Origin of the sequence: Sphingomonas nostoxanthinifaciens, from assembly GCF_019930585.1 — a bacterium.
GTDB classification, from domain to species: Bacteria; Pseudomonadota; Alphaproteobacteria; order Sphingomonadales; family Sphingomonadaceae; genus Sphingomonas_I; species Sphingomonas_I nostoxanthinifaciens.
The window spans coordinates 4115178-4222591 of record NZ_CP082839.1 but is presented as its reverse complement, the minus strand read 5'-3'; the positions used below and the strand labels follow the sequence as shown (position 1 = coordinate 4222591).

The 107414-nt window shown below is 69.2% G+C and carries 121 protein-coding genes, 4 tRNA genes and 1 riboswitch (1 of these 126 only partly in view); of the genes, 70 read left to right on the top strand and 55 right to left on the bottom strand.

Translation table 11 applies throughout. From position 1 onward, the window contains the following. The first annotated feature begins 50 nt into the window (after positions 1–50). The 4 genes from K8P63_RS20275 to K8P63_RS20260 all read left to right on the top strand — a co-directional run bounded on the left by K8P63_RS20275 (position 51) and on the right by K8P63_RS20260 (position 2018). A complete protein-coding gene (locus tag K8P63_RS20275) occupies positions 51–464 on the top strand; it encodes a VOC family protein (RefSeq protein WP_223797777.1) in 414 nt (137 codons plus the stop codon). 4 nt (positions 465–468) lie between these two features. Beyond that, positions 469–1191, top strand: coding sequence for a hydroxyacylglutathione hydrolase (gene gloB / locus K8P63_RS20270; RefSeq protein WP_223797776.1), 723 nt, complete (start codon positions 469–471; stop codon positions 1189–1191). A gap of 69 nt (positions 1192–1260) precedes the next feature. Continuing rightward, complete coding sequence (locus K8P63_RS20265; protein WP_223797775.1) at positions 1261–1653, top strand: hypothetical protein; 393 nt, start codon at positions 1261–1263, stop codon at positions 1651–1653. After that, complete coding sequence (locus K8P63_RS20260; RefSeq protein WP_223797774.1) at positions 1650–2018, top strand: hypothetical protein; 369 nt, start codon at positions 1650–1652, stop codon at positions 2016–2018. Before K8P63_RS20265 ends, K8P63_RS20260 begins: the two co-directional genes overlap by 4 nt. Before the next feature lie 2 nt (positions 2019–2020). Here K8P63_RS20260 and K8P63_RS20255 read toward each other — a convergent pair whose 3' ends face one another. The 4 genes from K8P63_RS20255 to K8P63_RS20240 form a co-directional block, all read right to left on the bottom strand. Next, entirely contained in the window at positions 2021–3763 is a 1743-nt protein-coding gene (locus K8P63_RS20255; protein WP_223797773.1) for an AMP-dependent synthetase/ligase, read from the bottom strand. A 22-nt stretch (positions 3764–3785) separates the two neighbouring features. Next, on the bottom strand, positions 3786–5528 hold the full coding sequence (locus tag K8P63_RS20250) for a gamma-glutamyltransferase family protein (RefSeq protein ID WP_398288075.1): 1743 nt from the start codon (positions 5526–5528) through the stop codon (positions 3786–3788). A 72-nt stretch (positions 5529–5600) separates the two neighbouring features. Continuing rightward, positions 5601–5831 carry a hypothetical protein gene (locus K8P63_RS20245; protein ID WP_223797772.1) on the bottom strand — a complete coding sequence of 77 codons (231 nt, stop codon included), beginning with the start codon at positions 5829–5831 and terminating at the stop codon, positions 5601–5603. 21 nt (positions 5832–5852) lie between these two features. Continuing rightward, positions 5853–6896, bottom strand: a complete 1044-nt coding sequence (locus K8P63_RS20240) for a quinone-dependent dihydroorotate dehydrogenase (RefSeq protein ID WP_223797771.1) — start codon at positions 6894–6896, stop codon at positions 5853–5855. A gap of 124 nt (positions 6897–7020) precedes the next feature. Between K8P63_RS20240 and K8P63_RS20235 the strand changes: the two genes are divergently transcribed. The 8 genes from K8P63_RS20235 (at position 7021) to K8P63_RS20200 (ending at position 13112) form a co-directional block, all read left to right on the top strand. Beyond that, positions 7021–7446, top strand: coding sequence for an SUF system Fe-S cluster assembly regulator (locus K8P63_RS20235; RefSeq protein ID WP_223797770.1), 426 nt, complete (start codon positions 7021–7023; stop codon positions 7444–7446). Next, a complete protein-coding gene (gene sufB, locus K8P63_RS20230) occupies positions 7446–8909 on the top strand; it encodes a Fe-S cluster assembly protein SufB (RefSeq protein ID WP_223797769.1) in 1464 nt (487 codons plus the stop codon). Before K8P63_RS20235 ends, sufB begins: the two co-directional genes overlap by 1 nt. A 136-nt stretch (positions 8910–9045) precedes the next feature. Beyond that, a complete protein-coding gene (gene sufC / locus K8P63_RS20225) occupies positions 9046–9789 on the top strand; it encodes a Fe-S cluster assembly ATPase SufC (RefSeq protein WP_223797768.1) in 744 nt (247 codons plus the stop codon). After that, positions 9786–10919: a SufB/SufD family protein gene (locus K8P63_RS20220; RefSeq protein WP_223797767.1), complete on the top strand. Its 1134-nt coding sequence runs from the start codon at positions 9786–9788 to the stop codon at positions 10917–10919. The genes sufC and K8P63_RS20220 overlap by 4 nt, the downstream gene beginning before the upstream one ends. Before the next feature lie 89 nt (positions 10920–11008). Next, complete coding sequence (locus K8P63_RS20215; RefSeq protein WP_223797766.1) at positions 11009–12196, top strand: cysteine desulfurase; 1188 nt, start codon at positions 11009–11011, stop codon at positions 12194–12196. Continuing rightward, entirely contained in the window at positions 12196–12654 is a 459-nt protein-coding gene (locus K8P63_RS20210; protein WP_223799894.1) for an SUF system Fe-S cluster assembly protein, read from the top strand. The genes K8P63_RS20215 and K8P63_RS20210 overlap by 1 nt, the downstream gene beginning before the upstream one ends. Then, positions 12654–13007 carry a HesB/IscA family protein gene (locus K8P63_RS20205; protein ID WP_223797765.1) on the top strand — a complete coding sequence of 118 codons (354 nt, stop codon included), beginning with the start codon at positions 12654–12656 and terminating at the stop codon, positions 13005–13007. The genes K8P63_RS20210 and K8P63_RS20205 overlap by 1 nt, the downstream gene beginning before the upstream one ends. Before the next feature lie 29 nt (positions 13008–13036). After that, positions 13037–13112 (top strand) — tRNA-Thr (locus K8P63_RS20200). A gap of 7 nt (positions 13113–13119) precedes the next feature. Here the strand turns inward: K8P63_RS20200 and K8P63_RS20195 are convergent. Then, positions 13120–13899, bottom strand: a complete 780-nt coding sequence (locus tag K8P63_RS20195) for an ABC transporter ATP-binding protein (RefSeq protein WP_223797764.1) — start codon at positions 13897–13899, stop codon at positions 13120–13122. After that, positions 13893–14888, bottom strand: coding sequence for a FecCD family ABC transporter permease (locus K8P63_RS20190; RefSeq protein WP_223797763.1), 996 nt, complete (start codon positions 14886–14888; stop codon positions 13893–13895). Before K8P63_RS20190 ends, K8P63_RS20195 begins: the two co-directional genes overlap by 7 nt. A gap of 77 nt (positions 14889–14965) precedes the next feature. Between K8P63_RS20190 and K8P63_RS20185 the strand changes: the two genes are divergently transcribed. After that, positions 14966–15817: an ABC transporter substrate-binding protein gene (locus K8P63_RS20185; protein WP_223797762.1), complete on the top strand. Its 852-nt coding sequence runs from the start codon at positions 14966–14968 to the stop codon at positions 15815–15817. On the opposite strand, the gene K8P63_RS20180 is transcribed toward K8P63_RS20185, so the two are convergent. Further along, positions 15790–17796 (bottom strand): TonB-dependent receptor plug domain-containing protein, encoded by a 2007-nt coding sequence (locus tag K8P63_RS20180; RefSeq protein ID WP_223797761.1) that lies wholly within the window; start codon positions 17794–17796, stop codon positions 15790–15792. The two genes, K8P63_RS20185 and K8P63_RS20180, sit on opposite strands and share 28 nt — an antisense overlap. A 182-nt stretch (positions 17797–17978) precedes the next feature. Then, a riboswitch (cobalamin riboswitch) is annotated at positions 17979–18208 on the bottom strand. Positions 18209–18269: 61 nt separating this feature from the next. After that, complete coding sequence (locus K8P63_RS20175; RefSeq protein WP_223797760.1) at positions 18270–19862, bottom strand: M28 family metallopeptidase; 1593 nt, start codon at positions 19860–19862, stop codon at positions 18270–18272. A 99-nt stretch (positions 19863–19961) separates the two neighbouring features. On the opposite strand from K8P63_RS20175, the gene K8P63_RS20170 reads away from it, so the two are divergent. Both K8P63_RS20170 and K8P63_RS20165 read left to right on the top strand, forming a co-directional pair. Continuing rightward, the gene (locus tag K8P63_RS20170) at positions 19962–21656 is read left to right on the top strand and encodes a DUF885 family protein (protein WP_223797759.1); all 1695 of its coding nucleotides are present in this window, start codon (positions 19962–19964) and stop codon (positions 21654–21656) included. Positions 21657–21660: 4 nt separating this feature from the next. Next, positions 21661–21921 carry an Erv1/Alr family FAD-linked sulfhydryl oxidase gene (locus K8P63_RS20165; RefSeq protein ID WP_223797758.1) on the top strand — a complete coding sequence of 87 codons (261 nt, stop codon included), beginning with the start codon at positions 21661–21663 and terminating at the stop codon, positions 21919–21921. Between the two features lie 14 nt (positions 21922–21935). Here K8P63_RS20165 and K8P63_RS20160 read toward each other — a convergent pair whose 3' ends face one another. Both K8P63_RS20160 and K8P63_RS20155 read right to left on the bottom strand, forming a co-directional pair. Further along, the gene (locus K8P63_RS20160; RefSeq protein ID WP_223797757.1) at positions 21936–22715 is read right to left on the bottom strand and encodes a helix-turn-helix domain-containing protein; all 780 of its coding nucleotides are present in this window, start codon (positions 22713–22715) and stop codon (positions 21936–21938) included. A gap of 94 nt (positions 22716–22809) precedes the next feature. After that, positions 22810–23901 (bottom strand): DUF3667 domain-containing protein, encoded by a 1092-nt coding sequence (locus K8P63_RS20155; protein ID WP_223797756.1) that lies wholly within the window; start codon positions 23899–23901, stop codon positions 22810–22812. Between the two features lie 80 nt (positions 23902–23981). On the opposite strand from K8P63_RS20155, the gene K8P63_RS20150 reads away from it, so the two are divergent. The 10 genes from K8P63_RS20150 (at position 23982) to K8P63_RS20105 (ending at position 30801) form a co-directional block, all read left to right on the top strand. Continuing rightward, positions 23982–25250 carry a glutamate-5-semialdehyde dehydrogenase gene (locus K8P63_RS20150; protein ID WP_223797755.1) on the top strand — a complete coding sequence of 423 codons (1269 nt, stop codon included), beginning with the start codon at positions 23982–23984 and terminating at the stop codon, positions 25248–25250. Continuing rightward, positions 25247–25879: a nicotinate-nucleotide adenylyltransferase gene (locus K8P63_RS20145; RefSeq protein ID WP_223797754.1), complete on the top strand. Its 633-nt coding sequence runs from the start codon at positions 25247–25249 to the stop codon at positions 25877–25879. The genes K8P63_RS20150 and K8P63_RS20145 overlap by 4 nt, the downstream gene beginning before the upstream one ends. A gap of 23 nt (positions 25880–25902) precedes the next feature. Continuing rightward, positions 25903–26307, top strand: a complete 405-nt coding sequence (gene rsfS / locus K8P63_RS20140) for a ribosome silencing factor (protein ID WP_223799893.1) — start codon at positions 25903–25905, stop codon at positions 26305–26307. 12 nt (positions 26308–26319) lie between these two features. After that, positions 26320–26742: a 23S rRNA (pseudouridine(1915)-N(3))-methyltransferase RlmH gene (locus K8P63_RS20135; RefSeq protein WP_223797753.1), complete on the top strand. Its 423-nt coding sequence runs from the start codon at positions 26320–26322 to the stop codon at positions 26740–26742. Positions 26743–26744: 2 nt separating this feature from the next. Further along, complete coding sequence (locus K8P63_RS20130; protein ID WP_223797752.1) at positions 26745–27524, top strand: murein hydrolase activator EnvC family protein; 780 nt, start codon at positions 26745–26747, stop codon at positions 27522–27524. Between the two features lie 60 nt (positions 27525–27584). Then, positions 27585–28946 carry a S41 family peptidase gene (locus K8P63_RS20125; protein ID WP_223797751.1) on the top strand — a complete coding sequence of 454 codons (1362 nt, stop codon included), beginning with the start codon at positions 27585–27587 and terminating at the stop codon, positions 28944–28946. Next, on the top strand, positions 28946–29413 hold the full coding sequence (locus K8P63_RS20120; protein ID WP_223797750.1) for a disulfide bond formation protein B: 468 nt from the start codon (positions 28946–28948) through the stop codon (positions 29411–29413). The genes K8P63_RS20125 and K8P63_RS20120 overlap by 1 nt, the downstream gene beginning before the upstream one ends. A gap of 29 nt (positions 29414–29442) precedes the next feature. Beyond that, the gene (locus K8P63_RS20115) at positions 29443–29934 is read left to right on the top strand and encodes a demethoxyubiquinone hydroxylase family protein (protein ID WP_223799892.1); all 492 of its coding nucleotides are present in this window, start codon (positions 29443–29445) and stop codon (positions 29932–29934) included. A gap of 97 nt (positions 29935–30031) precedes the next feature. Then, complete coding sequence (locus K8P63_RS20110) at positions 30032–30451, top strand: hypothetical protein (RefSeq protein ID WP_223797749.1); 420 nt, start codon at positions 30032–30034, stop codon at positions 30449–30451. After that, positions 30448–30801 carry a hypothetical protein gene (locus K8P63_RS20105; protein ID WP_223797748.1) on the top strand — a complete coding sequence of 118 codons (354 nt, stop codon included), beginning with the start codon at positions 30448–30450 and terminating at the stop codon, positions 30799–30801. Before K8P63_RS20110 ends, K8P63_RS20105 begins: the two co-directional genes overlap by 4 nt. A gap of 46 nt (positions 30802–30847) precedes the next feature. Here K8P63_RS20105 and yihA read toward each other — a convergent pair whose 3' ends face one another. From yihA to K8P63_RS20075, 6 genes are all read right to left on the bottom strand, one after another. Further along, the gene (gene yihA, locus K8P63_RS20100; RefSeq protein ID WP_223797747.1) at positions 30848–31489 is read right to left on the bottom strand and encodes a ribosome biogenesis GTP-binding protein YihA/YsxC; all 642 of its coding nucleotides are present in this window, start codon (positions 31487–31489) and stop codon (positions 30848–30850) included. Continuing rightward, positions 31486–33168: a membrane protein insertase YidC gene (gene yidC / locus K8P63_RS20095; protein WP_223797746.1), complete on the bottom strand. Its 1683-nt coding sequence runs from the start codon at positions 33166–33168 to the stop codon at positions 31486–31488. Before yidC ends, yihA begins: the two co-directional genes overlap by 4 nt. Before the next feature lie 21 nt (positions 33169–33189). After that, a complete protein-coding gene (gene yidD, locus K8P63_RS20090) occupies positions 33190–33402 on the bottom strand; it encodes a membrane protein insertion efficiency factor YidD (RefSeq protein ID WP_223797745.1) in 213 nt (70 codons plus the stop codon). After that, positions 33399–33665: a ribonuclease P protein component gene (gene rnpA, locus K8P63_RS20085; protein WP_398288065.1), complete on the bottom strand. Its 267-nt coding sequence runs from the start codon at positions 33663–33665 to the stop codon at positions 33399–33401. The genes yidD and rnpA overlap by 4 nt, the downstream gene beginning before the upstream one ends. Positions 33666–33742: 77 nt before the next feature. Further along, entirely contained in the window at positions 33743–33877 is a 135-nt protein-coding gene (gene rpmH, locus K8P63_RS20080) for a 50S ribosomal protein L34 (protein WP_223797744.1), read from the bottom strand. A gap of 81 nt (positions 33878–33958) precedes the next feature. Next, positions 33959–34183: a hypothetical protein gene (locus K8P63_RS20075; RefSeq protein WP_223797743.1), complete on the bottom strand. Its 225-nt coding sequence runs from the start codon at positions 34181–34183 to the stop codon at positions 33959–33961. A gap of 204 nt (positions 34184–34387) precedes the next feature. On the opposite strand from K8P63_RS20075, the gene K8P63_RS20070 reads away from it, so the two are divergent. Then, positions 34388–35896, top strand: a complete 1509-nt coding sequence (locus K8P63_RS20070; RefSeq protein ID WP_223797742.1) for a YifB family Mg chelatase-like AAA ATPase — start codon at positions 34388–34390, stop codon at positions 35894–35896. Positions 35897–35903: 7 nt separating this feature from the next. Here the strand turns inward: K8P63_RS20070 and K8P63_RS20065 are convergent, their stop codons facing one another. Further along, a complete protein-coding gene (locus K8P63_RS20065) occupies positions 35904–36311 on the bottom strand; it encodes a hypothetical protein (protein WP_223797741.1) in 408 nt (135 codons plus the stop codon). Positions 36312–36443: 132 nt separating this feature from the next. Here K8P63_RS20065 and tsaD point away from each other — a divergent pair, with 132 nt between their 5' ends. Further along, entirely contained in the window at positions 36444–37478 is a 1035-nt protein-coding gene (tsaD, locus tag K8P63_RS20060; RefSeq protein WP_223797740.1) for a tRNA (adenosine(37)-N6)-threonylcarbamoyltransferase complex transferase subunit TsaD, read from the top strand. Continuing rightward, entirely contained in the window at positions 37475–38452 is a 978-nt protein-coding gene (locus K8P63_RS20055; protein WP_223797739.1) for an NAD(P)H-dependent glycerol-3-phosphate dehydrogenase, read from the top strand. The genes tsaD and K8P63_RS20055 overlap by 4 nt, the downstream gene beginning before the upstream one ends. Positions 38453–38474: 22 nt before the next feature. Here K8P63_RS20055 and K8P63_RS20050 read toward each other — a convergent pair whose 3' ends face one another. After that, positions 38475–38648: a DUF1674 domain-containing protein gene (locus K8P63_RS20050; protein WP_223797738.1), complete on the bottom strand. Its 174-nt coding sequence runs from the start codon at positions 38646–38648 to the stop codon at positions 38475–38477. 56 nt (positions 38649–38704) lie between these two features. Here K8P63_RS20050 and K8P63_RS20045 point away from each other — a divergent pair, with 56 nt between their 5' ends. From K8P63_RS20045 to K8P63_RS20020, 6 genes are read left to right on the top strand one after another with little or no spacing between them, the layout of a single operon-like run. Further along, positions 38705–39979 (top strand): RsmB/NOP family class I SAM-dependent RNA methyltransferase, encoded by a 1275-nt coding sequence (locus tag K8P63_RS20045; protein WP_223797737.1) that lies wholly within the window; start codon positions 38705–38707, stop codon positions 39977–39979. Between the two features lie 49 nt (positions 39980–40028). Beyond that, the gene (gene rpe, locus K8P63_RS20040; protein ID WP_223797736.1) at positions 40029–40694 is read left to right on the top strand and encodes a ribulose-phosphate 3-epimerase; all 666 of its coding nucleotides are present in this window, start codon (positions 40029–40031) and stop codon (positions 40692–40694) included. Continuing rightward, positions 40694–42382, top strand: a complete 1689-nt coding sequence (locus K8P63_RS20035; RefSeq protein ID WP_223797735.1) for a heparinase II/III family protein — start codon at positions 40694–40696, stop codon at positions 42380–42382. The genes rpe and K8P63_RS20035 overlap by 1 nt, the downstream gene beginning before the upstream one ends. A gap of 53 nt (positions 42383–42435) precedes the next feature. After that, a complete protein-coding gene (locus K8P63_RS20030) occupies positions 42436–43209 on the top strand; it encodes a hypothetical protein (RefSeq protein WP_223797734.1) in 774 nt (257 codons plus the stop codon). Beyond that, positions 43209–44756, top strand: a complete 1548-nt coding sequence (locus K8P63_RS20025; protein ID WP_223797733.1) for an alkaline phosphatase D family protein — start codon at positions 43209–43211, stop codon at positions 44754–44756. Before K8P63_RS20030 ends, K8P63_RS20025 begins: the two co-directional genes overlap by 1 nt. Positions 44757–44767: 11 nt before the next feature. Beyond that, positions 44768–45499, top strand: a complete 732-nt coding sequence (locus tag K8P63_RS20020) for a ParA family protein (RefSeq protein WP_223797732.1) — start codon at positions 44768–44770, stop codon at positions 45497–45499. 158 nt (positions 45500–45657) lie between these two features. Here the strand turns inward: K8P63_RS20020 and K8P63_RS20015 are convergent, their stop codons facing one another. Continuing rightward, positions 45658–47292: an alkaline phosphatase family protein gene (locus tag K8P63_RS20015; RefSeq protein WP_223797731.1), complete on the bottom strand. Its 1635-nt coding sequence runs from the start codon at positions 47290–47292 to the stop codon at positions 45658–45660. Between the two features lie 137 nt (positions 47293–47429). Between K8P63_RS20015 and K8P63_RS20010 the strand changes: the two genes are divergently transcribed. Beyond that, positions 47430–48419 carry a L,D-transpeptidase gene (locus K8P63_RS20010; protein WP_223797730.1) on the top strand — a complete coding sequence of 330 codons (990 nt, stop codon included), beginning with the start codon at positions 47430–47432 and terminating at the stop codon, positions 48417–48419. A 55-nt stretch (positions 48420–48474) separates the two neighbouring features. Here the strand turns inward: K8P63_RS20010 and K8P63_RS20005 are convergent, their stop codons facing one another. Further along, positions 48475–49173 carry a pirin family protein gene (locus K8P63_RS20005; RefSeq protein ID WP_223797729.1) on the bottom strand — a complete coding sequence of 233 codons (699 nt, stop codon included), beginning with the start codon at positions 49171–49173 and terminating at the stop codon, positions 48475–48477. Positions 49174–49289: 116 nt separating this feature from the next. On the opposite strand from K8P63_RS20005, the gene K8P63_RS20000 reads away from it, so the two are divergent. Beyond that, positions 49290–50219, top strand: a complete 930-nt coding sequence (locus tag K8P63_RS20000) for a LysR family transcriptional regulator (protein WP_223797728.1) — start codon at positions 49290–49292, stop codon at positions 50217–50219. A gap of 17 nt (positions 50220–50236) precedes the next feature. Here the strand turns inward: K8P63_RS20000 and K8P63_RS19995 are convergent, their stop codons facing one another. Beyond that, positions 50237–51157 carry a pirin family protein gene (locus K8P63_RS19995; protein WP_223797727.1) on the bottom strand — a complete coding sequence of 307 codons (921 nt, stop codon included), beginning with the start codon at positions 51155–51157 and terminating at the stop codon, positions 50237–50239. 10 nt (positions 51158–51167) lie between these two features. Then, the gene (locus K8P63_RS19990; protein WP_223797726.1) at positions 51168–51470 is read right to left on the bottom strand and encodes a hypothetical protein; all 303 of its coding nucleotides are present in this window, start codon (positions 51468–51470) and stop codon (positions 51168–51170) included. A 222-nt stretch (positions 51471–51692) separates the two neighbouring features. On the opposite strand from K8P63_RS19990, the gene K8P63_RS19985 reads away from it, so the two are divergent. Together K8P63_RS19985 and K8P63_RS19980 are read left to right on the top strand one after the other, a co-directional pair. Continuing rightward, positions 51693–52511, top strand: a complete 819-nt coding sequence (locus tag K8P63_RS19985; RefSeq protein ID WP_223797725.1) for a shikimate 5-dehydrogenase — start codon at positions 51693–51695, stop codon at positions 52509–52511. A gap of 139 nt (positions 52512–52650) precedes the next feature. Beyond that, the gene (locus K8P63_RS19980; protein WP_223797724.1) at positions 52651–52869 is read left to right on the top strand and encodes a hypothetical protein; all 219 of its coding nucleotides are present in this window, start codon (positions 52651–52653) and stop codon (positions 52867–52869) included. Positions 52870–52881: 12 nt separating this feature from the next. On the opposite strand, the gene K8P63_RS19975 is transcribed toward K8P63_RS19980, so the two are convergent. After that, a tRNA-Lys gene (locus tag K8P63_RS19975) sits at positions 52882–52957 on the bottom strand. Continuing rightward, positions 52948–53454: a 2-amino-4-hydroxy-6-hydroxymethyldihydropteridine diphosphokinase gene (gene folK / locus K8P63_RS19970; RefSeq protein ID WP_223797723.1), complete on the bottom strand. Its 507-nt coding sequence runs from the start codon at positions 53452–53454 to the stop codon at positions 52948–52950. The genes K8P63_RS19975 and folK overlap by 10 nt, the downstream gene beginning before the upstream one ends. A gap of 45 nt (positions 53455–53499) precedes the next feature. Here folK and K8P63_RS19965 point away from each other — a divergent pair, with 45 nt between their 5' ends. Further along, complete coding sequence (locus K8P63_RS19965) at positions 53500–54153, top strand: uracil-DNA glycosylase (RefSeq protein WP_223797722.1); 654 nt, start codon at positions 53500–53502, stop codon at positions 54151–54153. On the opposite strand, the gene K8P63_RS19960 is transcribed toward K8P63_RS19965, so the two are convergent. The 5 genes from K8P63_RS19960 to K8P63_RS19940 form a co-directional block, all read right to left on the bottom strand. After that, positions 54124–54798, bottom strand: coding sequence for a hypothetical protein (locus K8P63_RS19960; protein ID WP_223797721.1), 675 nt, complete (start codon positions 54796–54798; stop codon positions 54124–54126). The genes K8P63_RS19965 and K8P63_RS19960 overlap by 30 nt on opposite strands. Positions 54799–54991: 193 nt before the next feature. Then, positions 54992–55846 (bottom strand): D-amino-acid transaminase, encoded by an 855-nt coding sequence (locus tag K8P63_RS19955; protein ID WP_223797720.1) that lies wholly within the window; start codon positions 55844–55846, stop codon positions 54992–54994. Further along, positions 55846–56706, bottom strand: a complete 861-nt coding sequence (aguB, locus tag K8P63_RS19950; protein ID WP_223797719.1) for an N-carbamoylputrescine amidase — start codon at positions 56704–56706, stop codon at positions 55846–55848. Before aguB ends, K8P63_RS19955 begins: the two co-directional genes overlap by 1 nt. A 10-nt stretch (positions 56707–56716) precedes the next feature. Beyond that, positions 56717–57067 (bottom strand): DUF3147 family protein, encoded by a 351-nt coding sequence (locus tag K8P63_RS19945; protein ID WP_223797718.1) that lies wholly within the window; start codon positions 57065–57067, stop codon positions 56717–56719. Then, on the bottom strand, positions 57064–58065 hold the full coding sequence (locus K8P63_RS19940; protein ID WP_223797717.1) for an agmatine deiminase family protein: 1002 nt from the start codon (positions 58063–58065) through the stop codon (positions 57064–57066). Before K8P63_RS19940 ends, K8P63_RS19945 begins: the two co-directional genes overlap by 4 nt. 470 nt (positions 58066–58535) lie before the next feature. Between K8P63_RS19940 and K8P63_RS19935 the strand changes: the two genes are divergently transcribed. The 3 genes from K8P63_RS19935 (at position 58536) to K8P63_RS19925 (ending at position 61585) form a co-directional block, all read left to right on the top strand. Continuing rightward, complete coding sequence (locus K8P63_RS19935; protein ID WP_223797716.1) at positions 58536–59084, top strand: hypothetical protein; 549 nt, start codon at positions 58536–58538, stop codon at positions 59082–59084. Between the two features lie 5 nt (positions 59085–59089). Further along, positions 59090–59500 carry a hypothetical protein gene (locus tag K8P63_RS19930; protein ID WP_223797715.1) on the top strand — a complete coding sequence of 137 codons (411 nt, stop codon included), beginning with the start codon at positions 59090–59092 and terminating at the stop codon, positions 59498–59500. A 99-nt stretch (positions 59501–59599) separates the two neighbouring features. Further along, the gene (locus K8P63_RS19925) at positions 59600–61585 is read left to right on the top strand and encodes an alpha/beta hydrolase family protein (RefSeq protein ID WP_223797714.1); all 1986 of its coding nucleotides are present in this window, start codon (positions 59600–59602) and stop codon (positions 61583–61585) included. Between the two features lie 66 nt (positions 61586–61651). On the opposite strand, the gene rpsD is transcribed toward K8P63_RS19925, so the two are convergent. Further along, positions 61652–62266, bottom strand: a complete 615-nt coding sequence (rpsD, locus tag K8P63_RS19920; protein WP_223797713.1) for a 30S ribosomal protein S4 — start codon at positions 62264–62266, stop codon at positions 61652–61654. A 191-nt stretch (positions 62267–62457) separates the two neighbouring features. On the opposite strand from rpsD, the gene K8P63_RS19915 reads away from it, so the two are divergent. Continuing rightward, a complete protein-coding gene (locus K8P63_RS19915; RefSeq protein ID WP_223797712.1) occupies positions 62458–62763 on the top strand; it encodes a chorismate mutase in 306 nt (101 codons plus the stop codon). Here K8P63_RS19915 and K8P63_RS19910 read toward each other — a convergent pair. Genes K8P63_RS19910 through rpiB form a run of 4 tightly spaced genes read right to left on the bottom strand, consistent with a single transcriptional unit; the run spans position 62730 to position 65715 of the window. After that, positions 62730–63482, bottom strand: coding sequence for an RNA methyltransferase (locus K8P63_RS19910; protein ID WP_223797711.1), 753 nt, complete (start codon positions 63480–63482; stop codon positions 62730–62732). The genes K8P63_RS19915 and K8P63_RS19910 overlap by 34 nt on opposite strands. Further along, positions 63479–63946: a transcriptional regulator NrdR gene (gene nrdR / locus K8P63_RS19905; protein WP_223797710.1), complete on the bottom strand. Its 468-nt coding sequence runs from the start codon at positions 63944–63946 to the stop codon at positions 63479–63481. The genes K8P63_RS19910 and nrdR overlap by 4 nt, the downstream gene beginning before the upstream one ends. Next, positions 63947–65260 carry a serine hydroxymethyltransferase gene (gene glyA / locus K8P63_RS19900; protein WP_223797709.1) on the bottom strand — a complete coding sequence of 438 codons (1314 nt, stop codon included), beginning with the start codon at positions 65258–65260 and terminating at the stop codon, positions 63947–63949. Further along, on the bottom strand, positions 65257–65715 hold the full coding sequence (gene rpiB / locus K8P63_RS19895) for a ribose 5-phosphate isomerase B (RefSeq protein WP_223797708.1): 459 nt from the start codon (positions 65713–65715) through the stop codon (positions 65257–65259). The genes glyA and rpiB overlap by 4 nt, the downstream gene beginning before the upstream one ends. 102 nt (positions 65716–65817) lie before the next feature. On the opposite strand from rpiB, the gene K8P63_RS19890 reads away from it, so the two are divergent. After that, the gene (locus K8P63_RS19890; RefSeq protein WP_223797707.1) at positions 65818–66279 is read left to right on the top strand and encodes an MAPEG family protein; all 462 of its coding nucleotides are present in this window, start codon (positions 65818–65820) and stop codon (positions 66277–66279) included. Here K8P63_RS19890 and K8P63_RS19885 read toward each other — a convergent pair. The 4 genes from K8P63_RS19885 to K8P63_RS19870 form a co-directional block, all read right to left on the bottom strand. Then, positions 66186–67154 (bottom strand): NAD(P)H-dependent flavin oxidoreductase, encoded by a 969-nt coding sequence (locus K8P63_RS19885; protein ID WP_223797706.1) that lies wholly within the window; start codon positions 67152–67154, stop codon positions 66186–66188. The genes K8P63_RS19890 and K8P63_RS19885 overlap by 94 nt on opposite strands. 142 nt (positions 67155–67296) lie before the next feature. Further along, positions 67297–69087 carry an acyl-CoA dehydrogenase C-terminal domain-containing protein gene (locus tag K8P63_RS19880; protein WP_223797705.1) on the bottom strand — a complete coding sequence of 597 codons (1791 nt, stop codon included), beginning with the start codon at positions 69085–69087 and terminating at the stop codon, positions 67297–67299. 129 nt (positions 69088–69216) lie between these two features. Beyond that, positions 69217–71544, bottom strand: a complete 2328-nt coding sequence (locus tag K8P63_RS19875) for a 3-hydroxyacyl-CoA dehydrogenase/enoyl-CoA hydratase family protein (RefSeq protein ID WP_223797704.1) — start codon at positions 71542–71544, stop codon at positions 69217–69219. Beyond that, positions 71541–72680 carry a thiolase family protein gene (locus K8P63_RS19870; protein WP_223797703.1) on the bottom strand — a complete coding sequence of 380 codons (1140 nt, stop codon included), beginning with the start codon at positions 72678–72680 and terminating at the stop codon, positions 71541–71543. The genes K8P63_RS19875 and K8P63_RS19870 overlap by 4 nt, the downstream gene beginning before the upstream one ends. A gap of 171 nt (positions 72681–72851) precedes the next feature. Here K8P63_RS19870 and K8P63_RS19865 point away from each other — a divergent pair, with 171 nt between their 5' ends. From K8P63_RS19865 to K8P63_RS19845, 5 genes are all read left to right on the top strand, one after another. Continuing rightward, positions 72852–73247 (top strand): DUF2147 domain-containing protein, encoded by a 396-nt coding sequence (locus K8P63_RS19865; protein ID WP_223797702.1) that lies wholly within the window; start codon positions 72852–72854, stop codon positions 73245–73247. A 50-nt stretch (positions 73248–73297) separates the two neighbouring features. Continuing rightward, on the top strand, positions 73298–74599 hold the full coding sequence (locus tag K8P63_RS19860; RefSeq protein ID WP_223797701.1) for an OmpP1/FadL family transporter: 1302 nt from the start codon (positions 73298–73300) through the stop codon (positions 74597–74599). Continuing rightward, a complete protein-coding gene (locus K8P63_RS19855) occupies positions 74599–76281 on the top strand; it encodes a long-chain-fatty-acid--CoA ligase (RefSeq protein WP_223797700.1) in 1683 nt (560 codons plus the stop codon). The genes K8P63_RS19860 and K8P63_RS19855 overlap by 1 nt, the downstream gene beginning before the upstream one ends. After that, on the top strand, positions 76278–76682 hold the full coding sequence (locus K8P63_RS19850) for a MerR family transcriptional regulator (RefSeq protein ID WP_223797699.1): 405 nt from the start codon (positions 76278–76280) through the stop codon (positions 76680–76682). The genes K8P63_RS19855 and K8P63_RS19850 overlap by 4 nt, the downstream gene beginning before the upstream one ends. A gap of 251 nt (positions 76683–76933) precedes the next feature. Next, positions 76934–77515, top strand: a complete 582-nt coding sequence (locus tag K8P63_RS19845) for a PadR family transcriptional regulator (protein WP_223797698.1) — start codon at positions 76934–76936, stop codon at positions 77513–77515. Positions 77516–77551: 36 nt separating this feature from the next. Here the strand turns inward: K8P63_RS19845 and K8P63_RS19840 are convergent, their stop codons facing one another. Then, positions 77552–77917, bottom strand: a complete 366-nt coding sequence (locus K8P63_RS19840) for a hypothetical protein (RefSeq protein ID WP_223797697.1) — start codon at positions 77915–77917, stop codon at positions 77552–77554. A gap of 117 nt (positions 77918–78034) precedes the next feature. On the opposite strand from K8P63_RS19840, the gene K8P63_RS19835 reads away from it, so the two are divergent. Together K8P63_RS19835 and K8P63_RS19830 are read left to right on the top strand one after the other, a co-directional pair. Then, positions 78035–78265 carry an AbrB/MazE/SpoVT family DNA-binding domain-containing protein gene (locus K8P63_RS19835; protein WP_223797696.1) on the top strand — a complete coding sequence of 77 codons (231 nt, stop codon included), beginning with the start codon at positions 78035–78037 and terminating at the stop codon, positions 78263–78265. Beyond that, a complete protein-coding gene (locus tag K8P63_RS19830; RefSeq protein WP_223797695.1) occupies positions 78255–78668 on the top strand; it encodes a PIN domain-containing protein in 414 nt (137 codons plus the stop codon). Before K8P63_RS19835 ends, K8P63_RS19830 begins: the two co-directional genes overlap by 11 nt. Before the next feature lie 18 nt (positions 78669–78686). Here the strand turns inward: K8P63_RS19830 and K8P63_RS19825 are convergent. The 5 genes from K8P63_RS19825 to infA form a co-directional block, all read right to left on the bottom strand. Continuing rightward, a tRNA-Phe gene (locus tag K8P63_RS19825) sits at positions 78687–78762 on the bottom strand. 22 nt (positions 78763–78784) lie between these two features. Then, positions 78785–78931: a DNA gyrase inhibitor YacG gene (locus tag K8P63_RS21065; protein WP_398288042.1), complete on the bottom strand. Its 147-nt coding sequence runs from the start codon at positions 78929–78931 to the stop codon at positions 78785–78787. Positions 78932–78989: 58 nt separating this feature from the next. Next, entirely contained in the window at positions 78990–79979 is a 990-nt protein-coding gene (locus K8P63_RS19815; RefSeq protein ID WP_223797693.1) for a ribonuclease E/G family protein, read from the bottom strand. Continuing rightward, positions 79972–80544, bottom strand: a complete 573-nt coding sequence (locus K8P63_RS19810) for a Maf family protein (protein ID WP_223797692.1) — start codon at positions 80542–80544, stop codon at positions 79972–79974. Before K8P63_RS19810 ends, K8P63_RS19815 begins: the two co-directional genes overlap by 8 nt. A 17-nt stretch (positions 80545–80561) precedes the next feature. Continuing rightward, complete coding sequence (gene infA, locus K8P63_RS19805; RefSeq protein WP_010162480.1) at positions 80562–80780, bottom strand: translation initiation factor IF-1; 219 nt, start codon at positions 80778–80780, stop codon at positions 80562–80564. A 152-nt stretch (positions 80781–80932) separates the two neighbouring features. On the opposite strand from infA, the gene K8P63_RS19800 reads away from it, so the two are divergent. The 3 genes from K8P63_RS19800 to K8P63_RS19790 are packed head-to-tail and all read left to right on the top strand — an operon-like array spanning position 80933 to position 82760. Next, entirely contained in the window at positions 80933–81232 is a 300-nt protein-coding gene (locus K8P63_RS19800; protein WP_223797691.1) for a YggT family protein, read from the top strand. 1 nt (position 81233) lies between these two features. Then, positions 81234–82121, top strand: coding sequence for a bifunctional methylenetetrahydrofolate dehydrogenase/methenyltetrahydrofolate cyclohydrolase FolD (gene folD / locus K8P63_RS19795; RefSeq protein ID WP_223797690.1), 888 nt, complete (start codon positions 81234–81236; stop codon positions 82119–82121). Beyond that, complete coding sequence (locus K8P63_RS19790) at positions 82122–82760, top strand: MarC family protein (protein ID WP_223797689.1); 639 nt, start codon at positions 82122–82124, stop codon at positions 82758–82760. 104 nt (positions 82761–82864) lie between these two features. Here the strand turns inward: K8P63_RS19790 and K8P63_RS19785 are convergent, their stop codons facing one another. After that, the gene (locus K8P63_RS19785; protein WP_223797688.1) at positions 82865–84631 is read right to left on the bottom strand and encodes an AcrB/AcrD/AcrF family protein; all 1767 of its coding nucleotides are present in this window, start codon (positions 84629–84631) and stop codon (positions 82865–82867) included. A gap of 66 nt (positions 84632–84697) precedes the next feature. Here K8P63_RS19785 and K8P63_RS19780 point away from each other — a divergent pair, with 66 nt between their 5' ends. From K8P63_RS19780 to K8P63_RS19770, 3 genes are all read left to right on the top strand, one after another. Further along, positions 84698–85096 (top strand): GtrA family protein, encoded by a 399-nt coding sequence (locus K8P63_RS19780; RefSeq protein ID WP_223797687.1) that lies wholly within the window; start codon positions 84698–84700, stop codon positions 85094–85096. Between the two features lie 65 nt (positions 85097–85161). After that, positions 85162–86145: a glycosyltransferase family 2 protein gene (locus K8P63_RS19775; protein WP_223797686.1), complete on the top strand. Its 984-nt coding sequence runs from the start codon at positions 85162–85164 to the stop codon at positions 86143–86145. After that, entirely contained in the window at positions 86145–86885 is a 741-nt protein-coding gene (locus tag K8P63_RS19770; RefSeq protein ID WP_223797685.1) for a class I SAM-dependent methyltransferase, read from the top strand. Before K8P63_RS19775 ends, K8P63_RS19770 begins: the two co-directional genes overlap by 1 nt. Here the strand turns inward: K8P63_RS19770 and K8P63_RS19765 are convergent. After that, positions 86807–88411: a hypothetical protein gene (locus tag K8P63_RS19765; protein WP_223797684.1), complete on the bottom strand. Its 1605-nt coding sequence runs from the start codon at positions 88409–88411 to the stop codon at positions 86807–86809. The two genes, K8P63_RS19770 and K8P63_RS19765, sit on opposite strands and share 79 nt — an antisense overlap. A 48-nt stretch (positions 88412–88459) precedes the next feature. On the opposite strand from K8P63_RS19765, the gene K8P63_RS19760 reads away from it, so the two are divergent. Then, the gene (locus tag K8P63_RS19760; protein ID WP_223797683.1) at positions 88460–90019 is read left to right on the top strand and encodes a hypothetical protein; all 1560 of its coding nucleotides are present in this window, start codon (positions 88460–88462) and stop codon (positions 90017–90019) included. Here K8P63_RS19760 and K8P63_RS19755 read toward each other — a convergent pair. Next, a complete protein-coding gene (locus K8P63_RS19755) occupies positions 90016–90780 on the bottom strand; it encodes a molybdopterin-dependent oxidoreductase (RefSeq protein ID WP_223797682.1) in 765 nt (254 codons plus the stop codon). The two genes, K8P63_RS19760 and K8P63_RS19755, sit on opposite strands and share 4 nt — an antisense overlap. After that, positions 90773–91597: a cytochrome b/b6 domain-containing protein gene (locus K8P63_RS19750; protein WP_223797681.1), complete on the bottom strand. Its 825-nt coding sequence runs from the start codon at positions 91595–91597 to the stop codon at positions 90773–90775. The genes K8P63_RS19755 and K8P63_RS19750 overlap by 8 nt, the downstream gene beginning before the upstream one ends. Before the next feature lie 88 nt (positions 91598–91685). On the opposite strand from K8P63_RS19750, the gene K8P63_RS19745 reads away from it, so the two are divergent. From K8P63_RS19745 to K8P63_RS19700, 10 genes are all read left to right on the top strand, one after another. Then, positions 91686–92084: a MerC domain-containing protein gene (locus K8P63_RS19745; RefSeq protein ID WP_223797680.1), complete on the top strand. Its 399-nt coding sequence runs from the start codon at positions 91686–91688 to the stop codon at positions 92082–92084. Positions 92085–92141: 57 nt separating this feature from the next. Then, the gene (locus K8P63_RS19740) at positions 92142–92435 is read left to right on the top strand and encodes a plasmid stabilization protein (protein WP_223797679.1); all 294 of its coding nucleotides are present in this window, start codon (positions 92142–92144) and stop codon (positions 92433–92435) included. A gap of 72 nt (positions 92436–92507) precedes the next feature. Then, the gene (bioB, locus tag K8P63_RS19735; RefSeq protein ID WP_223797678.1) at positions 92508–93506 is read left to right on the top strand and encodes a biotin synthase BioB; all 999 of its coding nucleotides are present in this window, start codon (positions 92508–92510) and stop codon (positions 93504–93506) included. Positions 93507–93592: 86 nt separating this feature from the next. Further along, entirely contained in the window at positions 93593–95446 is a 1854-nt protein-coding gene (locus tag K8P63_RS19730) for a phosphoenolpyruvate carboxykinase (GTP) (protein WP_223797677.1), read from the top strand. A 9-nt stretch (positions 95447–95455) separates the two neighbouring features. Further along, positions 95456–97105 (top strand): electron transfer flavoprotein-ubiquinone oxidoreductase, encoded by a 1650-nt coding sequence (locus tag K8P63_RS19725; protein ID WP_223797676.1) that lies wholly within the window; start codon positions 95456–95458, stop codon positions 97103–97105. A gap of 36 nt (positions 97106–97141) precedes the next feature. Further along, complete coding sequence (locus K8P63_RS19720; RefSeq protein ID WP_223797675.1) at positions 97142–98305, top strand: aminotransferase class I/II-fold pyridoxal phosphate-dependent enzyme; 1164 nt, start codon at positions 97142–97144, stop codon at positions 98303–98305. Then, on the top strand, positions 98302–98928 hold the full coding sequence (locus tag K8P63_RS19715; RefSeq protein ID WP_223797674.1) for an alpha/beta fold hydrolase: 627 nt from the start codon (positions 98302–98304) through the stop codon (positions 98926–98928). The genes K8P63_RS19720 and K8P63_RS19715 overlap by 4 nt, the downstream gene beginning before the upstream one ends. A gap of 2 nt (positions 98929–98930) precedes the next feature. Further along, a complete protein-coding gene (locus K8P63_RS19710) occupies positions 98931–99683 on the top strand; it encodes a methyltransferase (RefSeq protein ID WP_223799890.1) in 753 nt (250 codons plus the stop codon). After that, positions 99680–100309 (top strand): dethiobiotin synthase, encoded by a 630-nt coding sequence (bioD, locus tag K8P63_RS19705; RefSeq protein WP_223797673.1) that lies wholly within the window; start codon positions 99680–99682, stop codon positions 100307–100309. Before K8P63_RS19710 ends, bioD begins: the two co-directional genes overlap by 4 nt. After that, positions 100306–101559: an adenosylmethionine--8-amino-7-oxononanoate transaminase gene (locus tag K8P63_RS19700; RefSeq protein WP_223797672.1), complete on the top strand. Its 1254-nt coding sequence runs from the start codon at positions 100306–100308 to the stop codon at positions 101557–101559. The genes bioD and K8P63_RS19700 overlap by 4 nt, the downstream gene beginning before the upstream one ends. A 7-nt stretch (positions 101560–101566) precedes the next feature. Here the strand turns inward: K8P63_RS19700 and K8P63_RS19695 are convergent, their stop codons facing one another. From K8P63_RS19695 to K8P63_RS19670, 6 genes are all read right to left on the bottom strand, one after another. Then, the gene (locus K8P63_RS19695; protein ID WP_223797671.1) at positions 101567–102745 is read right to left on the bottom strand and encodes a cation:proton antiporter; all 1179 of its coding nucleotides are present in this window, start codon (positions 102743–102745) and stop codon (positions 101567–101569) included. Positions 102746–102899: 154 nt separating this feature from the next. Then, positions 102900–103598, bottom strand: coding sequence for a 50S ribosomal protein L1 (gene rplA / locus K8P63_RS19690; RefSeq protein ID WP_223797670.1), 699 nt, complete (start codon positions 103596–103598; stop codon positions 102900–102902). A gap of 4 nt (positions 103599–103602) precedes the next feature. After that, complete coding sequence (gene rplK, locus K8P63_RS19685) at positions 103603–104034, bottom strand: 50S ribosomal protein L11 (protein WP_223797669.1); 432 nt, start codon at positions 104032–104034, stop codon at positions 103603–103605. Between the two features lie 158 nt (positions 104035–104192). Next, the gene (gene nusG / locus K8P63_RS19680) at positions 104193–104732 is read right to left on the bottom strand and encodes a transcription termination/antitermination protein NusG (protein WP_223797668.1); all 540 of its coding nucleotides are present in this window, start codon (positions 104730–104732) and stop codon (positions 104193–104195) included. 35 nt (positions 104733–104767) lie between these two features. After that, positions 104768–105001, bottom strand: a complete 234-nt coding sequence (gene secE, locus K8P63_RS19675) for a preprotein translocase subunit SecE (RefSeq protein WP_449618971.1) — start codon at positions 104999–105001, stop codon at positions 104768–104770. 120 nt (positions 105002–105121) lie between these two features. Beyond that, positions 105122–105197, bottom strand: a tRNA-Trp gene (locus K8P63_RS19670). A 254-nt stretch (positions 105198–105451) separates the two neighbouring features. Here K8P63_RS19670 and K8P63_RS19665 point away from each other — a divergent pair. Beyond that, the gene (locus K8P63_RS19665) at positions 105452–105979 is read left to right on the top strand and encodes a CHAP domain-containing protein (protein ID WP_223797667.1); all 528 of its coding nucleotides are present in this window, start codon (positions 105452–105454) and stop codon (positions 105977–105979) included. A gap of 115 nt (positions 105980–106094) precedes the next feature. Here the strand turns inward: K8P63_RS19665 and K8P63_RS19660 are convergent, their stop codons facing one another. Then, positions 106095–106469, bottom strand: a complete 375-nt coding sequence (locus tag K8P63_RS19660; protein ID WP_317629330.1) for a hypothetical protein — start codon at positions 106467–106469, stop codon at positions 106095–106097. Between the two features lie 157 nt (positions 106470–106626). On the opposite strand from K8P63_RS19660, the gene K8P63_RS19655 reads away from it, so the two are divergent. Continuing rightward, positions 106627–107414 carry the 5' portion of an EAL domain-containing protein gene (locus K8P63_RS19655; protein WP_223797666.1) on the top strand. 211 nt of this gene lie beyond the right edge of the window, so 788 of the gene's 999 nt are visible here — the first part of the coding sequence; it begins with the start codon at positions 106627–106629; the stop codon falls past the right edge of the window.

Genomic DNA, 107414 nt, shown 5'->3' with positions numbered 1-107414 from the left:
CCATTGCGAACCGCTGGCGGCACGCTGACGGCACGCCTAAAGACCGCCGCATGAAATATCTCCACACCATGATCCGCGTGTCGGATCCCGACGCGACGATCCGCTTCCTCGGCCTGCTGGGCTTGCGCGAGGTCAAGCGGATGGAGAGCGAGTCCGGGCGCTTCACGCTCATCTACCTCGCCGCGCCGGGCGACGAGGATGCGCAGGTCGAGCTCACGCACAATTGGGACGAGACCGGCTATACCGGCGGCCGCAATTTCGGCCACATCGCCTATCAGGTCGACGACATCTACGCCGTCTGCCGGACGCTGATGGATGCCGGCGTGACGATCAATCGCCCGCCGCGCGACGGCCACATGGCGTTCGTGCGCACGCCCGACGGCATCTCGATCGAGCTACTGCAGGCGGGCCGGCTGGAGCCCGCCGAGCCGTGGCTGTCGATGCCCAACACCGGCAGCTGGTGACGCGATGATCGAGGTCGTCCGCATCGCCGCGCTGCAGGACAATTACATCTGGATGGCGCATGATGACGCCAGCGGCGCGACGGTGGTGATCGACCCGGCCGAGGCGCAGCCGGTGCTGGACGAAGCGGCGCGCCGCGGCTGGACGATCGACCAGATCTGGAACACGCACTGGCACGGCGATCACACCGGCGGCAATGCCGCGATCAAGGCGGCGACCGGCTGCACGATCACCGGGCCGGCGGCCGAAGCCGACAAGATCCCGACGCTCGACGTGCTGGTCGACGAGGGCGACACGGCGCAACTCGGCGCGATCGCGGCGCAGGTGCTGGCGGTGCCGGCGCATACGGCGGGCCACATCGCTTATCACCTGCCCGCGGCGGGGATCGCCTTCGTCGGCGACACCCTGTTCGCGATGGGCTGCGGCCGGCTGTTCGAGGGCACGGCGGCGCAGATGTGGGCCAACATGCAGCGGCTGGCGGCGCTCCCGCCGGAAACGCTGGTCTATTGCGCGCACGAATATACGCTGTCGAACGCGCGCTTCGCCATCGTCGCCGAGCCCGACAATCGGGCGGTCGCCGCGCGGTTGGCGGCGGTCGAGGCGGCGCGCTCGCGCGGCGAGGCGACCGTGCCCACCACGATTGCCGACGAGCGCGCGACCAATCCCTTCATGCGCGCCGGCAGCGCCGAGGAACTCGGCCGCCGCCGCGCCGCCAAGGATGCGTTCTAGGCGCTCTCGGGCTATGATGCGCATCCGCCGGACCGGCTTATGCGTTTCGGTGGAAAAGGAGAGAGCAAGATGCGCGCGCTGATCGCCTTGACCCTGCTGCCGCTGGCGGCCCCCGCTTTCGCCGCCGGCCGCCACGATCCGGAGGCGCGGCTCGCGCGCGTGATCGGCGATCGCCAGCCGGGCGCGCCGGTCCAGTGCATCAACATTAATCCGACGACCAACTCGACCACGATCGACGGCGTCGGCATCGTCTATGAAAGTGGGGCGACCGCCTATCTCAACCGCTTCGATCGCGGCTGCCCGCAGCTCACCAGCGATTCGATCATCATCACGCGCCAGCCGACCGGCCAGCTTTGTCGCGGCGACATTGCGGATATCCAGACGAGCTCGCCGCCCTCGCTGCCCAAGGGATCGTGCGCGTTCGATGCGTTCGTGCCCTATTCGAAGGTAAAGGCGAAATGATCCGCGCCGTCGCGCTCGGGCTCGCCGTGCTGGCCGCCCCGGTCATGGCCGCGACCCCCGACGCAGCGCTGCAGAAACTGCTCGCCGGCAAGCATGCCGAGGCGCCGCGGCGCTGCATCATGCCCGATCTTACCGCGCAACCGCGCATCATCGACGGGCGGGCGATGGTCTATTGGCGCGGCCGCACGACCTATGACGGCAGCTTCAAGGGCGGCTGTTCGCAGCTGCGCGCCGACCGCACCGTCATCACGACGATGAACAATGGCCAGCTTTGCGCCAACGATCCGGCGCGGGTGGTGCAGGCGGGCGCCAGCAGCGGCTTCGGCTTCTGCACCTTCGACGGCTTTACGCCCTACCGCAAATAGGCTCAGCGCGCGTAGAGCGCGTCGAGGCGCGCGCCGTAGCGGGCGCGCAGCACGTGGCGCCGCACCTTCAGTGACGGCGTCAGCTCGCCATTCTCGATCGCGAAGGGTTCGTCGGCCACCAGGATGCGCCGCACCCGCTCGGTGGTCGACAGGCCGGCGTTCACGCGGTCGACCGCCGCCATCAGCAGGCGCGCGGGATCGGCCCCCGGCGGCAGCGTCGCGCGCCATTCGGCATCGGGCACCACCAGCCCGACCAGATAGGGCCGGCGGTCGCCCGCCACCATCGCCTGCGCGATCTCGGGCTCGATCGTCAGCATGCCCTCGACCCGCTGCGGCGAGACATTGTCGCCCTTGTCGTTGACGATCAGATCCTTCTTGCGATCGGTGATGACGATGCGACCGGCATCGTCGACATGGCCGACGTCGCCGGTGTGCAGCCAGCCGTCGACCAGCACGCGCGCGGTCTCGGCATCGTTGCGCCAATAGCCGTGCATCACATTCTCGCCCTGGACGAGGATCTCGCCATCGGGCGCGATGCGCACGGTGACGCCGTCGAGCGGCGGCCCGACCGTGTCGAGCCGGATGCCCGCGCGCGGGCGGTTGCACGAAATGACCGGCCCCGCCTCGGTCTGGCCATAGCCCTGCAGCAGGGTCAGCCCCAGCGCGTCGAAGAAGCCGCCGACCTCGGGATTGAGCGGCGCGCCGCCCGAGACGAGCGCCTTCAGCCGCCCGCCGAAGCGCGCGCGGATCTTGCGCCGGATGGTCAGGTCGAGCAGCAGGTCGAGCGGACGATCCGCGATCCCGCGCCGTTCCTTGCGGCCCAGCGCCAGCGCGCGCTCCAGCAGGCGCTGGGCGAGGCCGCCCTGCTTCTCGATCTGTTTCAGAATGCGCGCGCGCAGCAACTCGAACAGGCGCGGCACAACGATCATGATCGTCGGCCGCACCTCCTCGATATTGGCGGCGAGCCGGTCGATGCTCTCGGCATAATAGATCTGCGCGCCCAGCGCGATCGGCAGGTGCAACCCGCCCGAATGCTCGTAGGCGTGGCTCAGCGGCAGCAGGCTCAGGAACACCTCGTCGCCATGCGCGAAATCGTCGAGGATGATCTGGCGGCAGCCGGCGACGTTGCGCAGGATCGCGCCGTGATGCTGCGGCACGCCGCGCGGAGAGCCGCCGGTGCCGCTCGTATAGATGATGCAGGCGGTGTCGCTCCGCGCGAAGCCCGCCCCTGCAGCACAGGCGGCGACGTCGCCCGGCTGCGCATCGAGCAGCGCTTGCCACTCGTACAGCCGCAGCGCGCCGATCCGCTCGCGTGGGCCCGGCTCGATCGTGATCGCGATGTCGCAGGTCGAGGAGCGCGCCAGCGCCTGCAGCAGCGGCTTCGCGAGCTTTGCGGTGGAGACGATCGCCGCGCGCGCGCCGCTATTCTCGGCGACGTGGACATGATCGGCCACGGTGTTGCTGGTATAGGCCGGCACGGTGATGCCACCCGCTGCCATGATCGCGAGATCGGCGATCGCCCATTCGGGGCGGTTCTCCGCCACCAGCATCACCCGGTCGCCGCGCTCCAGCCCCAGCGCGCGCAACGCCTCGGCCAATTTCGCGACACGGATCGCGCTCTCGCGCCAGCTCAGCGGCTGCCAGCGGTCGGCATCCTTCGCCCACAGGAAGGGCGCATCGCCCTGGTCCGCCGCCTGCCGGAAGAACAAGGCGACGAGGTTCGGCATCGTGTCGAGATCGAGCATCGGGTCTCCTGCCCGCCGCCTCTTATTCGGGCGGCGTGTTCTTCAGTCGCGTGGCGCGGGTGATCGTGCCGGACGCGCCGGTTTCGCTTAGCGCCACGCCTTCGCTGCGCGGATCGGCCGCGCCGCGCCAATGGCCGCCGACGCGTTCGATCGCATTGGCCTTGAGGCCGAGCGGGGCGACGCGCAAGGTCTCGCCCAGTTGCGCGAGCGCGGGCATCATCGGCTCGAGCTGCGTGCCCTGCTCGGCCACCCCGCCCACCGATGGCGCGTAGAGCAGGCCGAGCGCGATCGCGTCCTGCGCGCTCATATGCCAGTCGAGCACCGCGACCAGCGCCTTCGCCACCTGCGCGATGATGGTCGAGCCGCCCGCCGCGCCGAGCGCGATTCGCACGCGCCCGTCGGGGCCGTAGACGATCGTCGGCGACATCGAGCTGCGCGGCCGTTTGTGCGGGCCGACCCGGTTGGGGACGAGCGCGCCGTCGCGCACGGGCACGATGTCGAAATCGGTCAGCTCGTTGTTGAGGAACAGCCCGGCGACGGTCAGCCCCGATCCGAACGGGCTCTCGATCGTCGAGGTCACCTCGGCGACGTCGCCCTGCCGATCAACCGCGACCATGTCGGTGGTGCCATGCTCGTCGATCGGCACCGCGCGGGGCGGCGTGGGCGCGCCCGGCGGGGTGCCGGGCGTCACCTTCGCCATCGTCCGCTCGGGTGCGATCAACGCCGAGCGGCTGGCGAGATAGGCGGGATCGAGCAACCCCTTGGTCGGCACCGTCACATGATCGGTATCGCCCATCCACGCGTCGCGATCGGCATAAGCCAGCCGCTCCGATTCGGCGAGCAGGTGCCACGTGACTGCCGAATCCTTGCCCAGCTTCGCCATGTCGAAGCGTTCGAGCTGCTTCAGGATCATCAGCACGGTCGTGCCGCCCGCCGAGGGCGAGCCCATCCCGCAGACGCGATAGATGCGATAGGTGCCGCACACTGGCGGCCGATCATGCGCGGCATAGTCGGTCAGGTCGGCCGCCGTCATCTTCGACGGGTTGCGCGCGGCGCCGTTGACCGCGCGCACCAGCGCCTCGGCATTGGCGCCGGTGTAGAAGGCGCCGGGGCCTTCCTTGGCGATGCGCGCGAACAGGGCGGCCTGTTCGGGATCCTTGAGGATCGCGCCGACCGGCCATGCCTGCCCATCGGGACCGAAGAAATGGCCGCGCGCCCAGGCGTCGACATGGCCGCCATATTGGCCGAGCGAATTATGCAGGCGCGGCGTCACAGCGAAGCCGTCGCGTGCCAGCCGGATCGCCGGCTGGAACAATTGCGCCCACGGCAGGCGGCCATGCTTGGCATGCGCCAGCGCCATCATCCGCAGATTGCCGGGCACGCCGACGCTGCGGCCACCCGGGATCGCGGCGCCGTGCGACAGCGGCTGGCCGTCGCGATAGAACCAATGGTCGTCCGCCGCTGCCGGCGCCATCTCGCGCCCGTCGAACGTATCGGTCGTGCCGGCGCGCGCATCGTGGTGGACCATGAAGCCGCCGCCGCCGATGCCCGAGCTTTGCGGCTCGACGACGTTGAGCGCGAGCATCATCGCGATCACCGCATCGGCCGCGCTGCCGCCGGCGCGCAGGATCTCGGCACCGGCCGCCGCCGCGCGCGGATCGGCGGCAGAGACCATGCCCGGCTCGGTGCGCGGCGCGCGTGCGGGGAGGGACTGGGAACAGCCGAGCGCGCACGCTGCGGCGAGACAGAGCAGGCGCCGGATCATGCCGCGGTCATAAGGCCTCGTCGCCGCGCGGCAAGCGGTGGCGGCAACCGCCATGCCGAAGAAAGAATTCGCTTATTCGTCGCGGGGAATGGCGCCGCGCCGTACCGCGCCGCCGCCGGTCAGCGCGAGCAGCAGCAACGTCAGGCAGGGCATGATCGCGGCGAACGCGACGCCGGCAGCGGGCGAGCGGGTCGTGCCCTCGCCGATATTATAGCCGATCACGTAATTGGCGCCGAGGAAGACCAGCACGCTGACGATCGCGGGAACGGCTGATTGCGGCGTGCCGTCGTCCAGCATCGGCATCCTCTCCTAAACGCCCGTCGTCTAGGGTGACGGGTCGCCGATACCGATGGCCGAACGGATACTGGAGTGGCCATCCGCAACCAGTAACGCGGCCAGTTCCGTTTGGATCCGTCGCGGAAGCGATGGACCCGAAAAAATTATCGCGGAGTAGATCTGGACGAGGCTCGCCCCCGCGCAGATGCGCGCATAGGCCTCCGCGCCGCTGTCGATCCCGCCCACCGCCACCAGTGGCACCCCCCCGCCGGTCGCGCGGCGCACGTCGCGCAGCCGTGCGGCGGCAAGGCTCTGCAGTGGCTTGCCCGACAGGCCGCCGGCCTCGTCGCGATGGCGCGATGCGAGCGGCGGGCGGCTGAGCGTGGTGTTGCCGATGATGAGCGCATCGACTCGCCGGTCGATCACCACGCGCGCGATCGCGTCGATGTCGGCGGGGGCGAGATCGGGCGCGATCTTCAGGAAGATCGGCGGGCCGCCCGCCGGCCGCGCCGCCATCACCGCCTCCAGCAGCGCGTCGAGCGCCTGCGCGTCCTGCAGGCTGCGCAGCCCCGGCGTGTTGGGCGAGGAGATGTTGACCGTCAGATAATCGGCGACCGGCGCCATCGTCCGCACGCCGACGGCATAATCGGCGATCCGGTCGGCCGCATCCTTGTTCGCGCCGATATTGACGCCGACGATGCCCAGGCTGCGGTCGCGTCGTGCCAGCCGCGCAAAGGCGGCGGCGTGGCCGCGATTGTTGAAGCCCATCCGGTTGATGATGCCCTCATCCGCTTCCAGCCGGAAGAGGCGCGGGCGCGGATTGCCCGCCTGCGGCTGCGGCGTGACCGTGCCGACCTCGACCGAGCCGAAGCCGAGGCCGAGCAGGGCGTCCGCCGCCGCGGCATCCTTGTCGAGCCCGGCGGCGAGGCCCACCGGCGAGGGAAAGTCGATGCCCGCGACGGTCACGGCGAGTCCCGGATCGTAGGCAGGTCGGCGCGCGGGCATCCGCGCGAGCGCCGCGAGCGCGAAATGGTGCGCGCGCTCGGCATCCATCCGGAACAGCAGGGGGCGAAGCAGGGGATAGAGCGCCATGCCCCGCTATGGCCTCGCGTCGGCCCACTCGTCATCCCCCAACTGCGCGGGCCGGCCGGTTCGCGGCTTGACGGGCGGCGATCCGGGCCTATGTGCAATCCGACCAATTCGATCCGATTAGCAGATGCGCCTTTCAAACCTCGCCGATTATGCCGTCGTGCTCCTGTCCGCCACCGCGCGGGGCGGATCGGCGCGCGCCAACGCCACGACGCTGGCGGAGGAAACCGGCGTGCCGTTGCCGACGGTGCAGAAGCTGGTCGGGCGGCTGGCGGCGGCGGGGCTGATCGTGTCGGCACGCGGCGCCGGCGGCGGCTTCCACCTCGCACGGCCGGCGGCGAGCATCTCGCTCGCCGACATCGTCGAGGCGGTGGAGGGGCCGATTGCGCTGACCGCGTGCGTTGACGAGGGGCGCCACGAATGCGCGCTCGACCGGCAATGCGCGGTCAAGCCGCACTGGTCGGTGGTGAACGGCGCGCTGCGTGGCGCGCTGGCGAATGTTTCCTTGGAAAGCCTGGCGGGAACGATCCCTGCCGGCGAGGCGGTGAACTGATGGCGACGAAGAATGCGGAGGCCTATGCGGCCGTCGAGAAGCCCTATGAATGGGGCTTCACCAGCGACATCGAGCAGGAGTTCGCACCCAAGGGCCTGTCCGAGGATACGGTCCGCTTCATCTCCGCCAAGAAGGGCGAGCCCGAATGGATGCTCGACTGGCGGCTGAAGGCCTATCGCCACTGGCTGACGATGGAGTCGCCGGATTGGGCCAAGCTCGACATCCCGCCGATCGACTATCAGGACGCTTATTATTACGCGGCGCCCAAGGTGAAGCCGACGCTCGCCAGCCTCGACGAACTCGATCCCGAAATCCGGCGTACCTATGAGAAGCTCGGCATCCCGATCGAGGAGCAGAAGGTGCTCGCCGGGGTCGAGGGCGCGCGCAAGGTGGCGGTCGACGCGGTGTTCGACAGCGTCTCGGTCGCGACGACCTTCCGCGCCGAGCTCGATCGCGCCGGCGTCATCTTCCGCTCGATCAGCGAGGCGGTGAAGGAATTCCCCGATCTCGTCCGCAAATGGCTGGGCAAGGTCGTGCCGATCCACGACAATTATTTCGCGGCACTCAACGCGGCGGTCTTCTCCGACGGCACCTTCGTCTACGTGCCCGAAGGCGTGCGCTGCCCGATGGAGCTCAGCACCTATTTCCGCATCAACGCCGCCAATACCGGTCAGTTCGAGCGCACGTTGATCGTCGCGGACAAGGGCGCCTACGTCTCGTATCTCGAGGGCTGCACCGCGCCGATGCGCGACGAGAACCAGCTCCACGCCGCGGTGGTCGAGCTGGTCACGCTGGACGATGCCGAGATCAAATATTCGACCGTGCAGAACTGGTATCCGGGCGATGCCCAGGGCCGCGGCGGCATCTACAATTTCGTCACCAAGCGCGCGCTCTGCCAGGGCCGCAACAGCAAGGTGTCGTGGACGCAGGTCGAGACCGGCAGCGCGATCACGTGGAAATATCCGTCGTGCGTGCTGGCGGGCGAGAACAGTGTCGGCGAATTCTATTCGGTCGCGGTCACCAACAACCGCCAGCAGGCCGATACCGGGACGAAGATGATCCATCTCGGCAAGGGATCGCGCTCGACGATCGTGTCGAAGGGCATTTCGGCCGGGCGCTCGGACAATACCTATCGCGGGCTGGTGCGCGTCGGGCCGACCGCCGAGAATGTCCGCAACTTCACCCAGTGCGACAGCCTGCTGCTCGGCAGCGCATGCGGCGCGCACACCGTGCCCTATATCGAGGTGCGCAACCCCTCCGCGCAGATCGAGCATGAGGCGACCACCTCGAAGATCAGCGACGATCAGCTCTTCTACGCCATGTCTCGCGGGCTCGATCAGGAAGCGGCGGTGGCGCTGATCGTCAACGGCTTCGCCAAGGAAGTGCTGCAGCAGCTGCCGATGGAGTTTGCGGTCGAGGCGCAGAAGCTGCTGGGGGTCAGCCTCGAGGGCTCGGTCGGATGATCAGGCGATGCACTCCCTCTCCCCAGCGGGGAGAGGGTTGGGGTGAGGGCGCGACGCGCAGCGTCGTATCCTGCCTTCATCGTCGCACACCCTCACCCAACCCTCTCCCCCAGGGAGAGGGCTTCATGGAATGACAATGCTACAGATTTCCAACCTCCACGCCGAAGTCGACGGCAAGCAGATCCTCAAGGGGCTCGATCTCGCCGTGAATGCGGGCGAGGTCCATGCGATCATGGGGCCGAACGGCGCGGGCAAGTCGACGCTCGCCTACGTGCTGGCCGGCCGGCCGGGCTATGAGGTGACCGACGGAACCCTCAACTTCCTCAACTTCGACCTCGCCGAACTCGCCCCGCACGAGCGCGCCGCCAACGGCCTGTTCCTCGGCTTTCAATATCCGGTCGAGATTCCCGGCGTCTCCAACCTGCAGTTCCTGCGCGAGGCGCTGAACGCGCAGCGGCGCGGACGCGGGGAGGAGCCGCTGTCGGGCGCGGAGTTCCTGAAGCTCGCCCGCGCGCAGGCGGCAAGCCTGGGCCTCGATCCGGAAATGCTCAAGCGCCCGGTCAATGTCGGCTTTTCGGGCGGCGAGAAGAAGCGCGCCGAGATGGTACAGATGGGCATCATCGACCCGAAGCTCGCCATCCTCGACGAGACCGACAGCGGGCTCGACATCGATGCGCTCAAGGCGGTCGGCGCCGGCATCAACACGATCATGCGCCGCCCCGATAAGGCGGTCTTGCTCATCACCCACTATCAGCGCCTGCTCGATTATGTGCAGCCCGATTTCGTCCACGTGCTGGCGGGCGGCCGCATCGTCCGCTCGGGCGGCGCCGAGCTGGCGCACGAGCTCGAGCGCGAAGGCTATGGAGCGATCGCCGCGTGACCGTCGCGCTCGCCCTTCCGTCGGCGCGCGACGAGGCATGGCGCTGGTCCGATCTGTCGGCATTGCCCGCCTTTGCCGATGCGGAGCCGCGCGGCGGCGTGGTCGACGTCCATGATCTGTGGATCGGCTGCGGCGGCCCGCGCCTGCTGTTCGTCGACGGCCGCTTCGAGCCGGCCTTGAGCGATATCCGGCCGCTCGCGATCGGGCCGGTCGCGGCGGCGAGCGCGCATCCGCTCGGCAGCCTCGTCACCGGCGACGGCTGGACGCTCGAGCTGGCGATCGACCATGCGCCGGTCGGCACGATCGAGATCCTGCATGTCGGCACCGGCGGTTCCAGCCACCTGCCCGCGCGGATCGCGCTGGGCGAAGGCGCGCAGGCGAGCATCGTCGAGACCTATGCCGGCGAGGGCTGGGCCAACCGCCTGACGCGGATCGACCTCGCCCCCCATGCGCGGCTGATGCGCGCGATCCGGCTGGTGCAGCATAGCGGCTTCGTCTCGACGCGCGACGAAGCGGAGATCGCGACCGGCGCGAGCCTCGTCACCACGATCCTTGGCGCGGGCGGGGCGGACAGCCGCATCGATGCGCAACTCGAATCGGCCGGGCCGGGCGCCTTCGTGGAATTTGGCGGCGCTTTGCTCGCGCGCGGACAACAGCGGCACGAGGCCGCGGTGGCGGTGCGCCATGCGGCGCCGGGCGGATCGAGCCGCCAGCTGTGGCGCGCCGTCGCCGACGATCGCGCGACGGTCAGCCTCGCCGCGCGGGTCGAGGTGGCGCGCGATGCGCAGCAGACCGATGGCGAGCAGTCGCTGCGCGGTCTGCTGCTCAAGCGCGCGGCGACGGTGAATCTGAAGCCCGAGCTGGAGATCTTCGCTGACGACGTGAAGTGCGCGCACGGCGCGACCGTGGGCGAGCTCGACCGGCAGGCCTTGTTCTACCTCGAATCGCGCGGGCTGCTGCCGGCGCAGGCGCGCGCCTTGCTCACCCGCGCCTTCGTCGCCGACGCGCTCGACCGCATCGGCGAGGAGCGCGCGCGCGAGGTGTTCGCGGACGCGGCGGCGCAATGGTTGGATGCTTCCCCTCTCCCGACGGGAGAGGGCGGGCCCCGCCGTGAAACGGTGGGAGGGTGAGGGTGACCGACCTCGCTGGAGCCCCTCACCCTCCCGTCGCTGACGCGACGGGCCCCTCCCTCTCCCCACGGGAGAGGGCAGCCACACCCTTGGACCTTGTCGCCGATTTCCCGGCCATTCCCGCCGGCTGGGCCTATCTCGACACTGCCGCCACCGCGCAGAAGCCACAGCCCGTGATCGACGCGATCGCGCGCGCTTATGGCGAAACCTATGCGACGGTGCATCGCGGGGTCTATCAGCGCTCGGCCGACATGACGCTCGCCTACGAAGCGGCGCGCGCCGCCTGCGCGCGACTGCTGGGCGCGGCCAGCGCCGACGAGATCGTGTTCGTGCGCGGCGCGACCGAGGGCATCAACCTCGTCGCGCAGAGCTGGGGCGCCACCCACCTCAAGGCGGGCGACCGCATCCTGCTCTCGACGCTGGAGCATCACAGCAACATCGTGCCGTGGCAGCTGCTGCGCGACCGCACCGGCATCGAGATCGACGCCGCGCCGCTCACGCCCGATGGCCGGATCGATCTCGATGCCGCCGAGGCGATGCTGACGCCCGCGCACAAACTGGTCGCGCTGGCGCATGTCTCGAACGTGCTCGGCTCGGTGCTCGACGTGAAGCGCGCCGCCGAGATGGCGCATGCGGTCGGCGCGAAATTGCTGGTCGACGGCTGCCAGGCGGTGCCGCGCCTCGGCGTCGACGTGCAGGCGCTGGGCTGCGACTTCTACGTCTTTTCGGGCCACAAGCTTTACGGGCCGACGGGCATCGGCTGCCTGTGGGCGCGCGCCGAGCTGCTCGACGCGATGCCGCCCTGGCAGGGCGGCGGATCGATGATCGACCGCGTGACCTTCGCGCGCACAACCTATGCCCCCGCGCCGACGCGGTTCGAGGCGGGCACGCCGCACATCGTCGGCGCGCTCGGGCTGCATGCCGCGATCGACTATGTCGAGGGCATCGGGCTCGACGCGATCCACGCGCACGAAACGGCCCTCGTCGCCCGCGCGCGCGATGCGCTCGGTTCGATCAACAGCGTCACCGTCTTCGGGCCGGAGGATGCCGCGGGCATCGTCAGTTTCGCGGTCGAGGGGGTGCATCCTCACGATGTCGGCACCATCTTGGACGAAGCACAGGTCGCCATCCGCGCCGGCCATCATTGCGCCCAGCCGCTGATGGAGGCGCTGGGCGTACCGGCAACGGCGCGGGCGAGCTTCGGCGTCTATAACGGGCCGGCCGATGTCGACCGGCTGGTCGAGGGTATCGAGCGGGTAAGGCGGATATTCGGATGATGGATACGGACGGCAGGATCGCGATCGAGGAGGTTGAGGGCGTGCCCGCGCCGCCCAAGGCGCGCGTCGATGACGCCGCCGGCGACGGGCGCTCGCGCGACTATCTTGCCGGCTTCATGGCGCCGCAGCCGGCCGCCGCAGCGGGCGAGATCGGCGGCGACCTCTACGAGGCGGTGATCGACGCGCTCAAGGAAATCTACGATCCGGAGATTCCGGTGAACATCTACGATCTCGGGCTGGTCTACGGCGTCGACATCACCACCGACGGCCATGTCGCGGTGGCGATGACGCTGACCACGCCCAATTGCCCGGTCGCCGAATCGATGCCGGGCGAGGTTGAACTGCGCGTCGGCTCGGTGCCCGGCGTCGGCACCGCCGAGGTCAATCTCGTCTGGGATCCGCCATGGGATCCGCAGAAGATGTCGGACGAGGCCAAGCTCGAACTGGGGATGTTGTGATGGCGACCAAGCTACGCGCGCGACCGGCCGCGCTCATCCTCACGCCGTCGGCCGAGGCGCGCATCGCCGCGTTGATGGCGCAGGCGCCGGCCGATGCGGTGGGCGTCAAGCTCTCGACCCCGCGGCGCGGCTGCTCGGGTCTCGCTTATTCGGTCGACTATGTGACGTCGGTCGATCCGCTGGACGAGAAGATCGCGACGCCGGGCGGCGACTTCTACGTCGACGGCGGCTCGATCCTCTATCTGATCGGATCGACGATGAACTGGGTGGAGGACGATTTCACCGCCGGCTTCGTCTTCGTCAATCCCAATGCCAAGGGCAGCTGCGGCTGCGGCGAGAGCTTCACCGTCTGATCGTCTCGCGCTAAGAAGCGCGGCGGTGGGCCGGCCTAGCTCAGTTGGTAGAGCAACCGCCTTGTAAGCGGTAGGTCGTCGGTTCGATTCCGACGGCCGGCACCATCGGCGCTCAGCGTGGCGCGCGGGCGAGCGGCAGGATCGCCGGGCCCTCATCGGTTTCGACGATCGCCGCGCGGATGCAGTAGACCTGCGCCAGCCGTTCGGGGGTGAGCACGTCGCGCGGCGTGCCATCGGCGACGATGCGGCCGCGATCCATCAGCAGCAGCCGGTCGCAGAAACGCGCGGCGAGCGTCAGATCGTGCAGCACCGCCACCACCAGCCCGCCGCCGCGCGCCTCCTCGGCCAGCAGCGCCATGACGTCGAGCTGATGTCCCGGATCGAGCGCGGCCAGCGGCTCGTCGGCGAGCAAGGCGGGCGCGCCTACCGCCAATGCGCGCGCCAGCAGCACGCGCGCGCGCTCGCCGCCGGACAATTCGGTCGCGATGCGGTCGCGCAGCGCGAGCGCGTCGGCGCGGGCGAGCGCGGTCTCGACCGCGGCGGCATCCGCCTCGGCCAGCCGCGACAACGGCGCCAGATGCGGCAGCCGGCCGAGCGCGACCAGCCGCGCGACCGTCATCGGCCAGTGCAGCGTCTGCCCCTGCGGCAAATAAGCGAGGATGCGGGCGAGGTCACGGCGCGGCCAGTTGGGCAGCGGACGGCCGTCGATCGTCGCCTGCCCCGCCGCCGGTGCGATCAGCCCGAGCATCGCGCGCAGCAAGGTCGACTTGCCGGCGCCGTTCGGCCCGACGATGCCGATCAGCGCGCCGCCCGTCAGCGTCGCGGTCGCCCCCTCGACCACGCGCCGGCCGCCGAGCGCGACGTCGAGCCCCTCCAGCGCGATCGTCACCACAGCCGGCGCTCGCGCAGCAGGTGGACGAGGAAGACCGGCACGCCGAGGAAGGCGGTGACCACGCCCAGCTTCAGCTCGGCGGTGGTCGGGATCAGCCGCACCGCGACGTCGGCCAGCGTCAGCAAGGCCGCGCCCGCGAGCATCGACGGCAGCAGCACCGCCGATGGGCTGCGGTCGGTGAGCGGGCGCACCAGATGGGGCACGATCAGCCCGACGAAGCCGATCGCGCCCGACACCGCCACCGCGCCGCCGACGCCGATCGCGACGCCGAGCAGCAGTCGCAGCCGCGTGCGCGCCAGGTCGACGCCGAGCGCGCGCGCGCCATCCTCGCCCAGCGTCAGCGCATCGAGCGCGCGGCCGTCGAGCAGCAGCAGCGAGGTGCCGACCGCGACGCAGGGCAGCGCGATCCAGACATGCGCCACCGAGCGATTCTCGAGCGAGCCCATCAGCCAGTTCATGATCTCCATCGCCGCGAACGGATTGGGCGACAGGTTGAGCGCGAGACTGATGCCCGCGCCCGCAACCGTCCCGACCGCGATGCCGGCGAGGATCAACGTAAGCGGCCCCTCGGCGCGGCCGGACAGCAATGCCAGCAGCGCGAGCGATCCCAATGCGCCGAGGATTGCGAGCAATGGCAACAGCAACGGATGCGCGGCAGCCAGCCCGAAATAGATCGCGGCCACCGCGCCCAACGCGGCGGTGTTGGCGGTGCCGAGCACCGACGGCTCGGCCAGCGGATTGCGCAGATAGCCCTGCAGCGCCGCCCCGGCGAGCCCGAGCATCCCGCCGACCGCGAGCCCCAACACGGCGCGCGGCAGGCGCAGGCCGAGCACGATCGCGCTGGCGATGCGGTCGCCATGGCCGGTCAGCACCGCCGCCAGCCGGCCGGGCGCGATCGGCACCGGCCCGAATGCGAGCGAGGCGCAGCCCGCCGCCAGCGCAAGCGCCGCCAGTGCGGGCAGCAAAGCCGGATGGCGGGAGCGGATCATGCGCGGCATCGCCGGACGCTAGCCGATCGCCGCTGTGTGCGCTTGCCCGTTTGCGCGCCCCGGCTAAGAGCAGAGTCGTGAACAAGCGCGTCCGGCATGTTATCGCGGCGCTGGTGGCGCTGCTGGGCGGGGCCGCCGCCGTCGCCGCGCCGCCGCGGCGTATCGTCTCGCTCAACCTGTGCACCGACCAGCTTGTATTGGCGCTTGCCGATCGCGGTCAGATTGCCGCGCTCAGCCGCAACGCGACCGATCCGGCGATGTCGGCGGCCGCCGCGCAGGCGCGCGGGCTTCGCCGATTGTCCGATGCGGTCGAGCAGGTGCTGGCGATCGATCCCGATCTGGTGGTGGGCGCGTCGCCGGCGCGCGCGGCGTTGCTCGCGCAGCTCGGCGGCAGGCCGGTGCGCGCGCTCGATCTGTCCTATGCGCAAAGCTATGCCGACATCGTCGCGCAGATCCGGGCGATGGCCGAGGCGGTGGGCCACGCCGATCGCGGCGCGGCGCTGGTGGCGCGGATGGACGCGGCGCTCGCGCATCTGCCGCAAGTCGGCGCGGGCCGCATCGCCGCCGATTATCAGCGGCGCGGCTATCTCACCGGCACGGGCACTTTGGTCGACGAACTGATGGGCCGCGTCGGCCTCGTCAATCTCGCCAGACGCCTCGGCAAGCCCGCGCTCGCGCAGGTGTCGCTCGAGGCGATGGTGGCGGCGCAGCCCGATTATCTGATCGTGGCGCGCGGCAGTGCGCACGTCGCCGATCAGGGCACCGAGATGCTCCACCACCCGGCGCTGGCCGGCATCCCGCGCCTCTATCTGCCCGAGGCGTGGACGGTGTGCGGCGGTCCGGCCTATGTCGACGCGGCGTGGAGCCTCGCCCGCCAGATCGAAGGCCGCCGCACGCCGCATCAGAAGGCGACGCGCACGCCGCCATAACCCGCGCGGCCCATCGCGGCGTAGCTGTAGATCTCCTGATATTTGCGGTTGAGCAGGTTCTCGCCGCGCGCGAACAGCTCGATCTTGGGCGTGAGGCGGTAGGTGGCGGCGAGGTTCACCAGCGTGAACGAACGCAGCTTTTCCAGCAGCGGCGGGAAGTAGCCGTAGAACAAATCGTTCTGGCGGCCATTGTAGCGCACCGTCGCGGTGACGGTGAACGGTTGCTCGGGCGGCGACCAGTTGAGGCTGGCGCTGGCGATGCTCTTGGCACGCCGCACCGCCTGCGCCGAGACCGTGCCGCTGGCGAAGGTGGCGGGATCGAGCGTGACCGTCTGGTCCTGCGGCGCGTGCAGGTAGGTGTAGCTCGCGTCGAAGCGCCAGCCGCCGTCCAGCTTCGCCGCCGCCGACAATTCGACGCCGCGCTGGTGCGTCCGACCGGGCAGGTTGACCGAGCTCGCGACGAAATTGGCGTCGTAGACGGTGGTGATCTGGTCCCGCAGGCGGTTGTCGAAATAGGTCGCGTCCAGCGTGATGTGATCGCCCAGCAGCGACTGGCCGATGCCCGCCTCCCAGCCGGTCGATTTTTCTGGCTTCAGGTTCGGATTGCCGATGTAGCGGCCGACATAATAATCGAACAGCTCGCTGAAGGTCGGCGCCTTCACGCCCGATCCGCCGGCGGCGTGGATGCGCGTGCCCTCGTCGAACTTGTAGCTGCTCTGCACGTGCCAGGTGGTGCTGTCGGCGAAGCGCGAATTGAGATCGCGCCGCACCGATGCGCCGAAGCCCAGCCGGTCATTCGCGGTCAGCTCATATTCGCCGACGATGCCGGTATTGTTGGTGTGCCGCCAGCCGAGGAAGGCGCCGAACTGCGAGACGGTCGTGCGCTCGCTCTCATGCTCGTAATCGACCGCAGCGGTGACGCTCTGCTTGATCGTGTCAGTGCCGAAGCGGAACGTGCCCTGGTACGAGCCCTTGTAGCGGTGGCCGTCGTCGCCCGAGGTGCGCGCGATCGGCTTGCCCGGCGCAGGCGCCGAGCCGTCGGCGACGTCGTAGCCGTCGCGCTTGGTATCGGCGAGCTGGCCGACCACGACGTTGCTGAAGCGACCGTCGAGCAGATCCCACTGGCCGCGCAGCAGGCCATAGAATGCCTCGTTGCGATAATGCACGCCGGGCGAATCGATCGTGCGGCCATAGGTGGCGCTGGTGAAATCATTGTCGCTGTCGTCGGTGTCGGCGTCGGTATAGCTGTAGCGCGCGACGCCGGTCAGCTTCACGTTGGGCGCCGCCGTCCACGTCGCCTTGGCCGATGCGCCGACATCGTCGGAGCCGACGTCGCGGCTGCCGCCGACCGCCACCGGATAGCCGCGCGTGTGGATGTAGCTGGAGGTGAGCGCGTAATCGAGGTCGCCCGCCACGCCGGCAGCGCGCGCGCCGCCGCTGAACGTGCCGAACGATCCGCCCTCGGCGCGCAGACGGATGCCCGGCGCCTCCGCGCCCGTCGAGGTGATGTAGTTGATGACGCCGCCGATCGCGTCGGAGCCGTAGAGCGACGATTGCTGGCCGCGCAGCACCTCGATCTTGGCGCTCTCGTCGGCGATCAGCGTGCCGAAGTCGAACTCGCCGTAGAAGGGATCGCTCACCTTGATGCCGTCGACCAGCACGAGCGTGTGATTGGCCTCGCTGCCGCGCAACCGGACCTGCGTGAACCCGCCGACCGCGCCGGTGCGGCTCACCGCCACGCCGGGCACGTCGCGCAGCACGTCGGACACGACGCGCGTCTGGCGCTGGTCGAGCGCGGCGGCGTCGAGCACGGTGATCGACGAACCGAGCAGGTCGACCGGGATCGCGTCGGCCGAGCGCGTGGCGGTGACGACGATCGCGTCGCCATTGGCGTCGACCGTCGGCACGGTCGGATTGGATTGGGCGAAGGCCGGCGCGGCGAGGCCGAGCGCCAGCAACGTGGTGAGCGTGGTCTTCATGATTCTGTCCCCCGGCAACTGAGCAACGAAGGCGGGGCGTCACCGATGGCGTGCATCGGCCGGGCGCGCGCAGACAGGCGGGCACCGGACGCCCGTCAGCACGCACCCGCGCGGCCCCGCCGCATGGGTTCGTCGCTCAGACGGAACGTAACCGTGCCATGGCCATCCCCTGGACCGTGGCAAGAGCGACCGAAGCGCCGGCAGGTCTCCTGGCTCGCGGGTCATAGCGGGCTGCATGGCCTTCCCAGCCGCCGTCACCCGGCCGCCAGTGGCTGCCCCCTCGATCGAGGGCCAATGCAGTCTGCTCGCCGCTCACAGTTGCAGGGACAGCCGCGGTTTGAGACGGAAAGGCCCGTCCGTACCGCATTCCCATTTCAGCCTCTCGCGAGGCACCGGCGCGATCTGTCGGACGGCGGCAGGCCGTCGTCCGCGGCCGCCCCTAGCCGAGCGTCGGTGGCTTGCCAACGGGCGCGTCAGGGAGCCTTGTTCGCGGGATTAAAAACGCTGCCGGAAAGCCACACTGGCCGCGCCGGCGTGTCGGCCACGGTGCGGGCGAGCGCCGCGACATAATCGTCGAGCTTGATCGCCTCGTCCTTCAACACGCCCGGCTGGTTCACGTCGTCCGAAGGCGCGTGATAATGCGTGGCGCGCCAGTCATGCTCGATGCGGAACGCGTCGGTGCCAGGCGCGAAGCCGAACTTGAAGGCGAGCGCGGGGATGCCCGCCTTGACGAAGCTGAACTGGTCGGTACGCACGAAGCTGTTCCGGTTGGGCAGCGGATCGGCGATCAGCGACAGCCCGTTCTGCGCCGCCACGGTGCGCGCGGCCGCACCCAGCGAGCTTTCGGCATCGCCCTGCGCCAGCACCGTCGTCAGCGGCCACAGCGGCAGCGGCATGTCGAAATTGAGGTCGGCGACGATACTGCCCTTGGGCACGGTCGGCCGCAGCGCATAATAATGCGAGCCGAGCAGGCCCTTCTCCTCCGCCGCGACGATCACGAACAGGATCGACCGCTTCGGCCGTGGCCCCGCCTTCAGTCGGTGGGCGATGTCGAGCACACTGGCGACGCCCGAGGCATCGTCCATCGCACCGTTGTAGATGCGGTCGCCATCGATCGCCTCGCCGACGCCGACATGGTCGAGATGCGCGGACAGCGCGACATATTCGCTGCGCAGCGTGGGATCAGACCCTTCCAGCTTCGCGATCACGTTGGGGGCGGTCACCGCGCGGCGCTGCGCGGCGATGGTCGCGCGCAGGCGGAGCGGTAGCGCAAAGGTCGGCACCGGCTGCGATGCGTCGGCCAAGGCGGCCATTTCGTCGAAGCTGTGGCCCGAGCCGGCGAACAGCCGCTCGGCCTGCGCCGGATCGATCGAGCCGCTGACGAAGCCGTCGGGCATTTCGCGCAGCGCAGGATCGGCGAGATACATGCCGGTCTGCGAGGCGAGCAGTTTCTGCCGCGCCCACGGAATCTCGATCTGCTTCGGCGTGTTGAGCGTGATCATGCCGACCGCGCCCGCCGCCGCCAGAAATTCGGCGCGAGCGTTGCGATTGGCCGCCTTGACCGGCCCGGCCAGCGCGGCCGGCCCGCCCGAAATGAACACGGCGATCTTGCCGCGCAGGTCGAGCCCCTTCAGGTCGTCATGCCCCTGCGCCGGCAAATGCAGGCCATAGCCGATGAACACCAAAGGCGCATCGACGCTGGCCGGGCGCGGCGCACCGGCGGGCGACAGGATCAGCGCGTCGCCGACCGCGAGCGGTGCGGCGGTGCCGTCGGCCGCGACCAGGGCGGCGGTCGACGCATGCTGATCGACCACCTGCTCCTGGAACGCGATCGTCTGGATGTAGCCGCCATGCTCGCCGGCGGGCGCGAGGCCTTCGGCGCGGAAGCGCTGGATCACATAGTCCGCCGCGCGCTGGTAACCGGGCGTGCCGGTCAGCCGCCCCTCCATATTGTCGTCGGCGAGGACGGCGATGTCGTGCCACCACGCCTGGCCGCGCGGGGAGACGGCGGGCTCGGCGAGGGCCGAGGTGGCGGCGAGGGCGATCAGGAGGGTCAGGGCGCGCATGTCCGTGACGTATCGCGCATAATTCACGCCGTCGAGTGCGGTGGACGGCGTGCCCTTCGCTCGTTCATAGAAGCGCGGGCACGGACAAGAGGGGCAGGCATGGCACGTTTGGGATTTGCGCGGACGATGAAGCTGGCTTTGGCCGCGAGCCTGCTTGCGCCGGCGGCGGCGCAGGCGCTGGTCGCGCCGGGATCGGTCGGCAATCCGGCGCTGCAGGCGCTGTTCGTCGACTGGCGCAAGCTCGCCGCGCCGACCCTTACTTCGAACGTGGCCGATTTCGGCCCGGCGGCGCTTGCACAAAAGACGACCGGGCTCGTCGCGCTACGCGCGCGGCTGGCGGGGCTCGACCGCGCCGGCTGGACCGACACCGACCGCATCGACGCGCAACTGATCGAGGCCGAGATGAACGGCTTCGATTTCGACCTGCGCGTGCGCAAGCCGTGGGCGCAGGATCCCGATTATTACGTCACGGTGTTCGGCGAGGAGAGCGACGTTCCCGCGCACGAAGGCCCCTCGGCCGGCCACGTTGATCTGTTCGCCTACAAATATCCGCTGAGCGCCGCCGACGCGCATGCGCTGGCGCAGCAGCTGGCGGGCGTGCCGGTATTGCTTGCCCGCGCGAAGCAGACGCTCGCCGCAGGCAACGGCGCCGATCTGTGGCACTATGGCGCGCGCGCCTTCAAGGAACAGGCGGACGTGCTCGCAGGGCTGATCGCCGGCACGCTCGACATGCGCACGCATGACGGCCACCTCAAAGCCACGCTCGCGGGCACGGGACCGGACGTGCGCAAGGCGGCCGAGGCGGCGCGCACCGCCACCGCCGATTTCGCGACGTGGATCGCCGCCGAGGCGCCGAAGAAGACCGGGCCGTCGGGCGTCGGCAAGGACAATTACGACTGGTACATGAAGCACGTCCAGCTCGTGCCCTACAGCTGGGACGAGCAGGTGGCGCTGCTCAAGCGCGAGCTGGAGCGCGCCTGGGCCGGGCTCGCGCTGGAGGAGGCGCACAATCGCGCGCTGCCGCCGCTCGATCCGATCGACGACAAGGCGCGCTACGACGCCTTCGCGATCGCGCGGATGAAGCGCTACACCGATTTCGTGATGGCCCAGGGCTTCGAGCCCGACCGGCCTTATTACCGCGCGGCGCTGGCGGCGCAGACCAACGTCTATGCGCCGCTGGCCGAGCGCAACTTCTTCCTCCACGTCACCGCGCGCGATCCGGTGCCGCTCTACGCGCACGACATCCACTGGATCGAACTCGCGCGCATCCGACTTGAGCCGAACGCCGACCCGATCCGTGCGGGCGCACCGTTGTTCAACATCTACGCCGCGCGTTCGGAGGGCTTCGCCACCGCCTTCGAGGAGGTGACGATGGAGGCGGGGCTGTATGACGACGAGCCACGCGGGCGCGAACTCGTCTGGACCATGCTCGCCAATCGCGCGGCGCGCGGCCTCGCCTCGCTCTACGTGCAGGCCAACATGATCGACCTCGCGCATGCCGGCCACTTCCACGCCTCGTGGACGCCGCGCGGCTGGTCCGATCCGGCCAATCCGCTCGTCGGGTTCGAGCAACTGCTGTATCTTCGCCAGCCGGGCTATGGCTCCAGCTACGTCACCGGCAAGCTGCTGCTCGACCGGCTGATCGCGCGGCAGAAGCATGCGGCGGAGCGCGCCGGCCTGCCGTTCGACGTGCGCAAGACCTTCGCCGACATCAACGCGGTCGGCATCCTGCCATGGCCGCTGATCGAGCAGGCGACGACCGCGCCCGAGCCCGATCCGATCCCGCAGCCCTGACGCGATGGATTTCGGCGACCAGCTCCGGCGCTATTTCGGCACCGACGATCCGGGCGCGATCCCGCCCGAGGCGCTGGAGTCGGGCATCGAGCGGATGCGGGTCGATCTCGGCCTCGAAACCGATCGCGGGCGGCGCTTCGCCTTGTGGGCGCTGCTCCACATGCTCGCCGCCGCGCCCGATCTGGACGTGGCGTTCAAGCATGCGGAGGATCGCGAGGCGGCGCGCAACTTCATGGACCTCGCAGCACGGGACGATGCCGACTGAGGCCGGCGGCGCACTCAGCCGATCATCACGCCCACGACCCGCCAGCCGCCATCCTCGCGGTCGAGCGTGACCGTCTCCACGGTTTCGTCCTTCTTGGCGAAGCGCGTCCGGAATTTCACCACCTCGTAGCCGGCTGGCGGCGCGGGAAGCGTTTCCTGGCTGAGGACGGTGCGCGAAATCATCGCGCCGAGCGGCGCCCGCGCCTGTTCGGATACCGACGCCCACACCTGCGCCGTGTTCAGCTTGCGGAACGATGCGCCGGTCGCCGCATAGCTGTCGTCCCACCGCCGCTGGTCGAGCAGCGCCAGCCATTTCTGGGCCATGTCGACGACCTCCGTACTTTGCGTCGCCGCGGTGGCGGCCGGTGTCGGCGCGGGCGAGGCGGCAGGCTGGGCCAATGCGGCGAGCGCCAGCAGGCCGAGAGCGAACGTCATGACGGAACCTCCGATGATCCACGGACGGCGGTCGGCCCGCCGTGCGCCGCCGATCGGCGCGGTTTCCAGATCGATCGGCGGGCGGGGCGCGTCTTCCCCGATTGCCGTGTCCCCAAGGAAATGGGGGGAAAGCGGTGCCAGCTCGCCGCCTTCGGCCGCCAGCAGCAGACGCGCCGCCTCGCGGCTGCTCGATACCGCCATCTTGCGGCGCGCGTCGCGCAGGCGCTCGTTGATCGTATGGACCGAAAGGCCGAGGCTGCGCGCGATCGATTTTGCGTCGTGGCCGCGGACGATCAGCCGGAGCGTCTGCTTCTCGCGCTCGGTCAGCGCTGCAAAACCGTCATTCGCCCGCATGCTCATGGCGCCGGGCTAGGTGAGGCGCATCGGCGCAGCCACCCCAAAAAATTAGTGCCCGGCCCCGGCACGACATCGTCACCCGTGGCGTGATCGCGGGTCAGTCGTTGCCCATGTAGAACAGGAAGGACGCGAACAGCGAGGAGGTGACGACCGTGATGCAGAGCAGAGCCACGGTACGCCACGCCGCGCCGAACCGGCCGAGCCCATAGGCACCCTTGAGCTGCCGGTACATGTGGAGCGGCGGCACGATCACCACCGCGAAAAAGATCAAGCCCGACGGCACGCCAAGCGCGGACAGAGCGGTCAGCACCACCACGCCGAGCGACATGAAGCTGAGCGAGTAGATCGCGAAAATGGCGTGATCGTACATGCCCACGTCGCGGCGGAAGGCGAACAGCAGCCACAGGAAGGGCAGCGAGATCGGGATCAGCGCCCAGCTATATTTGTAGGCGTAGGTCTTCATTTTATAGAGGACGAGCTCGGGGTTGTCGGCCGTATGGCGCAGCATCCCGTCCAGCCGGCTCCAGCCGGTGTTGATGCGCATGCCCTGCACGATCGTCTTGCGCGCCTCCTCGCCCTGCGCGCCTTCGTCGGCGGCATGGGTTTGCTGGAGCGCCAGCAGCGAGGCGAGATCGCCCTTGCGGTCAGCGAGACGCTCGGTCGCCTTGATCCGCGCGTCGCCATCGCCTGCCTTGGCGAGGTCGGCCTGCGCGGCGGCGAGCTTCGCCCGGCTGTTGGCGATCGCGCTCGGCAAATTGTGCTTCTGCGCCAGCGCCTTGGCCGTCGGGCTGCCATGACCGGCGAGGTTCGACACCACCGCGAACATCAGGAAGACCGAGAACAGGAACAACGCCATCGGCGACACGAACCGCGCTCGCTCTCCCGCGACGTAGCGGCGGGTCAGCTCGCCCGGCTTCAGGCTGAGCAATGGCAAGGTGTGCCAGACCTTGCCCTCGAAATGAAACACGCCGTGCGCGATGTCGTGGACGAGCGCGCCGAGGTTGCGATGGACATGCCCCGCCTGGCCGCAGACGTGGCAATAGGGCCCCTGCCGCACCGTCCCGCAATTGGCGCAGGGCTCGTGCGCGTCATGGCCCAGCGCGGGGTGACCGGCATGCGCGAGCTCGATCTCGGCCGCGATCAGCGCGCCCGTGGCGATCGATCCGATCGTGTCTTCGCCCCCGCTCATGCCCGGCATTGTTGCGCATGCGAAAGCGCACGTCGAGGGGTGGTCGAGCCGATGCCGCTTTGTGCTAGAACAAGCGGACGATGACCGATCCCACGCCTCCCGATGCCGTCGCCCTGATCGGCGCGATGGCGCGCCGCGCGCGCGCTGCAGCGGCCACGCTGGCGCAGGTTCCGACCGCGGCCAAGGCGGCTGCATTGCGGGCGGCAGCCCGGGCGTTGCGCGACGATGCGACCACCGTGCTCGCCGCCAATGCGGAGGATGTAGCGCGCGCGACCGCCGCCGGCCTGTCGCCGGCTCTGCTCGATCGGCTGCGGCTCGACGCGGACCGCCTCGCCGCCACCGCCGCCGGGCTGGAGGCGATCGCCGCTCTGCCCGATCCGGTGGGACAGGAGATTGACCGGGCCGAGCGGCCCAATGGCTTTGCGCTCAGCCGCGTGCGCGTGCCGCTGGGGGTGATAGGCATCGTCTACGAAAGCCGGCCCAACGTCACCGCCGATGCGGGCGCGCTGGCGATGATGGCGGGCAATGCCGTGATCCTGCGCGGTGGATCGGAAGCGCGCGAGAGCAACCGCGCGATCCACGCCTGCCTCGTAACCGGCTTGCACGCCGCCGGCCTCCCCGAAGACGCGATCCAACTCGTGCCGATCGCCGATCGCGCGGCGGTCGGCGCGATGTTGGGAGCGACCGGGCTGATCGATCTGGTCGTGCCGCGCGGCGGCAAGAGCCTCGTCGCGCGCGTCCAGGCCGAGGCGAAGGTGCCGGTCCTTGCGCATCTCGACGGCATCAATCACCTCTATGTCGATCGTGCCGCCGATCCGGCCAAGGCCAAGGCGATTGCGCTCAATTCGAAGCTGCGCCGGACCGGCGTCTGCGGGGCGACCGAGACGCTGCTGATCGATCGCGCCTTCCCGGCCGCCGCCGACGTGCTCGGCGCGCTGGTGGACGCCGACTGCGAGGTGCGCGGCGACGACGCGATCCGCGCGATCGAGCCGCGCGCCGTGCCGGCCACGCAGGAGGATTGGGACACCGAATATCTCGACGCGATCGTCTCGGCCGCTTTGGTCGACGGCGTCGATGAGGCGATGGCGCACATCGCCGCGCACGGATCGCACCACACCGACGCGATCGTCACCGAGGATTCGGGTGTCGCCGAGCGCTTCCTCGCGCAGGTCGACAGCGCGATCGTGATGTGGAACGCCTCGACCCAGTTCGCCGACGGCGGCGAATTCGGGCTGGGCGGCGAGATCGGCATCGCCACCGGCCGGCTGCACGCGCGCGGGCCGGTCGCGCTCGAAGGGCTCACCACCTACAAATGGCTGGTGCGGGGCACGGGCCAGACGCGGCCTTGAAACGGATCGGTCTCCTCGGCGGGTCGTTCAACCCCGCCCACGCCGCCCACCGCCGCATCAGCCTCTACGCGCTGCACGCGCTGGGACTGGACGAGGTGTGGTGGCTGGTCTCCCCCGGCAATCCGCTGAAGGAGGGCGCCGGCGACATGGCGACGATGGCGCAGCGCATGGCTTCGGCGGTGCGCGTCGCCCGCCACGCCCCGATCCGCGTGACTGCGATCGAGGCGATGCTCGGCACGCGCTACACCGCCGATACGCTCCGCCGGATCGCGCGGCGCTTTCCCGAGCGGCGCTTCATCTGGCTGATGGGGGCCGACAATCTCGCCCAATTCGACCAATGGCGCGATTGGCGGCGGATTGCGCGCACCATGCCGATTGCGGTGATCGCCCGTCCGGGTTATGATGCGGCTGCCCATCGAGCTTCGGCAATGGGCTGGCTTCGGCGCTTCGTCCGGCCCCGGGACCAGGCAAGACACTGGACGAGTTGGAGTCCGCCGGCGCTCGTGCTGTTGCGCTTTCGACCCGATCCGACCTCTGCCACGCGGCTGCGTGCGTGTCTGCCCGATTGGACGACGTCCCTTGAAACCAAGGCGCCGCGCGATCATGTCACGCGGCGTTCGATCCCCTAGGAGGTTCCTTGCCTGCCATTGCCATGCAGACCGCGCACGCGGTCGAGCCCCCCGCCGATCCGGGCGACAGTATCGATGCCCTGCACCGGTTGATCCTCACCCAGCTCGACGACGATCAGGCGGTCGAGACGGTGTCGATCCCGCTGGCGGGCAAATCCTCGATCGCCGATTACATGGTGGTCGCCTCCGGCCGCTCCAGCCGCCAGGTCGGCTCGATGGCGGCAAAGCTCGCCGACCTTATCAAGGCCGAGACCGGCCGCAGCCCGCGGATCGAGGGCATGCCCGCCGCCGACTGGGTGCTGATCGACGCGGGCGACCTGATCGTCCACCTTTTCCGGCCCGAAGTGCGGTCCTTCTACAATCTCGAGCGGATGTGGGCGTTCGGCGACGCACCGCGCCCGACCGGTGAGGCGATCGGCACCGCCTGACGCGTCCGCCGGGTGCTGCTTCACATCGTCGCGCGCGGCCGGATCGGTCGCGGGCCAGAGGCCGATCTTGTCGAGCGCTATCTCGGCCGCATCGCGTGGCCGACGCGCGTGACCGAACTGCCCGATCGCGGCGGCAAGGAGCCGCTACGCGCTCCCGCCACCACCCTCATCCTGCTCGATGAAAAGGGCGCGAGCCTCGGCTCGACCGCCTTCGCCGAACGACTCGGCCGCTGGCGTGACGACGGCGTGCGCGAGGCGCGATTCATGATCGGCGCGGCCGACGGCTTCGACGATGCGGCGCGCGCGCAGGCGGATATGCTCCTCTCGTTCGGCGCGATGACGTGGCCGCACATGCTGGCACGCGCGATGTTGGCCGAGCAATTGTGGCGCGCGACCAGCATCCTTGCCGGCCATCCTTATCATCGCGAGGGCTGACGATGCTGCTCGCTTTCCTTGCGGCTGCAGCTGACCCGGCCGCGCTGGCGCCGCGCCTCGCCGCGACCGACCGTGCGCTGGCCGATGCGCGCACGAGCCTCGCCGCCACCCGCGCGCCGCTGACGCATATTCTGGCGGTCGGGAGCGAGGGCGATCCGTTTCGCGCCGGCGCCCTCTATCGTGCACTGGCGCCGGGCGTGGCGCAGCGTAGCGCATCGATCGAGCGCCAGATCGCCACGCTGACCGCCCAACGCGCGATGCTGGCCGATGCCCTCGACGCCGCCAATGCCGCCGAAGCGTCGCGTGCCGGCGCACGCGATGCGGCGGTCACGGTTCGGCTGGCACGCTTGCCGCTGCCGCCGGCTCCGCTTTACCCGGCATCGCCGCTCCCGCTTCGCCCGGTCTACACTTTGCCCGCCAATGGCAGCGTCGTCAGCGGCACGGGGGAGCGGCTGGAGACGGGGGTGCTGGCGCGCGGCCTGACGCTCGCCACCATTGCGCGCGCGCAGGTCGTCGCGCCGGCGCTCGGTCGCGTTGCTTATGCACGGCGGTTCCGGGGCTATGGCGGGGTCGTCATCCTCGATCACGGCCATGGCTGGACGACGTTGCTGGCCGGGCTCGACCGGGTCGAACCGTCGGTCGGCACGTGGGTGCCCGCGGGCGCTTCGGTCGGCACCATGGCCGCCGTCGCCCCACGGCTGACGATCGAGCTGCGCCATCATGGCCGCCCGATCGACGTGGCGGCGATGACCGAGATGGGCACCGCCCGCACACGCAGCTAAGCCCGTTCCACAGCGGTTCATATCCCGCTAGGGAAAGTGCGAAGATGAAAGATGCCGCCGATGCGTAAGACCTTGTTGCAGGCCGGGGGCCTGGTTGCCGCGATGGCGTTGCTGCCTGCCGTCACCGCTGGGATCGCCGCCAGCGATGCCGATACCTACAAGCAGCTCGACCAGTTCATGGCCGTGTTCGAGCGGGTGAAGGCCGATTACGTCGACAAGGTCGATGACAAGACGCTGATCAAGGGCGCGATCGACGGCATGCTGGCGAGCCTCGATCCGCACAGCTCGTATCTCGACGCGCGCGACTTCCAGAACATGAAGACGACGACCGAGGGCAATTATGGCGGCCTCGGTCTGACGGTGCAGATGGACGAGGGCGCGGTGAAGGTGGTCGCGGCGACCGAGGATACCCCGGCGGCGCGCGCCGGCATCAAGTCCGGCGACTATATCACCGATATCGACGGCAAGCTGATCTACGGCGAGAGCCTCGACGATTCGGTCGACAAGATGCGCGGGCCGGCAGGCTCGAAGATCCGGCTCACGATCGTGCGGCCGGGGCGGGACAAGCCGTTCGACCTGACGCTGACGCGCGAGATCATCCAGCTCAAGGCGGTGAAGTGGCAGGTCAAGGACCGTGTCGGCATCATCAACATCAACAGCTTCAGCAAGGTCACCGGCGCCGAGGTCAAGGAAGCGATCGCCGGGATCGACAAGCAGGTCGGCGGCAAGCCGCTCGGCTATGTCATCGATCTGCGCGAGGATCCGGGCGGGCTGCTCGATCAGGCGATCGAGGTCGCCGACAGCTTCCTGACGCATGGCGAGATCGTCTCGCAGCGCGGCCGCGAGAAGACCGATATCGAGCGTTATTATGCCAAGCCCGGCGACGACGCGCACGGCCTGCCGCTGGTGGTGCTGGTCGATGCCGGCTCGGCATCCGCGTCGGAGATCGTCGCCGCGGCGCTGCAGGATCAGCATCGCGCGATCGTCATGGGCGTGCGCAGCTTCGGCAAGGGCTCGGTCCAGACCTTGCTGCCGCTGACCGACGACACCGCGCTCCGCCTGACCACGGCGCGTTACTATACGCCGTCGGGCCGCTCGGTGCAGGAGGGCGGCGTCGAGCCCGATGTCGTCGTGCCGCAGCTCACCGATCCCGATTACAAGGCGCGGCCGCGGCTGCGCGAGGCCGATCTGCGTCGCCACCTGCTCAACCAGGCCAAGGTCGACAATAGCGTGCTTGAAAGTGACGTGACGCCTGATCCGCGCTTCGCTGCCACGCCCGATACGCTGAAGAAGGCAGGCGTGACCGACTTCCAGCTCGATTATGCGATCAAGACGCTGACCCGGCTGGGCGGTGCGCCGGCGCAGACCGCCGCGACCACGCCCCCCGCACCGCCGGCCAAGCCGGCCGCGAAGCAGCCCTGATGCTGGCGCCTGCCCGCGCGCTCGCGCTCGCGCTGCCGGCGTTGCTGATGGCCGGCGCGCTGGGATCGCAATATATAGGCGGCCTCGTGCCGTGCGAATTGTGCATGTGGCAGCGCTGGCCGCATTATGCGGCGATCGTGGCGGCCTTGCTCGCGATCCTGCTCGCGCGCACCGCGCTCACCCGGCCGCTGACGATCCTCGCCGGGCTGCTGATCCTCGCGAGCGGCGCGATCGGCGTCTATCATGCCGGGGTCGAATATCGCTGGTGGGCGGGTCCGTCGCACTGCACCGGGATCGCGACCGGCCATGGCGCGGATCTGATGCGCGCGATCCTGTCGGCGCCGATCGTTCAGTGCGATGTGCCGCAATGGACGCTGTTCCACGTGAGCCTCGCCGGCTTCAACGCCTTGTTCAGCCTCGCCGGCGGCCTTGCCGTGCTGGCGCTCGCTGGGGCGCGGTCGCGGTGATCCGGCCCGACGCCCGCGCCCGCGCCGCGATGGTGCGCGTCGATCAGGCCGGCGAATATGGCGCGACGCGCATCTATGCCGGGCAGCTCGCGGTGCTCGGCGGCCGCCACCCGGTCGCGCGTGAGATTGCCCGCATGGCGGCGCAGGAGGAGCGTCACCAGGCGCATTTCGACGCGATGCTGGTGGCGCGCGGCGTGCGCCCGACCCTGCTCGCGCCGATGTGGCGGGTCGCGGGGTTCGCGCTGGGCGCGGCGACCGCATTGATCGGCCCGGAGGCGGCGATGGCGTGCACCGCCGCGGTCGAGACCGAAATCGATCGCCATTACGAGGATCAACGGACGGCGCTCGGCGACAGCGATCCTCCGCTCGGCGACGCGATCGAGGAGTTTCAGGCCGAGGAGGTCGAGCATCGCGCGGCCGCAATCGCCGCAGGCGCCGAGCGCGCACCGGCCTATCCGTTGCTGTCGACGGCGATCCGGCTCGGCTGTCGCATCGCGATCGGCCTGTCGCAGCGGATATGATAATGGCGACGTGCGTTGGCCGGTTAGGATCGGATTGGTTCGATCGCCGTTCAGGCGGTCGCCGCCAAGGGCGTTCGGGTAAGCGAGGATCAGGGCGATGATGAAGTTTCTGTCGATCGCGGCGGTGGTGATCGCCGGTGCGGCTCTCCCGGCGATGCCGGCGGCGGCGCAGACCAACCCGCTGATCATCTACGGAACCGATCGCTGCCCTGCGAACACCATCTGCGTGCGGCGCGGCGAGGGCGAACGTTATCGTATCCCGTCGGGCCTGCGCGACGGCACGCTTGCGCCGAGCCAGCAGACGTGGGGCGGCCGTGCCGCCAGCACGATGAATGCCGGCGCTGCGAGCGGCATCGGCAGCTGTTCGGCCGTTGGTGGCGGCGGCTCGATCGGCTGCGGCAAATCGTACAACAACCAGTGGGCGGCGGAGAAGCGCGCGGCCAAGGCGGCGGCGCAGTCCTCGTCCACGCCCGATTACACCGCCGAATCGCAGGTCACGTCCGAAAACCCGCGGTGATCCGGCTCGGTCTCCTCGCGATCGGGCTCGCCTTCGCATCGGCGCCGGTGCAGGCCGAAGACCCGCCGGCCAAGGTTTCGACTTTGGTTGTCTTCGGCGACGATGCGTGCCCGCGCAGTGCCGCCGACGAGATCGTCGTCTGCGCACGCCAGCCGGAAAGCGAGCGCTACCGCATCCCAAAGGCGCTGCGCGGCCGCAAATATAACGCCGCGCGCGACGGATCGTGGATGGGCACCGCGCGCGTGCTCGAGAATGTGAGCCGCGACGGGCGACCCGGCAGTTGTTCGCCGGTCGGGGCTTATGGGCAGACGGGGTGCTTCCGCCAGTTCCTCGAGGCGAACCGACCCTAGATCGACGCGCGTGCGATCGGACGGATCGAGCGTTTCGCTCGTATCTTCAGAGCACCGCTTCCAGCACCGCCGCACGCAGTTCGGGCACGCCCATCCCCTTCTCGCTCGACGTCTTCAAGATTTCCGGATGTGCGGCGGCATGCTTGCGCGCCTCGGCGACGACCTCCGCGCAGACCGTCTCCAGCGCGCTCGCCTTGACCTTGTCGGCCTTGGTGAGGACGAGGCGATAGGAGACCGCCGCCTTGTCGAGCATCTCCATCACCTCGCGGTCGACATCCTTGACGCCGTGGCGGCTGTCGATCAGCACGAGCGCGCGCTTCAGCGTGGCGCGCCCGCGCAGGAAATCGTTCACGAGGAAGCGCCACTTGCGCACGATATCCTTAGGCGCCTCGGCGAAGCCATAACCGGGCATGTCGACCAGCCGCAGCAGCGGCGGTGCGCCGACCTCGAAGAAGTTGAGCTCCTGCGTCCGTCCCGGCGTGTTCGAGGTGCGCGCGAGCCCGTTGCGATTGGCGAGCGCGTTCAGCAGCGACGACTTGCCGACATTCGAGCGGCCGGCGAACGCCACCTCAGGCAGGTCCGCCGCCGGCAGAAACTCCAGCCCCGGCGCCGACTTCAGGAAAGAAATCGGCCCGGCGAACAGCTTCCGTGCCGATTCGACGAGATCGGGCTGCGCTTCGTCGCTCACGTTGTTTCCTTCAGCCCCGGCGTGCGCGCGTAGAGGAATTGCTGCTGCGCCAGGCTGAGCAGGTTGTTCATGACGTAATAGAGCTGCAGCCCGGCCGCGAGCGGCGCGAAGAACAGCATCATCATCCACGGCATGAACATCATGATCTGCTGCTGCTGCGGGTCCATCTGCGTGGGGTTCAGCTTCTGCATGCCCCACATCGTCAGCCCGAGCAGGATCGCCAGCACGCCCAGGTGCAGCATCGGCGGCGGGGTGAAGGGCAGATAGCCGAACAGGTTCACCGGCGTCAGCGGATCGGGCGCGGACAGATCCTTGATCCACAAGGTGAAGGGCTGGTGGCGCATCTCGATCGACAGCGCGAGCACCTTGTAAAGCGCGATGAAGATCGGCATCTGGATGAAGATCGGCAGGCAGCCGGCGAGCGGATTGACCTTCTCCGCCTGATACAACTTCATCATCTCCTGCTGCAGCGTCGGCTTGTCGTTCTTGTGCCGCTCCTGCAGCGCCTTCATCTTCGGCTGGACGCGGCGCATCGACGCCATCGACGAAAATTGCCGTTGCGCGACGGGGAACAGCAAGGCGCGCACGACGATCGTCAGGCAGATGATCGCCACGCCGAAATTGCCGATGTGCACGAACAGCCAGTCGAGCAGGTAGAAGATCGGCTTCTCGAACCACACGAACCAGCCCCAGTCGATCGCGCGATCGAAATGGGTGATGCCGGCCTTCTCGTAGGCGTCGAGAACGGACACTTCCTTGGCGCCCGCAAAGAAGCGCTGCTGGGTCGCGGCGACCTTGCCCGGCTGGACCATCGTCGCCGCGCCGGCGGCATCGGCCTGATAGACCTCGCCGTCACCGGCGCGGAAGCCGGCATCGACCGCGACATTCTGGTCGGGCACCAGTGCCGTCTGCCAATATTTGTCGCCGAAGCCGAGCCAGCCGCCGGTGGTGGCGAAGCGCTTGCCGGCATCGCCGGCCTTGTCGAGATCCTTGAAGCTGACCGAATAATCGGTCGAGCCGCCGAACGTGCCGATCGGGCCGGTGTGCATCGTCCAGCTCGACGGATCCTTCGACACGCCGACGCGGCTGACGAGGCCGTAGGACTTCACCGCCACCGCGCCGGGACCGGCATTGGCGACCGTCTGGCGGATCGTGAACATGTAGGACGCATCGACCGCGACCATGATCTGGAAACGCTGGCCCTTGCCATTGTCCCAGCTCAGCGTGACCGGGCGGTTGGGCGTGAGCGTGGCCGCGTCAGCGGTCCACACCGTATCCGGCCCGGGCAGCACGACATTGTCGCCGCCCCAGCCGAACTGCGCGAAATAGGCGTCGGGCGCACCGCCCGGCGAGAGCAGCCGCACCGGCGGCGAGTCCTTCGCGATCGTCTCGCGATGCCGCAGCAGCACCAGATCGTCGATGCGCGCGCCCTTGAGGTTGATCGAGCCGGCCAGCGCCGGAGTCGCGATCGCCACGCGCGGCGATTCGCGCAGCACCATCGTGCGGTCGCGGATCATCGCCGGCGCGTTGCGCGTCGAAGCGGGCGTGGGCAGCGCCACCTGCTTGCCGTCGACGACCTTGGTTGTCTGCGGGAAGTAGCGGTTCGCCACGAGCGTCCAGCCGACGAAGACGGCGAGCGAAAGCGCGATCGCCAGGATCAGGTTGCGCTGGTGTTGCACGTGTGACGGAGCCTTATCGAATCAGGGGACCGGATCCCAGCCGCATCCCCCCCAGGGATGACAGCGCAGGATCCGCTTGAGCGCCAGCCACGAGCCGGCGAGCGCCCCATAGCGCGACCATGCCTCGATCGCATAGGCCGAGCATGACGGTGAATAGCGACAGGTTGGCGGCAGGAGCCGCGATGGGCCGACCTGCCATGCGCGCGCGACCCAGATCAACGGCCGCGCGATCATCGCGCCGCCTTGGCCAAGGCCTTGCGCAACTCGGTCGCGAGCAGCGCATAATCGCGCTCGACGCCGGTGTTGCGGCCGATCAGTACATGGTCCGCGCCGGGCACGCCTGCATGCGGCAGGATCTCGCGGGCGAGCGCGCGAAAGCGGCGCTTCATGCGATTGCGCACCACCGCGCCGCCGATCTTCTTGGTGACGGTGAAGCCGATGCCGATCGCGGCATCGCCATCCCCGCGCGGACGCACGAGCAGGACGAAGCCGGGCATGGGCACGCGCCGGCCGCTATTGGCCGCGAGAAACTCGGCGCGGCGGACGAGCTGCCGCGGCGTTGGCGTCGGGTCGCTCAGGCAGACAGCTTGGAGCGGCCGCGCGCGCGGCGGGCAGCAAGCACCTTGCGGCCGCCCGGGGTCGCGCTACGCGACCGGAAGCCGTGGCGCCGCTTGCGCACGAGCCGGCTCGGCTGAAAGGTCCGCTTCATCGTCTATATCCCAATGCAAAGGGCCGTCCGTCTCACGACGGCCGATCAAGCCGCGCCCGATAGGCAAAACGCCAGCATGAGTCAATCGCGGGTGGCTGCGGCGCGCTCCAGCCGGCGGCGATGGCTCGGCCGGCGCATGATGCGATCACTGACATGGCCCAGCTTGGGCCAGCGCCGCTTCAGCCGCACATAATGCCGCTTCGCCCATTGCGAATTGCGCAGCAGCAACGCCACCCCGCCGACGAACACGAAGATGCCGCCCGGCCCCGGCAGCACGCCGACCACCGGCGCGAGCACGATCAGCACCCATCCGAGCGTAAGCCAGCACCATCGCCACGGGCTATCCATGCGCTCAACATGTAGGCGGACGTCGCCAACCGCAACCGGCGATGGCCTGCCGACTTGTCCCTGCCGCCATCGCAGGGCAATCGTTACGCCGGCGGCCCGAAACTCGGGTGCGGACGTCGGTGCATTTCCGACGGCATCCGGGTGGATCGAGCAGGGGACGGAATGGTCGCGCTGGTATCGACGGTGGCGTTTCTGGGGCTGGAGGCGCGCAGCGTCGAGGTGCAGGTCCAGATGACGCCGGGCCTGCCCGCCTTCGCCGTCGTCGGCCTTGCCGACAAGGCGGTGGCGGAAAGCCGCGAGCGAGTACGCGGGGCGCTCGCCGCGATCGGCCTCGCGCTGCCGCCCAAGCGCATCACGGTCAACCTCTCGCCCGCCGATCTGCCGAAGGAAGGATCGCATTATGATCTGCCGATCGCGCTCGGTCTGCTCGGGGCGATGGGCGTGATCGATGCCGAGACGCTGGCGTCATACCTTGTAGTGGGCGAGCTTGGCCTCGATGCGCGGATCGCGCCCGTGCCCGGCGTGCTGCTCGCCGCGATCCATGCCGCCGCGCACGATCTCGGGCTCGTCTGCCCGGCGGCGCAGGGGGCGGAGGCGGCGTGGGCGGGGTCGATCGAGCTGGTCGCAGCGCCCGATCTGATGGCGTTGCTCGACCATTTCCGCGGCGCCCGCGCACTGCCCGCGCCGCTGCCGGGTGAGGCGGAGGCCGCCACCGTCGGCCCCGATCTGGCGCAGGTAAAAGGTCAGGAGACCGCCAAGCGCGCGCTGGAGATCGCCGCCGCCGGCGGCCACAATCTGCTGATGATCGGGCCGCCGGGCTCGGGCAAATCGCTGATGGCGGCATGCCTGCCCGGCATCCTGCCCGATCTCGCCCCCGCCGAGGCACTCGAGGTCTCGATGGTGGCGAGCGTCGGCGGGATGCTCGCCAATGGCCGGCTCGCGCGCACCCGCCCGTTCCGCGCGCCGCATCATTCGGCTTCGATGGCGGCGCTGACCGGGGGCGGGCTCAAGGTGAAGCCCGGCGAGGTCAGCCTCGCCCATCTCGGCGTGCTGTTCCTCGACGAACTGCCCGAATTTCAGCGTCCCGTCCTCGATTCGCTGCGGCAGCCGCTCGAAACCGGACGGGTGTCGGTAGCGCGGGCCAATGCCCACGTCACGTTCCCGGCGCGCGTCCAGCTCGTCGCGGCGATGAATCCGTGCCGCTGCGGCCATCTCGGCGATGCCGCGCGCGCATGCAGCCGCGCGCCGCGCTGTGCGCTCGATTATCAGGCACGCGTTTCGGGCCCGCTGCTCGACCGCATCGACCTGCATGTCGAGGTGGCGGCGGTGAGCGCGGCCGATCTCGTATTGCCCCCGCCCGCCGAGGGGTCGGTGGCGGTGCGCGCCCGCGTCGCCGCCGCACGCGATATCCAGACCGCGCGCTATGCCGAGGCGGGGCTGCGCACCAATGCCGAGGCCGATGGCGCGATGCTCGACGCGGTGGCGACCCCCGATCAGGCGGGCGCGGCGCTGCTCGCGCAAGCGGCGACGCAGATGCGGCTGTCGGCACGCGGCTATACCCGCGTGCTGCGCGTCGCACGCACTGTCGCCGATCTGGCGGGCGCCGAGACGGTCGGCCGTGTGCATGTCGCCGAAGCGCTGGCCTATCGCCAGCGGGTTGCCGTCGCCTGACCCGCCGTCAGCGCGCCGCGGCCTTGGTGTAGGGCACGAACGGCCCGAGCACGACGAAGCCGCGCAGCCCGCGGGTGTAGCGATCGACCAGCCGTACCGAATCGATGCTGCAGAGCTGGGCGCCCCATTCCTCGGTGACGAGGATGTCGTCGTCGTCCAGCCGCGATGCGCCGCCCTGCGGCCGATTGACGTAGATCGTGCGGCCATCCTGATAGGTGATCGCCGTGCCCTCGATCACGCGCATCGTCGAGGCGCTGATGGTCGAAATGCAGTCGACAGGTGCCCCGGCGACCCTGTCGCCGACGAGCTTGGCGAGCGCCTTTTCCCCTGCGGGGTTCGGCGGCTCGGGCCGCGCGGCCGCAGCCGCAGTGCCGAACAAGACCGCCAGCCCCGCCATCATCGCCATCCTGAGCATCGTCGCGCCCTCCTTCCGGGCATGAATCGTCGTTCGTGGACGAACGCGCATCATAGTCGCGCGCATCGCCGCGGCGGAGTCGAAATCAGGCGGCATTGGAATCCGATGCGCTGACCGACTACAGGCGGCGCGATGGCGCTGATCCTCGGCCTCGAATCCTCGTGCGACGAAACCGCGGCGGCGCTGGTGACCAGCGACCGGCAGATCCTGGCGCACGCGCTCGCCGGGCAGGAAGCCGCGCACCGGCCGTTCGGCGGGGTGGTGCCGGAGATTGCGGCGCGCGCGCATGTCGAGGTGCTGACGCCGCTGATCGCGCGCGCGCTCGACGAGGCGGGGGTCACGCTCGGCGACGTCGATGCGATCGCGGCGACGGCGGGGCCGGGGCTGATCGGCGGCGTGATGGTCGGTCTCGTCACCGGCAAGGCGCTGGCTCTCGCCGCCGCCAAGCCGCTGGTGGCGGTCAACCATCTGGAGGGGCATGCCTTGTCGCCGCGCCTCGCCGCGCCCGATCTCGCTTTCCCCTATCTGCTGCTCTTGGTCTCGGGCGGCCATTGCCAATTGCTCGAAGTGCGCGGGCCGGGCGACTATCGCCGGCTGGCGACGACGATCGACGATGCGGCCGGCGAGGCGTTCGACAAGAGCGCGAAGGTGCTGGGCCTCGGCTTTCCCGGCGGCCCGGCGGTGGAGCGCGCGGCGGCGGCGGGCGATCCGCATCGCGTGCCGCTGCCGCGCCCGCTGGTCGGATCGGGCGAGCCGCATTTCTCGTTCGCGGGCCTCAAGAGCGCGGTGCTGCGCGCGCACGAATCGGGGCGCTGGTCGGTCGAGGATATCGCGGCGTCGTTCCAGCAGGCGGTGATCGACTGCCTGCTCGACCGGACCCGGATCGCGCTGCGCAAGGCGCAACGCCCGACCGCGCTCGTCGTGGCGGGCGGGGTGGCGGCGAACAATGGCGTGCGCGCCGCTTTGCAGGCGCTGGCGGCGGAGCATGGGCTGCCGTTCGTCGCGCCACCGCTGTGGCTGTGCACCGACAATGCGGCGATGATCGCGTGGGCCGGGGCGGAGCGCTTCGCCGCCGGGCTGACCGATCCGCTCGATGTCGCGGCGCGCGCGCGCTGGCCGCTGGATGCCGATGCCGAAGCGGCGCGCGGGGCGGGGGTGAAGGCATGAGGATCGGGGTGATCGGTGCGGGAGCGTGGGGCACCGCGCTCGCGCAGGTGGCCGCGCAGAATGGCGAGGTGCTGCTGTGGGCGCGCGATCCCGCGCTGGCGGCGGCGATCGTGCGCGACCGCGAGAATGCGCCCTATCTGCCCGGCATCGCGCTGTCGCCGCGCATGGAGACGAGCGCCGATCTGGCCGATCTGGCCAGCGCCGACGCTTTGCTGGCGGTCGCGCCGGCGCAGCATCTGCGCGGCATCCTGCGGCGGACCCCGGTCGGCGCGCGGCCGCTGCTGCTGTGCGCCAAGGGCGTCGAGGCGGGCACGATGGCTTTGATGTCCGAAATGGCGGCCGAGGAATGCCCCGTCGCCCCGATCGCGGTGCTGTCGGGCCCGACCTTCGCGGGCGAGGTCGCGGCCGGGCTGCCGACCGCCGTGACGCTCGCCGTCGCCGATCCTGCGCTGGGGAAGGCGCTGGCGGCGCGGCTCGCGCTCCCTGCCTTCCGCCCCTACCATTCGACCGACGTGATCGGCGCGGAGATTGGCGGCGCGGTCAAGAACGTGCTTGCCATCGCCTGCGGCGTGGTCGACGGCGCCGGGCTGGGGCGCAATGCGCGCGCGGCGCTGATCGCGCGCGGCTTTGCGGAGATGACGCGCTTCGGCCTTGCGCGCGGCGCGCAGGCGGAGACGTTGGCGGGCCTGTCGGGGCTCGGCGACCTCGTCCTCACCTGCTCGTCGGAGCAGTCGCGCAATTATTCGCTGGGGCTCGGTCTCGGGCGCGGCGCGAGTGCGACGAGCCTGCTGACGGGTCGCCGCACCGTGGCGGAGGGCGCCTCGACCGCGCCGGTGCTCGTCGCGGCGGCGCAGGCAGCGGGCGTCGAGATGCCGATCGCCGAGGCGGTGGCGACCCTGCTCGCGGGCACGGCAGGGATACGCGATGTGGTCGACGCGCTCTTGTCGCGCCCGATCCGGAGCGAACGGCTCTGATGCAGCCGTGGCTCGGGGTCGCCTAGAAGTCGACCGCGATCCCCTTCCGCTCCCAGTCGCCATAGCGGACGGGCGAGAGCGGACCGTCGGGATCGGCGGTCGGCTGCGGCTCGGCCGGCGCGGGCACCGGCGGGTTCGGCGAGAGATGCGCCGGCGGCGTCAGGTGGGACGGACGGCGGGAAGGGTCGTTGGTCATCGGTTGCGGCCTTGCGCTTTCGCGTCCACATGGGCCGCCATCATGGGACACGCAAGATGACAGCGGCCACGCCCCCCGGCGTGCCCACGCGCGCCGCCGCCTTGCGCCTGCTCGAGGCGGTGCTGCGGCGCGGCCTGCCGCTGGAGAGCGCGCTCGACGCCGCTGCGCGTGGGCTGGAGCGGGCCGACGATCGCGCCCACGCGCACGCCATCGCCGCTGAGGTGCTGCGGCGCCTGCCCGATCTCGACGCGTTGATCGATTCCGCCACCGCCAAGCCGCTGGCGCACGACGCCAAGGCGCGGATGGTGCTGCGGATCGCGCTCGCGCAGGCGCTGGCGCTCAATACGCCGCCGCACGCCGCGATCGCGACCGCGCTGCCGCTCGTCGATGGCGGTCCGCGCCGGCTGGTCCACGGCGTGTTCGGCGCGCTGATGCGGCGCGGGGTGCATCTGCCCGTGCCGCCGCAGCTGCTGCCTGCCGTCGCCGAACGATGGGATGCGGCATGGGGGCCGGCAATGGTCGCGGCGGCGGCCGAGGCGAGCGCGGTGCAGCCGCCGCTCGATGTGTCGCTCAAGAATCCTGCGGAAACACAAAGCTGGGCAGAGCAATTGGGCGGCGTCAGCCTCGCGCCCGGCCATGTCCGCCTCCCCGCCGGCGGGCGCGTGCCCGCGCTTCCGGGCTATGACGAGGGCGCGTGGTGGGTGCAGGATCTCTCCGCCTCGCTGCCGGCGCGGCTGATCGGTGCTGGCGAGGGGCGGACGGTGCTCGATCTGTGCGCCGCGCCCGGCGGCAAGACGATGCAGCTCGCGGCTGCCGGCTGGCAGGCGACCGCGGTCGACCTGTCCGAAGCGCGGCTGGCACGGCTCAGCGAGAATCTCGCGCGCACCGGCCTCGAAGCAAAACTAGTCGTGGGCGACGCGCTCACCTTCAGCGCGAGCACGCCGGCCGATGCGGTGCTGCTCGACGCGCCCTGCTCAGCCACCGGCATCTTCCGCCGCCATCCCGACGTGCTGCATCGCGCCCGCCCGCGAGCGATCGCCGGCATGGCCGAGCGGCAGGCGGCGATGCTCGCCCGCGCCGCCAGCTGGGTGAAGCCGGGCGGCACGCTGGTCTATGCCGTCTGCTCGCTGGAGCCGGAGGAAGGCGAGGCGGTGGCGCAGGGCTTCGCCGCCAGCCACCGCGGCTTCGTGCCGGACCCAGTTCGCGATGACGAGCTGCCGGCCGGCTTCGCGCCCGATGCGGAGGGGCGGGTGCGCGTGCTGCCGGGCACGCTGGCGGCCGAAGGCGGCGCCGACGGCTTCTTCGTCGCGCGCTTCCGTCGCGCCGACTGAGCGCCACGCGGGCGTTGCCGCGCCGGAAACGCTTGGGCTAGAGAGCGACATGGTCCACCCCGTTCGCATCGCCGCATCGATCCTGTCCGCCGACTTCGCCAAGCTGGGCGAGGAGGTGCGCGCGGTCGATGCCGCGGGCGCCGACTGGATCCATGTCGACGTGATGGATGGCCATTACGTACCCAACATCACGCTGGGGCCGGCGGTGGTGAAGGCGATCCGGCCGCACACCACCAAGCTGCTCGACGTCCACCTGATGATCTCGCCGATCGACGCCTATCTCGACGCCTTTGCGGAGGCCGGCGCCGACACGCTGACGGTCCATCCCGAGGCAGGGCCGCACATCCACCGCTCGCTTCAGCACATCAAGTCGCTCGGCAAGCGCGCGGGCGTGGTGCTCAACCCCGGCACGCCGGCCAAGACGCTCGATTATTTGCTCGACCTGGTCGATCTGGTGCTGGTGATGAGCGTCAATCCGGGGTTTGGCGGCCAGCATTTCATCGACAGCCAGCTGCGCAAGATCGAGGCGATCCGCCGCATGATCGACGCGACCGGCCGCGCGATCGACCTTGAGGTGGACGGCGGGATCGATACCGAGACCGCGCCGCGCGCCATCGCTGCCGGCGCCGACGCGCTCGTCGCCGGCACCGCCACATTCAAGGGCGGCCCCGCTTGCTACGCCGCCAACATCGCCGCGCTGCGCGGGGTCGGCTGATGCCCGATCCCTCCGGCGAGGGGCCGCGCGCATATGGACAGACGCGGGGCTCGTCGCTGGCGGAGCGGCTGAGCCACGCGCTCAACCGGCTGTCGTGGCGCACGCCGATCCACCGCCTGCGGTTGCGCGGGCGCTATCCGCTGCAATTGCTCGACGTACCGGCCGATCCGATTCCCGGCTCGCCGCGCGCCGGCCGCGCTTTGCTCGACCGGCGGTTGCTGTTCGCGGGCGAGAGCGTGTCGTTCGACGCGCTCGACCGGGGCGGTTTCTCCCCCGCCTTCGCCGATTATTTCCAGAGCTTCGCGTGGTTGCGTGATCTCGCCGCGGTCGCCGACCGGCGGCAGGGCGCGCCGATCGCCGAGGCGCTGATGCAGGGCTGGCTCACTGCGCATGCGCGCACCGTGACGATGCCGGCGTGGCGGCCCGATCTGTGGGGGCGGCGTATCCTCTTCTGGGCGGCCTATGCGCCCTACATCCTCGGCAGCCGCGACGCGGACTATCGCAAGGAGGTGCTGAACGCGATGGCGCGGGGCGCCCGCCATCTCGATCGCACCGCCGACGGCGCCACGCAGGGGCTTCCGCGCGTCGCCGCGTGGGCGGGCACGGTCGCGGCGGGATTGCTGATCCCCGGGGGCGACCTGCGCACCGCGCATGGCGAAGCGGGGCTCGCCCGCGCGCTCGGCCTTGCGATGCACGAGGATGGCGGCCTCATCTCGCGCGTGCCGGTCGACCAGCTCGGCCTGGTCGAGCTGCTGGTGCAGTTGCGCTGCGTCTACGAGGTGCGCGCGCGGCCGCCGGCAGGCGCGATATCGCGCGCGATCCAGCAGGCCGTGCCGGCGTTGATGAGCGTCACGCTGGGCGACGGCGCGCTGTCGAGCTGGAACGGTGGCGGCCCGGCCTCGCCGGCTCGGATCGCGGCGACATTGGCGGCGAGCGGCGCCCGCGCGGTGTCGCGCGACGACACGCGCGACTGGGGCTTCCAGCGGCTGGTGTGCGGCAATGCCCGGCTGGTGATGGATGCGGCCCCACCGCCGGTCGCGGCGCTGGCACAGGGCGGCGGCGCCTCGACGCTGGCGTTCGAGCTGTCGGACGGCGATCAGCGGCTGGTGGTCAATTGCGGTGCCGGCCCGGCGTTGCCGCGAGAGTTGGCTCAGGCGCTGCGCACCACCGCCGCGCACTCGACATTGACGCTGTCGGACCTCAACTCCACCGCCCTCCATCCGGATGGCGCGATGGGCAAGGGCGTCACGGCGGTGGAGCTGGCGCGGAGCGAGACCGAGGCGGGCGCGCGGATCGAGGTGGCGCATGACGGCTATGCCAAGCGTCTCGGCTTCCAGCATCGCCGCCGGCTGCTGCTCGCCGCCGATGGTCGCGCGCTGGAGGGCGAGGATCGGGTCGTCGCGGTCGGCCGGCGACGGCCGGGCAATGCGACGCCGTTCGCGCTGCGCTTCCACCTCTTCCCCGATATCGAAACGGTGCTGACCGCCGATGGGCAGGGCGCGCTGTTGCGCCCGGCGGATGGGCCACCCTGGCAGTTCCGCACCCGCGCCGGCACGCTCGCGCTGGAGGACAGCCTGTGGGTCGATGCGGTGGGGCGCCCCCGTCCGGCCAAGGCGCTGGTCGTTTCGGGCGAGGTGCCCATCGCGGGCCTTGCCATTCCATGGTCGTTCAAGCGCGCGGGCGTGTAGCCGTCGCGATGCGGCGTCGCGCAACTGTCATGGAGGCATAATAGCGCGGCATCATGCTTGCCCTCGCTTTGCTCACCGCCGCCGCGATGCTGGCGCCCGCAACCGAAGTGCGACGGATCGCCGCGCCCGATGCCAATCAGGGCGTCGCGAGCGACGGGCGCTTTGTCTACGCCGTCGGCAATCACGTACTGGCGCGGATCGAGATCGCCAGCGGCAAGACCGTCGCACGATGGGAGGGCGACGCCGCCCGCTTCCCGCATATGAATAGCTGCGTGGTCGACGGCGCCGCGCTGGTCTGTGCGGCGTCCAATTACCCTGACGTGCCGATGGCGAGCCGGATCGAGCGCTTCGATGCCAGAAGCCTGCGCCATCTCGGCACGCAGGAACTGGCGTCGGGCGACGGCTCGCTCACATGGGCGATGCGACGCGATGGGGGCTGGTACGCCTGCTTCGCCAATTATGACGGCCACGGCGGGACGCCGGGGCGCGATCACAGCTTCACCACTTTGGTCCGCTACGATCGCGAGTGGCATGCACAGGCGCAATGGCGCTTTCCCGCCAGCGTGCTGGAGCGCATGACGCCGCGCAGCGCGTCGGGGGGAAGCTGGGGCGCCGACGGCCTGCTCTACGTGAGCGGCCACGACCGCCCCGAACTCTACGTGATGCGCGTGCCCGCCGGTGGCGGCATCCTCGAGCATGTCGCGACCATCCCGATGCCGACCGGCGGTCAGGCCATCGACTGGGATCCCAGCGGCCACCGCCTGCTCTGGTCGATCGAGCGCGACGGCGCCTCGTTGGTCGAGAGCCGCATTCCGGCGGTCCGGTGATGATCGATCGCCGCGCCATGCTCGTCGGTGGGCTGGCCGCGCCGGCGCTGCTGACGTTCGGCCTCGGCGCGGCGCCTTCGGCCAACCCCTTCACGCTCGGCGTCGCCTCGGGCGACCCCGCGCCCGACGGCATGGTGCTGTGGACGCGGCTCGCCCCCGAGCCGCTCGCGGGCGATGGCGGGATGCCGCCGCGCCCCGTGCGCGTGCGCTGGGAAGTGGCCGAGGACGAGCATTTCGCGCGGGTCGTGCGCGCGGGCGAGGCGACCGCCGATCCGGCGTGGGGCCATTCGGTGCATGTCGAGCCGCGCGGGCTGCGCCCGGCCCGTGTCTACTGGTATCGCTTCATCGCCGATGGCGTGGCGAGCCCGGTCGGCCGCACGCGCACCGCGCCGGCAGCGGGCGCCGCGGTCGATCGGCTGCGCCTGTGCTTCGGATCCTGCCAGAAATACGAGGTCGGCCATTATGCCGCGTGGCGGCATGTCGTCGCCGAGGATCCCGATCTGGTCCTGTTTCTGGGCGACTATATCTACGAGAACGGGCCCGAGCCCAAGTCGCTGCGCCCGCACCCGACGCCCGAGCCGTTCGACGTCGCCGGCTATCGCGCGCGCTACGCCACCTACAAGCTCGATCCGCTGCTGCAGGCCGCGCACCACGCCGCGCCATGGCTGCTGACGTGGGACGATCACGAGGTGGCCAACGATTATCAGGACACGCTCGACGAGAAGAACAGCGATCCGGTCGCGTTCCTGCGCCGCCGCGCGGCGGCCTATCAGGTCTATTGGGAGCATCAGCCACTGCGCGCGAGCGCGCGCCCGAATGGGCCGGCGGCCCTGCTCTACCGCACGATCGACTGGGGCGGCCTCGCGCAGTTCCAGATCCTCGACGATCGGCAATTTCGCGGGCCGCGCGCGTGCCAGCCGCCCGAGCTGCTCGCGCGGCACGTCCAGTATGAGGTGCTGGTGCAGGATTGCGCCGACCTTACCCAATATCGCACGATGCTGGGGGCGACGCAGGAACGCTGGCTCGATGCCGCGCTCGGCCGCACCCGCGCGCAGTGGAATCTGCTGTCGCAGCAGACGCTGATGACGACGCTGCATCGCGTCGATCCCACGCATGCCGATCGGGGGCCGAGCACGGTCTCGACCGACACATGGTCGGGCTATCCGGCGGCACGCGACCGCATCTTCCGCCGCTGGGTCGAGGCGAAGACGCCCAACCCGCTCGCGCTGGGCGGCGACATCCACGCCTTCGCCGCCGCCGACATCCGCGATCCCGCGCACCGCGATGCGCCGCCGATCGGCACCGAACTGGTCGGCGGCTCGATCACCTCGCTGTTCCACGATACCGCGCTCAAGCAGGAGGCGAAGGCGAGCGACATCGCCTTCGCCGAGAACGAGGTGCACGGCTATGGCCGCGTCGACCTGACGCACGGCCGTGCCGATGTCGCCTTCCGTGGCCTCGCCGATGCGACGCGGGAAGACACGTCGGTTTCCGATCTGATACGCTATACGGTCGAAGCGGGCCGGCCGGGCCTGCAAAAGGCGTGACGGGAGCATGAATGGCGACTTTGGCGGTCTACAGTTCGAAGGGCGGGGTCGGTAAGACCAGCCTGTCGGTCAATCTCGCCTGGGCGGCGGCGACGCTTTCCAGCCGCAAGACATTGCTGTGGGATCTGGATGCGCAGGGCGCGGCGAGCTTCATCCTGGCGCCCGATCGCAAGGCCCGCGACGAAGCCCGCGCGGTCATCGAGCGCGATGTGGCGCCCGAAAAGGTGATCGTGCCGACCGGCATCGCCAATCTCGATCTGCTGCCGGCCGATGCCTCGCTGCGCACGCTCGACCTGCTTTTCAGCGACATCGGCGCCAACAAGCGCCTGCGCAAGATCGGCGAGACGCTGGCGCAAACCTACGATCGCATCGTGATCGATTGCCCTCCGGGGCTGGGCGTCACTGCCGAACAGGTGATCCGCGGCGCGACGCTGATCCTGGTGCCGCTGATCCCGTCCGCGCTGTCGACGCGCGCGGCTGAAGAACTGCGCCAGCATCTCGACCAGCGCGGCAAGAGCGCGCCACCGGTGCTGTCGGTGTTCAACCTCGTCGACCGCCGCCGCCTCGCGCACCGCGCCGCTTTGGCAGCCGCGCCCGACCAGCCGGCGATCCCGATGGCGAGCGTCGTCGAGCAGATGGCCGAGCGCCACGCGCCGGTCGGCGTCTATGCGCGCAATGCGCCGGTCACGAAGGCGATCACCGGGCTGTGGACGACGATCGAGCGGCGGCTGGCGAAGGGCTGAGCCTCTTCCCGCCGCCACTTACTGGCCGTCACCCGGGCGAACTGGTCGTCACCCTAGCGAAAGCTGGGGTCTCTCGAGGAGGAGCATGCAGTCCGCCTCACGAGATCCCAGCCTTCGCTGGGATGACGAGATCGGTTTAAAATGGATGGTCCGGACGATTATCCGCACGTCCCCGCCACCACGGTCAGGCACTTGCCGTCGACCTGGGTGGTCGGCACGTGGGTGATCGCGGCGAGCGTCGGGGCGATGTCGACCGTTTCGGCGGGTGCTGCGGGCTGCTCCGACGGCGCACCCTGCCACCAGAACAGGATTGGCACGCGACGATCATGGTCCCACGGGCTGCCATGGCCGGCGACGGTGTCGCCCGGGCCGCGCGGCATGCCGAAGGTCGTGCGCTCGGCATATTCGACCTGGATGTCGCCGCTGCGCTCCGGATCGTAGGATTCGTTGAAGCGCTCGGCGACCGACAGCTGGTCGACCGGTTTGCCCGGCGGCGGTGCGGCGGCGGCGATCTGGTCGGCGGTGTAGACCTGCTTCACCTCGGGCCGGGTCTTGAGCCACGCGATCGCGGCATCGCGCACCTTGGCGCGCAGGGCGTCGTCGGGCCCGACGTTGATCGACAGCTGCTGCGGGTCGTCGCCGACGATCGGCTCGAAGGCGAGGCCGAGTTGCGCTTCGACCGCCTTGTTGAGCGCGCCGACGAAGGCGCCCGAATCGAGCCGCTTGGCCGCGACGCCGGTCTCGGCCTCGCGCTCGGCGGCGTCGGTGCTGCCATGATCGGCGGTCAGCACCACGACATAGGGCACGCCGAGCCCGTCGAGCTTCTGGAAGAAGGCGCCGAGCGCGCGATCGAGCGCGGCCATCTGCACGCACATCTCGGCGCCGCCATTGCCGTAGCGGTGGCCGACATAATCGGTCGCCGACAGGCTGACCGCGAGCAGATCGGTCGCCGGGCCGTGGCCGAGATGCTCGCGATCGAGGATGTCGTCCGCGAACTGCAGCGTCAGCGCGTCGTAGAGCGGGGTCGCGTGCAGGAAATCCTGGAAGTCGGTGCGCGCCATGAAGTCACCGCTCTCGACTTCCTTCGCCATGTCGGGCGGCACATTGCCCGACAGCGCGAGCTTGCCGAACATGTGCGGCTTCGCGAGCGCGGCGCAGGTCGCCGACGGCGCCGGCCACAATTCGGGCGGGCTCGCCTTCCAGCGTGCGAACAGCGCCTTGTCGAACGCCTGCGCCGGCGCGAGCACGGCCGGCGTCGAAGGCCCGGCATAAGACGAGCTGCCGAAGCCGGCGCCGTCGTTCCACCAATAGACGCCATCGGCCTTATGGCCGCCGAGCATGATCGCGGCGCGATCCTTGCCCGAGACCGAGAAGACGCGCGCGCCGGGCTGCGCGCCCTTCAGCCAGTCGCCATAAGTGGGGACGCGTAAATTCTGCGGCCCGCGTGCGCTGGCATCGGCGGTGCCGCGCACCGACACGCAATAGATGCTGGAGCCGGTTTTGGCGTCGAACCAGGTGTTGGCGACGATGCCGGTGCCCGCCGGGTGGCGGCCGGTGAGGATGGTCGAATGGCCGGGGCAGGTCTCGGTCGCGGCGTGGCTCTGATAACCGGTGAAGACGATTCCGTCGCTCAGCCGCTTGAGCCCGCCGGTAAAGGTCGGACGATAGCGCTGGTAGAGCTCGTTCGAGAATTGATCGACCGCGATCGCCACGACCAGCTTCGGCGCTGGCGGTGCGGCCGGTGCCGAAGTCGCGGCGAGCGCCGCCGCTGCCGATAGGACCAAACGGATCATTCGCATTCCCTTGCGCTAGATCGGCCGCCGATGGCCCGGCAGCGTTACGAACTGATGACGGATGCCGCCGCCGACTGGCGAGCGGCCTTGATCTCGATTAGGCTCAGGGCATGATTCGGGGGAATGGTGCAAGGGGAATGGCGCTGCTGCTCGTCGGCAGCGCATTGGCGGCTTCGGCCGCGCCGGCATGGGGGCAGGGCGCGACCGCCAGCTCGCCGCCCGAGCTGGCGCGCGTCGCGGACACGCTCAAGCCCGGCCAGTGGGTGTGGGCGGCGAGCATCGCGCCGGCGGGGCCGATCATGGTCTATGTCGATCTCTCGCGGCAGATCGCGACGGTCTATCGCAACGGCGTGCGCATCGGCGTGTCGACCGTGTCGTCGGGGCGCGATGGCTATGCGACGCCGACCGGCGTATTCACGATCCTGCAGAAGGACGCGAACCACCATTCCAACGTCTACCACAATGCCCCGATGCTGTTTCAGCAGCGGCTGACGTGGGACGGGGTGGCGCTGCATGCCGGCGGCCTGCCCGGTTACCCCGAAAGCCACGGCTGCGTGCATCTGCCCTATGGCTTCTCGAAGGAATTGTTCGCGATCACCGGGCTCGGCGCGACGGTGGTGATCGCGGGCGACGCAGTCAATCACGTCCGCACCAGCGATAACAGCCTGCTGCTGCCGATCGACGCCAAGGGCCAGCCGGCGATGCCGGTGCTGCTCGGCAGCGGCGACTATGCCTGGACGCCCGCGCGCGCGCCGACGGGCCCGCTTACCATCATCGTGTCGAAGAGCGACCAGCGCGTCGTCGTGCTGCGCAACGGCATCGAGATCGGGCGCAGCGCGGCGCAGGTGGACGATACCGACACCGGCTCGCACGTCATCACGTTGACCAAGCAGCCCAACGGCGCGGCGCGCTGGGTCTATGTCGGGCTGCCCGGCCATGACGAGGATGCCGGCCGTCCGCTCGACGAGGCGACGCTCAACCGGCTGCGCCTGCCGCGCGCCTTCTACGCCGCGCTCAAACCGTTGCTGGTACCGGGCACGACGATCCTCGTCACCTGGTCGAGTGTCGGCGACGACGGACGGCGCGGGCGGCTCACCATCCTCGACGCGGTGGCGCCGACCCCGTGAAGCAAGCGGGGCCGCGCAGCAGGGGAGAACTGCGCGGCCCCGTCGGGGACAGGGATCAGGCGGCGTCGACCAGCACGATCTCGCTATCCTCGATCGCGGTGACGCGCAGCACCTCGACGTCGCTGATCGCCGCACCATCGCGCGCGTTGACGCGGGTGCCGTCGATCTCGACCGCGCCGGTGGCGGGGACGAGATAGCCGCGGCGATCCTTGCCGAGCGGATAGTCGGCGGTCTCGCCGGCCTTCAGCGTCGCGCCGACGACGCGCGCGTCGGTGCGGATCGGCAGGGCGTCGTTATCGTTGGCGAGGCCCGATGCGAGCACCACGAACTGGCCCGACCGCTCGCCCTTCGGGAACGGGCGTGCGCCCCAGCTCGGCTTCTCACCGGTGCGCGTGGGCAGGATCCAGATCTGGAAGATCTGCGTGGTCACGTCCTCGCGGTTATATTCGGAATGCGCGATGCCGGTGCCGGCGCTCATCACCTGCACGTCGCCCGCCTCGGTGCGGCCTTTGTTGCCCAGATTGTCCTGGTGCGTGATCGCGCCTTCGCGGACGTAGGTGATGATCTCCATGTCGCGGTGTGGGTGCGGCGGGAAGCCGGTGTTGGGCGCGATCGTGTCGTCGTTCCAGACGCGCAGATTGCCCCAGCTCGTCCGTGCCGGATCATAATAATTGGCGAACGAGAAATGATGCTTGGCATCGAGCCAGCCATGGTTCTCGCCACCGAGCGTGTTGAAGGGCCGAAGGTCGATCATGGGTCGTCTCCCGGGCGCGGGCGGTGTGAAGGGCCTGCGCGAACCGCACCCAGATAGGGTGGCTCGACATATCCCGGCAGCGGGATAAACTCGGCCGAAACGTTCGAGAAAGTTGAATGGCACAGCCCGGCACGCCGACCTTCGATCAGCTCCGCATCTTCCTGGCGGTGGTCGATTCGGGGAGTTTCGCGGGGGCCGGGCGGCGGCTCAACCGTGCCGTCTCGGTCATCAGCTACGGCATCGCCAATCTGGAGGCGCAGCTCGGCGTTCTGCTGTTCGCGCGCGAAGGGACGCGCAAGCCGGTACTGACCGAGGCGGGGCGCGCCGTGCTGGCCGAGGCGCGTGCGGTCGCCGGCGGGCTCGACGGGCTACGCGCGAAGGTGAAGGGGCTGCTCGACGGGCTGGAGGCCGAGGTGAACCTCGCGGTCGACGTCATGCTACCGACGCGGCGGCTCGGGCTCGTGTTGCGCGCCTTCGCCGAACATTATCCCACCGTCACGCTGCGGCTGCACGTCGAGGCGCTCGGCGCGGTCGCGGCTTTGGTGCTGGACGGGCGCGCGGTGATCGGGCTGTCGGGGCCGCTGGCGGCGGGGATCGAAGGGCTCGATTCGGTCGCGGCGGGGCGCGTGGCGATGGTGCCGGTGGCGGCGCCCGATCATCCGCTGGCGCGGTTCGATCCGATCCCACCCGGCGCCGCGCGCGATTGCGTGCAACTGGTGCTGTCCGATCGTTCGCCGCTGACCGAGGGGCGCGATTTCGCGGTGATGAGCCCGCGCACGTGGCGGCTCGCCGATCTCGGCGCCAAGCATGCATTGCTGCGCGAGGGGATCGGCTGGGGCAACATGCCGCTGCCGCTGGTCGAGCCCGATCTGGTCGCGGGCACGCTCCGCCGGCTGGTGATGCCCGAAGGTACCGGCGGCATGTACGGCTTTGCCGGCATCTGGCGGCGTGACCGACCACCGGGGCCGGCGGCGTCGTGGCTGCTCGACCAATTGGTGGCCCACGGCCGCGCCGATGCGGCGGAGCCTGGATTCGCGGACCTATAAGGTGGGGGCGGGGTGCCTCACGGGTAGCGCACCGGCGGCGGTGCCTCGGGCAGCGGGATGAAGTCGCGCTCGTCGGGCACGGCGGCGAAGCGGCGGGCGCGCCAATCCTCCTTCGCCTGCTCGATCCGGTCGGCGCGGCTCGACACGAAGTTCCAGAAGATGTGGCGCGTTTCGGGGAAGGGCTCGCCCCCCACCAGCATCAGCCGCGCGCCGGAATCGCTTTCCAGCACGATCTCGGCGCCGGGCTTGAAGATCACGAATTCGCCCGTTGTGAATGCGCCGGTCTGGCCGATCACGCCGACGGTGCCCTCGACCACATAGATGGCGCGTTCGACATGCTCGGCGCGCAGTTGGTAGCGCGTGCGCGCCGCCATTCGCACGTCGGCATAGACCATGTCGGAGAAGGTCGCGACCGGTGAAACCAGCCCGTCGTGCCGGCCGGCGATCACCGTCAGCGCGACGCCGTCGGCCTCGGTCTGCGGAATGGCGTCGGCGCGATGATGCGCGAAGGCCGGAGCGGTCTCCTCGTGTGCGGTCGGCAGCGCGACCCACACCTGCAACCCGTAGAGCGAGCCGCCGGTGGCACGCGTCTCCGGCCCGGTGCGCTCGGAATGGACGATGCCCGCGCCCGCCGTCATCCAGTTGACCTCGCCCGGCCGGATCGCCTGGACCGAGCCGACGCTGTCGCGGTGCAGGATTTCGCCGTCGAGCAGATAGGTGACGGTCGCCAGCCCGATATGCGGGTGCGGCCGCACGTCGAGCCCGTTGCCGGCGTGGAAGGCCGCCGGGCCCATCTGATCGAAGAAGATGAACGGCCCGACCATGCGGCGATGCGCGGAGGGAAGCGCGCGGCGCACCTGGAAGCCGTCGCCGAGATCGCGCACCGGCGGCAGGATGATCGTGTCGACGGCGTCGATGTCGCTGGAGAAGATGGTCATGGTCGCATCCTTACAGCGAGAGCAAGGCGAGCGCGTCGATCTGCGCCGCGTTGAAGCCCTGCGCTGCCAGCGAAGGCGCAAGATCGGTCGCGGTCGCGCGCCGCCGCCGACTCGCGCAGACGAAATGGCGGACCGCCTCAAGCCGGTCGTCCGCCAGCGGGTTGGCGCGGCGCAGGCCGAACAGAGCGGCGGCGCTGCGCGCGATCAGACCCGGCCGCGCCGCTTCGCTATCGCAGCCGCTCCGGCCGGCATCCTTGAGCGCGATCGCCACGGCCGACCATTCGAGCCGGGAAAGCTGCGGGGTCTCGATCATCGCGGTCACTCCTGTCTGGTGGCAGCATGGATCGCACCGCCGGGACATTTCGGGCAGTGGGATAAGATCGGCGCTTTCGTTCGAGAAAGTGGAACAGTCGCGGCGCACATTCCGCGTGCATCACGCCGCCGGCGACGGCTATGGGCCGGTCATAGCAGCGATCGGAGGCACGGACGTGACGAAGCGGAACGATGCGACGGCATTCACGGCGGTGCAGCGCTGATGCCCGGCAAGCCGCTGATCGGCCGCGACACGCGGCTGTGCATGTCGCTCTCGGCCCGACCGGGCAATTTCGGCACGCGCTTCCACAACCGGCTCTACGAGCTGACCGGGCTCGATTATCTCTACAAGAGCTTCTCGACCACCGATCTGCCAGCGGCGATCGGCGGCATCCGCGCGCTGTCGATCCGCGGCTGCGCCATATCGATGCCATTCAAGGAGGCGGTGATTCCGTTGCTCGACGGGCTTGGCCCCACCGCGGCGGCGATCGACAGCGTCAACACCATCGTCAACGATGACGGGCGGCTGACCGGGCACAATACCGATTATGCCGCGGTGGTCGCATTGATCGCCGGCATCGATCCGGCGACGCGCTTCGTGTTGCGCGGATCGGGGGGCATGGCCAAGGCGGTCGCGGCGGCGCTGCGCGACAGCGGGTTCCGCGACGGCATGATCGTCGCGCGCAACGAAGCCGCCGGCCGCGCGCTTGCAGAGCCGTACGGCTTCGATTGGAGCGCAGAACCAACCGAAACGGCGCCATTGATCGTGAACGTGACGCCGCTCGGCATGACCGGCGCCGATGCCGACGCGCTCGCTTTTCCCGTGGCCATGATCGACGCGTGCGACGTGGCGCTCGATGCGGTGCAATATCCGCCCGAGACGCCGTTGCTGCGCGAGGCGCGACTGCGAGGAAAGCGCTGCATCACCGGGACTGAGATCGCGGTCCTGCAGGCGCTCGAGCAGTTCATCCTCTATACCGGCGTTCGGCCCGATCCGGCGCAGGTCGAGGATGCCGCCGCCTTCGCGCGCGCCAACAGTTGAACGGACCCAGCATCTTTCACCGTTAAGGATCATCTTGCTCCGTTAAGGATCAATTGCCCTTTTCCCGCGACGAGCCGAGCGTATGAGTTGATCCACTTGGGGCAGGGCCCAAGATCAACAGGTTCTTGGGGGACAAGAAATGGCATCGGTTTCCGATGACCAGTCGTTCTACGGCACGGTCGACGAGCGCACGCACACCACGCTGTACGGTGTGGCAAAGGGAACGGCCGATCTCGCGGGCAAGCTTCTGATGCTGCTGCTGGCAGTCGCGCTAGTGGCGCTATCCGTCACACTTTGGACGGTTCTCGACGAGGAAAGCGTCGCGCCGCCCGCGATCACCGCCAGCCAGAACTATTAATCGCGTCGAGGTTGGTGGGTCCGATGGGATTCGAACCCATGACCTCTCGATTAAAAGTCGCTTGCTCTACCGACTGAGCTACGGACCCGACCGGTCTGGCGCTCTATGGTTCGGCAGCGGCCGGGTCAACCGCGCGCGGAGCTGACGGACGCTGGCGCCAGACGGAATCCGCCAATCCGGCGCTATCGAGACGAGCGGGTCGAGCACGAATCGCCGTTCGGCCAGCGCGGCATGGGGAATGGCGAGCGCACGCGATCGCCACGCGCCACCCGACCAGAGCAGGATATCGAGATCGAGCACGCGCGTGCCCCAACGCCGACCGCGCCGCCGGCCGAACGCCCGCTCGACCGTCTTGAGCGACGCGAGCAGGTCGGGCGGTTCCAGCGGGGTGCGTGCCAGCAGGGCGGCATTGGCGAAGCGCCGGCCGGCGGGCCCCAGCGCGGGCGTGTCGACGATCGGTGACATGCGGATCGGCGCGATGCCGTGCGCGGACAGCGCCGCCACCGCCGCGGCCAGCACCGCGCGCGGCGCGCCGTGGCGCCCGTGGCGGCGGTTCGATCCGAGCGCGATCACGTAGACGTACACGGCCCGGCCCTAGGCGCGGCCACGCTTCTCGCCTAGTCGCGGTCGATGCACGCCGCCGAGCCGCCCGTTGATTGCCCGCTCTGCCCGCGTCTCGCGGCCTTCCGCGAGGATCAGCGCGCGGCGCATCCCGATTGGTTCAACGCGCCTGTGCCCGCCTTCGGCGATCCGGAGGCATGGCTCGCGATCGTCGGCCTCGCACCGGGGATGAACGGTGCGAACCGCACCGGCCGCCCGTTCACCGGCGATTTCGCCGGCGCGCTGCTCTACGAGACGCTGCTCAAGTTCGGGCTGGCCGAGGGCACTTACGCCGCCCGGCCGGATGACGGCCTGACGCTGCGCGGCGCGATCATCGTCAATGCGGTGCGGTGTCTGCCGCCGCAGAACAAGCCGACGCCCGAGGAAGTCCGAACCTGCCGCCCCTTCCTCGAGTCAGCGCTGGCGGCGCTGCCGAACCTGAAGATCGTGGTGGCGCTCGGCCAGATCGCGCATCAATCGGCGGTCAAGGCGCTCGGCGGGCGACTGCCCAAGGCGAGGTTCGGGCATCTCGCCGAACATCGCCTGCCTTCGGGCATGCTGCTGGTCGATAGCTATCACTGCTCGCGCTACAACCAGAATACCGGGGTGCTGACCGCCGACATGTTCGAGGCGGTGTTCGCCCGCGCTCTGGCACTAGCCGGGCAGCCCGAGCAGGCGGGCTAAAGCCACGAACGCCGGCCAGTCGGGCGCGTGGCCCGCGGTCGTCTGGATGAACAGGATCGCCGCCAGCGTCAGCGGAACGGGCACAGGGAAGCGGCGGTGCGCGGCGTCCCACAGGATCAGCGCCCCCATGGCGGCGTCGACCGTCAGATAGGCCGGCTGGAGCGACGCGCGCAGGCCGTGGAAGAGCGGCCCATAGGCCCGGGCGAGAGCGGGCGGCAGCACGACGAAGACGGTGCACGCCATGAAGCGCGCGTGCAGCACCATCCGGCGGCGATAGACGATCGCGCAGATGTAGAGCGTGCTGAAGATCACCAGCGAGACGAGGTCCGCCCACGCCAGCGTCAACACCAGCGACCGCGACAGGCCCGACGGCACGCGCAGCATCTGCCGCACGACGAGCAGGGCGCTCCCCACCAGCAGCGGCGTGAGGTAACGCGACGCGCGTCCGAAACGGCCGTGCAGCCGCCAGTGGCCGTGCCCGATCAGCCAGCTCTGCACCACCAGCAGCGCCATCCACGATACCGCCAGTGCCCCATGCACGATATCGACCGGCGCGAGCGGGCCGAACCCGCCATACAGGTCCGGCGAGAAGCCATAGGCCATGATCGCGAATGCGAGCAGGAACCACAGGTACAACGTCCGCATGCCCATGCCCCCCAGCAATGGAAGGCGTCAGCGTAGCAGGACTATTCGGGAGGACTAGACGGTTGGGACACTCCGGTAAGCTCGTCACCCCGGACTTGATCCGGAGTCTCGCTTACGTCCGGCGGCCCAAGAAACAGCGTGATCCCCGATCAAGTCCGGGATGATGTCGGAGGCGTCGGGAGCGGAGCCTGGCCTACAGCGCCTGCGCCCGTGCCGCTTCGATATAGAGCGCGCGCAGGCGCCCGGCGACCGGGCCCGGCGTGCCGTCGCCGATCGGCGCGCCGTCGATGCGAACGATCGGCGTGACGAAGGTCGAGGCGCTCGTCATCATCGCCTCGCGCGCGGCCAGCGCCTCGTTCAGCGTGAAGGCGCGATGCTCGATCGCCAGCCCTTCCTCGGCCGCCAGCCGCAGCATCGCGTTGCGCGTGCAGCCGGGCAGGATGGCGTGGCTGTCGGGGCGCGTCACGAGCACGCCGTCCGCCGTCAGGATCGTCGCGCTGGACGAGGCGCCCTCGGTGACGAAGCCGTCCTCGATCAGCCACGCCTCCTGCGCGCCCGCGGCGGCGGCGGCGCGCTTCGCGAGCACCTGCGCCAGCAGCATCACGCTCTTGATGTCGCGCCGCGCCCAGCGGATGTCCGCCATCGTCGCGACCGCGATCCCGGTCTCCGCCACCTTGCTGCCGAGGATGTCCGCGACCTGGGTGAACATCAGCAGGGTGGGAACCAGATCGGGCGCGGGCAGGAAGTTGCGCTCGGCCACGCCGCGCGTCAGCTGGAGATAGACCGTGCCCTGATCGACGCCATTGCGCGCGATCAGTTCGCGCTCGATCGCCTCGATCTCCGCCAGTGACAGTGGCAGCGCGATCTCCAGCGCATCGGCCGAGCGTTGCAGCCGGGCAAGGTGCGACGCCGAATCGATCAGCCGTCCGTCGAGCACCGTCGTCACCTCGTAGAGGCCGTCGGCGAACAGGAAGCCGCGGTCCATCACCGGCACCCTGGCATCCTCGAGCGGCAGGAAGGCGCCGTCGAGCCACGCGACGCGCGCCATCAGATGTCCTGCGTCAGGCGGCCGTACAGCTCCGGCCGCCGATCGCGGAAGAAGCCGAAGGCGGCGCGGTGGCGCTTCACCCGGTCGAGATCGAGCGTCGCGGTGATGACGCCGGTTTCCTCGCGGCCGAGCTCGGCGAGGATGTCGCCGCGCTCGTCGCAGATGAAGCTGGTGCCGTAGAATGTCTGGCCATGCTCGGTGCCGACGCGGTTGGCGGCGACGATCGGCACGACGTTCGACACCGCATGCCCCACCATCGCGCGGCGCCACAGACGGGCGGTGTCGAGGCTGGTGTCGTGCGGTTCGCTGCCGATCGCGGTCGGGTAGAACAGCACCTGCGCGCCCATCAGCATCATCGCGCGCGCGGTCTCGGGATACCATTGATCCCAGCACACGCCGACGCCCAGCGTCGCGCTCTCGATGCCCTTCGGGCCCGGCCACACCTTGAAGCCGGTATTGCCGGGGCGGAAGTAGAATTTCTCTTCATAGCCCGGGCCGTCGGGGATGTGGCTCTTGCGATAGACGCCCTGCACCGCGCCGTCCGGCCCGACCATGGCGAGGCTGTTATAATGATGCGGCCCGTCCGCCTCGAAGAAGCTGGTGGGGATGGTGACGCCCAGTTCGGCCGCGAGCGCCTGCATGGCCAGCACCGCCTTGTGCTCGCCCACCGGCTTGGCGGTGGCGAACAGGCTTTCGTCCTCGACCCGGCAGAAATAGGGGCCCTCGAACAGTTCGGGCGGCAGGATCACCTGCGCGCCGCGGCCGGCCGCCTCGCGCACCAGATCGGATACGGTGGCGATGTTCGTATCGATGTCGTCGACGAAGGCCAGCTGAAGCGCTGCCACGGTGATCTCGGTCATGGCGGGGTTCCTACAGGCGGACGCCGAAACGCGCGGCGACGCCGATCGTGATGAAATAGAGCAGGATCGTCAGCGCGCAACCGGCGGCGAGCGCCGGCCAGAAGCCGACGCCGTGGCGCAACGCCGCCGGCACCACCAAGAACATCGGCAGCGACGGCAGCACGTACCAGAAGGTCGCCTCGACATGCGCCGCCAGCCGGGCGGGATCGTGCGTGTCGTGCCACAGCCAGATCATGCCGAGCAGCGACAGCAGCGGCAGCGAGGCGACCAGCGCGCCCGCCGCCGGACTACGCCGCGCGATCGTGGCGATCGCCGCCACGATCAGCCCCGAGAGGGCCGCACGGACCCAGAACTGGATCACACGCGCGGCACCTGCTGACTGATGCAGTGGAAGCTGCCCCCGCCGCTGAGAACATGATCGGATCGGACGCCCACCGCGACCCGGTCGGGGAAAAATGCACCGATCGCGGCCACCGCGGCGGCATCGTTCGGCATGCCGTGGATCGGCACCACCACCGCCGCATTGCCGATGTAGAAGTTCATGTACGAGGCCGGCACGATCTCGCCGTCACGCATCGTCAGGCCGGGCGAGGGGATCGGCACCACTTCGACGCCGAACGCCTCGGCACGCGCCTTGGCATCGGCATAGATGGCGGCATTGGGGTCGTCGGCGTCGGCTGGCACCGGGATCGCCAACCGATTCGGGCCGACGAAGCGCGCGAGATTGTCGACATGGCCGTCGGTATGATCCTCGGCGAGGCCCTCGCCCAGCCACAGCACGCGATCGAGCCCCAGATCCTCGGCCAGTCGCCGCTCGATATCGGCGCGCAGCAGGCCGGGATTGCGGTTGGGGTTGAGCAGGCATTGCTCGGTGGTGACGGCGAGGCCGGTGCCGTCGACGTCGATCGCCCCGCCCTCCAGCACCCAGTCGTGCGCGTCGATCGCGAAGCCGGCGGCCTCGGCCAGCCGCGCGCCGACCGCCTCGTCGCCGGGCAGGTGATATTTGCCGCCCCACCAGTTGAAGCCGAACCGCGCCGCGCGCAGCCCGTCTGCCCCGTCGAGCAGGATCGCGCCGGTATCGCGTAGCCACACATCGCCGAACGGCTCGACCACCACTTCGGCGGCGTCACCCATTGCGGCGCGCGCTTCCGCTGCCGCCGCGTCGTTCGCCGCGACCAGCACCACCCGCTCGCCCTTGCCCCCCGCATGGACGGCGCGCGCAAACCCCGCGACCTCGGCCTGTGCGGGGGCAAGATTCTCCTCCCACAGCTCGGGATGGCTGGGCCAGCCGATCCAGACGCTGGCATGCGGCGCCCATTCGGGGGGCTGGCGGAGAGCGGGCGCGCGGGTGCTGGACATGCGCGCGCCCTTTGCAAAGCCGGACCCGCGCCGCAAGCGCTGTTCTGTTTCAGCACGCGCACCGATCGGCGCCGAATATGGCCGCCACGGGCCAAGCTTGCGATATTGCAGGATTTGATTAACCATGTGGGCTGCCGAGTCTGGGGGGACGAATGGCGCGATCACGGTCTTTGCTGCTGCTGTGCCTCCTGGCGCTCTATGCGTGCAGCAGCCCGCTGCCTCCACCACCGCCGCCTCCCCCGCCCCCGCAACCCGTCGAGGCTCCGCCACCTGCGCCGCCGCCTCCCCCGGCAACTGCGGCGCCGTCGCGGCCGCCCTCCATCGGCGCATCATCCGGTGCGCATCATGGGCACACCGCCCCCGGCAGGCCCGCCGTCACGCCCGATTCCGAGACCGCCGGCGCTGCCGCCGGTGCGACCAGCGATCTGCCAGCTTTCCCATGGCCGGTGCCGCGCGCATCGGCGGTCGCCGTGCTCGACCGTCAGCCGTTCGCGACCGCCGCTACGCTCGGTTATGTCGATACGCTGCTGACGCGCGCGCTGGCCAGGATCGGCTTCGTCGAGAGCGGGCGGTATCGGGTGCCCGGCGGCTTCGTGCTGGTGACGCGGATGGAGCGCTTCAGGCCCGACGGCACGTCTTGGGCGCCTGACCGCTTTACCATCGACGATAGCGCGGCGGTCCATCTCGGCAGCTTCTCGCTCGGCGATTATCTGCGTGCGTTGTTCACCGCGCCGGAGGGGCAATATCGCGTGCTCGCCTTCGTCGTGACCGATCAGCCGGTGACGCAGACGGGAAGCGGCCTCTCGGCGGACGCGGCGAGCGAGCTGGTGTCGTCGGGCGCGACCGACCTGCCCGAGACCTATGCGCGGCTGCGCTTCACGCCGGCGCACCGCGTGGTCGCATTGGTCTACGAATTCCGCCGCGTCGGCAGCGCGCAGCCCAGCCTGCGCCTGCCGAGCGATCTGCAGGGCCTGACGCATCTGCAGCAGGTGGGGTTGCTCCACGCGCTCGGGGAATAGCCACGATGCAATCCTATCGCCTGCGGTTGATGCTAGCGTGGGTCGTCGGCGGCGGCCTCGTGCTGACGGTGATGATCCTGCAGACCAGCCTCGGCCATTATGGCGACGATGCCGAAGCGGCGTGGCAGTGGCTGATCCCCAATCTGGTGCCGTCGCTGACGCTCGTGCTAGGCGTCAGCGCCTTCACCAAGCCCGAGCCGGTCGACATGCCGTCGGGCATGAAGCCACTGTTCCTCGTCTGCATGGCGATGAGCATCTTCTATCTGCTGGTGCTCGCCTTGCCGATCCTGATCCAGCCGATGGTCGGCACCGCGCCGCTGCCTTTGCTCCACCAGTCGAATCTGTGGCTGGGCCCGCTGCAGGGCTTGGCCAGCTCGCTGCTGGGCGTCTTCTTCGCGCGCGAAAAGGCGAACTGACCGTGCCTCGTTGCCAAGCTCGCGACCGGGTCTTGGCAGTTGCTTGCGGCAGTGCAACAAAGATGCTCGGCGCGGAGGGAGCGCGCCGAGCGAGGGGCGATGATCGGGAAAAGCATGATGACGCTGGCGCTCGCCGGCGTAGCGACAGCGGCATGGACGCAGCCGGCGGCCACGCCGGGCGGCACCGATGCCGCACCACGGTTTGGCGTGCGGCCGAGCATTGAGCATGTCAGCCTCTCGCCAGATGGTATGCACCTCGCTTACATCGCGCCGGTGGGTGGGCAGGGCTCCGCGCTCTACACGGTCGCGCTGCCCGACGGCGAGCCGCGTCGCGCGGTCGGAACCGACGGCAAGGCACAGCGCCTGTCGAGTTGCGACTGGGTGTCGAACGCGCGATTGGTGTGCCAGGTCTACGCGACGGTAAAATCTGACATCAACGTGTTCACCGTCAACCGGCTGATCGCGATCAACGCCGATGGCAGTGACGTGAAGATGCTGTCCAACAACGAGAGCCTCTATCAGCGCCGGTGGACCCTTTACGGCGGCGAGGTGCTCGACTGGATGCCCGGCACGGCCAACACCATCCTCGTGCAGCATGATTTCGTGCCGGAGGACAAGGTCGCATCCCGTATTGCCGAGAAGCGCGACGGGCTTGGCGTGCAGCGGGTCGACACGATGTCGCTCAGCCGGACGGTGGTGCAGACCGGCGTGTTGAACGCGGTCGACTACGTCACCGACGGGATCGGCCACGTCCGGCTGATGGGAATCCAGCCTCCCGCCAATTCCAGCCAGATGATGGGTCGCAAGATCAACTATTCCTATCGCGCGGCGGGCGGGGGCGGCTGGACGCCGTTCGGAAGTTACGACGTGGTCGACGAAAGCGGGCTCAACCCGATCGCGGTCGATCCCAAGTCGGACACGGTTTACGCTTACCGCAAGATCGACGGGCGGCGCGCGCTGGTGAAGGTCGATCTGGCGAACAGCTTGCGCGAGGATCTGGTCTATTCCAACCCGCGCTTCGATGTCGGGTCGCTGCTGCGGCTGGGTCGCGCGCGGCGGATCGTCGGCGCGACGTTCGAATCGGATCGCAGCGAGGCGATCTATTTCGATCCCGATCTGAAGGCGCTGGCTGCGGCGCTCGGCCACGCGCTGCCGAAGGGCACGATGATCAACTTCGCCGGCGCTAGCGACGACGAGACGAAGCTGCTGATCTGGGCCGGAAGCGATACCGACCCCGGGCGCTATTATTGGTTCGACCGGCCGACCCGCAAACTGACCGAGCTCATGCTGGTGCGCCCGCAGCTCGAGGGGATGGCGCTCGCGCCGATGCGCGCAATCACCTATCCCGGCGCGGACGGCACGCCGATCCCCGCATATCTGACGCTGCCGCCGGGCTCATCCGGCAAGAATATTCCCGCGATCGTGCTGCCGCACGGCGGGCCGAGCGCGCGCGACAGCTGGGGTTTCGACTGGCTGGTCCAGTTCTTCGTCGCACAAGGCTATGCCGTGCTTCAGCCGCAGTTCCGCGGTTCGGCCGGCTATGGCGACGCCTGGTTCAAGAACGAAGGCTTCCGCCAGTGGAAGGTCGCGATCACCGATGTGGCCGATGCCGGTCACTGGCTGGTCAAGCAGGGCATTGCCGATCCCGCGCGCTTGGCCATCTTCGGCTGGTCCTATGGCGGCTATGCGGCGCTGCAGGCGCAGGTGCTGAAGCCCGATCTGTTCAAGGCGGTCGTCGCGGTCGCGCCGGTGACCGATCTGGCCCAGTTGAAAGAGCAATATCGCAATTTCACGAACTATAATTTCTCGGCCGATTTCATCGGCGCCGGTGCACATGTCCGTGAAGGCTCGCCCGCCCAGAATGCCGATCGCTTCAAGGCGCCGGTGCTGATCTTCCAGGGCGATACCGATCGCAACGTCTATGTGGTGCAATCGCGGATGATGGACGCCGCGCTGGCGCGGGCGGGCAAGACGCACGAATTGGTGATCTACCCGGGCCTCGACCATTATCTCGACGATTCGGCCGCGCGTACTGACATGCTCGCAAAGAGCGACGCCTTCCTGAAGAGCGCTCTCAAACGATAGCCGCAGGGCAAAGAAAAAGGGCGGCCTGTTGCCGGACCGCCCCATTCCCGCCGATATCGCGAAGGATCAGCGCGAGTAGAATTCGACGACCAGGTTCGGCTCCATCTTCACCGGATAGGGCACCTCGTCGAGCGTCGGCACGCGGATGAAGGTGACCTTCGCCGCACCGTCGGCGCCGACATAATCGGGGATCTCACGCTCGGAGAGGCCCTGCGCCTCCATCACCAGCGCCATTTCCTGCGCCTTGGTGCCCAAAGTGATCTCGTCCCCCGGCTTCACCAGGCGGCTGGCGATGTTGCACTTCACGCCGTTGACGCGAACGTGGCCGTGGCTGACGAGCTGGCGCGCCGAGAAGATGGTCGGCGTGAACTTGGCGCGATACACCACCGCGTCGAGGCGGCGCTCGAGCAGGCCGATCAGGTTCTGGCTGGTGTCGCCCTTCAGGCGGCTCGCCTCGGTATAGGCCTTCTTGAACTGCTTCTCGGTGACGTCGCCGTAATAGCCCTTCAGCTTCTGCTTCGCCTTGAGCTGGATACCGAAATCGGTCGCCTTGCCCTTGCGGCGCTGGCCGTGCTGGCCAGGGCCATATTCGCGCTTGTTCACCGGGGACTTCGGACGGCCCCAGATATTCTCGCCCATGCGACGGTCGAGCTTGTACTTGGCGCTGCTGCGCTTCGACATGATCAGTCCTTCAATTGCGTGACCCGGGCGACATGCCCTGATCCCAGCCCGGAACCGCGCCACCGCCCTTTCGGGACGAGCAGGACCGCCGCTTCACCGGAGTGCGGGGTCAATTGCGAAGCGCGGGCCTTTAGCGGATCGCGCCGCCGAGTCAAGGTTGCGGGTCGCGCGCCGCGCGCTATGCGCGGGAGATGACCACCGTCCTCCCGCCCGAACGATGCTCCGATATGGTCGAGGTCCGCGCCGGCGTCGACGCCCTCGACCGCGAAATGGTGGCGCTGCTGGCGACGCGCTTCGGCTACATGCGCGCTGCCGCCCGCATCAAGCCGTCGCGCGATCGCGTCCGCGACGAGCCGCGCAAGGCGGCGGTCATCGCCAATGCGTCCGCCGAGGCCGCGCGGCTGGGCTGGCCGCCGGCGATCGCCGAAGCGGTGTGGGAGGTGCTGGTCGAGGCGTCGATCGCCTACGAGCTGGAGGCGTTCGACGCCCGCGGCTGACCGCGCCGGCGCGGCCGATCGAGCGCGGTCAGCACGCCGCGCAGGGTGCGCACCTCGTGCGTGTTCCAGCCGGGCTTGGTGAGGAGCGTCCGCAGCATCCGCTTGGTCGTGGGCGTGCGATCGGGCGGGAAGAAAAAGCCGGCTTCCTCCAGCATCGCGTCGATCTGGTCGATCATGCCGTCGAGCTCGGCCTGCGGCGCCGGCGGATCGAGCTCGGTCGCGGGCGGCTGGGCAAGGTTCGCGCCCTTCGACCATTCGTAGGCGACGAGGATCACCGCCTGCGCGAGGTTCAGGCTGCCGAACTCGGGATTGATCGGCACGGTCAGGATGGTGCGCGCGATCGCGACGTCGTCGGTCTCCAGCCCCGACCGCTCGGGTCCGAACAGCACCGCGCTGCCGCCGGGCTCGGCACGGATCGCGACGGCGGCCTCGTCCGGCCCGATCACCGGCTTGGTGACGCCGCGCCTGCGGACGGTGGTCGCGAAGACGTGCGCGCAATCCGCGACCGCATCCGCCACGCTGTCGAACACGCGCGCGCGCTCCAGCACGATGTCCGCGCCCGAGGCGGCGGGCCCGGCGCCGGGGTTCGGCCAGCCGTCGCGTGGCGCGACGAGCCGCAGGTCGGTGAGCCCGAAATTGAGCATGGCGCGCGCCGCCTTGCCGATATTCTCGCCAAGCTGCGGGCGGACGAGGACGATTGCGGGGGGCGGGACGTTCACTCCTCCCGCTCCGCCGCCTCGGCCACCGTCCCGGCGAACGCCTCGAAATCCTTGGCCTCGCGGAAATCCTTGTAGACGCTGGCGAAGCGAATGTACGCGACCGGATCGAGGCGCTGCAGCCCGTCCATCACCATCTCGCCGACGCGCCCCGCCTGGACCTCGCTCTCGCCCGATGTCTCAAGCTGGCGCTGGATGCCCGACACCATCCGCTCGATCTGTTCGGTCTTGATCGGCCGCTTGCGCGCGGCGACCGCGATCGAGCGTTCGAGCTTCGAGCGGTCGAACGGCTGGCGGTCGCCATCCTTCTTGATGACGGTCAGCTCGCGCAGTTGCACCCGCTCGAACGTCGAGAAGCGCGCGCCGCAGCCCTCGCACTGGCGGCGGCGGCGGATCGAGGCGCCGTCCTCGGTCGGACGGCTATCCTTCACCTGGCTATCGGGATGGGCGCAGAACGGGCAGCGCAATCAAAGCTCCGGATAGATCGGGAAGCGGTCGCACAGCGCCTCGACGCGGGTCCGCACTGCCTGCTCCACCTGTGCGTCGCCCGCCTCGCCATTCTTCGACAGGCCGTCGAGCACGTCGGCGATCATGTCGGCGATCTCGCGGAACTCGGCCGGGCCGAAGCCGCGCGTGGTGCCCGCGGGCGAGCCGACGCGGATGCCGCTGGTCTTGACCGGGGGCAGCGGATCGAACGGGATGCCGTTCTTGTTGCAGGTGATGCCGGCGCGCTCCAGCGCCTCGTCGGCATCCTTGCCGGTGACGCCGAGCGGGGTGAGATCGACGAGCGCCAGGTGGGTGTCGGTGCCGCCCGAGACGATCTTCGCGCCGCGCTCCTCCAGCCGTGCCGCCAGCGCCTTGGCATTCTCGACCACAGCGCGCGCATAGCTCTTGAAGTCGGGCTGCAGCGCCTCGCCGAACGCCACCGCCTTGGCAGCGACGACGTGCATCAGCGGGCCGCCCTGCAGGCCGGGGAACACCGCCGAATTGATCTTCTTGGCGATGGCCTCGTCGTCGGTGAAGACCGCGCCGCCGCGCGGCCCGCGCAGCGTCTTGTGCGTGGTGGTGGTGACGACCTGGGCATGGCCGAACGGCGTCGGGTGGACACCGCCTGCGACGAGCCCGGCAAAATGCGCCATGTCGACCATGAACAGCGCCCCCACCTCGTCGGCGATCGCACGGAAACGCGCGAAGTCGATGTGGCGCGGATAGGCCGATCCGCCGGCGATGATGAGCCGCGGCTGGTGCTGGCGCGCCATCGCCGCGACCGCATCATAGTCGATCAGGTGGGTGTCGCGCGTCACGCCATATTGCACGGCGTTGAACCACTTGCCCGACATCGCCGCCTTGGCGCCGTGGGTCAGGTGGCCGCCGGCATCGAGGCTGAGGCCCATGATCGTGTCGCCCGGCTTGGTCAGCGCCAGCATCACCGCGCCGTTGGCCTGTGCGCCCGAATGCGGCTGGACGTTGGCGAAGCCGCAGCCGAACAATTGCTTGGCGCGGTCGATCGCCAGCTGCTCCACCTCGTCGGAGGGGTGACAGCCCTGATAGTAACGCTTGCCGGGATAGCCCTCGGCATATTTGTTGGTGAAGACCGAGCCCTGCGCCTCCAGCACCGCCTTGGAGACGATATTCTCCGACGCGATCAGCTCGATCTGCTTCTTCTCGCGCGCAATCTCGTGGGTCAGGCCGGCGAAGACGGCGGGATCGGCGGCGGCCAGCCCGCGCGTGAAGAAGCCATCGGGCTGCACCTCGGTCGACGCGCTGGGGTTGCTGCTCATGCGGGTTCCTTCTCGAAACGGGGATTAGTGAGCTTGGCGACGCGGGCCGTGTGGCGGTCGCCGGCGAATGGGGTGGACAGGAAAGCCGTGACGCACGCCTTGGCCATGTCGACGCCGATCAGGCGTGCGCCCATCGCCAGCACGTTGGCGTCGTTATGCTCGCGCGCGAGCGTCGCGGCATAGGGATCGGAGATGAGCGCGCAGCGCGCGGCGGGGTGGCGGTTGACCGCGATCGAGATGCCGATGCCCGATCCGCACAAGGCGATGCCGTATGCCGCGTCGCCGTCGGCAATCGCCTGCGCGAGGGCATAGCCGTAATCGGGATAGTCGACGCGCGCGTCGCTCGTCGGGCCGAGATCGCGCACGTCGTGGCCGAGCCCGCGCAGCCACGCGGCAAGCTCGTCCTTCAGCGCGAAGGCGGCGTGATCGGATGCGATGGCGATGCGCTCGGCCACGGCGCGGCGTCTCCGGATGGAATGGATCGGCGCCTCTTAGCTCCGCATCGGCCGCGAGGCCAGCCGGTTGCGCGGGGCGCGCCACGGGCGCATCGTCGGCGCATGGAGATCACCCCCAATTCGATCGCGATCCTGTGGCCCACCTTCGCGCTGGTGCTGCTGATCTTCGTCGTGTGGGCGACGATGGGGTTCCAGCGGATGGCGCATGTCCGCGATCATCCGCCGACCCGCTCCGACATCGCCGATCGCGCGGGGTGGGAAGCCTATTTCCGCCCGGTCGAACGCCCGGCCGCCAACCTCGCCAATCTGTTCGAGATGCCGGTGCTGTTCCTCGTGCTGGTGCCGCTGCTGATCGTCATGCGGCAGGCGAGCCATGCGCAGATCCTGCTCGCGTGGATCTTCGTCGCCTTGCGTGCAGCGCACAGCCTCGTCCATGTCCGCCGCGGCAGCGTGCGGGTGCGCTTCTACCTCTATGTCGCGTCGTGCGTGATCCTGTCGGCGATGTGGATCGGCTTCGCGGTCGATGTCGTGGCGATGGCGCAGGCGGTGCGCGCGACCCTGTAGCCCGCGATCAGCTCGGCCGCGATCTCCGCCGCCGCGCGCACCGCGCGCGCGCCGCCGACGCCGTGCCCGGCCGACCAGACGTCACGCCACGCCTTCGCTTCGGCATCCAGATCGAGCGCGCCGGCATGGCCTTGATGCGCGGCGAGGCTGGGGCCGAGGAAGTTGGCCGGAATGCCGCTGACCGTGTCGGTATAGACGATGTCGGCGGCATGCGACGCGAGCATCATCGCCTTCTGCTCGGGCGACGCCATGCTTTCGGCGGCGGTGATGAAATGCGTGCCGAGATAAGCGAGGTCGGCGCCCATCACTTCGGCGGCGGCGATGTGGCGACCCTCGCTCATCGCGCCCGACAACACGATCGTGCCGTCGAACATCGCGCGCAGCTCGGCGACCAACGCAAACGGACTCAGCGTGCCGGCATGGCCGCCCGCACCGGCCGCGACTGCGACGATGCCGTCGACCCCTGCGGCGATCGCTTTCTCGGCATGGCGCAGGTTGGTGACGTCGTGGAAGACGAGGCCGCCATAGGAGTGCACCGCCGCCACCACGTCGGGCACCGCGCCGAGCGAGGTGATGACCAGCGGCACGCGGTGCTGCACGATGCGGGCGAGATCCGCCTCGACGCGCGGATTGCTGCGGTGGACGATCAGGTTGACGCCGTAGGGAGCGGTGCCGGGCGTTTGGGTGAGCCGCGCCTCGATCGCGTCGAGCCACGCCGCGAAGCCGTAGGTGGTGCGCTGGTTGAGCGCGGGGAAGGTGCCGAGCAGCCCCGCCCGGCAGCATTCGACGACGAGGTCCGGCCCCGAGACGAGGAACATCGGCGCGACGATCGCGGGAATCGCGAGGCGGCCGGCGAGTTGCTGGGGGAGGGGCATGGGATCTTGTCCTAATCCGTTCGCCCTGAGGGGCCGCTGAGCCTGTCGAAGCGGCGTCTCGAAGGGGCTGCGCAGGTGCTTCCAGACGGCATTTCGACTTCGCTCAATGCCTCCTCAACACGAACGGGCGAAAACACAGGCTTCAAAACGCCGTCTCATCCAGCGCCATCATCGACGCCTTCCCGCTCTTGATCGCGAGGAAGCAGGCGGTCGCCTGCGGCAGGATGCGGTCGAAGAAGAATTGCGCGGTGGCGATCTTGGCGGTGTAGAAATCCGCCTCGTCGGTGCCTTCGGCCAGCTTGCCTCGCGCCACCTTGCTCGCCTGCGCGAAGCAATAGCCCAGCGCGACCAGCCCCAGCAGGCGCAGATAATCGGTCGCCGCCGCGCCCGCTTCCTCCGGATCCTTCAGCCCCTTCTGCGCGATCGTGCCGGTCGAAAGCTGGAGCGCGCCGAACGCCTGCGCCAGCGCCTGGATCATCGGCGCGAGCGCCTCGTCCTCGGCATGCGCCTCGATGAAGTTCGACACCGGGTGGAAGAAGGATCGCAGATAGCGGCCCATATGCGCACCCAGCTTGCGCCCGACGAGGTCGAGCGCCTGGATGCCGTTCGTGCCCTCGTAGATCATCGCGATCCGGGCATCGCGCGCATATTGCTCGACCCCGCTCTCGCGGATGTAGCCGTGGCCGCCATAGACCTGCACCGACAGGTTCGCCGCCTCGAACCCCATGTCGGTGAACAAGGCCTTCACTACCGGCGTCATCAGCGCGACGAAATCGCCCGCGCGCTGCTTCACCTCGGGATCGGTCGAATGCTTCTCGGCGTCCAGCGCGCGGCTGACCCAGCCGCACAGAGCGCGGCAACCTTCGTTATAGGCGCGCATCGTCATCAGCATGCGGCGCACGTCGGGGTGGACGATGATCGGGTCGGCGGCCTTGTCGGGATGCCTGGCGCCCGCGAGCGACCGGCCCTGCAGGCGATCCTTCGCATAATAGACCGCCGACTGATACGCCGCCTCGCCGATCCCCAGCCCCTGCACGCCGACCGAGACGCGCTCGGTGTTCATCATCGTGAACATGGCTTCCATGCCCTTGTGCGGCTTGCCCACCAGCCAGCCGACCGATTCGTCGAAATTGAGCTGGCACGTCGCCGACGCCTTGAGGCCCATCTTGTGCTCGATCGCGGCGCAGGCGACGCCGTTCGACGGGCCGACCGTCCCGTCCGCCTTGGGCAGATATTTGGGGACGAGGAACAGGCTGATCCCCTTCACCCCCGCCGGCGCATCGGGCAGCCGCGCAAGCACGAGGTGGATGATGTTGTCGGTCAGGTCATGTTCGCCCGCCGAGATGAAGATCTTCGAGCCCGTCAGCTTGCAGCTGCCGTCGCCCTGCGGCACCGCGCGGGTGCGCAGCAGGCCGAGATCGGTGCCGCAATGCGCTTCGGTCAGGCACATCGTGCCCGACCATTCGCCCGACACGAGGCGCGGGAGATAAAGCGCCTTCAGTTCGTCGCTGGCATAGCCCTCGATCGCGGTGGTCGCGCCGTGCGTCAGGCCCGGATAGAGGCTGAACGACACGTTGGCGGCGCAGATCATCTCCTCGGTCATCTTGTTGACCGTCTCGGGCAGGCCCTGCCCACCCCATTGCGGATCGGACGCGAGCGCGCACCAGCCGCCGTCGCGGAAGCGGGCATAAGCGTCCTTGAAGCCAGCGGGGGTGCGCACGACGCCATTCTCCAGCCGGCACCCTTCCTCGTCTCCCGAGCGGTTGAGCGGCAGCAGGATGTCGCGCGCGACGCGGCCGGCCTCCTCCAGGATCGCGGCGGTCAGGTCTGGCGTGAACTCGGCGAGCGCGTCGAGCCCGCCGAATCCGTCCTCCTGGTGCAGCTCGTTGAGCACGAACCGCATGTCGCGCAGCGGCGCTTCATAGACTTGCATGGCACCAATCCTTTCCAGCCGTTCGTGCTGAGGAGGCATTGAGCGAAGTCGAAATGCCGTCTCGAAGCACCCTTCGAGACGAGGCTTCGGCTGTGCTCAGCCTCTCCTCAGGGCGAACGGGATCACAGTCTAATTTCGAAGCGGCTTGCCGGTCTCGAGCATCTGCTCGATCCGGGCGAGCGTGCGGGGGTCGCGGACGCGCAGCATGAACGCCTCGCGCTCCAGCTTCAGCATGTCCGCCTCGCTGACCGTGTCGACCAGATCGGCCGGGCCGCCGGTCAGCACGCCCGCCAGCGCATCCGACACCACCATGTCGTAATCGGTGGCGAGCCCGCGCTTGCGGAAGCCTTCGGCCGCCATGCCGAGGCCGACCCGCCCGCTCTTGCCGGGCAGCCTGAATTCGGGCGGCTTGGGGGCCTGATAATCCTCGGCCAGCGCGAGCGCTCTGGCCTTGGCGTCGGCGAGCAGGCGGTCGCGGTTCATGGTGATGCCGTCGCCGGGCTTCAGGAACATCAATTCCTTCGCCTGCGCCGCCGACTTGGAGACGGTGGCGGTCGAGACCGTCTCGAACACCTTCGCGACCGCCGGCATCGGGCCGTGCGGCATGGCGGGCGCGTCGCGCCAGCGCGTCAGCATCTCGCCGCAGCCGCCCCAGCCGGGGATCAGCCCGACGCCGCACTCGACCAGCCCCATGTAAAGCTCGGCATGCGCCTGCACCGCGTCGCAATGGAGCAATATCTCGCAGCCGCCGCCCAGCGCCATGCCGGCGGGCGCGCCGACGACGGGGAAGGGCGCATATTTCAGTGCCTTATAGGCCTTCTGCCCACCGGCGACGAGCTTCTCCACCTCGCCATAAGCGGCGATGTTGAGCGCGAACATGGCGAGGCCGAGGTTCGCGCCCGCCGAGAAATGGCTGCCTTCGTTATAGACGACCAGCGCCTTGAAGCTTTTCTGGACGAGCGGGATCGCCTGCCCGATCAGCTTCATCACCTCGCCGTCGAGTGCGTTCATCTTGCCGGTGAATTCGAGCGCCGCGACGCCGTCGCCGACGTCCCACAAGGCGGCCGATCCGTTCTTCAGCAAGGGCTGCGACGCGAGCTTGATGTCGGCCAGCGTCACCACGCCCGCCGGTCGGACGACATCGTGATAGGCGCCGTCCAGCGCGAGATATTGGCGCTTTCCGCCCTCGACGCGGTAGAAGTTTCGCTCGCCAGCCAGCGTCAGCATCGCCGGCACCGGCGCACCTTCCCCCGCCAGCCGGCCGGCGAGCGCGCTCGCGCCGATCCGGTCGATCAGCTCGAACGGACCATATTTCCAATTGTAGCCGAGCTTCATCGCGTCATCGATCGCGACCACGTCGTCGGCGGCCTGCGGCACGAGGCTCGCGGCATAGGCCAAAGTCGACCCGAGCACCGCCCAGGCATAGGCACCCAGCTTGCCCTTCGTCGCCAGCAAGGCGGCGAGATCGCCCTTGGCGGCGGCGCCGCTGAGCCCCGCGGGCTTTTCCATCGCGCGATAATCGCCGGTGGCGAGGTCGATCGCCTCGCGGCGTTTCTCCATCGCGCGGTTGATCCGGTAGAAGCCGCCCTTGCCCTTGCGGCCGGTCAGCCCCTCGGCGATCATCCGCTCGATCAGCGGGTGGCTCTTCGCGATCGCATGATAGGCATCGTCGGCCGGCAGCGTGTCGGTCAGGCTCTTCTGCAGATGCGGCATCAGATCGATGCCGACCAGATCGACCAGCCCGAAGATGCCGGTCTTCGGCACTCCCATCGGCTTGCCCGCGACCGCATCCGCTTCCTCGACCGTCAGGCCGAGCTCGAACGCCGCGTTGAGCCCACACTGGATCCAGTAGGTGCCGATGCGATTGGCGATGAAGCCGGGCGTATCTTTGGCATGCACGATCGTCTTGCCGAGCATGTGGTCGGCGAACGCCTCCACTCGCGCCGCCAGCGCGGGATCGGTCTGCGGCCCGGTGACGATCTCCAGCAGCCGCATGTAGCGCGGCGGATTGAAGAAGTGGGTGATGAGGAAATCGCGCGCGAACGCGTCGGATCGCCCCGCGATCAGCTTCGCCAGCGGGATGGTCGAGGTGTTCGACGAGACCGCCGTGCCGGGGCGGCGATGCGCCTCGAGCTTGGCGTAGAGATCCTGCTTGATGTCGAGCCGTTCGATCACCGCCTCGACGACCCAGTCGCAGTCGGCGACGCGCGCCAGATCGTCCTCGATATTGCCGGTCTCGACCAGCTTGGCGGCCTTGGGCGTCATGAACGGCGCCGGATCGGTCTTGAGCAGTTTCGCGACCGCATCTTCGGCCACGCCGCTGCGCCGCGCGGGATCGCGCACGATGTCGAGCAACAGCACCGGCACGCCGGCATTGGCGACGTGCGCGGCGATGCCCGCACCCATGGTGCCCGCGCCGATCACGCAGACCTTCTTGATTGCGGGGGCGTCGCTCATTCGGCCGCCTCCAGCACGGTGGCGATGCCCTGGCCGCCGCCGATGCACTGGGTGGCGAGCGCGTAGCGGCCGCCGTCGCGCTTCAGGATCGCCGCAGCCTTGCCGACGATCCGCGCGCCGGTCGCGCCGAGCGGATGGCCGAGCGCGATCGCGCCGCCATCGACATTGACCTTCGCCTGATCGAGCCCGAGGTCGCGCATGCAAGCGAGCGCCTGGCTCGCGAACGCCTCGTTCAGTTCGATCACGTCGAGCGCGCCGGCGTCGACCCCGGCGCGCGCCAGCGCCTTGAGCGATGCGCCGACCGGCCCGATGCCCATCACCTCGGGCGCGCAGCCGGCAATGCCGACGGCCTTGATCCGCGCGAGGATCGGCAGGCCGTGCGCGCGGGCATAATCCTCGCTCGTCACCAGCACCGCCGACGCGCCGTCGGTGAGCGGCGAGGACGTGCCGGCGGTGACCGAACCATTCTGGTCGAATGCCGGCTTGAGCCCGGCGAGCCCCTCGGCACTGGTATCGGGGCGCAACGTGCCGTCCTCGCTGACCGTGCCCGCCTTGGTCTCGATCGGCACGATCTCGTCGGCGAGCCGGCCGCCCTGCTGCGCGGCGGCCGCTTTCCGCTGGCTCGAAACAGCGAATGCCTCCTGCTCGCCGCGCGTGATCTGGTAGCGGGTCGCGACATTCTCGGCGGTTTCGCCCATCCCCATGTAAGCGCCGGCATTCTTGCCCGCGAGCGTCGGGTTGGGCAGCGGGTTGAAGCCCATCATCGGCACCCGGCTCATCGATTCGACCCCGGCACAGACGAACGCCTCGCCCGCGCCGATCTGGATCTGGCCCATCGCGATGTGGATCGCGCTCATCGACGAGCCGCAGAAGCGGTTGACCGTCATGCCGCCCACCGAGAGCGGCAGATCGGCGAGCAGGCCGATCAGGCGCGCCACGTTGAGGCCCTGCTCGCCCTCCGGAAAGGCGCAGCCGAGGATGATGTCCTCGATGTCGGCCGGATCGATCCCGGTGCGCTCGATCAGGCCCCGGATCACCTGCGCGGCGAGGTCGTCGGGCCGGATCCGAGCCAGCGCGCCCTTGCCCGCGAGATGGAATGGGGAACGGGCATAGCCCGCGATCACGACGTCGCGCATTCGAATCAACCTCTCCATCGCGGCGGATCAGCATCCGTCGCATTCGTTCCTAAAGGTGCGCTGATTTCCCTATACGTCAACTGTTTTTTGGGGCAAGAATGTGCGGACTACGGCGGGTGATGCCGTCGACGGACCGTCCGGCAGTGACCGGACGGACGGAGGAGACGAGAGATGTTTCTGCTGATGGCGGCCGCTGCGGCCGTCGCGCCCGAGAGTGCGATCGGTCGCTGGATGACCGAGACGCGGCACGGCGTGGTCGAGATCGCACGCTGCGGATCGTCGGTGTGCGGCCGCCTGGTCGACTCGGACGGCATCCGCGCCAATCCTGGCCTGCTCGACGTCAACAATCGTGATCCGAAGCTGCGCAGCCGGCCGATCAAGGGCGTGGAGATCCTGACGGGCTTCACCCTGCGCGACGGCCAGTGGACCGGCGGCTCGGTCTACAATGGCGAGGATGGCGCCACCTATCAGGCGACTTTGATCCCGCTCGACCCCGATCATCTCAAGGTGCGCGGCTGCATCATCTGGCCGCTGTGCAAGACGCAGACGTGGACGCGCAGCCCCTGACGGCCTGAGCGGACTGCCGAATACAAAAAAAGATACGACTGGAGAGAATGATGAAAGAGCTGACCGTCCGTGCGTTCCTGCTTGCCGGTGTCCCGCTCGCCGTCGTCGGCGCGGCCGGGCCCGTTCATGCCGCCGCTTTCTATCTGCAGGAACAGTCGGTGCGCGGCGCCGGCCGGGCCTTTTCCGGCGAGGGCGCCGATCAGGGCGCGGCATCCTTGTGGTGGAACCCGGCCTCGATCGGCGGGATGAGCGGCGGCGATGCCGTGATCGGCGCGAGCGCGGTGCTGCCGCGCGGACAGGTCGACAATAAGGGCACGGTGATCGTGCGCCCCGGCCAGGCGCCGGCTGCGGTGGGCGGCAATGGCAGCGCGCACAATCCGATCAACAACGGCGTCGTGCCGTCGGGCGCGGTCGCCTATGCCTTGTCGCCCAAGTTCGCGGTCGGACTCGCGATCACCGCGCCCTATAACTTCACCACCAACTACGACAGCGACAGCTGGGCGCGCTACTCCGCCGACAAGACCAACCTGCGTACGATCGATGTCCAGCCGTCGATCGCGTGGATGCCGGCGCCGGGCATCAGCCTTGGCGCGGGGCTCAACGTCGAATATGCCAAGGCGAGCCTCTCCAATTTCCTGCCCAATCTGTCGCCGCTGCTGGCGGACGGGCATCAGACGCTGCGGGGCCACGGCGTCGACGTCGGCTGGACGGTCGGCGGCCAGTTCCGCCGCGGCCCGCTGTCGATCGGCCTGTCCTACAAGTCGGCGATCGAGCATCAGCTCAACGGCACCGTCACCACCGCCGGCCTGCTCGGGCCGCTCGCCGGTTCGAACGGGCGCGTCGTGACGCAGGCGCGGTTCACGACGCCGTGGCAGGCGATCGGCAGCGTGCGGCTGCGCGCGACCGACCGGCTGACGCTGAATGGCCAGGTCGTCCGCTTCGGCTGGAACAAGTTCGACGACATCCGCCTCGGCTATCCGCTGAATGCCGCCATTCCCGAGAATTACGGCAACACCTGGAGCTATGCCGGCGGCGTCGATTTCGCGATGACTCCGGCGTGGACGGTTCGCGCCGGCGTGCAGCGCGACCAATCGCCGACCCGCGACGGCCAGCGCGACGCGCGCGTGCCCGACAGCAGTCGCTGGAACTTCGCCACCGGCACCAGCTACACGATCGGCCACGGCATCACGCTCGATGCAGCGGTGAGCTACATCGATTTCAAGAATGCGGCGATCAATCGCACCACCGCGGCCTATGCGGGGACGGTCGTGCAGACGCCGATCCTGGTGAATGGCGAACTCGACAAGGCGCATGCGGTCGTGGCCGCGCTTGGCGCCCGGCTGGCCTTCTGATGGGCGCGGCGGCCATGATCGGCGCGACGCAGGCGGATGACGCGCTGGCGCCGCCGCCGATCGCGCCGCGCCGCCTGACCGACCTGCTCGATCGGGCGGTCGCGCAGCACGGCACGCGCGTGGCGATCGACTTCATGGGCCGCCGCTGGACCTATGGGGAACTGGGCGCCGAAGTGTCGCGCGCGACGCGCGGGCTGCAGGATATCGGCGTCACCCCCGGCACGCGCGTCGGCCTGTGCCTGCCGAGCTGCCCCTTTTTCGTGATCTTCTACTTCGCGATCCTGCGCGCCGGCGGCGTGGTGGTGAACTTCAACCCGCTCTACGTCGAGCGCGAGTTGCGCCACCAGATCACCGACAGCGGCACGCACGTGATGATCGTGCCCGATCTCAAGCTGATCCACGAAAAGGTCGTGGCGCTCGCGGCGGAGACGGGGCTCGACCATATCGTCGTCTGCCCGATGACCGGAATGCTGCCGCCGATGAAGGCGCTCGGCTTCCGCCTGTTCAAGCGCAAGGATCAAGCGCGCGTGCCCGAGGATGCGGTGCACGTGCTCTGGGCCGATCTGGTCGCGGGCGATGCCGCGCCCGATCCGGTCGTGATCCGCCCCGACGACTTGGCGGTGCTGCAATATACCGGCGGCACCACTGGCGTGCCCAAGGGGGCGATGCTCACCCACGCCAACCTCGCCGCCAACAGCGCGCAGATGGTGGTACATGTCGGCCATCCGCCCGAGACGCAGGAGCGCACTTTGGGCGTGCTGCCGCTGTTCCACGTGTTCGCGCTCACCTGCGTGCTCAATTATTCGGTCGATACGGCAGCCGAGATGATCCTGCTGCCGCGCTTCGACATGAAGAGCTTCCTCGCTACCGCGAAACGGACCCGGCCGACCCAGTTCTTCGGCGTGCCGACGCTTTACAATGCGCTGTCGCGGATGCCGCGCCCGAAGCTCGCCGCGCTCGGCAGCGTGCGCGTGTGTATTTCGGGCGGCGCGCCCTTGCCGCTTGAGATCCGCCACGCTTTCGAGACCGCGACCGGCGTGCGCGTGGTCGAGGGCTATGGCCTGTCCGAGGCGGCGCCGATCATCGCCTGCAACCCGCTGGACGGGGTGGTGAAGGACAATAGCTGCGGCCCCGCTTTCCCGGCGACGGTGCTGGAGATTCGTGACCTGACCGATCCGACGCGGCTGTTGCCGCAGGGTGAGCGCGGCGAGGTGTGCGTGCGCGGCCCGCAGGTGATGACGGGCTATTGGAACCGGCCCGAGGATACGCGCGCGGTGTTCATCGACGGCGCGCTGCGCACCGGCGACGTCGGTTACTTCGATGCGGACGGCTATCTGTTCCTGGTCGATCGCATCAAGGATCTGATCCTGTGCGGCGGCTACAACGTCTATCCGCGCATCATCGAGGATGCGCTCTACGAACATCCGGCGGTGGCCGAAGCGGTGGTGATCGGCGTGCCGGATGGCTATCGCGGGCAGGCGCCCAAGGCGTTCGTGGCGCTGAAGCCGGGGGAACAGGTGACGACCGAGACATTGTGCACGTTCCTGAAGGATCGCCTGAACAAGATCGAGATGCCGCGCGAGATCGAGCTTCGCGACAGCCTGCCCAAGACGTTGATCGGCAAGCTTTCCAAGAAGGAGCTGGTGGCGGAAGAGGCGGCGCGCGCAGCCGCGCTGCAATGACGGCGGACGGCGATACGGAGCTGCGCGGCATCCAGGATGTCGCGCGCGAGCTGGGCGTCACCCAGCGGACGTTGCGTTTCTACGAGGATCGCGGCCTGATCGACCCGCAACGCATCGGCACGATGCGCGTCTACACCCGGCGTGAGGTCGCGCGCATGCACCTGATCCTGCGCGGCAAACGGCTGGGTTTCTCGATCCGCGAGATCAAGGAGTTCCTCGACCTCTACGGCGTCGATCCGCAGCATATCGAGCAGGTGCGCCACCTGCACGGGCGCGTGGCCGAGCATCTCGCCGATCTCCACACGCAGAAGACCGCGCTCGAGCAGACCATCGTCGAGATGGAGGAGATCGAGCGGGAGGCGGTCGCCTGGCTCGCGCGGCAGGAGACCGAGCGGACGTAGGCGATGGCGGCCACGTCCGGCGGCCGCCCTGCTCGTTCTGCGCGCCACCGCGGCCCTGTTCCGGGTTTACCGTCCGATCGCGGCCGATAGCGCGCCGATCCGGCGGAGCGATGCCGGCGCACGCCCGGCATGATGCTCCGCATTTTTCGGGCGCTCACAAATTCAACGGAGAATTTCAGCAAGGCCTTGTCATCATCACACCCAAGATATATCGCAGCGCTATCAAGACCTATGGAGACACTATGTTTGGAATGAATAAAACCCATCACGGCCGCCATCACGGCATGCGCGACGCGATGCGGCGCGGCGGCGGCTGGGGCTTTGCCCGCGACTTCGGGCCCGAGGGCGAGGGCTTCGGCCAGCGCGGCGGCCGGCGGCGCATGTTCGACGGCGAGGAGCTTCGCCTCGTCCTGCTCGCTCTGCTCGAGGAGCAGCCGCGCCACGGCTACGACCTGATTCGCGAGATCGAGAAGCGCACCGGCGGCGCTTATGCGCCCAGCCCCGGCGTGGTCTATCCGACGCTGACGATGCTCGACGAGCTCGGCCACATCGACGAGCTGAAGGAAGATGGCGCGCGCAAGCGCTTCGCCATCAGCGACGCGGGCCGCGCGCTGCTCGCCGAGAAGCGCGCGCAGGTCGATGCATTGCTCGCGCGATTGTCGCAGCTCGGCGAACGGAGCGCGCGTACCGAGCGCGTCCCGGTCAAGCGGGCGATGGTCAACCTGCACATGGCGCTGCGCGGCGTGCTCGGGCAGGAAGGCGCCCCGGACCGTGCGCACGAGATTGCGGCGATCCTCGACGAGGCGACCCGCCAGATCGAACGGCTGGGATAAACGAGCCTCACGGCGGCGCCGCGTGCGCCGCCGGCCTCAGCCTTCCTGCAGGCCTGCCGCGCGCGGCGGCGTCGCCCACGCCGGCTGCACCGACGACCAGCGACTGCGCCGATAGCGGCTGAGCGCGTAGAGCAGGCTCGGCCACAGCAACGTCGCCGCCATGTCGCCGGCCGTGTCCGCCCAGCGCCACGAGCCCCAGAACAGCCGATCGGCGGTCTCGTTCAGCACCTCTGCGAGCAATACTGCCTGCAATGCCAGGCCGTTTGCACGGCGCGTGCGCAGCACGATCTGCGCCCCGACATAGATGATGAGGCCTGCATGGACATGCGCCAGCTTGTCCGACCCGCCGACGAGCCCGACGATCAACTCGGTCAGGCGATGATATGCGGCGATCCAGTCCATGCCCCGGTCATAACGGGCGCGGGTTAATGCGGCTTTATACCGGTGATTGCGCCACGCATGTTGCGGGGGACTGGTTCCGGATATACATCACGCATTCGTATATCCACGGAGATCGCGATGCAGGTCGCCAAATGGGGTAACAGCCTGGCCGTTCGATTGCCCGCCTCGGTGGTGGAGGCGCTCGGCCTTCACGAGGGCGATGATATCGAACTGCACGTCGCCGACACGCACAGCATGGGCGTGGCGCGCAAACCCGGCACCGACGAGCTGCTGGCGCGGTTGCGCGCCTATCGCGGTCGCCTCCCCGCGGACTTCAAGTTCGACCGGGACGAGGCAAATGGCCGCTAGCTTTCTCGACAGTAACGTCCTGATCTATCTCGCTTCGGGGAATCCCGCGAAAGCCGACCGGGTCGAGGCGCTGCTGGCGGCAGGTGCCTTGATCAGCGTCCAGGTCTTGAACGAGACGGCCAATGTCCTGCGGCGCAAGGCCGGATTTTCATGGCCGGAAACGCACGCTTTCCTCGCGGCCATTCGCCCGCTTGTGGATGTCGCGCCGCTGACGATCGCGACCCATGACGCGGGCTTGCGCTTGGCCGAGCTTTATCGGCTGTCGCTCTACGACGCGATGATCGTCGCCGCCGCCCGGCTCGCGGGTTGCGACATGCTGTGGTCGGAAGACATGCACGATGGGCTGGTGATCGATGACGCTTTGCGCATCCGCAACCCATTTGCGGAAAAACCCGACACTTGATCGCCGAAAGCGATGCTGTGGTGCCCAGGGACGGGATCGAACCGCCGACACCGTGATTTTCAGTCACGTGCTCTACCAACTGAGCTACCTGGGCACGGAAGCGTCGGAAGCGGGGCCTATAGGGAAGGTGGCGCTTCCCTGTCCATCCCCTCGCGATCGAAATCGGCAACCTCGTCGTCGGCGGGCGGGCCGGGGATGCGATGGCCCTCCGACAACCACTTGAGCAGGTCGCGATCGCGACAGCCTTGGCTGCAGAAGGGCATATGCGCTGCTTGTGCGGGCGCGCCGCAGGCGGGGCATGCGGCTTGGCCGCGCTGGCGGCTAGGGGAAGGCGCGGAAGGCATGTGCGGCGGATATGGCGAGGCCGGCTTCCTCCCGCAAGGCGGGCATCGCGCCGGCCTGCCGTGCGAGCTGGTCGAGCCAGTCGGGCCGCGCGGCCAGGCGCGCGATCACGCCGGGCGCGGCGCTGAGCGTCAGCGCGCCGTGGCCGCTGGCTCGCGCCGCCCGTCGCAGCAGCACGCGCGCAGCCGCTCCGACGGGATCGGCCGTCAGCCGGTCGATCAGCGAGGGCCGTACCCGGCGCCGTACGATCTGGAGGAAACCGAAGCCGTTGACCGCGGTCCGCTCGAACGGCGGCGGCAGCACCGCGTCGAGCGCGGTGGCGGCGGCCTGTCTGTCGGCCTTGCCGGTCATCGTCGGCAGGTCGATGCCGATCGAGCCGGCGAGATCGTAGAGGCGGATCGTGCGGCCCGCCAGGCGCGCGCCGGCGAGCGCGAGGTCGGCCGCCGCGCCGGCGCCGTCGACATCGATCAGCGTCATCGCTGGGGTCGGCACGATCCGCAGCAGCGCATCGGGCCGCGCGACGATGCCGCGCGCGGCTTCCTCGACCGCCTCGTCCCAGCCGGCGGCGGCGAAGCCGTCGGTGCCGGTGCGGATCGGCAGCCCTAGCGCGGCGAGTCTCGCGCGAAGGTCGGGGCCCGGTGTCTCGACCGAATCGGCCAGAGCCGGACGTGCGCGGGGCGGCTTGAACGCGCCATCTTCGGGCTGTGCGGCGCGCGTGATCTCGATCAGCAGGGTACGGCCCTCGGTGAGGCCTGCAGGCACCGGCGTGAGCTGGACCGTCTGGCCGTCCGCGGTCTCGGCCAGCCCGCGCCCCGACGCGTCGGCCTTGCGCACCAGTCGCGCGGGCAGCACGGCACCGGCGCGCAGCCCGTCATCGTCCCATTCGACCGCCATCTCGACCAGTCGGCCGCCCTCGATCAGCGCGGCGCGGCTTTCGCCGATGCCGGCGTCGAACAGCCACTCAGCCAAGCGCCAGCCCAGCCGCGATCAGCAAGGCGCGCGTCTCGAATAAAGGCAGGCCGACCACGCCCGAATGGCTGCCGGCCAGCGCGCGCACGAAGCCTTCGGCGGCGCCCTGAATGGCATAGCCGCCCGCCTTGCCGACGCCCTCGCCGGAGGCTGCATAAGTGGCGATGGTGGCGGCGGGCAGCGGCCCGAAGGTGACGATGGTGGTGGACAGACGATGGCGCGCCTTGCCTGCGGCATCGACCACCGTCAGCGCGCTCAGCACGCGGTGGCGGCGGCCGGCGAGCAGGGTGAGGCAGCGCACGACTTCGCCAGCATCCTCTGCCTTGGGCAGGATGCGGCGGCCGGCGGCGACCACGGTATCGGCGGCCAGCACGATCGCGCCAGGATGGCGCGCCGCGACCACCGCTGCCTTCGCGGCGGCGAGACGGCGGGCATGATCCGTCGGCGCCTCGCCCTTCAGCGGGGTCTCGTCGATATCGGCGGGGTCGACCGCGTCGACGCTCACGCCGATGCGCGCAAGCAGATCCAGACGGCGGGGTGAGGCGGAGGCGAGAACCAGCCGCACGGACGCCACGCGCCTGCTTACTTGAAGCGGTAGGTGATGCGGCCCTTGGTCAGGTCGTAGGGCGTGAGCTCGACCAGCACCTCGTCGCCCACCAGCACGCGGATGCGGTTCTTGCGCATCTTGCCGGCGGTATGGCCGAGAATCTCGTGATCGTTCTCGAGCTTCACGCGGAACATGGCGTTGGGCAAAAGCTCAACCACCTGGCCGCGCATCTCAAGCAGTTCTTCTTTCGCCAAGCGAAATCCTTAGGCTGATATGTCTCGAAAAGCGGGCTCCCTTAGCGGCTGGCGGCCGAAAAGGGAAGCGTCGCGCCAAGGCGATATGGGGAGCCGCCCGTCGTTTCGCCAGTGGCTGGAACGGCGCGGCCGGCTCGGCTAGGGAGGCGTACATGATCATCCCCCTGCTCCAGATCGTCGACCTGCTGCTTTCGGTCCTGTTGTGGATCATCATCATCCAGGCAATCCTCTCCTGGCTGGTGGCGTTCAACGTGGTCAACACCCACAACGATTTCGTGCGGCAGGTGCTGTTCGCGCTCAGCCGCATGACCGAGCCGCTTTATCGGCCGATCCGGCGGATCATGCCCGATTTCGGCGCGCTCGATTTCTCGCCTTTGGTGGTGCTGCTGATCATCCAGATCCTGCGCTCGATCGTCCTGCCGGCGGTGGCGCGCGCGGCGATCGGCGGCTGAGGTGACCGCCGCGATCATCGACGGCAAGGCGTTCGCCGCCACGCTGCGTGCACGATTGGCCGAGGTCGCGGCGGGCTTCGTCGCGCGGGCCGGGCGCAAGCCGGGGCTGGCGGTGGTGCTGGTGGGCGAGGATGCGGCGAGCTCGGTCTATGTCGGCGCCAAGGGCAAGGCGACCGAGGCGGCCGGCATGGCGAGCTTCACCCACCGCCTGCCCGCCGATACCGCGGAGGCCGACCTGCTGGCGCTGGTGGCGACGCTCAATGCCGATCCGGCGGTTGACGGCATCCTCGTCCAGCTGCCGCTGCCGCCGCAGATCGACAGCAATGCGGTGATCGCCGCGATCGACCCGGACAAGGATGTCGACGGCTTCCACCCGATCAATGCCGGTCGGCTCGCGAGCGGGCTGCCGGGCTTCGTTCCCTGCACGCCGCTCGGCTGCCTGATGCTGCTGAAGGATCGGCACGAGCATCTGGCGGGGCTGGAGGCGGTGGTGGTCGGCCGCTCGAACATCGTCGGCAAGCCAATGGCACATCTGCTGCTGCGCGAAAGCTGCACGGTGACGATCGCGCACAGCCGCACGCGCGATTTGTTCGGCGCCGTCCGCCGCGCCGACATCGTCGTCGCCGCGGTCGGCGTGCCCGAGCTCATCCGCGGGGACTGGATCAAGCCGGGCGCGACCGTGATCGACGTCGGCATCAACCGCATCGATGCGGACGAGGGCAAGACGCGGCTCGTCGGCGACGTCGCCTTCGCCGAGGCGCGCGAGGTCGCAGGCGCGATCACGCCGGTGCCGGGGGGCGTCGGGCCGATGACGATCGCGGTACTGCTGCGTAATACGCTGGTCGCCGCGCACCTGCACGAGGGGCTCGTCGCGCCCGACGGGCTCTAGATGCTCGCGCTTTTCCTGTCGGCGTTCGTCACCTTCTTCGTGGTGATCGATCCGCCGGGCTGCGCGCCGATCTTCGCCAGCCTGACGCGTGAGGGCAGTCCCGGCTGGCGCCGGCAGATGGCGTTCCGCTCGGTCGTCATCGCCGCGATCGTGCTGATCCTGTTCGCGCTGGCGGGCTCGCCCCTGCTCGACGCGCTCGGCATCAGCCTCGATGCGTTTCGTGTCGCGGGCGGGATCATGCTGTTCCTGATCGCGCTCGAGATGGTGTTCGAGAAGCGCACCGAGCGCCGCGAGGAACGTGCGGAGGAAATCCACCGCCGCCAGGTCGAGCAGCATCGCGCCGAGCCCGAGGACATCTCGGTCTTCCCGATGGCGATCCCGATGATCGCCGGGCCGGGCTCGATCGCGACGGCGATGCTGACGACGTCCCACAGCCACGGCACGGGGCTGCTCGTGGCGCTGGCGGCATTGATCTGCGTGCTCGTCATCATGCTGGCGATGCTGCTCGCGTCTGGCGCGATCATGCGCGTGCTTGGCGACAAGCTGGAGGCGATGATCACGCGCATCCTGGGCGTGCTGCTGGCGGCGCTCGCCGCGCAATATGTGATCGACGGCATCAAGGCGAGCTTCGGAGTCTGAGGGGCATCCGGTGCTCCTGCGGAAGCAGGAGCCCAGAGCGCCGGGCTGAGCGTGGAGCCACTGGGTTCCTGCGTGCGCAGGAATACGCGGCGCTAACGGGGAGTTCAGCCGATCAGCCGCCACAATTTGAACGGCGATCCGGCCGGCAACGTCACCGGCGCGAGCCATGTCGGCACCTGACCCTTCACCAGCTGGACGTAGAAGCCCTTGGGCGCCTCGCTGCCATAGACGGTCGATTCGGACAGGCCGGGGCAGATCAGCAGCAGGCTCGCTTTGTGGCGCAGCATCGTGCGGTGTGCCGTTTCCGGATCGGTGCTGCGGAAGGCATATTGGACGTCGAGGATCGCATCGCCCGCGCGATGATAAGGCGCTGCGATCACGTCGTGGCGCGTCACCGCGACGATGCGCGGGCCGAGATCGATGAAGGTCAGGATCGTCTGCGGCGGCAAGGCGGCGATCGGCTTCAGTGCCGGCAGCGTCGGGCAGCGGCGGTTGGCGGTATCGACCCGCTGGCGCCATTGCGGCTTCTTCTCAGGCACGTTCTTGACGATCAGCCCGGCGAAGGCGCCCGACACGAACAGGAAGGCCGTGACCGTGCCGAGCACGCGCACCGCCATCCAGCGATGGCCGAACGTCCAGCGCATCAGCGGCCAGCCGAGCGCGGTCGCGCCGATCACGCCCATCAATTGCGACGCCGGCCCGGCGCGCGTCTGCCACAGCAGCAGCAGCGCCGAGAAGATCGAGAGCAGCAGCACCAGCAGCCACGGCATCGCGCGCGGCGTCGCGCGCTCGCGCCACAGCGTGGCGGCGGCGCCGATCACCCCGATCGCCGACAGGCTGATCGTCGGGAACCAGACGCGCCAGCTATGCTGGTAGAGCGGTTTCGCCTCGCGCACGTGGCTCAGCCAGATCTTCTCAAGCTCGGGCGAGACGCGCTCGGGCCGGCCGAGACATTGCGGGAAGGCGAGCGCATAGCCCGCGCCGATCGCGGCACCCGCGACGACCAAAGCCGCGAGACGCACGCGCCGGTCGGCAATCGGCAGCGAGCCGAGCGCGACGCAGATGCCGCCAGCCGCCAGCAGCGTCGACAGATAGACCGGGGTCAGCGCGTCGCACAGCATCTGCGCATTGTCGAACGAGCCGAACAGGACATAGCCAAGCGCGGTACCGGCGGCGAGCGCCGCGCCATAGCCGCGCAGCCGCTCGCGCTGATCGACGTCGATCGCCCACCACAAGGCGATCAGCGCGCCGGTCACCGCCAGATAAGGCAGCAGCTCCAGCCCGATCGTCAGCGAGACGGCGGTCGCGAGCCCCGCGGTCAGCCCGCCGCGCAGGCGCTTCGGATCCGCCATGCCCGATACCGCGACCGCCAGCGTTGCCAGCTGCCAGCCATGATGGTCGATGCGCAGCGGCATCCACATCAGCATGGTGGTCTGCGCGCAGGCGACGATCGCCGCGGCGAGCAGGAAGGCCCACTGATCGACCAGCCGCCGCGCGGTGAGCATCGTCGCATAGAGGCCGAGGCCGAGCGGCAGCAACGGCGCCAGCGCGCACGCCCAGCGCGCCGCCTCGGCCCCGCCCGCGACCGGACGGATCAGCAGCATCAGCGCGGCGATCGGCAGGTCGACCAGCCGCGACCAGTGGATCGAGATGCCGGCCGGCGGATCGACGCGATGCTGGCGCAGATCGTACCAGCCCTGCCCGTCGATCAGCGCGCGCACCTGCGCGAAGCGCATATTGTCATCGGTATCCGACAGCGCGAACCAGTGGATCGCGTTCCATTTGTAATGGAGCAGCCACGCCGCGATCACCGCCCAGGCGAGCAGAAACCACCAGCGCCAATGCGTTCTGTCGTCAGCGCCCGTCGTCACCGCTCTTCCCTCGTCAGGCCCGGCGCTCTAGACGGCGGAAATCAAAGAACAAGGGGGTCGTGCCAGGTGACGGCAGCGGCGGCACGGCAAGAGACGTTGTGGCAGCTGGTGCGCTATGGGGTGAATGGCGGGATCGTGACGAGCGTCTACACGCTCGTCTTCGTCCTGTTCGACAGCTTCACCCATGCGCCCCTGCAGATCTGCAACGTCGCCGGCTATCTGGTCGCGGCGACGCTCGGCTACGTGCTTCACAGCCGCGTGACCTTCCGCAACCATGGCGAGCGTGACGCCGGCAGCATCCTGCGCTTCGCGCTCGCGTCGCTGCCGGGCTTCGCCATGAACGCCTTCTGGACGTGGCTGCTGGGCACGGCGCTGCGCTGGCCGCACTGGACCGTGCAGCTTCCGATCTGGTTCGTGACGCCGATCCTGATCTTTGGCATCAATCGCTGGTGGGTGTTCCGATGAGCCCGAGCTACTCCGTCGCGCCGCTTGCCATTGCGGGCCGCCCTGACCCACAAGGGTCGATCATGATGGCCGAAACGCCGCACATCTCGCTGATCGTGCCCGTGAAGGACGAGGAGGAGGCGATCGCCGGCTTCGTCGCGCGGGTCGGCGGCGTGCTCGACGGCCTGCGCGGGGCGGACGGCGGCGCGCTGCCGTGGGAGATATTGTTCGTCGACGACGGCAGCCAGGATGCGACGCTCGCCGTGATCATGGCCGCCAATGCGCGCGACCGCCGCATCGTCGGCATCTCGCTGTCGCGCAATTTCGGCAAGGAGGCGGCTCTGTCCGCCGGGCTCGACACCGTGCGCGGCCAGGCGGTGGTGCCGATCGACGTCGATCTGCAGGATCCGCCCGAGGTGATCGGCGCGATGCTCGATCAGTGGCGGCAGGGTTATGAGGTCGTCTACGGGGTGCGACGCAACCGCATGACCGACTCTCTGCCCAAGCGGCTGACGGCGGATCTCTATTATCGGGCGCACAATTGGCTGTCGGAGGACAAGATCCCCGAACATGCCGGCGATTTCCGCCTGCTCGATCGCAAGGTGGTCGACGTGATCCGGGCGATGCCCGAGCGCAACCGCTTCATGAAGGGGCTGTTCGCATGGGGCGGCTTCCGCCAGACCGCGGTCGAATATGACCGTGCCGAACGCGCGATCGGCACCACCAAGTTCAATTATATCAAGCTGTGGAAGCTTGCGATCGACGGGCTCACCTCCGCATCGACCGTGCCGCTGCGCGTGTGGAGCTATATGGGCGCGGTGATCGCGGTGGTGGCGCTGGCCTATGCCGCCTACCTGATCGGCCGCACGATCCTCTACGGCGTCGATGTCGCGGGCTATGCGTCGATGATGGTGGCGGTGCTGTTCCTCGGCGGCGTGCAATTGCTGTCGCTGGGCGTGCTCGGCGAATATGTCGGGCGCATCCTGATCGAGGCGAAGGGCCGGCCGATCTACGTCATCCGCGAGCGCATCGGCATCGAGAAGACGGATTGCGAGGCGGTCGGCGGCTGATGGAACGCCACGTCTACGACCGCATGGCCGAGATCGACCGTGATCATTGGTGGTTCGTCGGGCGGCGCCGGATCCTCACCGCGCTGCTGGAGAAGTTCCGGCCGAAACCGGGGCCGATGGCGATCCTCGAGGTGGGCGCCGGCACCGGATCGAACATCGCGATGCTGCAGCATTTCGGCACGGTCGATGCGATCGAGCCCGACGATCATGCACGCGCCTTCGCCGAGGCGCGCACCGGGCTGACGCTGAAGGGCGGCTACCTGCCCAACGTGCCGCTGGAGGACGGGCGCTACGATCTGATCGTGCTGCTCGACGTGCTGGAGCATATCCCGGACGATCTCGGCGCGCTGGAGGCGCTCAGGCCCAAGCTCGCGCCGGGTGGCCGGCTGTTCCTCGCGGTGCCAGCGATGCCCAGCCTGTGGAGCGGCCACGACGTCGCGCATCATCACCAGCGCCGCTACACCGCCAAGGCGTTGCGCGCGGTGGTGCGAAAGGCGGGCTACGCGCCGCTCCACGAATCGCACTTCAACAGCCTGCTGCTGCCCGCGATCGTCGGCGTGCGCTGGCTCAACCGATTGCGCGGGCATGAGGGCGGCGACGAGGATGCGATGCCGCCGCGCGCGGTAAACGGTGCGCTCGCGCGGCTGTTCGGGTGGGAACGTTATGCCGCGGTGCGCGGCTTGCTGCCGGTCGGCGTGTCGCTGGCGCTGGTGGCGGAGCCGGTCGGCACCACGCGGTAGAGGATGCCGCGCTTCCCGCCGGTCCAGATCGGTTCCAGCCCGGGGAAGCTGTACCAGTTGGCGCGCGGCAGATCGATCATCCAGACATAGTCGAACGCCTTGCGCGGCAGGTCGTTGACGCTCTTCGGATAGAAGCGCGTCCGGCGCGGGGCGCAGGGCGGCGGGCGCAGGATCTCGGTCGGATCCTCGGCCCAGTGGCGGGCGGGCGCGTAGCGGATGCGGACGAGCTGCGCACCGGGATCGGTCCATTGGCCGTTGGCGAAGGCGTCGCGCCGCACGATCGCCATCGCGCCGAGATGATCCATCCGCGTCGTCTCCCAGCGGCCGATGCATTGCAGCGCCACCTGCACGAACACGCGGCTGCCGGGCTTCACATGATCCAGCGCCGCAAGCTGGTGCTGGGCTGCGGCATCGTGCGCGGCGAAGCTCTGCGTGAGCCCGATGATGCGGATCAGAAAAATCGCGGTCGCGGTGCCCGCCAGGATGTGCCCGGCGCGGCGTGAAGGGCGCGGCACCGCCAGCGCGACCACCGCGATCATCACCACATAAGGCGCCAGCCGCATGTCGGCATAAGCCGAGCCGAGCAGGATGCGCGGCAGCAGCAGGTAAGCGAGGATCAGCATCAACGCGGCGACGCCGAGCGTGCGGTTCATCACCACGCCCACGCCGACCAGCCCGAACGAGACGAGCCCCCACAGCAGGTAGACGTTGGCGAGGTCGAAATTGCGCCAGTGGTTGCGCAGGATCGAGATGAAATAGACGTATTTCGCGGCCCAGTCGAAGAAGTCCTGGTTCGCGCCCTTGGCGTCGCCCGAGCGCCAGACCAGCAGCAGCAGGATTGGCGGCGCGAGGCTGAGGCAGGCGAGCCCGCCCTCCCACAAGGCAAGCAGCATCGGCCGGCCGGCATCGCGTTTCCGCACGACCTCGGCGGCGTAGGCGAGCAGGCACAGCACCGCCCAGCCGAAGATGTGCGCGGTCGTGAGCACCAGCCCGATGACGACGAACAGGCCGTTGCGCAGCCGCCAGCGCCCCTGCCGCCCCAGCCGCAGCCACAACGCATAGGCGTTGAGCGCCAGCGCCATCGACAGCAGGAAATTGACGAAGCCCCAGATGAACGGGAAGCTGTAGGCGAGCGGCAGCGCGAACAATGCCGGCGCGGGTACGCGGCCATGCGCCTCGCGCGCGATCCAGATCATGCCGGTGGTGGTGAGCGCGACGATGCCGATCACGATCAGCTTCACGCCGAGCTCCAGCCCGAACAATGCCGCCATCGGCACCACCAGCAGGTCGACGCCCAGATTGGCGATGAACGCCCAGTGGAAGCTGAAATATTCGGCCCTGAGCGGCGACGACGGATCGCTCAGCTGGATGCGATAGCGCCCCATATGCTCGGCGAGGTCGGTCAGCGGTGGGGTGACCGGCGCGAGCAGCGGCACGATCGAGACCAGCACCATCAGGGCGAGGAACCAGCCGCTGTTCCACCAGCCGGCAGGCGTATCGACCGGGGCAGGGGCTGAACGGAACATGCCGCGCCCTTATGGCGCAGCGGTGCCGCGCGACAAGGGGGACGCGATATGCGCGCGACAAAGCGGGTGCCGGCGATTAGGCCTGAGCCCGTGCAGACCAAGGCGATCCGCCCCGCCGCTCTGGCCGTTCTTTTCCTCGCGCTCGGCCTCGCGCTGCGGCTGTGGCACGTGACGCGCGAGCCTTTGTGGCTGGACGAGGCCTATAGCGCCTTCGCGGCGGACCATGACCTCGCCTTCCTGTGGCGCGTGGTGCCGCTCTACGAAACACACCCGCCTTTTTATTATACCCTGCTGCACCTCTGGGTCAGCGTGCTGGGCGACAGCCTCGCGGCGTTGCGCGGCTTCGGCCTGCTTTCCGGGATCGCGACTTTGCCGGTGATGGCGCTGGCGGCGGACGCGGCCGGCCGATGGCTCGGCTGGGATACGGAGCGGCGGCGGTGGTTGGCGGTGGCGGCGTTCGGCCTCGCCTGCCTGTCGCTGGCGATGGTCGAGATGGCGCGACAGGTGCGGCCCTATCCGCTGATGGTGCTGGTCTATGCCGCCGCGACCGCCTTGCTGCTGCGGATCGCGCGCGACGACGGGCGCCCGCCGCGCTGGTCGATCCTCGCCTACCTGCTGCTGCTGGAGGCGATGCTGTGGCTCCACAATTTGGGGCTGCTGTATGCCGTGACGCTGACGATCGCGCTGGCGCTCGCCTTGCCATGGCGCAGGCTGCGGCGCGGCGACCTGCTCCTGCTCGCCATCGGCCATTTCGCGGTGGCGCTGGCCTATCTGCCGGGCCTCGTCATTCTCCACGAGCAATCGACGGTGTGGCGGCACGCGACCTGGCTGCGCTTCGCACTCACCCCGATGCTGTTCGATCGTGTCATGACGCTTTACGGCGTGCCGGGCTGGGTCGGGGTGGCAGCGCTGTTGCTGGCAGCGGCCGGGCTCGGCGCGATCGGGCGCGAACGATGGCGGCTGGCGGCGATGCTGCTGGTGCTCGCCTTGCTGCCGGTGATGCTGGCGATCGTGATCTCGCTGACGATCACGCCGGTGTTCGTCACGCGCATCATGAGCCCCGTCGCCGCGCCGGCGTTGCTGCTGCTCGCGATCGGAACGGTCGGCACGGTGCGGCGCCCGCTGATCGGCATCGGTGCGGCATTCATACTGATGGCGTCGATGCTGGCGGGCGACGTCCAGACGCGCGCGCTGGGGGCCTTCCAGAACTGGTATGGCGCGATCGACTGGCTGGCGGCGCGCGTTTCGCCGGGCGACATGATCTATGCCTATCCCAATGAGGGCGCGCTGCCGCTGCGGCGCGCGCTTGGCGATCGGAGCCTTGCCATCCCCGTCCGCGCTATTCCTGCCGAGGTGCCGGCGCTCGAGATTCGCCATGGCTGGCACCCGACCGGCACGCGGGGGGTGAGCTCGCTGCCGCAGGCCGAGCTCGACGCGATCGCGCAGGAGCCGGCGACGCGCGCCGTGCCCACCATCTGGTTGCTGCGGCTCGGCCCCGAGACGTTCGATCCGGGCGGCGGCTTCCTGCGCGCGCTCGCCCGCGACCGCCGCATCGTCCGCCACTATCGCGACGGGCCGATCGACATCATCGGCCTCAGCCGGCGCTAGATGCCGGCATACCAGGCGTAATCGCCGACATCCTCCCAATAGCCGCCCTTGCCGGCCCCGATCGCGGCGAGCGACGCCACCGCCTCGATCGTATGGATATATTTGGCCTGCTTGTAGCCGAGCTGGCGCTCGATCCGCAGCCGCAGCGGCGCGCCGTTGGGCACCGGCAGCAGGTGGCCGTTGAGCGCGTAGGCGAGGATCGTCTGAGGGTGGAAGGCATCGACCAGATCGATGCTCTCATAATAAGGCGTGCCGCCGATCAGGTCGTAGCAGTGGAACACGATGTAGCGTGCCGCGCCCGACAGCCCTGCCGCCGCCAGCAGGGGGCCGAGCGGCGTGCCGGTCCAGCGGCCGATCGCGCTCCAGCCCTCGACGCAGTCGTGGCGCGTGGTCTGCGTCCGGCGCTGGAGCCGGCCGATCTGGTCGAGCGACAGCGACAGCGGTCGCGCGACGAGGCCGGTCACCTGTAGCCGCCAGTCGCGGAAGCGGTTGGCCAGCAACGCCGCATAATCGCCGCCGCCCGGCATCGCCGTGCCGTTCGAGCGGAAGACCGGCGAGATGTCGCCCGCGCCATATTCGGGCGCCAGTGCGTCGCGGGCGGTGAGCAGCCGGTTGGCGCGATAGGTGAGTGCCTCGGCGCCCGTGAACAGGCTGCGCGCGGTCGTGGTCTTGGCGACGCGGTCGCAGCCCGCGAGCAGGAGCCCGCCGGCACCGGCGGCGAGCCCGCCCAGCGCGCGGCGGCGCGAGACGATCTCAGTCATTGCGCCGGCGCTCCGGCGGCAAGCGGAACCAGCCGGTCAGCATCGAGCGGATCTCGCGCACCGGCCCCGCCAGCACCACCATCGTCAGGTGAACGATGGTGAAGGCGAGCAGGCCCATCGCCGACAGGAAATGCAGCGAACGCGCCGATTGCCGTCCGCCGAACAGCTCGAGCAGCCATGGGAAGGTCGCGTCGAAGGCGGGCGCCATGGTGAGCCCGGTCAGGATCATCAGCGGGATCAGGCCGAAGATCACCGCATCGTAGGCGAGCTTCTGGAGGATGTTGTAGCGGGCGGCGGCGTCGCCGGTCGGCAGGCGCAGGCGGGCATGATCCTTCACGTCCTGCCAAAGATGCCGCGGCCGCAGTTCGTCGCGCGACGGCAGCAGATCACGCCGGAAGTGGCGGTTGATGAGGCTCGCGACGACGTAGAGGAAGCCGGGCACCACCAGCAGCCACGCGAACAGGATGTGCCAGCGTCGCGCGCCGGCGAGGCTGTAGCGCGACGGGATCGTCGCCCAATAAGGGAAAGCGCGCGTCTGCACGTTGCCCTGCTTGTCGCGCCAGCGGCCGAGCACGCCGGTGGTCGGCACGTCGATGCTGCCGATCACGACATGGCCGCCGGTCGACGTCGGCCCGATCTGCAGCCACGCGCGATCGAGGTTGGCGCCATATTGCCCCCAATAGAGGCGGGGATGCGCGTTGAAGATCATCAGCCCGCTCATCAGCAGGATGATGACGGTAAGCGCGTTCAGCCAGTGCCACAGGCGCGTGGGCAGACGGTGGCGATAGCGCCAGGGGGTCGGAACGGGATCGGCCACGAGCGTGCGAGTAGCACGGCCGATCTGAACCGGCCAAATACGATGAGTGATACAATATATCATTGCTTTTTGACTGCGACGGAGGCACATGGCCGCCATGAATCGCAAGCACGACATGATCGAGGCGCTGGCGCTCGGCGCGACCTTTGCGTGCCTCGCCCACTGCATCGCGCTGCCGCTCCTCCTCGCTCTGCTCCCGGCGCTGGCCGCGATCGTGCCGGTGCCGACCGAGGTTCACCTCGTCGCGCTCGGCCTGGCGATTCCCGCGACCGGCTTTGCCCTGTGGAGTGGTTATCGCCATCATGGCGGCGCGCGCCCGCTGGCGATGGGGCTGCTCGGCCTCGCCATGCTGGCGATCGCGGTGTGGCCGTGGGGCGGCTCGGTGCTGGAAGCGCCGATCACCATCTGCGGCAGCATCGCGATCGGCGCCGCGCATCTGGGCAATTGGCGGCTGCGGCGGCAGGTCGCGCACGTGCACGCGGCCTGACCGCTCGGATATTCCACCCTGCCTCGGCGTTGACCTACGCGCAGCAGGAGACCGACGATGCCGCAGGGTGACAAGGACGCCTACACCGACAAGCAGAAGCGCAAGGCGCAGCATATCGAGGAAAGCTACGAGGCGCGCGGCACGCCCAAGGCCGAGGCGGAAAGCCGCGCCTGGGCGACCGTGAACAAGGATGACGGCGGCGGCAAGAAGTCCGGCGCGGGCCGCGGGAAGGCGACCGATCACCCCGCCGCCAAGCGCGGCGGCCGCGCGCACAAGGCCGGCTCGCCCGAGCAGCGCTCGGCTGCGGCCCGCAAGGGCTGGGACACGCGCCGCCGCAAGGCAAGCGCCTGAATCTGGCCGAGCGCGTGGTGGTGGTGCTAAGGCGGCGGCCACGCTCCCATCAGAACCGGACCCGATTGTCGAATGACCGATACCCTGTTGCATGATCGCCCGCGCGCCGCGGTGCCGCCGCTGGTCCGCGCCGACGTGGCCGCTCTGTTCGATCTGCCCTTTACCGAATTGCTGTTCCGTGCGGCGACCGTCCATCGCCAGCATCACGATCCGGTGCAGGTCGAGCGCGCGACGCTGCTGTCGATCAAGACCGGCGGCTGCCCCGAAGATTGCGGCTATTGCTCGCAGAGCACGCAGGCCGAGAGTGGGCTGGCCGCATCGAAGCTGATGGATGTCGATGCGGTGCTGGCGGCGGCGGCGGCGGCCAAGGCGGCCGGCTCGCAGCGTTTCTGCATGGGGGCCGCGTGGCGCAACCCCAAGGATCGCGACATGGATGCGCTGTGCGCGATGGTCGAGGGCGTGAACGCGCTCGGCCTCGAAAGCTGCATGACGCTCGGCATGCTGACGGGCGCGCAGGCGGAGCGGCTCGGTGAGGCGGGGCTGGATTACTACAACCACAATCTCGACACTTCGCCGGAGAATTACGGCAACGTCATCACCACCCGCACGTGGGACGACCGGCTCGACACGCTGGCGGCGGTGCGCGCGGCCGGCGTCAACGTCTGCTGCGGCGGCATCGTTGGCATGGGCGAATCGCGCGCCGACCGCGTCGGCTTCCTCCACGCGCTGGCGACCCTGCCCGAGGCGCCCGAGAGCGTTCCGATAAATGCTCTGGTGCCGGTCGCCGGCACGGTGCTGGGCGACATGCTGAAGGACGTGCCGAGCGCGCGGATCGACGATATTGAATTCGTCCGCACCGTCGCGGTTGCGCGCATCCTGATGCCGCAGTCGATGGTGCGGTTGTCGGCCGGGCGCGAGAGCATGTCCGACTCGACCCAGGCCTTGTGCTTTCTCGCCGGCGCAAATTCGATCTTCACCGGCGACAAGTTGCTGACGACCGGCAATGCCGGCGGCGATCGCGACGCGGCCCTGTTCGCCAAGCTCGGCCTCAACGGCGCCGCCAACGGCTGAGCCGCGACAATAAGGCTTGTGAACGTCAAGCCTGACGATAGTCTCTCCCCAAACCCGGCTATCACGGACACGGGAAGGTGAGAGGAATGGCCACGATGCTGCGCGAGGATGCGGTGCGCACCGAGGGTGCCGCACCGCCGAACCACCGGGCGCTGGTCGCCTGGGTCGAATCGGTCGCCGCGCACGTGCGGCCCGACGCGATCCACTGGTGCGACGGCTCCGATGCCGAATGGCACGCACTCGCCGCACGGCTGGTCGAGTGCGGCACGCTGACGCCGCTCGATCCCGCCAGGCGACCGAACAGCTTCCATGCCCGTTCCGATCCGCGCGACGTCGCGCGGGTGGAGAGTCGCACCTTCATCTGCTCCGAGCGCGCCGAGGATGCCGGCCCCACCAACAATTGGTGCGACCCGGCCGAGATGCGCGACCGCCTCGACGGCCTGTTCGCGGGGTGCATGGAGGGGCGCACGATGTATGTCGTGCCGTTCTGCATGGGCCCGCTCGATTCGCCGCAGAGCGCGATCGGGGTCGAGCTGACCGACAGCGCCTACGTCGTGCTCTCGATGCGGGTGATGACACGCATGGGCGCGGGTGCGCTGGAGATGCTGGGCGAGGACGGCTTCTTCGTCCGCTGCGTCCATTCGGTCGGCCTGCCGCTCCGCCCCGGCGTGGCCGACGTGCCGTGGCCATGCGCCGACGAGAAATGGATCGTCCATTATCCCGAGACGCGCGAAATCTGGTCCTACGGCTCGGGCTATGGCGGCAACGCCCTGCTCGGCAAGAAATGCTTCGCGCTCCGCATCGCGAGCGTGATGGCGCGCGACGCGGGCTGGCTCGCCGAGCATATGCTGATCCTGAAGCTCACCAGCCCCGAGGGTCGCGTCCACTATATGTCTGCCGCCTTCCCCAGCGCGTGCGGCAAGACCAACATGGCGATGCTCGAACCGACCCTGCCCGGCTGGAAGGCCGAGACGATCGGCGACGACATCTGCTGGATGCGCTTCGGCCAGGATGGCAGGCTGTACGCGATCAATCCTGAGGCAGGCTTCTTCGGCGTGGCGCCCGGCACCGGCATCGCCACCAATCGCAACGCGATCGAGACGCTCCACGCCAACGCCATCTACACCAACACCGCGCTGACCGACGACGGCGACGTGTGGTGGGAGGGGCTGACCGATACGCCACCCGACGGCCTGACCGACGGGCAGGGCAATCGCTGGGATCCGGCGTCGGGCAAGCCCGCCGCCCATCCGAACGCGCGCTTCACCGTGCCCGCCGCGCAATGCCCGGTGATCGCCGCCGAGTGGGACGATCCCGCCGGCGTGCCCATCTCCGCCATCCTGTTCGGCGGCCGGCGCGCGAGCGCGGTGCCGCTGGTGACCGAGGCGTTCGACTGGACGCACGGCGTCTACCTCGCCGCCAACATCGCGTCGGAGGGTACTGCAGCGGCCGAGAATGCGATCGGCGCGCTCCGCCGCGATCCGTTCGCGATGCTGCCCTTCTGCGGCTACGACATGGCCCAATATTTCGAGCATTGGCTGCGCGTCGGCGCCGCGGCCGCGTCGGATGCCGGCCAGCTGCCGCGGCTGTATCTCGTCAACTGGTTCCGCAAGGATGCCACCGGCCGCTTCATGTGGCCGGGCTTCGGCGACAATGTCCGCGTGCTCAAATGGATCGTCGACCGGATCGAAGGCAAGGTCGGCGCGGTCGATACGCCGATCGGCCTGTTGCCCGAACGCGGCGATCTCGATCTCGCCGGGCTGAGTATCGCGCCCGACCATCTTGCCGCGCTGACTTCGGTCGACGTCGCGATCTGGCGGCAGGAAGCCGCACTCAACGATGCCGATCTGCGCAAGTTGGGCGACGCGGTGCCGCCTGCTCTGTGGCGCGAACAGGCTGCATTGCAGGAGAGGCTGGGCGAGGCGCTGGCGGCAGAGTAAGCAGGCCGGATGCCTGAACGTGAATCGATGGAGTATGACGTCGTCGTCGTCGGCGCCGGCCCGGCCGGCCTCAGCGCGGCGATCCGCCTGAAGCAGCTCGCCGCCGCCCAGGATCGCGAGCTTTCGGTCTGCGTGCTGGAGAAGGGATCGGAGGTCGGCGCGCACATCTTGTCGGGCGCGGTGATCGATCCGATCGCGCTCGACGAGCTGATCCCCGACTGGCGCGAGCAGGGCTGCCCGCTCGACGTGCCGGTGACCGAGAACCACCATTGGTGGCTCACCCGCACCGGCAAGATCGCCTTCCCACACCTGCTGATGCCGTCGTTCATGTCGAACAAAGGCACCTATACCGGCTCGCTCGGCAATCTGTGCCGCTGGCTGGCGGGGCAGGCGGAGGCGCTGGGCGTCGAGATCTTCCCCGGCTTCGCCGCCGCCGAACTGCTGTTCGACGACACTGGCGCGATCCGCGGCGTCGCCACCGGCGACATGGGCGTGGCGCGCGACGGCACGCACAAGCCCGATTACCAGCCCGGCATGGAGCTGCACGCGCGCTACACGTTCTTCGCCGAGGGTGCGCGCGGCAGCCTGACCAAGGAGCTGAAGCGCATCTACGAGCTGGAGCGCGACAGCCAGCCGCAGGTCTACGGGCTCGGCATCAAGGAATTGTGGGACGTGGATCCCGCGAATCACGCGCCCGGCCGCGTGATCCACACGCAGGGCTGGCCGCTTGGCAATGATGTCGGCGGCGGCTTCCTCTACCATCAGGCCAACAACCAGGTGGCGCTCGGGTTCGTGGTCGGGCTCGGCTACCGCAATCCCTATCTCTCGCCGTTCGAGGAGTTCCAGCGCTGGAAGCAGCATCCCGCGATCCGCGCGGTGCTGGAGGGCGGCCGCCGCGTCTCATACGGCGCGCGCGCGATCAACGAGGGCGGGTGGCAGTCAGTGCCGACGCTCGCTTTCCCCGGCGGCGCGCTGATCGGCTGCTCGGCGGGCTTCGTCAATGTGCCGCGCATCAAGGGCACGCATACCGCGATGAAGAGCGGCATGCTGGCGGCGGAGGAGGCATTCGCCGCCGTCGCCGCCGATCGGCGCGGAGACCTGCTCGACGGCTATCAGCCGGCGGTAAAGGCGAGTTGGATCTCGACCGAGCTGAAGCTGGTGCGCAATGCCGAGCCGGCGGTGGCGAAGTTCGGGCCGCTGATCGGCACCGGCTGGGCATGGGCCGACATGGTGATGCGCACCGCCGGGATCGGCCTGCCCTATACGCTGCGCCATCACCCCGACAATGAAGGGTTGTGGCGCAAGGATCTGGCCAAGCCGATCGACTATCCCAAGCCCGACGGCGTCATCAGCTTCGACCGGCTCTCCTCGGTGTTCCTGTCGAACACCAATCACGAGGAGGATCAGCCGATCCACCTGACGCTGAAGGATGCCGACGTACCGATCCGCGTCAACCTGGCGGACTATGACGCGCCCGAGCAGCGTTACTGCCCGGCCGGTGTGTACGAGATCGTGGCCGAAGGGAGTGCTGGCCCGCGGCTGCAGATCAACGCGCAGAATTGCGTCCACTGCAAGACGTGCGACATCAAGGATCCCACCCAGAACATCAACTGGGTGGTGCCCGAGGGCGGCGGCGGGCCCAATTATCCGAACATGTGACGTGCCCTGCCGGGTGGGCCGCCGAGACCTGTGACCATGCCATCGTTGCTCGATCCTTTCCTCCAGCAGGCGCTCGACGCGGCGGCGGCGCGCGGCGAACGGCGCGCGTTGGTGCCCACGGCATTGGTGCCAGGCGGCCGGGTGGCGCGGGACGGCCGCACATTGCTCGATTTCTCGAGCAACGATTATCTCGGCCTCGCCACCCATCCGTTGCTGGCGGAGCGCGGCGCCGAATGGGCGCGCCGGCACGGCAGCAGCGCGGGCGCGTCGCGGCTGGTGACCGGCACGCACGAACTCCATCTCGCGGTCGAGGCGCGCGTCGCCGCGTTCAAGGGCACGCCGGCGGCCTTGCTGTTCGCGAGCGGCTGGCAGGCCAATGCCGCGATCCTGCCCGCGCTGGCGAAGGCGCTGCCCGGCCTCACCGTCTTCGCCGACCGGCTCAATCATGCCAGCCTGCATCATGGCTGCGCGGCGGCGGGGCTGCGGCAGGTGCGTTTCCGCCATAATGATCTCGACCATCTCGACGCGCTGCTGGCGGTCGCGCCGGAGGGGCCGAAGCTGGTCCTGACCGAGAGCGTGTTCAGCATGGACGGCGATCGCGTCGACCTGCCGCGGCTCACCGCGATCGCGCGCGCGCACGGCGCCTTCACCTATCTCGACGAGGCGCATGCGACCGGCGTGCTCGGCCCGCGCGGCGCCGGTCTTTCGGCGACGGTGCCGGGCGCAGTCGATCTCGTGATGGGGACGTTCAGCAAGGCGCTGGGCGGTTTCGGCGCCTATGTCGCCGGGTCCGTGGCCCTGTGCGACTATCTCGTGAATGCGTGCGGCGGCATCATCTACACCACCGCTTTGCCGCCGGGGGTGCTCGGCGCGATCGACGCCGCGCTCGATCTGGTGCCGGCGATGGATGCCGAGCGTGCCGCGCTGGCCGATATGGCGGCCCGGCTGCGCGCGCTGCTGGCGGCAGGCGGGATCGATACCGCCGAGTCGTCGACCCAGATCGTGCCGGCGATCGTTGGCGAGGCCGAGGCGGCGCTCGCCGCCGCGCGCTCGCTGGAGGCGGAGGGCATGCTCGCCATCGCAATCCGACCGCCGACCGTGCCGCGCGGGCGCAGCCGTCTGCGCATCGCGTTGCGCGCGAGCCATTCGTCCGACGCGATCGATGGCCTGGCGGCGGCGGTGCTGCGCGCGGTTGCATGATCTGGACCTTCCATCATGGCTGGGGCTTTGACGCCGATTTCTGGGCGCCCCTGATCGCCGCCCTCGGCGTGGCGGGCGCGGCGGACGATCGCGGCTATTTCGGGCCGGTCCAGCGCGTGACGCTGCCGTCCGGGCCCTGCATCCGGGTGGGTCACTCGCTTGGCGGGTTGCGGATGCTCGCCGAACCTGCTCCGCACGCCTGCGCCATGATCGTCATCAACGGCTTCGACCGCTTCACGGCAAGCTCCGGTCATCCCGGCGCCGCCCCGCGCCTGCTCGACGCGATGATCCGCCGCTGTGCGCGGGATCCCGCTGCGACCGTCGGCGACTTCCGCGCCCGCTGTGGTGAGTCCGCGCCGATTCCTGGTGAGCCGACCGCGCGCCTTGCCGACGACCTCGCCCGGCTCCGCGACATTGACATGCGCGGACACGTCCCTTCCGTGCCGCTGCTCGTCCTGCACGGTGCGCGCGATCCGATCCTGAGCGAGGCACAGCGCGCCGCGGGCTTCGGTGACGCCGCCCACGATCGGGCAACGTGCGCAGAGGCTGGCCACCTCTTGCCCGCGACCCATGCCGATTGGTGCGCCGAGCGGATCGCCGGCTTCGTCGCAGGGCTGGCGTGACGATGCTGCCGCGCCACGCCGCCGCCTTCGGCCGCGCCGATCGCTACGATGCGCATGCCCACGTCCAGGCGCGCGTCGCGGAATGGCTTGCCGGCGCGCTGCCGCCGCTCGACGGGCGGCGCGTGCTGGAGATCGGCTGCGGCACCGGCCTGCTCCGCGACCGCGCACGGCCCACTGGCGGCGACTGGCTGATGACGGACATCGCCCCGGCGATGGTGGCGCGCGCCGCCGCCCGCTTTGCGCCCCAACCGGGCGTCCGCTTCGCCTGCCTCGATGCCGAACGTCCACGATTCGAGCATCCCGAGGCGCCGTTCGACCTGATCGTCGGATCGCTGGTGGTGCAATGGTTCGACGATCTCGCGGGCGGGCTAGCTGCGCTGCGCGGGCTGCTCGCGCCGGGCGGGCGGATGCTGCTCACCACGCTCGCGCGCGGGACGTTCGCCGAATGGCGCGCGGCGCATCACGGGACGGGGAGGATCGATGGCGTGCGCGATTATCCGGATGCGGCGCAGCTTGCCGGCGCGGTGCCGGTCGGCATGGCCGCGACGGTGACGATCCGCGACTTTCGTGACGATTATGCCGATGCGCGCGGCTTCCTCGCGGGCTTGAAGGGGATCGGCGCCGCCACGCCGCGTGCGGACCACCGCCCGCTCGCGCCCGCCACGCTCCGCCGCGTCATGCGCCGGTTCGAGGCGAGCGGCAGCACCGCCACCTACGTCGTCGGCCTGCTCGACCTGCAGGAGCCGGCGGCATGACGCGCGGTTATGTCGTCACCGGCACCGATACCGGCATCGGCAAGACGGTGTTCGCCGCCGGGCTGACCCATGCCATCGGCGCGTCTTATTGGAAGCCGATCCAGGCCGGCCTCGACGAGGGCAGCGACCGCGCGACGGTCGCGACGCTGGCGGCGCTGTCGCCCGCGCGCCTGCTGCCCGAAGCCTATGCCCTGACCACCCCCTGCTCGCCGCATCGCGCCGCCGAACTCGACGCGGTCACGATCGATCCGGACCGGCTCGCGCTGCCGCCGGTCGACGGACCGCTGGTGGTGGAGGGCGCGGGCGGCGCGCTGGTGCCGGTGACGCGGTCCCTGCTGTTCGCCGATCTGTTCGCGCGTTGGAGCCTGCCGGTGATCCTCGTCGCGCGCACCGCGCTCGGCACGATCAACCACAGCCTGCTCTCGATCGAGGCACTGCGCGCGCGGGGCGTGGCGATCCACGGCGTCGCCTTCGTCGGCGATGCCGTGCCCGACAGCGAGGCGACCATCGTCGCGATCGGCGGGGTTCCGCGCCTTGGCCGGCTGCCGTTGCTCGATCCGCTCGATCACGCCGCGCTGGCGCGCGCCTTTGCCGAATCGTTCGACGTCGCGGCGCTCGCGCGATGAGCTCGCCGATCTGGCATCCCTTCACCCAGCACGGGCTGGGCGAGCCGATCCCGCTGGTGACGCATGCCGAGGGCGCGGCCCTCTTCACCGCCGACGGACGGCGCGTGATCGACGCCATCTCGTCGTGGTGGGTGACGACGCACGGCCACAATCATCCGCGCATCATGGGGGCGATCGCCGAGCAGGCGGCCCAGCTCGACCAGATCATCTTCGCCGGCTGGACGCACGAACCGGCCGAGACGGTCGCGCGCGGGCTGACCGGGATCATGCCGCCCGCGCTGACGCGCGTCTTCTTCTCCGACAGCGGCTCGACCGCGGTCGAGGTGGCGCTGAAGATGGCGCTCGGCTTCTGGCTCAACACCGGTCGCCCGCGCCAGCGTATCGTCGTGATGGAGCATAGCTATCATGGCGACACCGTCGGCACGATGTCGGTGGGGCAGCGCGGCGTCTACAACCGTGCCTATGCACCATTGCTGTTCGACGTCGACACCTTGCCCTTCCCTGCACCCGGCGCCGAAGCGCGCACGCTGGACGCGCTCCGCCACCTCGCCACCGCGCCCGAGCCGCCGGCGGCGCTGATCGTCGAGCCGCTGGTGCTCGGCGCGGGCGGAATGCTGTTCTATCCGCCGTGGGTGCTGGCCGAACTGCGCGCGATCTGCACCGCGCACGACATCCTGCTGATCGCCGACGAGGTGATGACCGGCTGGGGTCGCACCGGCACCTTGCTGGCCTGCGCGCAGGCCGATGTCGTGCCCGATATCCTCTGCTTGTCGAAGGGGCTGACCGGCGGCGCGGTGCCGCTGGCGGTGACGATGGCGACCGACGCGATCTTCGACGCGCATCGCTCGACCGATCGCGCGCAGATGCTGTTCCACTCGTCCAGCTACACCGCCAATCCGCTCGCCTGCGCCGCTGCCGCCGCCAATTTCGCCATCTGGCGCGACGAGCCGGTGCCGGCGCGGATCGAGTCGCTGGTCGAACGACAGGCGGCGGCACTCGCTGGGCTGCAGGCCGACGCACCGATCATCGGCGCGCGCCAGCAGGGCACGATCACGGCGTTCGAGGTGGGCTCGGCCGCCGGCGACTATCTTGCCGCGCTCGGGCCGCGCCTCCTCGCTTTCTTCCGCGAGCATGATGTGCTGCTTCGCCCGCTCGGCAACACGGTCTACGTCATGCCGCCTTACTGCATCGGCGACGACGATCTCGACCGGGTCTACGCGACGATCGCGGCGGCGCTTCGCACCCTGTAGCGCAGCGTCAGCAGGCGCCCGATCGGCGCAGCAGGCGCGGGACGGTCAGGCCCTGCACGAAGATCGAGAAGGCGACCACGGCGAAGGCGACGCCGATCAGCGCGTCGCGCTCGGGCAGCGCCTCCGGCGTGGCCAGCGCCAGCGCCAGCGCGAGTGCACCGCGCAGGCCGCCCCAGAACAGGATATGCTGGGTGAGCCGGCTCGTCGCCAGCGCGGTTCGCTGGAACAGAGCGGTGATCGGATAGACCGCGATCACCCGCCCCGCGAGCACGAGCGCGGTGCCGATCGCGGCCGGGCGCAGGAATTGCGCCAGCGGCTGCGCCGCCTCGCGGCTGCCGATCAGTACGAAGACGACCGAATTGGCGAGGAAGGCGGCGAAATCCCAGAAACGGATCATCGCCTCGCTGCCATAAGCGGTGATCTGGCGGCCGCGCCCCCAATTGCCGACCAGCATGCCCGCCGCCAGCGTCGCCAGCACGCCCGACGCATGCAGCTTCTCCGCCAGCAGGAACGAGCCGTAGGCGGCGAGCATGGTGAGCGTCAGCTCGACCAGATGATCGTCCGATCGCCGCGCGACGAGCAACAGGCCGCCGGCCACCACCAGCCCGCACAGCACGCCGCCGCCGACCGTGGTGACGAAGGCGAGCGCGATCGTGCCGGGGCTGCCCTCGGCGCCGCCGATCCACGCCGCAACCAGCCCGAAGATCACCGCCGCCGCGCCGTCATTGACCAGGCTTTCCGCCTCCATCAGGAAGCGCAGCCGCGGCGGGGCCTGCTGCTCCTTCATCATCGCGATGACCGATACCGGGTCGGTCGCCGCGATCAGCGCGCCGAACAGCATCGATGCGGGCCAGCCCCAGCCGGCCAGCCAGTGCATGCCCGCCGCGACCACGCTCGCCGACAGCAAAGTGCCGACGACGGCGATGCTGAGCACCAGCGGCGCCTCCCGCCGGAACTGTGCCCAGCCGAGATGGAGCGCCGCCTCGAAGATGAGCGGCGGCAGCAGGACGGTGAAGATCAGCTCGGGCGTGAGCGTGATGCGGCTGCCATGGCCGGCGACGCTGAGCGCGATCCCCGCGGCGACGAGGCCGATCGCATAAGGCAGTCCGATCCGGCGGGTGACGATCGCCACCAGGCACGCCACGAACAGGATCAGGCCGAGCGTGAGGATATCGGCGTCGTGCATGACGGGCCTTCTCCGCTGCCGGCAAGTCCCGCAGGTGAACGGGACGCCTCGCCTTGTCCAGCACAAGCGGTTCGCGGCCGAGCGCGACCGCGCAAACGAAAAGGGCCGGGATCGCTCCCGGCCCTTCCGAAATCATGTCGTTGCGACGGGCCGATCAGGCGGCGCCGACCTCCGCCACGTCGACCTTGATGCCGGGCCCCATCGAGGAGCTGACGGCGATCTTCTTCATATACTTGCCCTTGGCGCCCGACGGCTTGGCCTTGACCACCGCATCGACCAGCGCGTCGAAGTTCGCGCGCAGGTCTTCGGCGGGGAAGCTCGCCTTGCCGATGCCGGCGTGGATGATGCCGGCCTTCTCGACGCGATATTCGATCTGGCCGCCCTTGGCGTCCTTGACCGCCTGCGCGACGTTCATCGTCACGGTGCCCAGCTTCGGGTTCGGCATCAGGCCCTTCGGACCCAGGATTTTACCCAGGCGGCCGACGAGGCCCATCATGTCCGGGGTCGCGATGCAGCGGTCGAAATCGACCGTGCCGCCCTGGATCTGCTCGAGCAGATCCTCGGCGCCGACGACCTCGGCACCCGCCGCCTTGGCTTCCTCGGCCTTGGCGCCGCGTGCGAACACGCCGACGCGGACCGACTTGCCGGTGCCCTTGGGCAGGGTGACGACGCCGCGGACCATCTGGTCGGCGTGGCGCGGATCGACGCCGAGCGCGAGCGCGACCTCGATCGTCTCGTCGAACTTGGCGGTGGCGTTGGTCTTGGCCAGGCCGATGGCCTCACCGATGCCGTAGAGCTTCTCGCGGTCGACCGCGGTCGCCATGGCCTTCGCCTTCTTGGTCAGCTTTGCCATGTCGTCAGCCCTCCACAACCTGCAGGCCCATCGCGCGGGCCGAGCCTTCGATGATCTTCGTCGCCGCTTCGATGTCGTTGGCGTTCAGATCCTTCATCTTCGCGGTCGCGATCTCGGAGAGCTGCGAGCGCTTGATCGTGCCCGCCGACACCTTGCCCGGCTCCTTCGAGCCCGACTTCAGGCCGGCTGCCTTCTTGATGAGATAGGTCGCCGGCGGCGTCTTGGTCTCGAACGAGAAGCTGCGGTCGGCATAGACGGTGATCACCGTCGGCAACGGCGTGCCGATTTCCTGGCCGCCGGTCTGCGCGTTGAACGCCTTGCAGAATTCCATGATGTTGACGCCGCGCTGGCCCAGCGCGGGGCCGATCGGCGGCGACGGATTGGCCTTGCCGGCCGGCACCTGCAATTTGATGTAGCCCGTAATCTTCTTCGCCATGTTTCACTCCATTGGCTTAGCGGTGCTGACGGCCCCGAAGAACCTCCCGCGACATTCATCTGATCCCGTCATCCCAGCGAAGGCTGGGATCTCCCCGAGGCTGGCGATGCGCTCCGCCTCACGAGGCCCCAGCCTGCGCTGGGGTGACGGGATGGGGATTACTTGATGCGTTCCACCTGCTCGAACTCCAGTTCGACCGGGGTCGCGCGTCCGAAGATCGAGACCGAGACCTTGACGCGGCTGCGATCGAAATCGAGCTCCTCGACCAGGCCGTTGAAGGTCGCGAACGGGCCGTCGAGCACCTTGACCTGGTCGCCAATGTCGAAATCGACCTTGACCTTGGTCTTCGGCGCCGCGGCGGCGACCTCTTCCTTGGCATTCAGGATGCGCGCCGCCTCGGCGTCCGAGATCGGCTGCGGCTTGCCGTTGGTGCCGAGGAAGCCCGTCACCTTCGGCGTGTTCTTGACGAGGTGGTAGACGTCGTCGTTCATCGCCGCCTTGAGGAGGACGTAGCCCGGAAAGAACTTCCGGTCGCTCGTCACTTTCTTGCCGCGGCGGACCTCGGTGACCTTCTCGGTCGGAACCTCGACCGAATCGACCAGTTGCTCGAGCCCAAGGCGCGTCGCATCGGCGAGGATCGCGTCCTTCACCTTGTTCTCGAAGCCCGAATAAGCGTGGATGATGTACCAGCGCGACATGTTCGTTTCTGCGTCCTGACCTGTCGAGGGGCGGCTTAGGCGGCGAGCCGGATAAGCGCGGCGACGATGCGACTGAAGATCCAGTCCACGCCGAAGAAGAAGATGCCGAGGATCAGCGTCATGGCGACCACCATCGTGGCGGTCATCACCGTCTCGCGACGCGTCGGCCACGCGACCTTGGCGGTCTCGGCCTGAACCTGCCGGACGAACGTCGGGATGTTGGCGAACCAGCCGCCGATGCCACCCTTCTCGCGCGAAACCTCTGCCACCGCCTTCACGTCCTTCACCAACGAAAATAAGGGCCAGCCGGCGCCCCCCGGACCCGGGTGGACGCCGCAGTGGCCCGATGCTCTTCACGAACCCCGGCCCTTTGGTCCGTCACCTTGCGGTGGCAGGAGTGGAGGGACTCGAACCCACGACCCTCGGTTTTGGAGACCGATGCTCTACCAACTGAGCTACACTCCTCCGGCCCGGGAGCGGAGGGCGACATAGCTGCGCCGGGCGATCAGTACAAGCCCGCGGATTCCGGCGGCGCTCCCACACCTGATTCGCGCCTCGGCGCGACCAACGGCATCGTATCGCGGACGAATCGATCCCGTAACGACCGTTGCTGCACGGGCGAACGCACTGACGGCTCGGCTCGCCGCATGGTAACTTACTGCTTAGGATTTGCGCCCGTATCCCCAAGCCATCGACGGGGCTGGGGTTCAGGTTCAAGCATGTTCAAACAGATTAAGGCGGCGTTCGGTTCCGCCCTGTTCATCGCGGCGCTGAGCCTCCCGTCGGCCGCGAACGCGCAGACCTATTGGCAGTGCGCCCCGTTCGCCCGCATGTTCTCGGGCATCCAATTGTTCGGTGCGGCCGCCGGCTGGTGGCATCAGGCGATCGGCCGTTATGCGCAGGGTTCCGCACCGAAGCTTGGCTCGGTGCTGGTATTCAAGGCGATCGGCTCGATGCGCTCGGGCCATGTCGCGACCGTGACCAAGGTCATTTCCGACCGGATCATCAAGGTCACCCACGCAAACTGGGGCACGCATGGGGGTGTCGAGCATGACGTTACCGTCGTCGATGCTTCGGCCAATGGCGATTGGAGCGCGGTGAAGGTCTGGTACGCGCCGATCAGCGATGTCGGCACGCATGCCTATCCGACCTATGGCTTCATCTATGGCGGCGCGCGCGCGCTCGCGCAGGGGGCCGAGGCGGCGGCGCAGCGTATCGACGGCACCACCGACGGCGCTGCGAACTGATCTGAGTGCAGTTGGGAGCCTGACGGGTTCCTCGCGAAACGCGCGAGCTATCTGAACGCGCAAGCCCGGCTATCTGCTCAAGTTTGACGAAGAAGCGGCGCGCAGGCCGCTTGATTCAGGCCTGGACCTGCTGGATGGTCGCGCCAGCGTAGCGCGCCATGCTCGCGTCGAACAAGGTCATCGGCGCGAATGAGATGGCGGTCAGCCGTACTTCGCTCAGCCCGGCCAGCTTGAAAGAGCCGAGCTTCAATTCCTTGGGCGGCTTGCCGTCGCGCTCGACCACTACGCCGTCGACGAATGGCTCGTCATGCCGCGTGTAGAGGATGTGCGGCGCGATGCGGACCTGCGTCCGATTATAGGTCGCGAGCGCGCAGACGCGCATCGCGATCGCGGTTCGCAGGATGTGGCTCGCCTCGGAGGTGGCGGCGGTGGCGTCGTCTTCGCCGGCGGGGGCGCGCTTGAGGCCGAGCGTGGCACGTGGATGCTGCATTGCACAAAAACCGCTAGGGATTGGGCCGGGTTCCGTCAAGCGAGCGCGCTTCCGCGCCGCGCGATCATCCGTTCCCGACGATGATATTCTGGGCTGATGAACGATTTGGGTTGCTCTAACCTTAACAGACTGTTCATAGGTCTGTGGATAGTTCTTAGTGGTGACGCTCATTCAGGCTTCTGGTCCGCTGTGGTTCGTTCTGACTGCGCTGTCGGCAGCGCTGGTCGGCGTCTGGTTCGGCGCGCGTCTTGCCGGGCCGTGGCGGCCGGGGGTGGAGGCGTGGCGCCGACGTGCGCGGCAACGGCTGGCGACGCTTCCGGGTGGCCGCGCCCCGACCGGCGCGGCTGCGCTGGCGGACGGACTCGAGACCGCGATCGTCCGCAACGAGCTGTTCATCGTTCATCAGCCCAAGATGCGCGCGCGGACGGGTGAGATCGGCGAGGTCGAAACCCTCGTGCGCTGGCAGCATCCCACGCACGGGCTGATCGGTCCGAACGACTTCATTGGCCTCGCGGAGGAGCGTGGCGAGATCCGCCGCATCACCGAGTGGGTCATTCGTCAGGCGATCGTCGAGCAGCACGGTCTCGCGCAGTGCGGGCACACGCTCGCCTTCAACATCAACATTTCGGCGCGCCTGCTGGCGGACCGCGATTTCGCCGATTGGGCGCTGGCGACGGTGCGCGAAGCCTCGGGGGCGATCGGCTTCGAGATCACCGAGACGGCGCTGATTGCCGATCCCGAGGGCGCGCTGCGCAATATCCATCTGTTCGCCGACGCCGGCATCCGCATCGCGATCGACGATTATGGCGCCGGGCTGTCGAGCCTCGCTTACCTCAAGCAGCTGCCCGCCAACGAGCTCAAGATCGATCGGATGTTCGTATCGGGGCTGTCGAGCAGCCATCGCGATCCGTTGCTGGTGCGCTCGACGATCGATCTCGCGCATGC

Excerpts from the sequence above, each read along its gene's own strand:
- K8P63_RS20275 (WP_223797777.1), top strand. The coding sequence starts at position 51 with ATGAAATATCTCCACACCATGATCCGCGTGTCGGATCCCGACGCGACG.
- gloB (WP_223797776.1), top strand. The coding sequence starts at position 469 with ATGATCGAGGTCGTCCGCATCGCCGCGCTGCAGGACAATTACATCTGG.
- K8P63_RS20265 (WP_223797775.1), top strand. The coding sequence starts at position 1,261 with ATGCGCGCGCTGATCGCCTTGACCCTGCTGCCGCTGGCGGCCCCCGCT.
- K8P63_RS20260 (WP_223797774.1), top strand. The coding sequence starts at position 1,650 with ATGATCCGCGCCGTCGCGCTCGGGCTCGCCGTGCTGGCCGCCCCGGTC.
- K8P63_RS20255 (WP_223797773.1), bottom strand. The coding sequence starts at position 3,763 with ATGCTCGATCTCGACACGATGCCGAACCTCGTCGCCTTGTTCTTCCGG.
- K8P63_RS20250 (WP_398288075.1), bottom strand. The coding sequence starts at position 5,528 with ATGATCCGGCGCCTGCTCTGTCTCGCCGCAGCGTGCGCGCTCGGCTGT.
- K8P63_RS20245 (WP_223797772.1), bottom strand. The coding sequence starts at position 5,831 with ATGCCGATGCTGGACGACGGCACGCCGCAATCAGCCGTTCCCGCGATC.
- K8P63_RS20240 (WP_223797771.1), bottom strand. The coding sequence starts at position 6,896 with ATGGCGCTCTATCCCCTGCTTCGCCCCCTGCTGTTCCGGATGGATGCC.
- K8P63_RS20235 (WP_223797770.1), top strand. The coding sequence starts at position 7,021 with ATGCGCCTTTCAAACCTCGCCGATTATGCCGTCGTGCTCCTGTCCGCC.
- sufB (WP_223797769.1), top strand. The coding sequence starts at position 7,446 with ATGGCGACGAAGAATGCGGAGGCCTATGCGGCCGTCGAGAAGCCCTAT.
- sufC (WP_223797768.1), top strand. The coding sequence starts at position 9,046 with ATGCTACAGATTTCCAACCTCCACGCCGAAGTCGACGGCAAGCAGATC.
- K8P63_RS20210 (WP_223799894.1), top strand. The coding sequence starts at position 12,196 with ATGGATACGGACGGCAGGATCGCGATCGAGGAGGTTGAGGGCGTGCCC.
- K8P63_RS20205 (WP_223797765.1), top strand. The coding sequence starts at position 12,654 with ATGGCGACCAAGCTACGCGCGCGACCGGCCGCGCTCATCCTCACGCCG.
- K8P63_RS20190 (WP_223797763.1), bottom strand. The coding sequence starts at position 14,888 with ATGATCCGCTCCCGCCATCCGGCTTTGCTGCCCGCACTGGCGGCGCTT.
- K8P63_RS20180 (WP_223797761.1), bottom strand. The coding sequence starts at position 17,796 with ATGAAGACCACGCTCACCACGTTGCTGGCGCTCGGCCTCGCCGCGCCG.
- K8P63_RS20175 (WP_223797760.1), bottom strand. The coding sequence starts at position 19,862 with ATGCGCGCCCTGACCCTCCTGATCGCCCTCGCCGCCACCTCGGCCCTC.
- K8P63_RS20170 (WP_223797759.1), top strand. The coding sequence starts at position 19,962 with ATGGCACGTTTGGGATTTGCGCGGACGATGAAGCTGGCTTTGGCCGCG.
- K8P63_RS20165 (WP_223797758.1), top strand. The coding sequence starts at position 21,661 with ATGGATTTCGGCGACCAGCTCCGGCGCTATTTCGGCACCGACGATCCG.
- K8P63_RS20160 (WP_223797757.1), bottom strand. The coding sequence starts at position 22,715 with ATGAGCATGCGGGCGAATGACGGTTTTGCAGCGCTGACCGAGCGCGAG.
- K8P63_RS20155 (WP_223797756.1), bottom strand. The coding sequence starts at position 23,901 with ATGAGCGGGGGCGAAGACACGATCGGATCGATCGCCACGGGCGCGCTG.
- K8P63_RS20150 (WP_223797755.1), top strand. The coding sequence starts at position 23,982 with ATGACCGATCCCACGCCTCCCGATGCCGTCGCCCTGATCGGCGCGATG.
- rsfS (WP_223799893.1), top strand. The coding sequence starts at position 25,903 with ATGCAGACCGCGCACGCGGTCGAGCCCCCCGCCGATCCGGGCGACAGT.
- K8P63_RS20130 (WP_223797752.1), top strand. The coding sequence starts at position 26,745 with ATGCTGCTCGCTTTCCTTGCGGCTGCAGCTGACCCGGCCGCGCTGGCG.
- K8P63_RS20125 (WP_223797751.1), top strand. The coding sequence starts at position 27,585 with ATGCGTAAGACCTTGTTGCAGGCCGGGGGCCTGGTTGCCGCGATGGCG.
- K8P63_RS20120 (WP_223797750.1), top strand. The coding sequence starts at position 28,946 with ATGCTGGCGCCTGCCCGCGCGCTCGCGCTCGCGCTGCCGGCGTTGCTG.
- K8P63_RS20115 (WP_223799892.1), top strand. The coding sequence starts at position 29,443 with ATGGTGCGCGTCGATCAGGCCGGCGAATATGGCGCGACGCGCATCTAT.
- K8P63_RS20110 (WP_223797749.1), top strand. The coding sequence starts at position 30,032 with ATGATGAAGTTTCTGTCGATCGCGGCGGTGGTGATCGCCGGTGCGGCT.
- yidD (WP_223797745.1), bottom strand. The coding sequence starts at position 33,402 with ATGATCGCGCGGCCGTTGATCTGGGTCGCGCGCGCATGGCAGGTCGGC.
- rnpA (WP_398288065.1), bottom strand. The coding sequence starts at position 33,665 with ATGCCCGGCTTCGTCCTGCTCGTGCGTCCGCGCGGGGATGGCGATGCC.
- rpmH (WP_223797744.1), bottom strand. The coding sequence starts at position 33,877 with ATGAAGCGGACCTTTCAGCCGAGCCGGCTCGTGCGCAAGCGGCGCCAC.
- K8P63_RS20070 (WP_223797742.1), top strand. The coding sequence starts at position 34,388 with ATGGTCGCGCTGGTATCGACGGTGGCGTTTCTGGGGCTGGAGGCGCGC.
- K8P63_RS20065 (WP_223797741.1), bottom strand. The coding sequence starts at position 36,311 with ATGCTCAGGATGGCGATGATGGCGGGGCTGGCGGTCTTGTTCGGCACT.
- tsaD (WP_223797740.1), top strand. The coding sequence starts at position 36,444 with ATGGCGCTGATCCTCGGCCTCGAATCCTCGTGCGACGAAACCGCGGCG.
- K8P63_RS20055 (WP_223797739.1), top strand. The coding sequence starts at position 37,475 with ATGAGGATCGGGGTGATCGGTGCGGGAGCGTGGGGCACCGCGCTCGCG.
- K8P63_RS20050 (WP_223797738.1), bottom strand. The coding sequence starts at position 38,648 with ATGACCAACGACCCTTCCCGCCGTCCGTCCCACCTGACGCCGCCGGCG.
- K8P63_RS20045 (WP_223797737.1), top strand. The coding sequence starts at position 38,705 with ATGACAGCGGCCACGCCCCCCGGCGTGCCCACGCGCGCCGCCGCCTTG.
- rpe (WP_223797736.1), top strand. The coding sequence starts at position 40,029 with ATGGTCCACCCCGTTCGCATCGCCGCATCGATCCTGTCCGCCGACTTC.
- K8P63_RS20035 (WP_223797735.1), top strand. The coding sequence starts at position 40,694 with ATGCCCGATCCCTCCGGCGAGGGGCCGCGCGCATATGGACAGACGCGG.
- K8P63_RS20030 (WP_223797734.1), top strand. The coding sequence starts at position 42,436 with ATGCTTGCCCTCGCTTTGCTCACCGCCGCCGCGATGCTGGCGCCCGCA.
- K8P63_RS20025 (WP_223797733.1), top strand. The coding sequence starts at position 43,209 with ATGATCGATCGCCGCGCCATGCTCGTCGGTGGGCTGGCCGCGCCGGCG.
- K8P63_RS20020 (WP_223797732.1), top strand. The coding sequence starts at position 44,768 with ATGGCGACTTTGGCGGTCTACAGTTCGAAGGGCGGGGTCGGTAAGACC.
- K8P63_RS20015 (WP_223797731.1), bottom strand. The coding sequence starts at position 47,292 with ATGATCCGTTTGGTCCTATCGGCAGCGGCGGCGCTCGCCGCGACTTCG.
- K8P63_RS20010 (WP_223797730.1), top strand. The coding sequence starts at position 47,430 with ATGGCGCTGCTGCTCGTCGGCAGCGCATTGGCGGCTTCGGCCGCGCCG.
- K8P63_RS20005 (WP_223797729.1), bottom strand. The coding sequence starts at position 49,173 with ATGATCGACCTTCGGCCCTTCAACACGCTCGGTGGCGAGAACCATGGC.
- K8P63_RS20000 (WP_223797728.1), top strand. The coding sequence starts at position 49,290 with ATGGCACAGCCCGGCACGCCGACCTTCGATCAGCTCCGCATCTTCCTG.
- K8P63_RS19995 (WP_223797727.1), bottom strand. The coding sequence starts at position 51,157 with ATGACCATCTTCTCCAGCGACATCGACGCCGTCGACACGATCATCCTG.
- K8P63_RS19990 (WP_223797726.1), bottom strand. The coding sequence starts at position 51,470 with ATGATCGAGACCCCGCAGCTTTCCCGGCTCGAATGGTCGGCCGTGGCG.
- K8P63_RS19985 (WP_223797725.1), top strand. The coding sequence starts at position 51,693 with ATGCCCGGCAAGCCGCTGATCGGCCGCGACACGCGGCTGTGCATGTCG.
- K8P63_RS19980 (WP_223797724.1), top strand. The coding sequence starts at position 52,651 with ATGGCATCGGTTTCCGATGACCAGTCGTTCTACGGCACGGTCGACGAG.
- K8P63_RS19965 (WP_223797722.1), top strand. The coding sequence starts at position 53,500 with ATGCACGCCGCCGAGCCGCCCGTTGATTGCCCGCTCTGCCCGCGTCTC.
- K8P63_RS19960 (WP_223797721.1), bottom strand. The coding sequence starts at position 54,798 with ATGCGGACGTTGTACCTGTGGTTCCTGCTCGCATTCGCGATCATGGCC.
- K8P63_RS19955 (WP_223797720.1), bottom strand. The coding sequence starts at position 55,846 with ATGGCGCGCGTCGCGTGGCTCGACGGCGCCTTCCTGCCGCTCGAGGAT.
- aguB (WP_223797719.1), bottom strand. The coding sequence starts at position 56,706 with ATGACCGAGATCACCGTGGCAGCGCTTCAGCTGGCCTTCGTCGACGAC.
- K8P63_RS19940 (WP_223797717.1), bottom strand. The coding sequence starts at position 58,065 with ATGTCCAGCACCCGCGCGCCCGCTCTCCGCCAGCCCCCCGAATGGGCG.
- K8P63_RS19930 (WP_223797715.1), top strand. The coding sequence starts at position 59,090 with ATGCAATCCTATCGCCTGCGGTTGATGCTAGCGTGGGTCGTCGGCGGC.
- K8P63_RS19925 (WP_223797714.1), top strand. The coding sequence starts at position 59,600 with ATGATCGGGAAAAGCATGATGACGCTGGCGCTCGCCGGCGTAGCGACA.
- rpsD (WP_223797713.1), bottom strand. The coding sequence starts at position 62,266 with ATGTCGAAGCGCAGCAGCGCCAAGTACAAGCTCGACCGTCGCATGGGC.
- K8P63_RS19915 (WP_223797712.1), top strand. The coding sequence starts at position 62,458 with ATGACCACCGTCCTCCCGCCCGAACGATGCTCCGATATGGTCGAGGTC.
- glyA (WP_223797709.1), bottom strand. The coding sequence starts at position 65,260 with ATGAGCAGCAACCCCAGCGCGTCGACCGAGGTGCAGCCCGATGGCTTC.
- K8P63_RS19890 (WP_223797707.1), top strand. The coding sequence starts at position 65,818 with ATGGAGATCACCCCCAATTCGATCGCGATCCTGTGGCCCACCTTCGCG.
- K8P63_RS19885 (WP_223797706.1), bottom strand. The coding sequence starts at position 67,154 with ATGCCCCTCCCCCAGCAACTCGCCGGCCGCCTCGCGATTCCCGCGATC.
- K8P63_RS19880 (WP_223797705.1), bottom strand. The coding sequence starts at position 69,087 with ATGCAAGTCTATGAAGCGCCGCTGCGCGACATGCGGTTCGTGCTCAAC.
- K8P63_RS19875 (WP_223797704.1), bottom strand. The coding sequence starts at position 71,544 with ATGAGCGACGCCCCCGCAATCAAGAAGGTCTGCGTGATCGGCGCGGGC.
- K8P63_RS19870 (WP_223797703.1), bottom strand. The coding sequence starts at position 72,680 with ATGCGCGACGTCGTGATCGCGGGCTATGCCCGTTCCCCATTCCATCTC.
- K8P63_RS19865 (WP_223797702.1), top strand. The coding sequence starts at position 72,852 with ATGTTTCTGCTGATGGCGGCCGCTGCGGCCGTCGCGCCCGAGAGTGCG.
- K8P63_RS19860 (WP_223797701.1), top strand. The coding sequence starts at position 73,298 with ATGAAAGAGCTGACCGTCCGTGCGTTCCTGCTTGCCGGTGTCCCGCTC.
- K8P63_RS19855 (WP_223797700.1), top strand. The coding sequence starts at position 74,599 with ATGGGCGCGGCGGCCATGATCGGCGCGACGCAGGCGGATGACGCGCTG.
- K8P63_RS19850 (WP_223797699.1), top strand. The coding sequence starts at position 76,278 with ATGACGGCGGACGGCGATACGGAGCTGCGCGGCATCCAGGATGTCGCG.
- K8P63_RS19845 (WP_223797698.1), top strand. The coding sequence starts at position 76,934 with ATGAATAAAACCCATCACGGCCGCCATCACGGCATGCGCGACGCGATG.
- K8P63_RS19840 (WP_223797697.1), bottom strand. The coding sequence starts at position 77,917 with ATGGACTGGATCGCCGCATATCATCGCCTGACCGAGTTGATCGTCGGG.
- K8P63_RS19835 (WP_223797696.1), top strand. The coding sequence starts at position 78,035 with ATGCAGGTCGCCAAATGGGGTAACAGCCTGGCCGTTCGATTGCCCGCC.
- K8P63_RS19830 (WP_223797695.1), top strand. The coding sequence starts at position 78,255 with ATGGCCGCTAGCTTTCTCGACAGTAACGTCCTGATCTATCTCGCTTCG.
- K8P63_RS21065 (WP_398288042.1), bottom strand. The coding sequence starts at position 78,931 with ATGCCCTTCTGCAGCCAAGGCTGTCGCGATCGCGACCTGCTCAAGTGG.
- K8P63_RS19800 (WP_223797691.1), top strand. The coding sequence starts at position 80,933 with ATGATCATCCCCCTGCTCCAGATCGTCGACCTGCTGCTTTCGGTCCTG.
- K8P63_RS19790 (WP_223797689.1), top strand. The coding sequence starts at position 82,122 with ATGCTCGCGCTTTTCCTGTCGGCGTTCGTCACCTTCTTCGTGGTGATC.
- K8P63_RS19775 (WP_223797686.1), top strand. The coding sequence starts at position 85,162 with ATGGCCGAAACGCCGCACATCTCGCTGATCGTGCCCGTGAAGGACGAG.
- K8P63_RS19770 (WP_223797685.1), top strand. The coding sequence starts at position 86,145 with ATGGAACGCCACGTCTACGACCGCATGGCCGAGATCGACCGTGATCAT.
- K8P63_RS19765 (WP_223797684.1), bottom strand. The coding sequence starts at position 88,411 with ATGTTCCGTTCAGCCCCTGCCCCGGTCGATACGCCTGCCGGCTGGTGG.
- K8P63_RS19760 (WP_223797683.1), top strand. The coding sequence starts at position 88,460 with ATGCGCGCGACAAAGCGGGTGCCGGCGATTAGGCCTGAGCCCGTGCAG.
- K8P63_RS19755 (WP_223797682.1), bottom strand. The coding sequence starts at position 90,780 with ATGACTGAGATCGTCTCGCGCCGCCGCGCGCTGGGCGGGCTCGCCGCC.
- K8P63_RS19745 (WP_223797680.1), top strand. The coding sequence starts at position 91,686 with ATGGCCGCCATGAATCGCAAGCACGACATGATCGAGGCGCTGGCGCTC.
- K8P63_RS19740 (WP_223797679.1), top strand. The coding sequence starts at position 92,142 with ATGCCGCAGGGTGACAAGGACGCCTACACCGACAAGCAGAAGCGCAAG.
- bioB (WP_223797678.1), top strand. The coding sequence starts at position 92,508 with ATGACCGATACCCTGTTGCATGATCGCCCGCGCGCCGCGGTGCCGCCG.
- K8P63_RS19730 (WP_223797677.1), top strand. The coding sequence starts at position 93,593 with ATGGCCACGATGCTGCGCGAGGATGCGGTGCGCACCGAGGGTGCCGCA.
- K8P63_RS19725 (WP_223797676.1), top strand. The coding sequence starts at position 95,456 with ATGCCTGAACGTGAATCGATGGAGTATGACGTCGTCGTCGTCGGCGCC.
- K8P63_RS19720 (WP_223797675.1), top strand. The coding sequence starts at position 97,142 with ATGCCATCGTTGCTCGATCCTTTCCTCCAGCAGGCGCTCGACGCGGCG.
- K8P63_RS19715 (WP_223797674.1), top strand. The coding sequence starts at position 98,302 with ATGATCTGGACCTTCCATCATGGCTGGGGCTTTGACGCCGATTTCTGG.
- K8P63_RS19710 (WP_223799890.1), top strand. The coding sequence starts at position 98,931 with ATGCTGCCGCGCCACGCCGCCGCCTTCGGCCGCGCCGATCGCTACGAT.
- bioD (WP_223797673.1), top strand. The coding sequence starts at position 99,680 with ATGACGCGCGGTTATGTCGTCACCGGCACCGATACCGGCATCGGCAAG.
- K8P63_RS19700 (WP_223797672.1), top strand. The coding sequence starts at position 100,306 with ATGAGCTCGCCGATCTGGCATCCCTTCACCCAGCACGGGCTGGGCGAG.
- K8P63_RS19695 (WP_223797671.1), bottom strand. The coding sequence starts at position 102,745 with ATGCACGACGCCGATATCCTCACGCTCGGCCTGATCCTGTTCGTGGCG.
- rplA (WP_223797670.1), bottom strand. The coding sequence starts at position 103,598 with ATGGCAAAGCTGACCAAGAAGGCGAAGGCCATGGCGACCGCGGTCGAC.
- rplK (WP_223797669.1), bottom strand. The coding sequence starts at position 104,034 with ATGGCGAAGAAGATTACGGGCTACATCAAATTGCAGGTGCCGGCCGGC.
- nusG (WP_223797668.1), bottom strand. The coding sequence starts at position 104,732 with ATGTCGCGCTGGTACATCATCCACGCTTATTCGGGCTTCGAGAACAAG.
- K8P63_RS19665 (WP_223797667.1), top strand. The coding sequence starts at position 105,452 with ATGTTCAAACAGATTAAGGCGGCGTTCGGTTCCGCCCTGTTCATCGCG.
- K8P63_RS19660 (WP_317629330.1), bottom strand. The coding sequence starts at position 106,469 with ATGCAGCATCCACGTGCCACGCTCGGCCTCAAGCGCGCCCCCGCCGGC.